Below are 115,343 nucleotides of genomic sequence, written 5' to 3' on the forward strand. Positions count from 1 at the left end.
CTAAATAGATTAGATTTACATACCGAAAAGCCATCTACGAAAGTAGGTGGCTTTTTTTATGTTTTATAAGTTTTCTTGAATTTAAAATGAAGCTGTAAGTACTGATTAGGCATGCAATAGAAATGAATTTTTTATTTATTTAAAAGTATATTTTTTAGGATATAAGTATAGTTTGATTTTGTAAAATTTAATTTTTTAAACGGTTCAAGAGGTTTGTACGAAAAGCACTACAAACTCCTTTTTTGGTTTTATTTTATTTGCTCAGTCATTATAATTTTCTATTTTTATAAAAATTTTTAACATAAATCTCACATTAAATCAATTTAATTATGAAAAAAATTACAATTTTATCTTTAATGCTTTTTGGCACCTTGGGGTTTAGCCAAAGCAAAGACATCCAAGCGCCGGCAAAGTCGGTACAACTTCCAGCAGCTTATTACAACTCTACAGCACCTTCAATTGGGGAGACTACAGGTCTTGCTACTACTAGCACAATAGATGTTGATGTACAGATTCCGTTTACGGGTACTTATTATTCTAAATCTCCTAATGCTGTTATTTATGATAACGGGGCTTTCTTTAGTGTAGCTGGACCACCAGATATTAGTGTTCTAGAGGATGTTTCATTAGGTATGGGGGCTTTCGGTTTTGGTGCTCAATTTACTTCAGGAAGAAGTATTGCTGAAGATTTAGTGCTTACTGCAGATTACGACATTACATCTATCGATGTATTTGCTTACCAAACGGGTTCTGTAGCTCCTTCTATTACTGCGGTATATTTGCAAGTATGGGATGGAGATCCTAGTGGTGGTGGTGCTAATGTTGTTTGGGGCGACCTTACAACAAACATTCTTGACGGCGCTACTGCAACAGACGCTTTTAGACAAGTAGAAAGTGCTCCTGGTGATACTGCTAGAGAGCTTCAACGAGTTACTGCTAACACTGCAGGACTTAGCTTAACTGCTGGTACTTACTGGATTGATTATTCTTTTGAAGGTTCTGGTGCTTCTGGACCATGGGCTCCACCCGTAGTTGTTACTGGTAGCTCTACTACAGGAAATGCACTTCAAAACCAAGCTGGTGTATGGGTTGCTTTAAATGATGTTGGACCACAAGGTATGCCATTTATCGTTTATGGTGATCCAGTAGGTGGCGGTGCTGCATGTGATCAAGAACACCCAGTTACTGGAGACGGTAATGGTGGGTCAGGATCATCTGCAGATTCAGATTTCAAAACTGCAGCTGATATTGTTGTTGCTGCTGGTGAGGACTTTACTATCGATACAATCGAAGTTCCTTTCTTAACTTTTGCTCCAGAAGATGCTCCGGTTACTGCAAGTGTAGTTTACTATGACGATGCTGCTGGTTTACCAGGAACAATTTTAGGAGGAGAGACAGTTGTACCAACAATCTTAAGTTCAGCAGAATGGGTTAATCCAATTGCTTTCATTTTCGAAACTAGCCTAGCTTTAACACCATTTACATTCCCTGGAGATGCTTCAGTAGATACTAAGTATTGGGTTGAAATAAGCATGGGTACTGCTACAAATCAAGCAACTGTATTCTGGTTATATACTAATACAGTGCCAGTTGAAGGTGAGCCTATGGCTCGATTTAATGCAGCTGATGGTTTCTGGACTATTGTAGATCCAACACAAGAAGTTGTTTATAGCTTCCAAGGTGAGTGTGAGCCATTAAGTGTTGCAGACAATACACTTGGTGGATTCTCTTACTATCCAAACCCAACTACGGGGCTTCTTTCATTAAAATCCGTAAACAATATAGAAACTGTTTCTATCTTTAACTTATTAGGACAAAAAGTAATGGATGCCAATGTTGGTGCTACTACTACAGATCTTAATATTTCAAGCTTAAAAACTGGAACGTACTTAATGCAGGTTACTGTAGACGGTCAGACTGGTACTTTTAAAGTGTTGAAGAACTAAATAGATTAGATTTTACATACCGAAAAGCCATCTACGAAAGTAGGTGGCTTTTTTTATTTGACTAACTTTGCAGTATGAAAATCAATTATTCCTTTGTAATTCCAGTATACAACCGTCCTCAGGAAGTTAGAGAGCTTTTAGATAGTTTTATAGGCCTTGAGTTTGAAGCGGATTTTGAAATAGTACTGGTAGAAGATGGCTCTACAATAAAATCAGAAACAATCGTCAATGAATATATTGATAGACTTTCAATCTCTTATTATTTTAAAGAAAATTCAGGGCCAGGAGATTCACGTAATTATGGGATGAAGCGTGCAAAAGGGAATTATTTTATAATTCTAGATTCAGACTGTTTGGTGCCACCACATTATTTAAAAACAGTAGATTCATTTTTAAATAATACATTTTATCATTGTTTTGGTGGTGCAGATGCTGCGCATGTTAGTTTTACGCCTTTACAAAAAGCCATTAACTATACAATGACTTCTTTTTTTACTACAGGAGGTATTCGAGGAAATAAAAAAAGTGTAAATCGCTTTGAGCCTAGAAGTTTTAATATGGGAGTTTCAAAAGAAGTATTCGAAAAAACTTCGGGCTTTGCTAAAATACATCCTGGGGAAGACCCCGATCTTTCACAGAGAATTTTAAATAAAGGATATAAAACAACTTTTTTACCCAATGCTTTTGTGTACCATAAAAGACGTATTTCGTGGGAAAAATTTTATATACAAGTTAAAAAATTTGGTCTTGTGAGACCGATTTTAAACAAATGGCATCCTTCATCTTCAAAAATCACCTATTGGTTTCCTACACTATTTGTCTTTTTTGCTTTTACTTCTATGGTATGCGCTTTTCTTCTAACCCCCATAGCATTAATGCCAATATTGTTTTATTTAGGGGTTTTGTTTATTGACTCTACTATTAAAAATAAAAGTGTTTATATTGGATTGCTTTCAATAGCTGCTGTTTTTGTACAATTTTTTGGGTACGGCTTGGCTTTTCTAAAATCAAGTTTTTATATAGCTCTTTTAAAGAAAGATCCACAGAAACAATTTCCCTCCTTATTTTTTAGTTAATTTTAATGACTTTCAAATAAAAATGATGAAGAAGGATCTTTTCAAAAATATTAAAAATACAAAAGTAAAACGATTTTTACTTTTCCTATTTTTGGCTACTATCTTTTGGGTTTTAACTAAGTTTAGTAGGGAATTTACTGCTACCATGGTATCAAAAATTGAATATGAAAATATTCCAGAAGCTGCTGCCCTTTCTATAAATAACACAAAGGAAATTACTTTTGATCTTACTGCAAATGGGTTCGAAATTCTTTTTTATAAATTTAAAAAACCTAAGGTGTCTCTAGAAGTGAGGCAATACTATTCTGAAGCAGAAAATGGTTTTACAATAAATAAAAATGAATTGATGCGTTTGGTTTCTTCTAGTTTTAATAGAAATCTGGCTATAAAAAACCTTTCAATTGATGAATTGAATGTAAAGTTAGACCCAATTGTGTTGAAAAAAGTTCGTGTACTTGCCAAAACAGACATTACATTTAAAGATGGGTTTAAACCCGAAGATAGTATACGGATTAAACCTGATTCAGTACTAATTTCAGGGCCTGCGGGAAGTTTAAAAAACATTACAACAATTGAAACTGAACTTATTTCTTTTAGAAATATTGAGAAAAATATCTCTCAAGAAATAAATATTTTGGATGTTGGTAACGGAATTGTTTCCGTAAAGCCCAAAAAAGTGAAAGTAGAATTGACTGTGGCTGAATTTTCACAAGAACAATTTATTTTGCCGGTTGAAGTAATAAATTTACCGCCAAATATTGATATTAAAATGGTGCCACAATCTATTGCCATTTCTTTTGATGTTTCTGTTAAAGATTTTACCGAAATTTCAAGTGAAAGCTTTAGGCTAGTTTGTGATTATTCACAAAGAAATCAAGAAGATAATTTTATGCTTCCATTCCTAGAAAAGAAACCAGAACATATTAGAAATGTGGTTTTTGAACCTAAAAAAGTAGATTTCTTTATATTCAAATAATAATTCAATTTTCAATAGAAAAAATTGTGAAAATAATTGGGCTTACTGGAGGAATTGGCAGTGGAAAAACAACTGTAGCTAAAATGTTTTCCCGGTTGGGAGTACCGGTGTATATTGCTGATGATGAGGCTAAAAAACTTATGGCGACATCAAAGGTTATTCGCAAAGAGCTAATTGCGCTTCTTGGGGAAGAAGCGTATATGGAAAATTCGGTAAACAGAAAGTTTATCGCTTCAAAAATTTTCAAGGATAAAGTACTTTTAGAAGCTGTGAATGCTATTATTCACCCAAAAGTTGCGGCGCATTTTAAAGAATGGACTACAAAACAAAAAAGCAACTATGTTATAAAGGAAGCTGCCATACTCTTCGAAAATGGCAGTTATAAAAATTGTGACCTGGTAATATTAGTTACAGCACCCGAGGATATTCGTGTGGCTCGTGTTATGGCAAGAGATAAAACTTCAGCAAAAGAAATTGAAACACGGATGAACAATCAGTGGAGCGATGAAAAAAAACGCCAACTGGCAGATTTGGTTATTGAAAACATAGATTTAGAAAATACCAAAGCAAGGGTTGAGTTTATTGATCGTAGCCTTAAAATAGAAGCTGACTGAAAGTAGGTGTTTGTTTGTTAACATTTGGTTAAATGAACGAGTAGCTAAATGTTAAAATATTACTTTTGAGGTATGAACAAAAAGCTTTTCGTATTGCTCATAGCGCTCATGAGCCTCTCATTACTGGGAATAGTATTTGTTCAGGGGTACTGGATATCAAATGCATACAGAACCAAGGCAGATCAATTTACTATTAATGCAAAACAAGTGCTTTTATCCGTTTCTAAGGAAATAAAGTTGCGGGAAATAAATAAATACTATCAACTTTACGTTCCTTATGTAGATAGTATTCAAGTGCCAGATAATGTGAGTTTTACGGAGTTGGCATATAGAGTTCAGAATAAAGCTACCAACGAAACATATTTTTTTACCGATGGTATATTAGAACAGGATTATAAATTATCAGCGGGTCTTTTTGATGCCGAGAGTGATAGTATACAGTTTAAAAAACTAACCAATAGAAAAACTAAAACTAAAGTTTCAGAAGGAATTGATGGCGTGACCACAACTGAAACTAGAGTAGAGTCCTTTTCTAGAATGAAAGATTATGAGCAGAATCAGTTTGAAAGCTTTGTTAGCAATATAACGGCCCTCACACCAATTTATAAAAGGGTAAGTGCTAGTGAAATTTCAGAAATGATAGCGAGAGAAATTAAAGAGAGAGGGTTAAATTCAAAATTTGAATTCGCTATTTATAGCAACACTATGGAAACGAAAGTTCGTTCCAAGAAATTTAAATACGATGCCGAAAGCACCTATATGGTTCCTCTTTTTGGAAATGAAAATGATAATGGGTATGAGCTATATGTAAATTTTTCAGAAAAAGAAAAATTTGTATTGAATAGCATCTTAGGGATGGCAATACTTTCATTGGTTTTTACAAGTGTTATAATATTAGCGTATTCTAGTGCTATATCACAAATATATAAGCAACGTCAAATTTCACAAATAAAGAGTGATTTCATAAATAATATGACTCACGAGTTCAAAACACCAATAGCAACTATCAACCTTGCATTAGATTCCTTGAAAAATCCAAAAGTAAAGGACAATCAAGAGTTTTTAACGCGGTACTTGGGAATGATTAGAGATGAAAATAAACGGATGCACGCACAGGTGGAAAACGTGTTAAGAATCTCTAAGCTTGAAAAAAATGAGTTGGATTTACCAAAAGAGCGCGTTAGTTTGCATGAAATTGTTGAAGATTCTATATCACATGTAAGTTTGATTGTGGAAGATAGAGGGGGGTATATACACACTCATTTTGGAGCGCTCAAGTCGACCGTATTAGCGAATGAGTCGCATCTTGGTAATGTAATTGTCAACTTATTAGACAATGCGGTAAAATATACGGAGGGCGAGCCGAAGATTGATATTTACACCGAAAACGTAAAAAATAGTGTTATTTTAAAAATACGCGACCAGGGAATTGGAATGAGTAAACCTGTTCAGAAAAAAATATTTGATAAGTTTTACCGAGAGCATACCGGCGATATACATAATGTAAAAGGTCACGGACTTGGATTGGCTTATGTTAAGCAGATTTTAGCAGACCACGACGCCCAAATATACGTGGAAAGCGAAAAAGGAAAGGGCAGTACTTTTATACTAAAATTACACTTAATATCTTAAAAATTATGGAAACAGAAAACAAAAAAATCCTTCTTGTTGAAGACGATCCGAACTTCGGGACAGTACTAAAAGATTACCTAGCCATGAACGATTATAACGTGACTCACGCCAAAAACGGAATGGAAGGTTTTGAAAAATTTAAAAAAGATGATTTTGATCTTTGTATCCTCGATGTAATGATGCCTTATAAAGATGGTTTTACATTAGCCAAAGAGATTAGAGAAAAAAATGAAGATGTGCCAATTATTTTTCTGACAGCCAAAGCAATGAAAGAAGATGTGCTTAAAGGCTATAAGGTTGGTGCTGACGATTACTTAAATAAACCCTTTGATAGTGAAGTGCTTTTAATGAAAATTAAAGCTATTATTCAACGTAAAGCTACAGACTCAATTGCCGATAGCAAGCAATTTGAATTTCAAGTTGGAAATTTTCATTTGAATTCTAAACTGCGCTTTTTAACCTATAATAAAGAAACTCCAATAAAACTTTCTCCAAAGGAAAATGAATTGTTACGTCTTTTAGCGCTTCATAAAAACGACCTAATGCCACGCGAATTGGCACTTACCAAAATTTGGAGAGACGACAACTATTTCACCTCTAGAAGTATGGATGTTTATATAGCAAAGCTTCGTAAGTATTTAAGTAAAGATGATGGTGTGGAAATAATCAATATTCACGGCGAAGGCTTCCGTTTGGTAGTGAAAGACGAGGTTGATAATTAATTTTTTTCAAAATTAAGATATGTGTAAAAAAACGCCTCTAAAGGGCGTTTTTTTCTTTTATAAAATTAAGTATTGTCGAGGCAGCTGTTTTATAGTCAAACCATTGTATTGCTTCGTTTTTTTTAAACCATGTGTTTTGTCGCTTGGCGAACCTGCGCGTATTTTTTTTGATTTCAGAAATAGCTTCTTCCTGAGTAAGGTTTCCTTCAAAATATTCAAATAGTTCACGATAGCCAACTGTTTGCAGGGCGTTTTTATTTTTATATGGTACTAAAGACTCTGCTTCCGCAAGCAAACCTTCATGGATCATTGTGTCTACACGTTGGTTTATACGGTCATAAATAAGCTCTCTATCTGCGGTGAGGCCAATGAATATAGTTTTAAAATCCCGCACCGTTTTTTTTTGTTTTAGAAATGAAGAGTACGGTTTTCCAGTTTCGCGATAAATCTCTAAAGCACGAATAACTCTATGAGGATTATAAATATCAACCTTTTCAAAATAATTGGGATCTACTATTTTTAGTTCGTTTTGAAGAAATGCAATCCCTTTTTCATTTAGGTCTTTATTGAGAAGTAGTCTCGTTTCAGAAGTTGTTTCTGGAAATTTATCCAACCCTTTTACAACCGCATCAATATATAACCCGGAGCCCCCAACCATAATTGCAAGTTGGTTTTTTTTGAAAAATTTTTTTAAAAATTGGATCGCTTCTCTTTCAAAATCTCCGACAGAATAGGTGTCAAAAATGCTAATATGTTGTATAAAATGATGCGAAGCTTCCGCTAGTTCTTCCGAAGAAGGAACTGCGGTTCCTATAGTCATTTCTTTAAAAAACTGTCTCGAATCTGCCGAAATTATTTCCGTGGTAAAAGCTTTGGCTAATTTAATCGATAATGCGGTTTTACCAATTGCGGTAGGGCCTACGATACAAATAAGGGTGGGTTTGGAACTTAAAGACATCAAACAAGCGGGTTTTCATCTGGGTGAAGATCTTCACCACATTTATGACAAAAATTTGCATCATCTCTATGTTTTGGAGAGCCACAGTTTCTACAGGCTTGGGTGTTTACATGTACATAATCTTTCCCTAAAACATCTTGTTTTCCCAAGGTTTTAGTGTATTCAGCACTCACAATACCGGTAGGGACAGCGATAATGCCGTACCCCATAATCATAATAAGTGCAGCTAGAAATTGGCCCAGCGGTGTAATAGGGGCGATATCACCAAAACCAACAGTAGTAAGCGTAACTATACACCAATAAACACTTACAGGGATGCTAACAAAACCACTTGCTTCCCCTTCAATTAGATACATGAGTGTGCCCGCAATGATTGAAATGATTAAAACGGCAAATAGGAAAACCAAAATTTTTGCCCGACTATCTTTTAGAGCTTTTACTAGTTTGTTTGATTCACCAACATAACGCGTAATTTTTAAAATTCTAAAAACTCTAAGCAAACGCAACGCTCTTACTGCTAGCAGGTAATGGCTTCCTACTAAAATCATCGATAAATAAAGCGGTATTGTTGATAAAAAATCAATAATACCGTAAAAACTAAATATATAAGCCCTTGGCTTTTTAACGGTAATTATTCTTGCAATATATTCTATGGTAAAGAAAATGGTGATAATCCATTCGCTTATATTTAAAAAGTAATGGTACTTTACATCAACCCCTTTTATACTTTCCAGCATAACAAGGACAACACTCAATAGTATTAAGAACAACAACACTACATCAAACAGCTTCCCCATAGGGGTGTCTGCTTCATATATTATTTCATGCAGCTTATAACGCCAGGATTTTTTGTTAGATGGTTTCAAGTTCTAGGATTTAAAAGTCTAAAATAAACAACTTTACTCAATTATTGGTATTGGTTGAAAGGTTTACCGTTTTTAGAACTTTATTTTTTCTAAGATAATTTTGAATTATATGTTGGGCGTCTCTATTATTGCCCATCGGGTTAATAATAGCCTTAAGAATTTCAGGATTATTAATTTGATAATTTAAGTTATAAAATCCAAATCCTTTATAAACCCCATTTTCTATTAAGATAACAGAGTGTTCTTCAATTTCACGACCTCTATCAATAATTAGCATGTTTTGATTTTCATAACTTCGCTTTTCTAAGAAGGCAGTAACTCTATTGTTGTATTCTTCAGGAGATTCTTTTTCGATACAGGCACCAGTACACTCTTTAATGGAATAGTTAAAACAAGATTTTTTTGTTGTGTATAGCCCTGTTAGTTTCTGGCAAAGTTGATTTTCTTCTGTTATTTTGAATAGCGATAATTTTGCTTGCTGATAATTACTAAAGGTGACGATGGCTTTTTTTCTGCCGTCTGCTTTTTCTATTTTTAAATTTATATACCCGTTTTCATCTATAAACGAGGTTAATTGATGCGTAAAAATAGTATGGCGAAGCGCTCGGTTAAATATAGGTTTGTTCTGTTTTATTTCTTCAGATTCCTTTAAAAGCGCAATCAATTCACTCCCAGTTTTTTCATACGTTACCGATTTAACCTCCAGCTGAATTTTTTTTGATTTTCGATTATCACTTGTAAAATGTTGCGTTAATCTTTTTTTGATGTTTTTACTTTTACCAATATAAATTATTTTCCCAGCCTCATTATGCATGTAATACACACCGGTTTCTGAAGGTGCATTTTGAATTATATCAAGTAGTTTAGGCTCTAATTGTCTTTTTGGATCTTTGCGTAGTGTTTCCGTAATTATTTCTTTTGAGGTATCCTTTGCTAAAAGCATTTTGAATAACGCTACTGTCGCTTTTGCATCGCCTTGTGCCCGATGACGGTCACTTAGCGGGATTCCTAGGGCACGCACTAATTTTCCTAAGCTATAGGAAGGCATATCAGGAATTAGTTTTTTTGCTAATTCTACCGTACAAAGTGTTTCTTTTTCAAAATTATAACCTAAACGGTCAAATTCTGTAGTGAGAATTCTATTGTCAAAAAGCGCGTTGTGCGCAACAAGAATACAATTATCTGTAATTTCGATGATTCTCTTAGCAACTTCGTAAAATTTTGGCGCCTGCCGAAGCATTTCATTGTTAATGCCCGTAAGGTTTATTACAAAAGGTTGAATGGGTTTTTCAGGGTTTACTAAACTGGAAAATTGATCTACCACTTTATGGCCATCAAATTTATAAATTGCAATTTCCGTGATTCCCTCCTCATTGTACTTTCCACCCGTAGTCTCTATGTCTAAAATTGCGTACATTCTCTTTGTTAGGTATTCTCTATTTTTTGTTGAATTAGGGCGGCGTTATATATAGTTGCGTTCTCCAAAAATTGCACTTCCCACGCGTACCATTGTACTGCCATTTTTAATGGCTAAAGCATAATCACCACTCATTCCAGTACTTAAAATTCTAAACAAAGGGTTTTGAATTTTTAAGGCGTCGTATATTTCTTTCAATTTCTGAAATTCTCCTAAAACTTGTGCTTTATTATCGGTAAATGTTGCCATTCCCATTAATCCAACAACTTTTATGTTTTTAAGTTTTTTAAATTCTTCTGAGGTAAGAAGATTTGTAGCTTCTTCTTTATTCATCCCAAATTTACTTTCTTCCTCGGCTATTTTTATTTGAAGCAAACACTCAATTGTTCGCTCATTTTTTAGTGCTTCTTTGTTTATTTCCTTTAAAAGTTTAAAGCTATCTACCGCATGTATCAAGCTCACGAAAGGAGCCATAAATTTCACTTTATTGCGTTGCACATGGCCAATCATATGCCATTGGATGTCTTTGGGCATTTCACGCCATTTAGACTCCATTTCCTGTATTTTATTTTCACCAAATATACGTTGACCTACATTATAGGCTTCTTGTAGGGCTTCAACAGGCTTTGTCTTAGAAACTGCCACCAAAGTAACATGTTCTGGCAATTCGCTATTAATTTTTTTAAGATTTTCGGAAATACACATTGTTTGTTCTTTTTCTCACTGCTAAAATTCATACACGGTGACACCGCTTCTTAATTTTGGTTCAATGTACGTGCTTTTAGGAGGCATTTTTAGACCTTCGTCTGCAATCATTTTCATTTCATCTGTGGTTACTGGCAATAACCCAAAACCAACAGCAAAAGCTTTTGAGTCCACAACAGTTTTTACATACGCCAAGTCTTTTTTTCCATGAGAATACTCAATCCGTTGATCGTTTCTTAGGTCTTTGATTCCTAACAAGGGTTTCAAAATAGTAGTATATAAAATTTGAGTGTCTAACGCGTCAAGTGCGTTTTTGATTTCGTATTTGCCTTTCCGAAGGTATAATGAATAAAATTCACCGTCCAAATACATGCTAAAATGATGTTTTTTAGAAGGTTTGTAGTATTCCATTCCACGGTTTTCAATTCGGAAATACTCGTCTAGTTTTATTAAAAATTCTTCTTTCGTCAACCCATTTAAGTCTTTTACCAAACGGTTGAACTCATAGATCTTTAAATCGCTTTCTGGAATTAGATAACTCATAAAATAATTATAAGCTTCCTTGCCAGTATGCTGTGGGTTTTCTTCTTTTAAATCTTTCGCTAACAACGAGGAAGATGCGGAGCGGTGATGCCCATCAGCAATATAAAGAGCAGGGATTTCAGCATAAATTTCTTGAATTTTTTTTAGAAGGGCATCGTCATCTACTTTCCAAACATAATGTGTGTCACGATAGGTTGTGGTAAATTCGTACTCTGCACGACTTTCCATCACAAAATCTATGAGGTGTTCTAATTCGTTATTATCGGGGTAGGTTAGGAGGACAGCTTCAGCGTTAAAACCCACTGTTTTTAGGTATTCTTTAAAAATAACTTCACGAAACTCTAAAGTGTCTTCGTGTTTTTTTATTACATCTTTCTCGTAATCCTGGGTGCTTGCCGCTGCAACTATACCTTTGAACTCTAAGCCATCCCGATTTACAATTTTATAGATATAAAACGATGGTTTTTCATCTTGAATAAAAATTTCATCTTCTTTAAATTCTTGATACCGATTGCGAACAAGTCCGTATCGTTCTTCTCCTGAAATTTCTTTTTGATATTTATACCCAGGGTTTACAATGTGTAAAAACGAAAAGGGATTGTCCCGCAACCTAGATTCCACCTGTGCCGCGGTATAGCTATCATACGAGCGTGCTGCGAGTAAACTCACTTTGTCTCGTGTTGGGCGCACAGCTTTAAATGGGATGATTTTGGCCATTAATTTATTCTTCAGTATTGTGGAGCAGCGTGCTGTTTAAGTTGGTAATTTGCCTGTGAAATTATTTTGAAAACATTTTTGAAACGTCTTCTGCTTTTCGGTTTTGACTGTAATCATAAAAACCTTCGCCGCTTTTTGCGCCAAGTTTTCCTGCCATAACCATATTCACTAATAACGGACAAGGAGCGTATTTTGGATTTTTAAAGCCTTCGTACATTACTTTTAAAATAGAAAGACAAACATCAAGACCAATAAAGTCTGCTAAAGCTAAAGGCCCCATTGGGTGTGCCATTCCGAGCTTCATTACGGTGTCAATTTCTTTAACTCCAGCTACACCATTATAAAGCGTTTCAATAGCTTCATTAATCATTGGCATTAAAATTCGATTAGCTACGAAACCTGGGTAGTCATTAACTTCAACAGGAACTTTGTTTAGTTTTTTTGATAAGTCTTCCACAATTTTGAAGGTTTCTTCAGTAGTGCTATAACCTTTAATTATTTCAACCAATTTCATAATAGGCACAGGATTCATAAAGTGCATTCCAATTACCATTCCTGGTCGTGAAGTAACGGAGGCTATTTGAGTGATTGAGATTGAAGAAGTGTTGCTGGCCAAAATAGTATCATCTGGACAGAACTTATCCAAATCACGGAAAATTTTTAGCTTTAAATCCACATTTTCAGTGGCAGCCTCAACTACCAAGCCTGCATATTCTACGCCTTCTTCAAGGCTGGTATAGGTGCTTATGTTTTTTAATGTTTGTTGTTTTTGAGCTTCAGTAATGGATTCTTTGGCAACCATTCTGTCCAAATTTTTGGTGATAGTTGCAATTCCTTTATCAAGCGAAGCTTGTGAAACATCAATTAATTGTACTTTATAATCAAACTGCGCGAAGGTGTGGGCAATTCCATTGCCCATTGTTCCTGCGCCTATTACTGCAATATTTTTCATACGTATACCCGTAAAAAAAGGGCGGCTTTTAAATTAAACTTTTGGTTTTATATTTTTTTGAAATTTTCAATTATCATCATAGCAACACGTAAGGCTTCAGTTCCTTGCTGTAATGAAACCTCTGGTGTTCTATCTGCTTGAATGGCATCGTGAAAACTTTCTAGCTCATCAAGAATAGCATTATTGCTTTCGATTTTAGGGTTTTCAAAATAAATTTGCTTTTTAATGCCTTCCGCATTTGTTAATACCATGGCAAAATCATCTATTTCTTTTGGCGCATCTTTCATTTTTACAACCTCACATTTCTTTTCCAAAAAATCCACAGAAATATATGCATCACGCTGAAAGAAACGTGCTTTTCGCATTTTTTTTAAGGAAATCCGGCTCGCCGTAAGGTTTGCTACACAGCCATTTTCAAATTCGATTCGTGCGTTTGCAATGTCTGGCGTTTCACTAATTACTGAAACGCCACTTGCACTTACAGCTTTTACATCGCTTTTTACAACACTTAATATGGCGTCAATGTCGTGAATCATCAAGTCTAGAACCACAGAAACATCTGTTCCTCGCGGATTAAATTCAGCAAGTCTATGTGTTTCTATAAACATAGGATTGCTAATTTTGTCTTTAATAGCTTGAAAAGCTGGGTTGAAACGTTCTACCTGTCCAACCTGACCACGAAGTTTATTTTGCTTCGCTAAGTCCCTAATTTGCTCGGCTTGCGCAACGGTTTGGGTGATTGGTTTTTCAATGAATATGTGTTTTCCTGCTTTAAGAACTTTCTCAGCGCAATCAAAATGTTTGCTCGTAGGTGTTACTACCACAACCATATCACTTGCGGCAATAAGGTCTTCCATGGTTGAAAAACTTTTATACCCAAATTCTAAAGTTATTTTCTCTGAAGCTTTTTGGTCTGCGTCATAAAAACCCACTAATTCATATTTTGTGGATTGTTGCAGCAATTTTAGATGTATTTTTCCTAAGTGCCCAGCACCTAGAACTCCCGCTTTTAGCATTGGCGTGTGTTTTTCACAAATGTACGGGTTTCGATGGAAAGTTTAAAAGTTTATGTGCTTTGATTGTTGTATTTCTTACTTCCTTTTTATTTAGAATTTGACTCCTGAAATTTGGTAGATACCCCACTTATTTGATTACTTTGTACAGTCTAAAATCTCAAGTTTCAAACAACAAAACAATATTAAGTGAAGGATACATTTACCCATCAAGGAATGCGAAAAAAGTTAGTAGAAATTCTTAAAAAGAAAGGAATTACTGATAAAAATGTATTGCAAGCTATTGGCAATATACCGAGGCATCTTTTTATGGATTCTGGTTTTGTGAACCATGCGTATGTTGATAAAGCTTTTCCGATTGCAGCAGATCAAACCATTTCTCAGCCTTATACTGTTGCAAAACAAACGGAACTTTTAGGTGTTAAAAAGGGTGATAAAATTTTAGAAATAGGAACGGGGAGTGGCTATCAAGCAGCCGTACTTTTGGAAATTGGGGCAACACTTTTTACAATTGAAAGACAGAATGAACTGTTTAAAAAGACAAAACTTTTCCTTCCAAAACTTGGGTATAAACCAAAAAGAATGGTTTTTGGAGACGGCTATATTGGGCTCGAAGAGGAAGCTCCTTTCGATGGAATTATCGTTACTGCTGGCGCACCTTTTGTTCCAAACCCGTTGTTAGCACAGTTAAAAATTGGGGGTAAATTAGTGATTCCTGTAGGTGAAAATGTTCAGATTATGACAGTATTTTTACGTAAATCTGAGGTGGAATTTGAGAAAGAAACCTATGGCGAATTCCGTTTTGTGCCCTTGCTAGAGGACAAGAACTAATGGTTTAGGTAATACACTTCATTGTTTTGGTTATCAGTATCTTGTTTGTTTGGACTTGGAATAAATCCATGTTGTTTTAGAAGCTTTTTTGATGGAATGTTCCGAAAATCTGTGTATGCTTCAATGGTTTCAAACCCCTTTTGGCTAAACCCAAAATTCAACACAGCTTTTAGAGCTTCACTCATTATTCCTATGCCTTGAAATTCTGGATCTAGGTCGTACCCCACTTCTGCAGTTTTTTTGTCTTCTGAAAAATTCCAAAGACAAATGGACCCGATTAAAACTTCAGAATCCCTCATCAATATTCCCCAACTAATAGCCTTGTCTGTTTTTAAATTATCGTTCAATAATTCAATATGTGCAACAGCCATTTCTCGCGTTTGCGGTTCTCTCTTTATGTATTTATTAATTTCTTTATCCGAACGAAAATAATAGATTCGGTCAACATCCAATTGATTGATTTTTCGTAAAAATAAACGTTCGGTATTTAGTACTGGGAAGGGTATGGCCATGGTTATATTATTTCTTTCCATTTATTGGATTCTGCAAATTCCTTAATTATAGCGTTTCTTTTAATAAGAAGATTCTTCATATAAGTTTTTAAAAAAAGTTTGTCTGCTAAAGTTCCAAAAAAACCATACGGAGATTTGTAGTTAAAAACATCAGTCATTAAAGTCTCGTTCGTATTATATTCAAAATGATGTTCATGCTTAAAACTTTTAAATATTCCTTTTAGCATTTCATCGGAAAAATATTTTGGATATTCATATTCCGTGATTTTTGAAGTTAATTCTTGATATACGCCAAAGTGTTTTGCTCTCCAAGTAACCCATTCGTTTAGCTCTATAAGCCCTTCCGCTTTCCCTGCAATAGCACTTTCATTAGTGTGTTTTGTTGATATTTTGTGCAAGTCTATACTTCTTGATAAATCAAATACAATATTTATATCTGCCTTAACAATCGTTTTTAGTTCTATTCTTGGCATCTCTTTATTCTTTAATTTAAAACCCAAACATATCTAAAAATTTCAGACCAAATATAAAAGCACCCATGCTTCCGCCATTGTAATAAGACCTTACATAATCTACTCTAAGCAGTCTAAACTTTCCAAAACCGAGGTTGTCGATTCCTATTGAAATTTCTGAATACGGTTTTCTTTCTTCAGTGCTTAAAAAATGTGCGCCAGCAACCAAATTTAGGTTTAATTGATTGATTCCTGGTATTTTACCTAAAACCCAACCTCGAAAATCATGCTCAATATGTCCTTCAAAATAACTTTTGTTGGTACTAAACTCATAATAAGGCATCAAATTAAACACATTGGTGTAATTAGCCGAGGTGCCAACTCTAGTTTGGTTGCCGTTAAAATGTTTGTAGTCAACAAACGAAATACCTTCACCGTTTGCAAAGCTTCCACCTTTTAAGTTGTAGTAAAACTGCCCTTTATTGCCAAATGATACAGTTTGGTTTAAACTCGCTTCCACTTGTGTGTAATCGTACTGAGACTCACTAATTGCAGTGCCATTCTCCATATAAATGTTAAGCTCGGGGTATTTAGTGTTCCCAATATTAAATTTCATATCGGGGTTTGAAAAATATTTTTGGCCAAAATTAATCCGTGCCCATATTTTACTTTTTACAATATCGTGTTCTTTGATTGCAGCATTGCTAAAATCATTTGGTGCAAGCGGATTGTTGCTAGTATAGCTCACATCGTCAAAAGGAATGGTTACGTAGTCTGTATTATTAAAAAGCGGTTGGCGGTTTTCATACGCTACAGAAGCATATAGGTGCAGCCCATTAAAAACTTCTTGGCTGTAGTTTATTTTTCCAAAATTAAGCTCGTAAAGCTTCATATAATTTCGTTCAAAGAAAAGTGTGGCGAATGTATTTATAAACGGAGCGATAGGCGCTGTTTCGTTAAACTGCGCTACTTTGCTACCGCCAGCGAGCGAAATACGTAACTTATCTTTCCAGTTAAAGTTTCGAAGGATGTTTGCGGTAAACCGAAGGCGGTCTTCTGCAATGCCATAATTTGCTTCAACGGCTGCTAAAAACACGTTTGTGTGGTTGTCATCATACCATTTTCTATACGATAGTCCCGCTTTGCTATTCCAGCCTTGCACGGTATTAAAGTTTGTATTCTTCAACGGGCCTTCATAGTCTACAGACCATTTTTTGAATGAATTAGTATAGGAATACCCCGTAACAATGCTTAGCAAACTTAGTTTGTTAGCCTTTGTATCTATTGAATCTAGATACGTTTTTGAGCTTCTAAGAAGTTGAAGACTGTCTTTTTTAATGTAATCTTTAAGCTCCTCATCACTCAAGGGTACGGGGCGGTTTCCATTCCAAAAAAGGCTGTCTTTTTTATTGGCTTCAGGTGTAAAGGAAAGCACTTCATTGGTAAAAGATTTTTTAGTGAATGCTGGCTTAAAGTCATAATTACTATACACCGCTATAAAATTACCGTCTCCTTTCATCCCAAAAAGCCCAAAACCAAAGTCTATATTTTGTGAAATCTTCACCCAAAAGTCATTGGTTGCATCGTATTTATAATTCTGCTTCACCTGCAAATTATTCACAAAAGGAACTTGTATTGCGGCGCCAGTGGTGTTAAGCTCGATGCCGTACAGTTGCCAATCGTCTTCCACAATATAAATGTAGCCGTGCCAAACCCTGTCGTTTGAGCGCTTGGGGATTACTTTTATTTTATTAATAAGTTTAGACCCTTCATAAAAAATTCCGTCCAATTTAAAATTATAATAGCTAAGCCCATTGCTAGCGATTGGGGAAACCAGCTCGGCATTCATTTCAATTGTATTCTCGTAAAAAGAGAGGTTTGCGTTTTGGGCGCTATTAAAACTAAAGCCGTTATCGTTACCGCTTACTTTGCTGGCAATTATTTTTTCGGTGAATTTATCAGGTTTCTGGTATGCAATTTCTGAAATAGTTTCAGAGAGGTAAATAATTCCGGTTCGTGTAGAATCTAGCATTCCTTCAAAATCGCCCACTTCCTGCCCCATAATTTTCTCAGGCACATCCTTTACTTTCCACAGTCCGCGGGAATAGAAATCTGCCGTGAATTCACTTAATTTTTCAAGATTTTCCTTTCGTTGCGCAATCGTTTCACGAATAATGCGGTATGCAGGATCTTCAGAAGTAGTGACCACTACTTCGTCAAGGCTTGTGGTTTCTTCTTCAAGGGAAACATTTAAAATAAAAGGAAATGTAGTTGGTGTAACTGTTTTGGTGAGCGTTTTATAACCTAAAAACTGAAAAATAACCTTGTATTCTCCCTTTTCAGAAGCATTCAAAGAGTAATTACCATCGTCGTTGGTGGTGGTTCCTGTATAGCTATTTTGAAGATAGATGTTTACGTATGGGAGCGGTTGGTTGTTGGTATCGGTAACTTTTCCAACTATTTGGGCAGAAACCATTGCTGAAATAAAAGCAAAGAGGAGAAAGAGTTTTAGGTGCATCAAGTGTGTTGAAAAGTGTTAATTCTTGCATGCAAAATACTAATAAAATGATTTTAAACTTGTTAAAGCAGCGAAGATATTTAGGGGGTGTTTGGTTTGCTTCCGTAGCGTTAGGCTGTGCAGTTATAAAGCATTAATTATTAAAAGCCTTCTTGATTCTACTAAGTTGTTTTTTAGAATCACGTTCTTTAATAACTTCACGTTTATCGTATTCTTTTTTACCACGTGCAAGGGCAATATCGACTTTTGCCAAGCCTTTATCATTGGTAAAAAGCACCAAAGGGACAATGGTAAGGCCTGAGTTTTTTACTTGTTTTTCAAGCTTTCTAAGCTCGCTTCGGTTTAAAAGGAGTTTGCGTTCACTTTTTGGGGCATGGCTGTAATAGGTAGCATGACTGTATTCTTGAACGGTCATGTTAATTACAAAAAGCTCGTTATTACTAAATTCGCAAAAGCTCTCGGCTATGGATGCTTTCCCTTCGCGAATTGCTTTTATTTCTGTGCCGCGCAATACAATACCCGCGGTATAAGTATCGAGAATCTCGTACTCAAACTTTGCTTTTCTGTTTTTTATTTTTACGTTTTTCTGAATTGCCATAGCTGCAAAAATAGAATGAATATTATATTATTCTACCGTTATCGTTTCTACTTTTTTAGAATTTCCATCAATTGTTACTTTAAAGAGCGTAGCATTATCAGTATCGTCCATATTTTCAAACTTTTCTTCCCCAATAAGTTTGTTTACCAATTGTGGAATGGTATTGCTATGGCCTACAATTAATGTGGTCTTGTGATTGGTTTTATTTAAAAATGCTTCTGAATAAAGGGTATTGGGAATATAGACGATTGGAGAAAGCTGTTTTTGCTGCGCCACAAACGAAATTGTCTGTTTTGTGCGAATGTATTTGGTGATGTATATATTGTCAATTTTAAATGGCTCAAAATATTCCGCCCAACGTTTTGCACGAAGCATTCCTTTAATCGCTAAACTTGGGTCTGGATCTGTTGGATTGGTGCGAACTTTTTCTGCGTGGCGGATTAAATAATAGGTAGCCGAAATAGGATTCGTGCTAGTTTCGTTCACAGCTGCTTCGCTACTAGCTGCTGTTTTGTTTTCTTTTTGTCCGCAGAAAGTAACTAAAGATACTATAAGGGCTAGTAAAAGAATTTTTTTCATTGTATAAAATATTTTAAAACGAATTGAATACGCGTGTGAAATGTATAAATTAGATAGATTTTGGCATTTTTTAATACCTATTAGCAAAGTTATAACTAAATGTGCAACTTCTTTAATATTTCATTATTATATATGCCTTTAGCTCTGTTGTATCTTTATAAAACGAAAAAGAAAATTAATTTAAATCAAAAAGCTATGAATGAAGATCAGTTTAAAGGAAAATGGAACCAAATTAAAGGTGAAGTTAAACAGAAATATGCAGAATTAACCAATGACGATTTAAAATACGCCGAAGGGAAATCTGACGAACTACTTGGTCGCCTACAAGAAAAAACAGGTAAGACCAAAGAACAATTGAAGGATGAAATAGATAAGTGGTAGTTTTAAACTAAACTTTAGGTACCGCTTTATTTGAAGCCAGCCTCTTTATAGGTTCATAACAATGAAACTTTAAAGAGGCTTTTTTATTGAATTTTTTTAGCGTTAAGTGTCTTTTTATTAGATAAATACATACATTTATCATTCATTAACTATTAAACTTTAACAACCATGAAAAAAATTACACTAATTCTAATGTTTTTTGGGTTTTTAGCAAACGCTCAAATAAACAATTATAACGTTGGCGACGTTGTAGACGATTTTACTGTTACTGATACTGATGGGGTAGAACATAATATGTATACTATCACAGCATCTGGAAAACATGTTTGGCTTGACTTCTTTTTTGTAGATTGTGGACCTTGCCAAGCAACGGCTTCCATGTTTAATGAATTTTATGACAAGTACGGCTGTAATGATGGAGAGGTGTATGCGCTCTCAATTAATAGCGGAAGAGATGATGATGAATATGTTAAATGGTATGAACAACAATATGGAGGTAACTTCAATCATGCACCAGCAGCTAGTAATGAAGGCGGTGGTGGTCCAGTTACATCTAATTTTGGTGTAGGTGCTTTTCCAACTTATTGTTTAATTGGCCCCGACAATAAAGTTATTCTAAAAGATATTTACCCTATTTATAGTGTACAAACTTTTGAAGATTCCTTTCCAGCTGGTTTTAACCCACCTGTGATGCAATGTACTTTAGGTGTTTCAGATTCTCAAACTTTCGATTTCAATATTTATCCAAGCATTTCAAAAGGAGCTATAAACATAAACCTACCAAGTGATGCAACTTCAACTATTGCAATATTTAATGCACTTGGGCAGCAGGTTTTTAAAAACACCTACTCAGAAAAAAATATTAATCTAAACCTTCAGCTTTCAGCTGGAGTTTATATGGTAAAGGTTTCTGCAGATAATGCTTCAGCAACAAAACGAATTATTATAGAATAGTACTATAAAAGCTATAAAACATAAAAACCCCAAGCAATTTGCTTGGGGTTTTTATGTTTCAATGATTAACGATCAACTAAATCTTCTTGATTTCTAAAAACCAATTCATCATTAAAACTGTCTAGCAGTATGATGCTGTCAGTTGTTATTTTTCCAGAAAGTATTTCTTTGGAAAGTTCATTAAGCACTTCTCTTTGAATTACTCTCTTAACAGGTCTTGCACCGTATTGAGGATCGAAACCTTTTTCTGAAAGATACTTTATTGCTTCCGTTGTGGCGTCTAGTACAATGTTTTGCTTCAATAGCATTTTTGAAACACCTTTTAGTTGCAGTCCCACAATTTTGTGAATATCCTGTTTTGAAAGGGGCGTAAACATAATAATATCGTCTATTCGATTCAGGAATTCGGGTCGCACGGTTTGCTTTAACAGCGCCAACACTTCTACTTTTGCGCCTTCCATTGCAGTTTCAGGGTCTTTTACTGCTTCAAAACGCTCCTGTATAATCTGACTTCCCATATTGCTGGTCATGATTATAATGGTGTTTTTAAAGTCGGCCATTCTACCTTTATTATCTGTTAATCGGCCTTCATCTAAAACTTGCAACAATATATTGAAGGTATCTGGATGTGCTTTTTCAATTTCATCTAGTAAAACCACACTATACGGTTTACGACGCACGGCTTCGGTTAATTGCCCGCCTTCATCATAGCCTACATACCCAGGAGGGGCGCCCACCAAGCGGCTCACACTATGGCGTTCTTGGTATTCGCTCATATCGATACGCGTCATTGCGTTTTCATCGTCAAATAAATATTCAGCCAAAGCTTTTGCGAGTTCGGTTTTACCAACGCCTGTGGTTCCAAGGAAAAGGAAACTTCCTATGGGTTTCTTTTCATCTTGTAAACCCGCTCGGCTACGGCGAATAGCATCACTTACCGCCACAATAGCTTCCTCTTGCCCAACCACACGTTTGTGAAGGTGGTTTTCTAAGGTTAATAATTTTTCACGATCACTCTGAAGCATTTTTGTTACAGGAATACCGGTCCATTTTGCTACAACTTCAGCAATATCTTCGCGTGTAACCTCCTCTTTAATCATAGTGTTGGCTTGGTCGTTTTCGGCAAGCTGTGTTTCTAGTTCGGTTAAGGCAGCTTGCGCATCCTTAATTTTTCCGTACCGTAGCTCGGCTACTTTGCCGAAATCTCCTTCACGTTCAGCGCGTTCAGCTTCCAGTTTGTATTCTTCAATCTGGGTTTTTAGATTTTGAACATTGTCAACAACCTCTTTTTCACTTTGCCATTTCGCATTTAGCTCGTTGCGTTCTTCTTTTAAATTTGCTAAATCTGCGTGAAGTGATTTTAGTTTTACCTCGTCTTTTTCACGCTTAATGGCTTCAATTTCTATCTCAAGTTGCATGATTTTTCTATCCAAAACATCTAATTCTTCAGGTTTTGAATTGATTTCCATTCTAAGCTTACTCGCAGCTTCATCCATAAGGTCTATTGCCTTATCTGGAAGAAAACGATTGGTAATATACCTTTCGGAAAGTTCTACAGCGGCGATTATAGCTTCGTCTTTTATGCGCACTTTGTGGTGCGTTTCATATTTTTCTTTAATGCCACGAAGGATGGAAATAGCGCTTTCGGTATCGGGTTCGTCTACAATTACTTTTTGAAAACGACGCTCCAATGCTTTATCTTTTTCAAAATACTTTTGATATTCATCTAAAGTAGTTGCTCCGATAGCTCGTAACTCGCCACGGGCAAGCGCAGGTTTCAATATATTTGCTGCATCCATTGCGCCTTGACCCCCGCCAGCACCAACAAGCGTGTGTATTTCGTCTATAAAAAGAACGATATCACCTTCGCTAGAAGTAACTTCTTTAATAACGGCTTTAAGGCGTTCTTCAAACTCACCTTTATATTTAGCACCAGCAATTAGCGCCCCCATATCTAAGGAATAAATTTCTTTACTTTTTAGATTTTCAGGAACATCACCATCTACAATTCGGTGTGCTAGACCTTCTGCAATTGCAGTTTTTCCTGTTCCAGGCTCCCCAACTAACATCGGATTGTTTTTTGTTCTTCGCGAAAGGATTTGAAGGATTCTTCTAATCTCTTCATCGCGCCCAATAACCGGATCAAGCTTACCATCTCGCGCAAGTTGGTTGAGGTTTTTTGCGAATTTATTTAACGAATTGTATGTTTCTTCAGCACTTTGTGATGTAACATTTTCGCCACCGCGAAGTTCTTGGATTGCTGCTTTCATGCCTTTTTCGGTCACTCCTTGATCTCTAAGGCTTTGTGCTATGCCGCTTTTAGAATTTAAAATAGCTAAAAGCAAATGTTCGATAGAAACATATTCATCGTCCATTTTTTTGGCAATAGTACTCGCTTCTATTACCGTTTTATTAGCTTCACGCGAAAGCATAATATCGCCGCCCGAAACTTTTGGAAAACTTTCAAGTTGCTTGTCGAGAATTTGTTTTAGGGTGGTAAGGTTTACATTAAGTTTTTTTAAGATGAAAGGCGTAACATTTTCATCTACTTCAAAGATAGCTTTAAGAATGTGTTCATTCTCTAGCTGTTGGTTGCCATAGCCTTGCGCAATTTGTTGCGCTTGCTGGATGGCTTCCTGGCTTTTTATTGTGAAATTATTAAAGTTCATATATTAAAATGTGTTTTGTGTTATAGGTTGTATAGTTTGTTTTCAAATACAAGGCCATAACGAAATTAAGTCAAAATGGCTGCTAAATAGATGGTTTTAACAGACATTATGACTGCTTTTAGGAAGCATTTTATAATTTTATTTAGAAGTTAGCTTCTTATATCTTGTAACTTTGTGAAAAAATAATAACTATGGGATTTTTAGATATATTTAAAACACCGAGAGACCTTGCCAAAGAAGAAATAATTGAAGTGCCCTGGCATGTGCTAAGCAAAATGGAACAATTGGATGAAATTAGAGAAGAATCTAAAACCAATCCGGTGGCTATCTTTAAGCATTCCACCCGCTGTGGAATAAGCAGAGGCGTATTAAAATTATTTGAAAAAAGTTATTCACTTACAGACAATCAGCTTAAGCTTTATTACCTAGATCTTCTTGAAAATCGTAATATTTCAAACGAAATAGCTGCGCGTTTTAAAGTTCAACATGAAAGCCCACAGATGATTGTTATAAAAAATGGGGTAGTAGTACACCATGATTCGCATCATTCTATTGAGGCTTCGCATTTGGAGAAATTTATATAAATTTTAAAACGCATTGTCTTTTAAAATTTCTTTAAAATGCTCCTTTATATCTAGGCCAGCATCATAAACCATCTGCTCATTATTTGGGAAAGGCACAAAATGATTGTTTAAAAAGTTAAGGTCTTCACCTGTTAATGCACGTTTGTCTCCTCTATAAGTGGCAAAAATATTTTCAAAAATAAATTCTGAAGAAAGCGGGAAACTATTTAGTTGTTGTCTTTTATTTAAATCTTTATATACAACCGTTCCGCCCACAAAAACACTTTTTTGTTGCGTGGTTATATTGATTGTTGCCGTAACATTAATAAATTTTTCAACTTTAATAGGGTTTCCTAGGCTATCACGTACAATATTACCCGCGCGATCGCGTCTGTAATCATAACCATCGTTTATGCGCTGATTTCTATTGTATTGCTTGTCAGAAACTCTTTCCGGTGAAATTTGTATGGTTTGAAAGTTTAAATCGACCCCCAGGTCATAATTGATTCCCTTTTCATGCTTGCTGTGATATTCTGTCCAAAATTTATCAAGCCCATAGGTATTAAAGTTAAGTAAATCTTGCTCTAAACGGAATGGAATAATCTGCCCAGTGTGGTTATTGATTGTTACAAATACGAAATCGGTGCCACGAAAATGTGCGTCGTCCTTTAATTGATAAACGTCTTTATAATTTGGTTGCACTTCATCCAATTCACATAACACATTAAACGCACTGCGATAATCTTGTTTGGTATTACGCTGTATATAGCCGAGTGCTTCCTGATAAAGAGACTTTAAGTACGCATCTTTTGCGACGTATAGGTCATTACTATAATCAGAAAAAACAAAATTTGCTTTTCTGCCCATTTCAGTGCTGTAAAGTGGAAGTAAGGGACGAATTAAATTTTGGCGGGCCTGAAGATCTAGGTAGGTATAGTATATTTCTTTGGCACCATGAAGGTTGTTTCCTTTTTTTAAAAATGCAAGATGGCGCATATCTTCATCTTTTGCTTTCAAAAAAGCCTCTTCTAATAGGCGAATATGCGAATCATATTCTTTAGCGTTTTTATCTTTTTGAAGTTTTTTGGTAGCAAGTTCAATTGCTTCATCATAATTTCCTTGTGAAACAAATTTTTGAGTACGTTTTACGCTATTGCAAGAGATGCTTATAAGTGCTGAAAATAGTAGGATGTAAATTACCTTCATAATTTAATTGATTTGGTTATAAAGGCTAAAATACAATAGTAGTGCCAATTTCTACTTAAATATATTTTTTTGAAGTAAAATGTGAAGAAAATAAGCTGCGAATTCACCAATATTTACTTACAGTAATTGTGAATTCGCAGCTTTATAATTATTGTTTTATTGCTGGCAATAACTTGGTTTTACATTCCCCGAAACCAATACGAACAGTTTCGTTTTTACAAAACCCTTTAATCGTCACGGTATCATTGTCGTTTATAAATTTACGCTCAGAACCGTCTGAAAGTTTAATCGGGTTTGCACCGCGCCAAGTAAGCTCTAGCATCGAACCGTAGCTATCTGGTGTAGGGCCAGAAATTGTACCACTCCCCATCATATCGCCGCTGTTTACATTGCAGCCATTCACAGTATGATGCGCTAATTGTTGCGCCATATTCCAGTACATATATTTAAAGTTTGAAGAAGAAACCTTGTTTTCAGTGCCGTTTTCAGGTGAAATATATACCTCAAGGTTGATGTCATAACTTTTCTTTCCTTTGTACTGAAGGTAAGGGAGCTGCTCCATTTCGGGCTTCGGGCCTTCCACTTTAAAAGGCTGTAAGGCATCTAATGTTACAATCCACGGTGAAATTGATGAAGCAAAGTTTTTTGCTAAAAAGGGGCCTAGGGGTACGTATTCCCATTTTTGAATGTCTCTAGCGCTCCAATCATTGAAAAGCACCAATCCAAAAATATATTCTTCAGCTTCGTTTACAGGAATTGGTTCTCCTAAAGCGTTTGCGTCTGTGGTTATAAAAGCCATTTCAAGCTCAAAATCTACTAGTTTTGAAGGGCCAAAAACAGGTTCGGTAGCCCCATCAGGCATGGTTTGTCCCCAAGGCCTCCGTGCGTTAATACCACTTGGAATTATAGAGGAACTTCTTCCGTGATACCCAACAGGGATATGAAGCCAATTTGGCATTAAGGCATTATCCTTGCCACGAAACATGGTTCCTACATTTGTAGCGTGTTCTTTACTGGAATAGAAATCTGTATAATCGCCAACCTGAACAGGAAGTTGCATTTCTACTTCATCAAGAGTAAAAAGAATGTGTTTTCTATGTTCTTCATTATCGCGAAGTTGTGGGTTTTCTTTATCGAAAATATCGGCAATTCGATTTCTTACAAGGCGCCATGTTTTTCTTCCATCGCTGATAAAATCGTTTAAAGTATCTTGTAGGAAAATATCATCGGTAAGTTCAATTCCTTTAAAATAACCTAATTGGTGAAGGGCTCCCAAATCGATGGCATAATCGCCAATTCGGGTTCCGATGGTAATAATATCATCGCGTGTTAAAAATACACCAAAGGGAATATTCTGAATAGGAAAATCTGTTTCTGGCACGGTGTCGAGCCAGGTTTTTCGTTTGGGATCATTTGCGGTTATGGGCATGGTAAATTTCTTTTGTTTGTAAATAAAACTATGAATATTTTTTTTAAAAAATTTAAAATCAAACAATTAATTATTTTTCAATGCTTATTTACAGCGTGTGTTTTGTTAGTAAAATTCTGCATCAAATATATATATTTCATGGTAGTTAACGAATGGAATTACTATTTTTGGATTTAATTAACTTTTATTGAAATTATGCAACGCGACGAACAAATTTTTGAACTAATAGAAGACGAAAAACAACGCCAATTAAATGGTCTGGAGCTAATTGCTTCAGAGAATTTTGTAAGTAATCAAGTACTTGAAGCTGCAGGTTCTGTTTTAACAAATAAATATGCCGAAGGCTACCCTGGAAAACGTTATTATGGCGGTTGTGAGGTGGTTGATGAAGTGGAGCAAATAGCTATTGACCGTGCAAAAGCTTTGTTCGGTGCGGAATATGCAAATGTGCAACCACATAGTGGTTCGCAAGCGAATACCGCTGTTTTTGCAGCTTGTTTAAAGCCAGGAGATAAATTTTTAGGCTTTGACCTTTCCCATGGTGGGCATTTAACACACGGCTCGCCAGTAAATTTCTCAGGAAGGCTTTACGAACCTGTTTTTTACGGGGTTGATGAAAAAACAGGACGTATTGATTACGATAAAGTAGAAGCAATTGCAATTAAAGAAAAACCAAAAATGATTATCGCTGGTGCTTCAGCATATTCAAGAGAGTTAGACTATAAGCGATTCCGTGAAATTGCGGATAAGATTGGCGCAATTCTTTTCGCAGATATTGCACATCCAGCAGGTTTAATTGCTAAAGGAATTATTGCAGATCCGCTTCCACATTGCCATATTGTTACAACAACGACACACAAAACCCTTCGGGGTCCACGAGGTGGAATGATTTTGATGGGGAAAGATTTTGAAAACCCTTTTGGTCAAAAACTAAAAAATGGGAATCTTAAAAAAATGAGTAGCTTGCTAGATAGCGCTATTTTTCCTGGAAACCAAGGTGGTCCATTAGAGCATATTATTGCAGCAAAAGCAGTCGCCTTTGGGGAGGCACTGACAGATAACTTTCTTCATTATATGGTGCAAGTGAAAAAAAATGCAGCTGTAATGGCGGAGAAATTTGTTGAAAAAGGATACCATATTATCTCTGGCGGAACCGATAACCATATGATGCTTATCGATATGCGTAACAAAAATATTTCAGGAAAAGAAGCAGAAGAAGCACTTGGAAAAGCAGATATTACCGTAAATAAAAACATGGTTCCTTTTGATGATAAATCACCTTTTGTAACTAGTGGAATCCGTGTAGGGACTGCTGCCGTTACAACTCGTGGCTTGGTAGAAAAAGACATGGAGAAAATAGTAGATTTGATTGATGAAGTTATAATGAACCACGGTGATGATGCTAAACTAGAAAGTATCGCAGAAAAAGTAAACGAAATGATGTCTGGGTTACCACTCTTCAAAAGCTAAAAATGATTCAAACGGAAAGATTAACGATACGGGAGTATACCATAAACGATGCTCCCTTTATTTATACGTTAATGAATAGTGAAGGTTGGATTAAAAATATTGGCGATCGAAACATTAAAACTATTGATGATGCAGCAGCCTATTTGCAAAAAAACTATATAAGTAGTTATAAAAAGCATGGTTTTGGACCTTATTTAGTTTCTTTAAAAGATAAAAATATCCCAATCGGTTCTGCGGGTCTATATAAACGGGATAATTTAGAGTATCCAGATGTAGGTTTTGCCTTTTTATCTGAATTTGGGAATAAAGGTTACGCTTTTGAAGCTTCAAATGCTGTTATGAAATTTGCTTTCGAAGAATTAAAACTAAAAAAAATACTTGGGTTTACATTGCCTGAAAATAAATCATCAATTAAATTATTGAAAAAACTAGGCCTTTTAGAAAGTGGGATTTATACCTATGAAGATGGAGAAGCGTTGTTGTTATTTTCAAATGAAAAAAAGTAAAAGATGATTGCAGAAAAACATAAAGAGTTTATAAGACGCGCCATAGCACTTTCTGAAAAAGGAATGGATACGAATGCAGGTGGGCCTTTTGGCGCAGTGATTGTTAAAAACAACGAGATAATTGCCGAAGGGTTTAACAAGGTAACCTCTAGCAACGACCCTACCGCACACGCAGAGGTAGTAGCTATACGGAAAGCATGTGAGGTTTTAGGGACATTTCAGTTAGACGATTGCATTATCTACACCTCTTGCGAGCCTTGCCCAATGTGTTTGGGCGCAATTTATTGGGCACGCCCAAAAGCAGTTTATTATGCGTGTACAAAAAAGGATGCAGCCGAAATAGGCTTTGACGATGATTTTATATACGATGAGATTGATAAGAATATCGAAAATCGAAATATTAAGTTTATCAATATTAGTAGGGAAGAAGGAAGAAAGGTTTTTCAAAAATGGGAAGTAAAAGAAGAAAAGATTGACTATTAATTTCAAACAAATACTAGGATGAAGTATCTTTTCGGAATGGTAGCTTTATTAATTATTTCCAGTTGTTGTAATACTGAAGTTAAACCGCACAAAATTACAGGTCTTTGGAAGTTAGAAAGCATGAAGGTGCGTGATACAACTTCAAACAGTTGGAACGATTACAAAGGCGGGATGGATGGTTATTTATTGTATGACGGAAATAGCCACGTTTCACTTCATCTGTATGAAAAAGGTTATGAAACGGCAGGGGTTGAATTTCCAAATTTTAATGATTCTATTCCTTTGGAAGCACTGAAACACATCACAAAATCATACTATTATATGGGAAATTATAAAGTTTCTGAAGCTGATAGTATTGTTTCACATTATAAACTTTCTCACTCAAATCCTTCAGAATTTGGTTTGACTGCTGAAAGACGTTTTTATTTCAACGGAGATACATTGGTTATGCAACCCGTAGAACGAAAAAACTCCAGACTAAAATTAAAGTGGTTAAAAGAAAAATAATTTTTCACTTCAAATAAAATCAATAAAAAACCCGTCGCAATGGACGGGTTTTTTATAACTATCTTTTTAACTCTTAGCCTTCCGGAAATATAGTAGCTTCATATGCTCCAGCATCAGGATTGCTAGTGTCGCGAGGCGTTCCATTTAAATCTTCAGTAGGTCCAAAAGCAGGATTTCCAATACCATCTGCCCCAGAAGTTCCGCTTTCAATATTAAAGTTGTTCATTTCTGTATTCTGAAAAACGGGGTCTAAATTAAATTTTGCAGCAGTGTATAGAGCTGTATTGTTAAAGTCGTATAAAGGATTATCTCCAAATTCACCTGAAGGGTCTTCAAAACGTAGCAAACAATTTTCGAAATTAAAAATAAAAGCTCCCTGTTCATGCTTAAACAGTGAAAGTTCACGGCGTTCATTACCATAAATAATACAGTTTTTGAAATCCGCTTTAACTAAATCAGCAACAATTATGTTTTCTTCAGTTTCAAAAACATTATCAATAGAAACCGATGGGAAAGATCGGAAACCATTTGTCCAGTAATTAGCAAAGGTACAATGTCTAAATTCATAGCTACCACCCAGTTGTATTGCCAATGAGGATTGCCCGCTGTTGTTTATTACCATGTTTTCACCATCAATACTACCGGTTCTAGATAATAAACCAATGTTCGTGCTATTGTAAATTTGTACGTTACTTAGTGTTAATGGGCTTTTGTCAACTAAAATCCCGACGGTACTATTTTTAATTGTAGTATGTCTAAATTCATTAGCAACACTGCCTTCAGTTAACCAAATAGTAAGCCATTGTCCAGATATTTCTGCAAATCCTGGTTCTAAGCGGTCTCCTTCAAAGATTACTTCATTTTCTTGTGCTTCAGGGTCTGAGCTAGGCAATCCCAATGATTTTATTGAACCATTGTTCGCTACAATAATTCCACTTCCGTTATGAAAATGTACACGAGCACCTGCTTCAACTGTAAGGGTTTTATTTCCTGGCACGGCTGCGTACCCATAGATTACATAAGGTTTTTCATTCGTAAATGTAAGTTCATCATCTTCTAAAAAGAATCCTTTTACTTCCACAGCTGCATCGCCAGTACCTAAAGTGAGTGTTTCGGTAGTTCCATCTGCATATTTTTCTGGAAAAAGGAATATAGCATCTTTTACAAGTGTTACCAATTCTACTTTTTGCTCGTTGCCACCACCATCAAAAACCAATTGGTCGGTATAAAGAAAATCAGGTGCATTTGTGGGTAAGCTGTTAATATCAAGTGTGGTTTCAATAAAAATGAAGATGCTATCTTTTGCAAGAATTTGTACATTTTCGAATACTTTTCCAGGCATTCCATCCACGTTCAAACGGTAATTTGAAGCTTCTCCTTGCGATAAACGCAGGTTTGGAATGTTAATGTCTTCATCACTACGATTGTAAACTTTTAAATTATAAGTGCTGGAACCTATATTTGAGAAAATAGTATCCAAGTAAACCGTGTCTTTTGAAAACTCTAAATTTCCAGAGCTGGCAACGGTTTCAAAGTCGTTACGACAAGAACTCCATAATACAAGGCTACATAAAATAGCCAATCCGTATAAATACTTCATTAATGTAAAATTTTGGTAAAAATATAACTTTTTATGAAGCTTATTATTGTATTGCAAAGAAGTTTTCAGCAAGTAGTAGCAGTATGCAGTCTGAGGGATACTGCCAACTGCTACTGCCCACTGCTACTTATTTTCACGTTTTGCTTTTCGTGCTGCTTTTTTTCGTTCGCGCTTTATTTTTTCAAACGCACGGGTATTTTCAGCTGCACGTTTTACTTTTTCACGCCAAGCATCGTCTTTTGGAGGTTGGTATGCTTCGGTTTCTTCCCAAGAAATACCACCAACTACAACTATTCCTAATAATTCATCACTTGGATTAAGGTTGATGTCTATTGTATTTGAAATATTTGAAACACTAACTTCTTTAGTTTCAAAGCCAACATAGCTAAAAACCAACACATCGCTAGGCTTTGTTTCAATTTCATAATTACCGTCAAAATCAGTTTGTGTTCCCGTTGCAGTTCCTTTTATAATTACGTTTGCTCCAGGAAGCGGCAGGCCAGTATCGTCAGTTACAGTTCCCTTTGTGGTTAGAACGGCTGCTTTTTCTTCTATTTTATTTTCTGGTTGAATCGCTATTTTCCCAAGAATTGAAGTTTGAATGTGCGCAACAGAATCCATAATAACATTTTCAATGGCTTTGTTTCGCAAACGGATTTCCTGAGTTATATAGTTTTCTTTCGTAAAAGCAAGTACTTCTTTATCTAAAGTATAAATTTCATATTCCCCATTTTTATTGGTCCAAGCGCGTGTATTTGTTTCATTCGAAATAATTTTTACATTCTTCAAAGGCTTACCATTTTCATCCCGAACAATACCCTTAGTAAAAACGTGCATTCTTAAAGTATTAGAATCACTAAAACGACCAATCCCCAAGGATATCATAGGTTTTTCTGGAAGTGTTTTGGTTGGAGTTTTTGGGTTGTTTGAAAAAAGCGTTAGCGGTAAAAGCAAAGAAGCCGCAAGAGGAGCAAGGCTTTGACCGCTTTTACGTTCTAGTTTTACCTCTCTATTCAGCTGTGAACTTTTTAACTTACCGCAAGCGTTTTTATTCTGAGTAAGAATTTTCACCAACTCTTCATCAGTTTTTGTAGTGAAATCAAAAACTTCCTTGGTGCAAACACTGCAAAACGCACCTTTTTCAGTAGCAGTCATTTTCGCCCAGTCTTCGTGGCAAGGCTCTGGAATACGAATGGTGATGGATTTTTTCATGATTTGATTGTTTTTGTTGATTCAAAGAAATCAAATAACAACCGATCAAAAAATAGCTATTGAGGGAAGTAATGCTTTGAGTGAGTGAAAAAGTAATCTGATTGCTACTTTTAGGTTTAAGCATCCAAGATTTCGCAATAAAAAACCACGAAAGCATAAATGTATTATAATCATTCATGCATTCGTGGTGAAAATTTTGCAGTAAAAACTACTCCTATTTTTTAAGCACTTCTATTTTAAAAAGCGTATCCCAGTTTTTTCCAGTAATATAAAGAATGTTCGGTTCGCCTTTGTATGCAATTCCGTTTAGCACGTCCAATTTCGGGTGTTGGGTAACCTTATCTTTTAAATCCGTAAGGTCTATAACCCCTTCTACCGCACCGTTTGAAGGATCAATAATTGCAATGGAGCCTTGTTGGTATACATTCGCGTATATTTTTCCATCAACCCATTCCAGCTCATTTACACTGCTTATTTTACTGGTATTCGTAAAGATTTCAATATAGTCCTTTTCAGCAAGCGTATTGGAGTTTAAAGTCCAAATTCGGTCCGTACCATCGCTTTTGTAGATGTTGTTTTCGGTGTCGTGGCATAAACCCCAACCTTCTTTACTTTTCCCGTAAACAAAGGTGCCGGTTTGCTCCATGGTATTCAAATTGTATATAAAACCAGTGTTTTCACGCCAAGTAAGTTGGTATATTTTGTTGTTGAGGATGGTAAGTCCTTCCCCAAAATAATGGTCGCTTAAAGTTACCTTTTTATAAACTTCCCCTGTTTTATAATCTGTTTTCCGAAGCGAAGACTCTTTATACTGCCCCGTGCTTTCATATAAAGTATCGTTCTCAAACTCCAATCCTTGCGTATATGCATTAATATCGTGCGGATAGGTTTCCAGAATTTTATAGGTATAAAGTTTCGGTTTTATAGATGAAAGAATAGTTACCTTTTTTGAAGCTGTATATTCCTCGCCATCGCTATATATTTTTGCATTTAGCGTTTTTTCACCGAGTTTTTTTCCTGCAAGTGAAATTGAACTTCCTGAAATTTCAACCGTATCATCATTCAAAAAATAAATTATAGAATCGGTTTCAATGTTTTTTTTGTTGATTACCGAAATACTAAGCACATCTTCGGTGGTATAGGTTTTCTTCGCATTAGTTATTTCAAGGGAAAAAGAATCTTTTTTAGCTGCTGTATCACTTCCGCAGCCACTCATAAAAAGTACTAAAAGGGTAGGAGCGAAAAGGTTATAGATTTTCATAAGGTATCATTAATTTTTTGCAAGGTATTTATTAAAATTGAAATGTGAAAATACTTGCAAAAACATCAAAAAGACTTATCTTTGCAGCGGCAAGTCCTACACAACCAGCTCCTGTTGAATCCTCCAGGGCGGGAACGCAGCAAAGGTAAATGGTCGTAGCGGTGTGATGTAGGTAGCTTGCCATTTTTTGTGCGCTAAACTTTCCACTTTTAAGAGTCAAGAATCAAGACGAGTCTGAGAGGTATTGCATAATCTGTCCTATTTTCCTTTAGTTTTATTTCTTGGTTTCTTTTTCAAAAAACTATTTGGAAAACCCGCTGCATAAACGCACCTTTGTGTATCAACAACCATTTATGCCAAAAACAATACTTATTACAGGCGGTTCTTCGGGAATTGGTAAAGCAATTGGCGAATACCTTACCGAAAAAGGCTACCAAGTCTTTGGAACCAGTCGAAACCCTGATAAAATTACACAATCACCCTTTCCATTATTGAAAATGGATGTGAATGAAACCGAATCTATTGCAGCTGCAATTGCTGAAATGCTTAGCAAAGTTGCAACTATTGATGTGGTAATAAACAATGCAGGCGTAGGGATAACAGGCCCAATTGAAGAAACCCCTGAAAGCGAAATTAAAAAAGCATTTCAAACCAATTTTCACGGACCAATAAATGTAATCAAAGCTATTTTACCACAAATGCGCAAACAAGGCTATGGACATATCCTAAACATCACTTCCATTGCTGCCTATATGGGGCTTCCATATCGCGGAATTTATTCAGCCAGCAAAGCTGCTTTAGAAATTACTATCGAAGCCATGCGTATGGAAACCTTGCAATTTGGTGTAAAAATGACCAATGTTGCGCCAGGCGATTTTGCCACCAACATTGCTGCGGGAAGATATCATTCCCCTGTCTTAGAAAATTCTCCATATAAAAAAGATTACGGGAGCACGCTAAAAATGATGAACGAACATGTTGATAATGGTGGGGATCCTTTAAAAATGGCAAAAGCGGTTCATCTAATTATTGAGAATAAAAACCCTAAAATCCACTATAAAGTGGGGGCACCCTTACAGAAATTTTCTATTGTGCTAAAGCGTGTTTTACCAGATAAGGTATATGAACGTATGCTTTTGAGACATTATGGGTTAAAATAGTAGCAAAGGAAGGCTAATTTTGAAAAAATTTTCTGTTTATTAAACTTTACAAACAACGCTATTCATTTGAAGATTTCTTCACTATTTTTACATCACTAATATAGAAACTACAACTATGAAATTTTTTATAGATACCGCAAACCTTGATCAAATCCGTGAAGCCCAAGACCTAGGTGTCCTTGATGGGGTTACTACCAATCCGTCTTTAATGGCCAAGGAAGGCATCACTGGTCGTAACAATATTTTAAAACATTATATAGCCATCTGTAATATTGTTGATGGCGATGTTTCTGCGGAAGTTATAGCAACCGATTTTGAAGGAATGGTAAAAGAAGGCGAGGAGCTAGCCGAACTTCACGAGCAAATTGTAGTGAAAGTTCCTATGATAAAAGAAGGGGTAAAAGCTATTAAATATTTTACAGATCACGGTATTCGCACTAATTGTACGTTGGTTTTTTCTGCCGGACAAGCACTCTTAGCTGCCAAAGCCGGAGCAACTTATGTGTCCCCATTTATTGGAAGGTTAGACGATATTTCAACTGATGGCCTTGAGTTAATCGCAGACATTCGTTTGATTTATGATAACTATGGCTTCGACACTCAAATTTTGGCCGCTTCAGTTCGCCATACGATGCATGTAATAAATTGTGCTAAAATAGGCGCAGATGTTATGACCGGGCCTCTTTCTTCAATAGAAGGATTACTAAAACACCCGTTGACGGACAGTGGGCTTAAACAGTTTTTAGAGGATTATAAAAAAGGAAATTAGGACGAGAAGGCTTTGGTTTTTACTAAAACCTCAGAAGAATTTAAAACTACCGATTTAAAAACCCAAGGAGTAATTCCTCAAAGTTAGTATTGAACATATTTGTTTTACCTTCAAGAATTATAGCATTTTTATCTACTATAAATACCTTGTTCATTGAGTTTAGAACAAGTTTTTTCTCTGCATCTTCTAAGTTATCAAGCTGAAATTCGGAAGCCGTGTTGTATTTTAATTTGGTTATTGTTTGGCGCCACTTTTTAAAATGTGTATCCATGTTTATACCAATAAAATCATATTCTGGGTATTTTGATTTCAACTCTGTAGCACGCGTATGAATGTTTTTATATTGCGAAGCAGATTGCGAAGACCAAAAATAGAGTACTGTAGGTGCTTTAATTATAGTATGTAAATCTTTAGCAACATTTTCGCTACTTACCAACATTACATTCGGAATTATATTTCCAGAAGTGAGTTTTACTGTTGCATGCATTAATACCGAAACCTCAGCAAGGTGTTTTTTATCGGTATTCATTTTTGAAAAAGCGTCAAAAAATTTCTTTTCTTCCTCAGCGTCTTTGGCGTTTAGTAAATAAGAAATAGCGGTATACCTTAAAAGACTGTTTTTTAAAGTGTCTGAAGAAACGGTGCTATCTATTAAATGAATTTTTTGATAATTATACTGAAATGAGTTTCGATTAATAGTGGTTTTATCATTATATTTTGAACAGGCCATATTAGTAAAATAGCGGTTCATAAATCGATAATATGGATAATAAAAATTTAAGTCGTTTAAACCAAAATCTATTTTTTTTCGATACTCAAAATAAGCATCATTAAATTTTTCAGGATTACTTCTATTCCCGGATACAAAAAGCTCTTTCTTCGAATAATAATCATAATCAATATTAGCTAGCGCTATTTTTTTAAAATTTTCATTTACAGTATTGTTTTGAACAAACTGTTTGTATTCAGCTAATTTTAATGCTTTTAAGGAGTCTATTTTGCTTTCAAACTCTTTAGTTGAAAGGGAATACCATTTTGGTAGATTTTGGTTTTCAGTTTCATTTCTTAAGTAAAGTTCCATCAAAAGGTTGTTCTGCTCCCCACCTTTTCCTGAATACGCAAGAGACTCATCAAAATCTGCGGTGTTTACATGCATTAGTAAACTATCGCCGGGTTCAATGTAAAAAACTTGGGTTTCACTATGTTTGAATGAATACAATCCAGCCTTTATCTTTTCTGTTGTATATTCAAAGAAATTAGAAGCATCCAGTTTTACAGTATCAAGAACTTGATTTCCTCTTGAAAAAATAACATAATCCAAGGTTGGATTAACAATTTGACCGCGAATATATGTGGTTGAAGATTCCTTATCCTCCTTGTTATTACAGGAGCATGCAATGGTAATCGATAAAAGAAGAAGTATTTTTTTAAAGAATCGCACTCATATTTGAATTAATGAGCAAATGTAACCGAGCCTATAGCTCCAATTTGTTAAATGGTAGTTAAAAGGATTTTTAAAACGTTAATATTTTCTGAGTAACGCTTAAAAAGCTACTTTTGCGCAAAATTTTAATTATATGCTTTCAGTTTCAAATCTTTCAGTACAATTTGGTAAACGCGTGTTGTTTGATGAAGTGAGCACACAGTTCACGACAGGCAACATTTATGGAATTATAGGAGCCAACGGTGCTGGTAAATCTACCTTATTGAAAATTATTTCTGGGAAACAAGAGCCTACATCAGGCCATGTGCACTTAGAAAAAGGAAAAAGAATGTCTGTTTTAGAGCAGAATCACAACGAATACGATGATTTTATGGTTCTTGAAACAGTGGTTCGAGGAAATAAAGAATTATTCGAAATAAAGAGTCAAATAGACAAGCTTTATGAAGACTATACAGATGACAATGCCGAAAAAATAGGCGAACTTCAAGTTGCTTTTGAAGAAATGAACGGCTGGAATGCCGATAGTGATGCCGCAGCAATGCTTTCAAACCTTGGTATAGACGAAAGTCTTCATTATACTTTAATGAAAGACTTGGATGGGAAACAAAAAGTACGTGTGCTTTTAGCACAAGCGCTATTTGGAAACCCAGACGTGCTTATTATGGATGAGCCTACCAACGATTTGGATTATGAAACCATTAGCTGGCTAGAAAACTTTTTAGCAAATTACGACAACTGTGTGATTGTAGTTTCTCACGACCGTCACTTTTTAGATTCTGTTTGTACACATATTAGTGATATTGACTTCGGAAAAGTAAACCATTATAGCGGTAATTATACTTTTTGGTATGAAAGTAGCCAACTTGCTGCGCGCCAACGGGCACAACAAAATAAAAAGGCTGACGAAAAACGTAAGGAACTTCAAGAGTTTATTATGCGTTTTAGCGCAAACGTAGCAAAGAGTAAACAAGCTACTTCCCGTAAAAAAATGCTTGAAAAACTCAATGTAGAAGAAATACAACCTTCTAGCCGTCGGTATCCAGCTATTATTTTTGAACGCGAACGTGAAGCTGGAGATCAAATCTTGAATATTGAAAACCTATCAGCTTCAATTGATGGAGAGATTCTCTTTAGAAATGTAGATGTTAATCTTGCAAAAGGCGATAAAGTAGTTATCTACTCAAAAGATTCTCGTGCGGCAACTGCTTTTTATGAAATATTAAATAATCAAGCAAAACAAGATACAGGTACATTTCAATGGGGAATTACAACAAACCAAAGTTATTTGCCTCTTGATAACGAAGCATTTTTCAAAAATGATTTATCATTGGTAGATTGGCTTCGTCAGTATGCAAAAACGGAAGAAGAACGTGAGGAAGTTTTCCTTCGTGGCTTTCTTGGTAAAATGCTTTTTAGTGGAGAAGAGGCTTTAAAGAAAAGTAGTGTGCTTTCGGGAGGTGAAAAAGTAAGATGTATGCTAAGCCGAATGATGATGCTTCGCGCAAATGTTTTGATGCTAGACGAACCTACAAACCACTTAGACTTAGAATCTATTACGGCTTTTAATAATTCACTTAAAAACTTTAAAGGAACTATTTTGTTAACTACCCACGATCATGAGTTTGCACAAACGGTTGCAACACGTATTATCGAGTTAACACCAAATGGAGCCATAGATCGTTATATGACTTTTGATGAGTATATGGGCGATAAGAAAATTAAAGAGCTACGTGAAAAAATGTACACCGTTTAAACTATAAAAATATAGGCGACCAGATTAATGGTCGCCTATTTCTTTTAAGTACTCTTCGATGGTGCTTTTTGCTTTCTCCATTTCATCGTCTCTTATAAAAACCATTGTTTGGTTTGCAATACTCATTGTAAAGCCAGCTTTCAAGCTGCTTTCATGGTCGTTTCGCTCTATTGGACTAATACCAATTTCATTTAATCGAGCTACCAAACCTTTCGCTATCAAGGAGGGGCCGGTGTAAATTCTTTTTGATTCAGACATATTATGTTTTTCTGTTTAATTTGACGTTTTCAGTAGGTTATACTTACACATTCATAAACTTTACGCAACCCCTTACAATTTAAAAAAATGCAGTTTTAATCAATTTTAATTGAGGAAAAGCATATGAAAATAATTTCAAAATAAATTTACACAGTACAATTAAGGAATACAACTATTTAACACAGTTTGCTATAAATTTTAAATAAACCAGTGTCTTTTGCGTTTAAGAGATTATTGGCTTTGTATTTGCTATATTTACAATCTTAATACTTTTTTTATGCAACTTAAAAATACATTTTTAGTACTTTTTGTTATTTGTTTGGGAACTACAGTTACAGCCCAAAAATACAGTACGATCAATAAAAAGGAAATTACAAAAGAGTGGGAGGGTGCCACTTTTTCTTCTACAATCACTTTTGCAGAAAATATTTCAGAAGTACCAGAATTTGAAATTTTATCAAAATTATTAAAGAATGAATCACTACGATTGGCTTTAGAAAAAGAAGAAATGGTAACCATTTTTGCTTTTACAGACGCAACATTATTAAAGCTCTCAAAGAAAAAAAGAGACTCTATTTTAAGCAAAACAAAACAGATGAATGCGATGGTTAAATACTTAGCGGTACCAGGCAGAGTAGATAGTTATAGCTTGAGAAGCGCAATAAATAAAGCAAATGGAACTACTTATTTAAAAACACTAGATGGACAAAAATTAGGAGTTAAAGAAGTAGAAGGACAGCTACAGCTTTTTGATGCAGACAAGAGGACAGCCATAGTTATTGCTTCAGATTTTAATCACAAAAACGGATTCTTTCATATTATAGAAGGTTTAATTTTTCCTAGCGCCGAAGAATAATTTCATAAAAGTTAAAAAAAGATTAAAGTCCGGAGATTGCAAAACCGCAATCTCCGGACTTTCGTTTATATGCACATAAAATATAAACTTAAATACATTATTATGAAATCAAAAACCTTTACAGCAGCAGTATTTTCAATAGCCCTTATGGCTGGAACCACATCAATTTTTGCGCAAAGCAAAATGACAAACGAAGAAAAAACAGTTAGGGTGGGTGGGGCAGCTATGTATCCAAGCAAAAACATTGTTGAAAACGCAGTAAATTCTAAAGACCATACTACTTTGGTAGCCGCAGTAAAAGCAGCAAGCTTAGTAGAAACACTTCAAGGCGAAGGACCATTTACTGTTTTTGCTCCCACGAATGCAGCTTTTAATAAACTTCCAGAAGGAACCCTTGAAACTTTGGTAAAACCCGAAAACAAAGCAAAATTACAATCTATCCTTACTTATCACGTACTTGCAGGAAATCATAGTGTTGCTGCAATTGAAAAAGATATTAATGAAGGAAATGGAAAAGCAACTTACACAACTGTGAATGGGGGAACTTTAACAGCAATGATGAAAGCTAAAAAAGTAGTGCTTATGGCTGAAAATGGCGGAATGGCAACAGTTACAATCGCAGATGTAAATCAATCCAACGGTGTTATCCATGTAATTGATAGCATTGTATTACCAAAATAGACTTTAATAATTGATCGCCTTAATTATAAGCAAAAAACCAACGACTTAAGTCGTTGGTTTTTTGCTTATAAGAAGTTTTAATTACCTAAGAATAGCCCCAAATTCAGTTTCGAATTTTTGTTGAAGCTTTTTCATTATTTTATCAATCTGCTTGTCGGTTAAAGTTTTTTCCTTGTCTTGAATTGTAAAGCTTAGCGCGTAGCTTTTTTTACCTTCGGGAAGGTTTTTGCCTTTGTAAACATCGAATAAAGTAACGGACTTTAAAAGTTTTTTCTCGGTGCTAAATGCAGCTTCTCTCAATGCTCCAAAACCTATAGAGTCGTCCAATAATAACGCAAAATCACGTTGTGCAGCTTGAAATTTTGCAATGGGTTTTAATTTGAGGTTTTTAATGGAAATTTGCTTTAAAACGGCGCCCCAATTAAAATCTGCGTAAAACACTTCAGTGTCCACGCCTAGTTCAGCGGTAATTTTTTTACTAACAATTCCTAATTCTACAATTACTTCCTTGTTTCTTCTTAAAGCGATTGCTTCTGAAAAAATATCATTTTCAGTTGCTTCTTCCGTATAATCATCAAGGCCTAAACGATTCATTAAAGCACTAACGATTCCTTTTCCGAAAAAGAAATCACTTTGTGTATTTGCAGTTGCCCAGTTTCCTTCAGCTTTTAAACCCGTGATGAAAAGGGAAAGGTGTTTTGTTTCAATACGTCCACCAGGGAAATTGTGGTAGGTTTTTCCGAATTCAAATAACTTAATGTTACTGTTTTTTCGATTGTTATTATATGCTATAGCTTCCAAGCCAGAAAACAACATGGATTGACGCATTACTGAAAGATCCTGACTTAGGGGATTAATCATCGCAACGTTGTAATTTTCTTTAATAAGCTCACTCAACTCACTGTATTTAGGTGAAGTTAAAGAGTTGTTTAGCATTTCGTTAAATCCAATTCCAGTTAGCTGAAGTGCTATTTTATTCTGAACCCCATAATCTTCTCCAGGCAGGACTGTAGAAATAGAAGCGTTTAATTTTTGAGTAAATTGTACATTATTATACCCATAGACACGAAGTATTTCTTCAATAACATCTACATCTCTGGTAACGTCATTTCGATACGCAGGAATGGTCATGCCGATTCCAGTTTCAGTAATATTATTAATCTTCATTTCAAGAGCGGTAAGAATTTCCTTAATGGTTTCTTTCGGAATTTCTTCGCCTATAAGCTTATCTGCTTTTTCAAAATTTAAGAAAACTTGATGATCTTCAATTTTCTTAGGGTACACATCAATTAGGTCGCTAGTTATTTGGCCTCCAGCAAGCTGTACAATCAATATTGCTGCATAACGAAGCACGTAATCTGTTACATTTGGATCGATCCCTCTTTCAAAACGAAAAGACGCGTCTGTACTTAAACCGTGGCGTTTAGCTGTTTTGCGGACGCTAACTGGATTAAAATATGCGCTTTCTAAGAAAATACTAGTTGTTTCTTCAGTAACACCACTATTTATCCCTCCAAAAACACCTGCAATACACAATGGTTTTTCAGCATCACAAATCATTAAGTCATCCTCATGAAGTTCGCGTTCAATGCCGTCAAGGGTTTGAAATTTTGTTCCCGAGGGCAGGGTTTGTACATTAATTATATTACCAGAAATTTTTGCAGCATCAAAAGCATGAAGTGGTTGTCCAAGCTCGTGAAGCACATAATTGGTAACATCTACAATATTATTTATAGGGGTAAGGCCAATAGCTTTCAACCTATTTTGAATCCAAGCTGGAGACGGCCCTATTTTTAAGTTGCTAATGGTAATACCGCAATAGCGAGGTACAAGTGTACTATTTTTAGCCTGAACATCAATTTTTAATGTACGGCTATCTATTCTAAAGCTACTTGTTGAAGGTGTATTAAGTTTTGTAGAAATACCTTTATGAAGCAATCCTGCTTTTAAATCGCGTGCTACACCCCAGTGGCTCATGGCATCGGCGCGGTTTGGTGTAAGTCCGATTTCAAAAACTTTATCGTTTTCTATTTCAAGAACTTTAGAAAGAGGTGTTCCGGGTTTTAATTTTGCGTCAAGAACCATAATTCCTTCATGCGATTTTCCTATGCCCAACTCGTCCTCAGCGCAGATCATTCCTTCACTCACTTCGCCTCGAATTTTTCCTTTATTTATTTGCCAAGGTTTTTCATCAGCATCATAAAGCGTAGTGCCTATTGTTGCAACAGGAACTTTTTGACCTACGGCTACATTTGCTGCGCCACAAACTATTTGTATTGGTTCGCCGGAGCCTATATCAACTTTTGTAACTTTAAGTCGGTCGGCATTGGTGTGTTGTATACATTCCAAAACGTGACCTACAACAACGCCTTCTAGTCCTCCTTTTACGGAAGAAAAATCTTCTATGCCTTCCACTTCTAGACCGAGGTCTGTCAATAATTCGCCTGTTTTTTCGGCGTCCCAAGGAAGGTTGATGAATTGTTTTAACCAGTTGTATGAAATAGTCATAAGTGTAAAAATCTTAACAGTGGGCAAAGATACTATTTACGATTTTAGATTTGCGAATTTGGTTTTACGAATTTTCACCTGAATGACAGAAAAAATAAAAAAATAGGAAGTTTAAGAATAAAGGAGATTTATTTTATAGAGGTTGCTTTGGTTCCTATAAAATAAAATATCACAAAAGCTGTTGCAATTGCACTAACTAAGAACGTAACATTTGCGCCAAAATAAAACCATAATAACCCAGCCATAATACTCGCAAACATTGCCGCAATACTTTGAAAAGCGGAATAGGTTCCTACAGCCGTAGCGGTATTTTCATCTTTAGAAATATTGGTTATCCATGCTTTTGAAATTCCTTCAGTAGCAGCTGCAAAAATACCATACCCAAAAAAGAGTGCTATAATTACATATGCATTTTCTGTAAGCCCCATACCAAAATAGACCAAGTTAAAAATAACTAATCCTAAAACAAACATCTTTTTTAGCCCAATTTTATCTGCCATAACCCCCAAAGGATAGGCGGTAAGGGCATATATTAAATTGTAAAAAATATAGATGCCAATCACCCAAGTATCATTCATTCCTACATCTTTTGCCTTTAGAAGTAAAAAAACATCGCTGCTGTTAAAAAGTGCAAAAAACAATAAACCAAGAACTACTTTTCGATACTTTGCGGGACTCTGTTTCCAATAATTAATAAAGGAGAAGAAGGATATTTTTTTCTTTTCAGTTAAAACGATCGCTTTTTTATCCTTTAAAAGAAACGCTGCGAAAATTGCCAAAACTCCAGGTATAAATGCAATATAGAAGAGGTTAATGTAGTCTTCTGGGTAAAAATATAAATAGAGTAGTGCAAGTGCGGGACCAAAAACAGCTCCAAGAGTATCCATAGAACGATGAAAACCAAATATTCTCCCTTTGTTTTCCTTTGTTGTTTCTGCTGAAAGCATGGCGTCTCGTGCGCCCGTGCGGATTCCTTTTCCCAAACGATCTACTGTTCTCACAAAGAATATCCATAGCGGATACACAAAAAATGCCATCATGGGTTTTGAAAGCGCGCTAAGCGAATATCCAAGTTGCACGAAAGGCGCACGTTTCGCTTTGCTATCACTTAATTGTCCAAAATAACCTTTGCTTAGCCCAGCAATAGCCTCCACCAACCCTTCTAAAATACCTATCAAGAGAATTGAAAACCCAATGCTTTTAAGGTAAATAGGCATTATTGGGTACAGCATTTCACTGGCCATATCTGTAAACAGACTAACAAGTGAAAGTATCCAAACGGTTCGCGTGATGGGTTTCAAGGTTTTTAGCATCTTTACCTTAAAGGTACTTCAAATTATTTTTTAGATATTCTAAACCCCACATCAATTTTAAAAATAGAAGAAAAAGCTAGTTACCTACGTTTCAAATTCATAAATCGCTGCAAAAGTGTAGGGTGCGAATAATGCGCAAACACATAAAGCGGATGCGGTGTAAGGTTGCTTAAACTGTTTTTAGAAAGTTTCTTTAAGCCAGAAATTAGGGGAGCAGCTGCATAGGTGTTTTTAGCATAATCATCGGCTTGGTATTCAAATTTTCTGCTTAAATAATTCATCACTAAGCCTGTAATACCTGAAATTGGACTATATAAAACCCCAAATGCAATCAAACCAATATGAAATGAGGGCTGCGATACATTTAAAGCCTCTGAAAGCAATGGGTTTCCAATAAATAAGGATAACAACCAAAGGGTAAAACCTGTAGTTAATATTGTGGTTAAAAGATTTATAATGATATGATTTCGTTTATAATGACCAACTTCATGCGCAAGCACGGCTACAATTTCTTCTTCGTTTAAATCTTTTATAAGTGTGTCGTAAAGAGTTACTCTTTTTTCGTTTCCGAAGCCAGAAAAATATGCATTTGCTTTCGTACTTCGTTTGCTGCCGTCAATTACATAAATTTTATCGAGTGTAAAGCCAACTTTTGTCGCATAACGTTCTATTTTTTTCCGCAAAGAACCTTCTTCAAGAGGGGTTTGTTTATTGAAGAGTGGCACGATAAAGCGTGCATAAAAAAGGTTCATTAAAATTGTAAATACTGTAATGATTCCCCATGCAAACAGCCAAAAGTTTTTTTCCGTGCTTTGGTAGCACCAAATAATAGCGCTTAAAATAATCCCTCCAATAACTGCTCCCATAAACCAACCTTTCAGTTTATCTAAAACAAAAGTTTTAGGTGTCGTTTTATTAAAACCGTACTTTTCCTCAATTACAAAAGTGCTGTAATAACTAAAAGGAGTACTAATAATATCGCTCGCTAGCATAATAATTGCGAAGAAAATAAGTGCAACACGAACCTCATTGTTTGAAAATGAACGTGCCAAACCATCCACATAAGCAAAGCCATCTAAGAAGAAAAACAGTAGGGTTGCAAGGATGGAAACTGTAGCAGTTATAAACCCAAATCGAGCGTTTTCTTTTTTATAACGTTGCGACTTTTTATACGCATCTTCATCAAAAACATCTTGTAATTCAGTTGGAAGCGGATCGTTAAAATGTTTTGCATTGAGGTAATCCAACGCCTGATCTATGATAAAGCTGATTACTAAAATTGCAATAATTATATGAAAAATTGTTTCGGGTTCCAAGTTTTGTATTTCAATTTTTTAATTGCTATAAACATTCACTACTTAAAGTTGCGTTGTCTTTTCGCTTCAAATATAAGGATTCCCGCTGCCACGGAAACGTTCATGCTGTCTATTTCGCCTTGCATAGGAATGATGATGTTTTGAGTGCTGTTTTTAAGCCATTCGTCACTAAGTCCAGTGGCTTCAGTGCCTACCACTATTGCAGATGCTTCCTTAAAATCTATTGTGTCATAAAGCACAGCAGCTTGTAAAGCGGCACAGTAAATATTGATGTTGTTGACTTTTAAGAAGGCAATAATTTCAGCAGTGTTTCCCGTAGCTATTTTATTTGTAAACAAACACCCTACACTACTTCTAATAATGTTTGGGTTGTACATATCTGTTTTTGGGTTGGCAATAATTACAGCGGCTACATTTGCGGCGTCTGCCGTGCGAAGAAGTGCGCCGATATTTCCTGGCTTTTCGGGAGCTTCTGCTATTAAAATTAAAGGAGTCTCGGTTTCTAGTTTTAGGTTGGTAAGCGCTAATTGTTTAGAATACACAATTGCTAAAACCCCTTCGGTGGAGCTTCGGTAGGCTAATTTTTCATAGATCTCTGAAGTAATTTCTATGAATTCTGTTTCGTTGTTTGCAGATTCTTTGAGCGTGAAAATCTCTTCTTCAGAAATAATATCCGAACAATAAAGCAGTGTTTTTAGTAGGTAAGCTCCTTTTATAGCGAGCGAAATCTCACGAAATCCTTCAATGACAAACAAGCTTGTTTTTCGGCGTTCGCGCGATTTATCCTGCAGTAAAACAAACTGTTTTATTAGCGGATTTTGAAAACTTGTAATGGTTTTATGCATTTAGCAAAGATATAGTACAAATTCATAAAATCGATACGCATTTTAAGTAGCGTTTTCAAAGTATTTTAAAAATAATCAGGGATGTTAAACATGAAATTAATTACCGATTTTATACTAAAGCTACACTTGCAAAAGGAGTTTGCGTGTATAAGAATTTCTTCCGAAGGGGAAATTAGTATGAAAAAGCTTATTATAAATTAATCTAGGATATCGTTTTTAAATCATAAACCTTTCTAAAAAGCTTCTCCAGTCGGAGGAGCTTTTTTACTTTTAATGCCACCTAAAAACAACCCACATGAAAAAACTGATATTTATACTTACCGTTTTAGTTTCACTTTATTCGTGTAAGAACGATAAAAAAGGAAACATAGACAATGCTGTAGAAGCCCCTCGCGTGGAAGGAATTAAAATGGATTCATTAAACACTACTTCAGCTGAGGTTAATAAACCTAAGGTATATCCAGCGCAATTACAGGCTGTTTTTAACGCTCATGGAGGTCTTGATCAATGGAAAAAGATGAATAACCTCTGTTTTGAAATGAACGGTAAAAATGGTGGCGAAACCCATACAATTTCCTTGCAAGATAGAAAGACGAAGGTTGAAGCTAAAGGTTGGTCAATTGGTTTTGATGGCAATCAAGTCTGGTTATTAAAGCACGATCTTGATTATCAAGGTAACCCGGTGTTTTACCATAACTTAATGTTTTATTTTTATGCAATGCCTTTTGTTATTGCAGACCCAGGTACTAATTATGTTGCCGTAGAGCCTACCTTATTGGATGGTAAAATGTACAATGGCTATAAAGTTTCTTATGATGATGGCGTAGGAAGCTCTTCAAAAGATGAATATATAATCTATTTTGATTCAGAAACCAATAAAATGGCATGGTTAGCATATACAGTAACCTTTAAGGATCAAGAAAAGAGTGATAATTGGCGGTATATAGCATACGGGAAATGGGAAACCGTTAACGGTCTTTTACTTCCTAAAAAAATAACATGGTGGAATGTAGAAAACGGAAAGCCACACGACAAAAAAATGGATGTAAAGTTTGATAAAATTACAGTAACAGAAACCCAGCTAGACGATTCGGTTTTTAAAAAACCAACTGAAGCTGAATATGTACAATAACTTTAAAACGATAAATTTAAATAACGAATGATACGGAATTTTTGGAATGAAGAGTGGAAAGATGTTGTTTTTGATGACAAAATAGCTGAAAATGAAAAATTTAAAATATCTAATTATGGTAGGATTTTAAACTGTAAAAACGAAAAAGAATTTTTGGTGACGGTGTCATTTATTAATGGATACCAAAACCTGCCACTAAAACAAAAAAAGAATAAGAAATCAACAAGTAGATATGTTCATAAACTTGTTGCGGAGCATTTTTTAGAGCGGAATGATGGAATGTATGTAATCCATTTAGATTACGATAAAACCAATAATCACGTTGAAAATTTAAAGTGGGCTACCAAAAAAGAAAAAGAAATACACCAGTTTAGCAATCCTGAGTATAAAAATAAACCCCGAAGAATTACCTATTCTAAATTAACCGAAACGAAGGTTAAGTTGATTAAACGAAAAATTAATGACCCCAATCGCAGAACACGATTAAAAATGATTGCAAAACAATTCGGAATTTCTGAAATGCAACTTTACAGAATTAAAACTGGGGAAAACTGGGGCTATGTAACTGAATATTAAATGCTATAAAGTATTATATTTTTATATTGGTTTATCTTCAAAATAATTTACAATCAAGGCTACCATATAGTTATAACTCAAAATCCCGCGACTTTGGTTATTAGCTTTTAAGAAATTATCCCAAAACAATTTTGAAAATCTTTCAAAGGGGTTTTCGTAACCTTCCCAAAAGTCACGCATTTCTTGATAGCTCTTCAAAATACCTGGATTTATAGTTTTTAAAAGATCATAATATGCTGTTTCGTCATTTCGAGCAACTTCATTTAGTAAATACCGAAGTGTAAAAATGGAGCCTGCATATTGAATATATGGATCATCATTATTTAGTGTCGCTAAGGTTGCGATAAAATTTGCCTCATTTTCTGCCGCATACCCTATTTGATGCGCTTCTTCGTGGCAACCAACCACCGGAAATTTATAGGTGGTGATACGGTTATTTACGTGTGCTTCGCCCGAAAATGGATTTAAATAACCGCTATACCCCATATAGGTTAGCCCCAAACTCCAACCGCTTTTTTTAACACTTCTAGGCGAATACGTAAGCTGTGGAAACTCTTTTTCTAAATTTTTATAACCGTTTAAAGACATTGTAAGCATTTCTTTTTGAGTGTAAGGCATAGCTATTTTTACACTATCTGCAAAACCCAATTGTTGGTGCATCGTATTGCTTTTTTCTATAAAACGATGTGTCGTTGAAAGCAATTGCTCGTATGAATAGTCACTATTTAAATCAAGCGATTTATGAAGTGGAAGCCTGTAATAATTAAACCCCCAAAGTATGTGAAACATAAAATATACTATAGAAAAAGCAGCTGTAATATCCAGTAACACCCGGATTGGTTCAAAGCGCAAGCGATAAAAATTTTTACAAAGCCAACGAATAGCTAAAATTGCAATTAATAAATAAAAAATATCGCCAACTGAAAACGGAACCCATCCAAATAAAAACCGCGATACTTTTGACAGGAATGGGTAAAAGCTTAGGCTGTAATATTTTTCTACAAATTCAGGGAAATATTTCAGAATTTGAAGAAAAGATACCTGCACAGGAATCAAAATTGTGAGGATTAAAGCGGTTCGTTTTTGCATAAATCAAACATACAAAGGAATTCTTTTACCACATAATTTTTATAGCCGTTCCAAATCCGTAATTTTGCGGAAATGTGACATCGAATTCACAAACTTTATTTCATTAAAAAGAACACATTGATTGGTGTATTCGTAATTACTTTTTATTCACAATAATATTAAACTGAAACAATGAACGAAGAAATAAGAAACCTTGAGCCCAAAGCCCTTTGGAACAAATTTGCAGACCTAAATGCTGTGCCGCGTCCTTCAAAAAAGGAAGAACGTGTAATTGCTTTTATGAAAGATTTTGGTAAAAACCTTGGTTTAGAAACAATTGAAGACGAAGTAGGAAACGTAATAATCCGCAAACCTGCTACCACAGGGATGGAAGATCGTAAAATGGTTGTGTTACAAAGCCATTTAGATATGGTTCACCAAAAAAACAACGATACTCATTTCGATTTTGACACCCAAGGAATCGAGATGAAAGTAGATGGCGACTGGGTTCGTGCAAATGGAACAACACTTGGGGCCGATAACGGTTTGGGGGTTGCAACTATTATGGCGATTTTGGAAAGTAATGAAATTGAACACCCAGCAATCGAAGCGCTATTTACCATAGATGAAGAAACAGGGATGACGGGCGCTAAAGGATTAAAAGGAGGCTTGCTAAAAGGCGATATTCTTTTAAATCTTGATACTGAAGAGGATGACGAAATTGGAGTAGGTTGCGCCGGTGGGGTAGATGTAACCGCAACAGGTACTTACACACAAGTTGCTGTTCCCACAAGCGCTGTTGCATACACTATTAAAGTGAAAGGCTTAAATGGCGGTCACAGTGGAATGGATATTATTAAAGGCTTGGGGAACGCAAACAAACTGATGAACCGAATTCTTTTTGCTACAAAAGAAGTGCTACAGCTTGCAAAACTGGAAGGCGGAAGTTTACGAAATGCAATACCTCGTGAAAGTGTAGCATTGGTTGCGATTTCTTCTGAAGAAAAATTTCATTCAGAATTTGAAAAGATAAAAAAAGGAATTGCTTTAGAATACAAATCATTGGAGCCTAAGCTGTCTATTACCGCTGAAAAAACAGATGGTACTTTGGCAAAAGTGATGGCTGCTGAAGACCAAGGATTATTTTTAGATGTAATGAATGCAGCTCATAACGGGGTTTATAGAATGAGTCCAGATATTGCAGATTTGGTGGAGACTTCAAATAATATAGCGAAAGTTTCAGTTGCAAATGGAAACATTAAAGTTGAATGTTTAACTAGAAGCTCTGTAGAAACTTCTAAAGACAGTCTTGCAAATGCACTTACTTCTGTATTTAATCTTGCAGGGTATAAAGTGAAATTAGCTGGAGATTATCCTGGTTGGGCACCAAATATGGACAGTCCAATCTTGAAGGTTTTAGATAATTTATACCAAAAAATGAATGGTGAAAAAGCGAACGTTGCGGCATGCCATGCGGGGCTAGAATGTGGAATTTTAGGGCAAAATTATCCTGAAATGGATATGATTTCCTTTGGGCCAACAATAAAAGGAGCACACTCTCCTGATGAACGCGCAAGTATTTCTTCTGCTCAAAAATACTGGAAGTTTGTTCTAGAAATTTTAAAAAACATACCTAAAAAATAGAAGTAAAGGTTTAGAGTCAGAGCCAAGAACCAAGATTTACAAAGAAGTAGTTTTGGGTTAAATAAAAAAAGAGGAGCTATGTTTAAAAACTAGCTCCTCTTTTTATACAAGTTATTTTGAAATTATTCTACGATTTCAACAATTTCAAGATTGAAAATCAATTCTGAATCTGGAGGAATAACTCCTGGAATCCCTCTTTTTCCGTATGCTAAATGTGGGGGAATAAAAACAGTTGCTTTATCACCAATTTTCATATTCAATAGCCCTTCACGGAAACCAGGAATCAGTTTGGCATCTTTACTGTAATCTGTAGGTACTGGAGCGTATTGGCCAGCAGCCTTACGCATATCGTCTACCATTTCAAACTCTTCTGCATTTGCTAGAACATTTGAGTCAAAAAGATGCCCATCTGTAAGGTATCCAGCGTAGTTCATTAAAATTTGGCTTCCTTCTTTTGGTTGCACTCCATCTCCTTTTTCATTAAAATAAATTTTAATTCCTGAAGCTAATGAGTCTGCTTTAGCTCTTAGGGCATTAAGTTCTGCTGCCTTTTTAGTAGCAACTTTATTAATACGTTCTTCCTTATCTTTCTTTTCTTTTTCAAGTTTACTCATTTCTTCAGTGAAATAAGGAACTTTAATATCCCCTTTATTGATAATATTTACTTTTTCAATAATAACGGGTTCGGTTGGTTTATCTCCAGGTTTTGTAGTTTCCACAAGCCCTATAGAATCAACCACTTCTTGTCCTTTAACGATTTCACCAAAAATAGTATGGCGGCCATCTAGCCATTGTGTTTCTTTTAAAGTTACAAAAAACTGGCTGCCGTTTGTTCCAGGGCCAGAGTTTGCCATTGCTAAAAGACCTTTTTTGTTAAAGCGGATGGTGTCGTTAATTTCATCAGGAAATGCATATCCTGGATTTCCAGTACCATCCCCATTTGGATCACCACCTTGAATCATAAAATCTTTAATTACACGGTGAAAAACAAGGCCATCATAAAATCGTTTTCCTTTGTGAAGTGAATCTACCATTCCGTTTGTACCTTCAGTAAGTGCAACGAAATTAGCAACTGTAAGTGGGGCAGTTTCATTTTTTAATTTTGCAACGAAAGTTCCTTTGTTTGTAATAAATTCAGCATAAACACCATCTTTTAATTCAGGATATTTTTCCTGACAAGACGCAAATGCAAGCGTAAGCGATAAAAATAGAAATGTTAGTTTTTTCATGAGTGTTAAAATTAATTTTAGTTTGATTGTTCAATTGAATGTAAAGTTACAGTGCTCTGCACAGGAATATTGGTGCCGAGTTTTTCTCCAATCCCATAATAGCCATAAGCTTTATAGGAAGGAAATAGGAAGGTTACTGTTTCGCCTTCTTTCATAAGCTTTATTCCTTCACGTATTCCAGAAATAAGTTCTTGGTTGCTTTGGTCAACTTTATATTGTTGCAGTCCATTTTCTTTTTCCGAAACAACAATGCTCCCGTTTAAATCTTTGATGTCGAAAGTAAATTTTACTACATCCCCTAAAACAGGCACTTCTGTAGTGGTGGTATCACGGGTATTGTAATAATACCAAAATCCGTTTTCGGAAGCAATATAATTGGTTGTGGAATCTTTTTCTATTATTTTTTCAATAACGCTTTTTTCCTGGTCATAGATTTTTTTATTTCTAACCGCAGATTCTTTAATAAAAGTTCCAGAATGGTTTTGAATAGGGCGTCTAGCTTCAGGGCTTTTACATGAAACGATAAAGGCCGAAAATAATATAATATAAAACAGCTTATTAAGCATGTGCAAGTTCATCTTTATAACGTGGCAAGATACTAATAAATTCGCTTATGGTTTTGTTAAGAGATTGCGAACTTTTTCCTCCAGCAGCGTTATTGTGGCCACCGCCACTATAATGATTTCTAGCAAATGCATTCACTGAAAATTCCCCTTTGCTTCTAAAAGATATTTTAACAATACTTTCCTGTTTATTTTCAATGAAAATTACAGCAAAAACAACTCCTTGCAACGATAGTGCATAGTTGACGAAACCTTCAGTGTCTCCCTTTTTAAAGTTATGTGCATCAAGTTCTTTTTGCGACATGGTAATGTATGCGGTTCTATATTCGGGTAGGATGTGTAGATTGCTTAATGCCAATCCTAAAAGTTTCATTCTATCAGGACTGTTTGTATCGTATACATTTTGATTTATCAATGCACTATCTGCACCAGCTTCAATTAATTTTGCAGCAACCCTATGTGTTGTTGGTGATGTTGAAGAAAAACGAAATGACCCGGTATCGGTCATTATTCCTGTATAAAGATTGATTGCTATTGCCTCAGAAAGTATTTCTGAATGACCCAAAGCATCCATAAAATGATAAACCATTTCGGAGGTTGAGCTCATGGTTACATCGCTAAACGTTGCCACAGCATAGTCTGCGGGCTGCTGGTGATGATCGATCATTATGAATTTTGCATCGGCACTTTCTAAGATTTGCTGAAGTTCACCAACTCTTTCTAGGCTGTTAAAATCTAAGGTGAAAATTAAAGATGCCTCTTCAATTAGTTGAGTGCTTTTCTCCGTCTCCTTTTCATAAATTACAACTTCTTCAACACCAGGAAGCCATTTTAAAAAATCAGGAAAATCATTAGGCATTACAACAGCGGCGGAATGTCCTATTTTTTTTAGGAAAAATGAGAGTCCTAAACACGAGCCTATTGCATCGCCATCTGGATTTTTATGCCCAATAATTACTGCTTTTTGAGGTGAAGCGAGAAGCGTTTCAACTAGTTGTGTAGTTTCTTTATTCATAAGGGGCGAAGATACAATAAATACAAATTAAGAAAGAAGTGGTTTTAAGGTAAAATTTCTTCTGAAAGTTTAATAAATCATTAAACCTTTGGTAAATACTTGCTTTTCGTTTTCAAATAGTTATTTTTGCCGAAATTTTAAACAATACAATGAGAACAGACAGAACATTTACAATGTTAAAGCCAGATGCGGTTGAAAAAGGACACATCGGAGCCATTCTTGAAAAAATAAATGCTTCCGGTTTTAGAATCGTAGCTTTAAAACTTACCCACATGACTACACAAGATGCACAAGCATTTTATGCGGTTCATAGCGAGCGTCCTTTTTATGGCGAATTGGTAGAATATATGACACGTGGTCCTATTGTTGCGGCAATTCTTGAAAAAGATAACGCAGTGGAAGATTTCCGTACTTTAATTGGAGCTACCAACCCAGCAGATGCTGCTGAAGGTACCATCCGTAAAATGTATGCAGCTTCAATTGGAGAAAATGCAGTACACGGAAGTGATAGCGATGAAAACGCAGCAATTGAAGGTGCTTTTCATTTTGCAGGTCGCGAAATGTTCTAAAAAGCTTTTGCCCTCAACAGTGAGGATATAAATTTTATGAATAGCATAAAAAGTAGGTGTGTGTTTAGTCGCGTACCTACTTTTTTTATCGTAACACTAATTTTTTAATTAATTCCTTTCCCAGCTCTTCATTGATTAATGTTATAATTTTTTCTTTCCCATAACTAAGTTCCTCGCGTAAAACGGAAGAGGAGAGTTGCACATAAAGTGTGTCTCGGTCTAATTTTACATCGGTGGTGTATTTAGAAATTGCACTTCCCAGTACAGTATCCCATGCCTCTTTGGTGTTCACTTTGTCCAAACCTTTCTCCAAGCGATTGGCACCAATAAATTCTTTTAAAGCATCTCCAATTGATATGTTTTCTGAGTGTCGTTTTGCCATTTTAATGTTGTAATTTTCTAGTTTTCAGTTGGGTTTCCAAAATCGTACTTTTTAAATGCTGAATAAATATAAATTTTATTGGCCCTGTTTTTTACTGTTAAAGTGCTGTCCTTTGCTTCAATAACGGTTTCTTTCCATTCGTCAAAAGGGGTTTTGTAATACATTCGAAGGCTGTCTTCTTCAATTTTTAAAGTGAAATTTTCTGAAACCCCATTTGTAACGAAACTACCGTCAAGTTTTGGCGAAACTTTTGTGCGAATACCACTATCGCCCTTTATTTCAATGTAGTCTACAATTGTATTTATTCCAAATTCCTTTTTTTCGCCATCAGTCATCTTTACACTTTTTATTTCCCAATAACCGCTGAGGTTTTGTTTTTGTATTTCTGGGTTTGGTTTTTCACAAGAAAAAATAAAAAGCAGTAAGGGAATAATTATAAATTTCGATTTCATAGTTTAATTTAATTTTTCACATTGATTACGAGTGATTCAAAATGTCGTCTAGCAGAGATAATACACTGATTTATGGCGTTAAAGAAAACATTTTATAGGTTTGATGTACTTTTTTTATTACCTCTTCGGTTCTTTCTGCGTGGGTGTCGCTTATAAAAAGCTGCCCGAAATTTTCATTGTCTACAAGCGAAATTAAATGTGCTACCCGTGTTTCATCCAATTTATCAAAAATATCATCCAAAAGCAAAATTGGGTTTGTTTTTGAATGGGTTTTTATAAAATCAAACTGTGCCAACTTTAAGGCAATTAAATATGATTTTTGTTGCCCTTGCGACCCAAATTTCTTTATTGGATGTGCATCAATCTCAAAAACCAAATCGTCTTTGTGTATTCCAAAATTAGAATATTGTGTAATTCTGTCTTTTGAAATATTTTTTTGCAATAAAGTGAGAAGGTCATTTTCTTGTAATTGACTTTCATAAACCAAATTAATGCTTTCGTTGCCACTACTAATAGATTTGTATCTATTTAGGAATATAGGCAAAAATTCTTCCAAAAAAGCAGTTCTTTTCCCAAAAATTGAAGTGCCAAAAGTGTGTAATTGCTCGTTGTAAATAGCTATTGTATCCTGACTAAATGTATTGTTGGCTGAAAAATATTTTAAGAGTGAATTGCGCTGCGCCAATACTTTATTGTACTTAATTAGAGTGTTTAAGTAGTCCGAATCGCGTTGCGAGATAACACCGTCAATAAATTTTCTACGAGTATCACTGCCTTCAATAATTAAATCTCTATCTGCAGGCGAAATTATTACCAAAGGTAAAAAACCGATGTGTTCACTGAATTTATCGTATGCTTTTCCGTTTCGTTTTATAATTTTTTTCTGCCCTTTTTTTGCGCTTACTACAATTTTTTCAGAGGCTTCATTTTTGTCATAAAAACCTTCAACTACAAAAAAATCTTCACCGTGTTTTATATTTTGAGTTGTAATTGGATTGAAGTAACTTTTTCCGAAGGAGAGGTGGTAGATTGCATCGAGCACATTTGTCTTCCCAACACCGTTATTTCCCACAAAACAATTTATTTTTGGGTCGAATTCGAATGTTTCGGCTTCAAAATTTTTATAGTTTAATAAGGATAGTTTTTGTAAAATCATAAAAGTGAATAGGTTGCGACTCGGGATTGCTTCTAAAATTGAAGAATAACCGCTTTGCAAATTATTAAAAAATAAGAAATATTTATCCTTTTAAATTCCATTAAAAATTTTATTTTTGCGCCACAATAACCTAGAACTATGGCAACGTACAATAAACGCGGAGGCAAACCGAAAACAAAAGCTGAAAAAGAAACACAGCTAGAAGACAACAGTACAACGGCAGAAGTATTCAACACACTTGATGAAGGTGCGTCGAGAACGGAAGCTTGGGTAGAAAAAAACCAAAAAGCCATTTTAGGCTTTATTATAGTGGTGGCTGTTGCTGTTTTGGGATATTTTGCATATCACCAATATATTAAGACTCCTAAAGAGGCTGAGGCAATGAACGAAATGTTCCAAGCGCAAAACTATTGGGAGCAAGCTTTAACCGCTACGGCAAAAGACTCTCTATACAATCTTTCATTGCAAGGCGGTGAAGGAAAATACGGTTTTATTGATATTATCGATAATTACAGTGGCACAGATGCAGCAAACCTTGCACATTATTACGCTGGTATGGCTTATTTGAACACTAACAAATACCAAGAAGCTATTGCGCAGCTAGATAAATTTAGCAGTGATGATGAGATGTTGGCGCCATTGGCAAAAGGAGCTATCGGGGATGCGTTTACACAGTTAGGGCAAAATGAAGATGCTTTAAAATACTATGAAGAAGCTGCAACAATGAGAACAAATGCGTTTACTACACCACGTTTTCTACTAAAAGCTGGAATTGCAGCAATGTCTTTAAACAACACTGCTAAAGCGTTGGCGCATTTCAAAAAAATAACTGACGATTATCCAAAATCAACTGAAGCTGCAAAAGCCGAAATATATACTGGCCGCGCGGAAGCAATGAAAAAATAATGGCTACAGCAAATACAAATTTATCGGCTTACGATAAAAATACAATCCCAAACGCGAAAGATTTTCGGTTTGGGATTGTTGTTTCTGAATGGAATCACAATATTACAGAGGGCATGTTTCAAGGTGCTTTTAATGCTTTAATAGATTGCGGAGCTATAAAAGAAAACATTGTTCGTTGGAATGTCCCTGGAAGTTTCGAGCTTATATTCGGTTGCAAGCAAATGACCCAAAGCTACGAGATGCTGGATGCGGTTATTGCAATAGGAAGTGTAATTCAAGGAGAAACAAAACATTTCGATTATGTGTGTGAAGGTGTAGCACAAGGCATTAAAGACCTAAATGTGCAAGGAGCTATACCTGTTATTTTCTGTGTTCTTACAGACAATACCATGCAGCAATCCATAGATCGTAGCGGTGGTAAACACGGCAATAAAGGCACCGAAGCAGCAATTGCGGCTATAAAAATGGCGCAACTTCGGAAAGAAGCTAAATTCTAGTTTTAGTTTTCAATTATTTTTTATGAGGTATGCCTATGGAAAACGGCATCATAATTGTTTAAAACAAGCTTCAGAAATACTTTAGAAAATACAGTAATTTCAGTAACTTTGAAGAACAACACTTATGGGACTAATAGGCAAAAGAAAAAATAAAAAGTACAGCTACCAACCACGTTATTTTGAGCACGATGGTGAAAACAGCCCGTTTTCAATGGAACATAAATTTGACCAATTCCGAACTACAGTTGGAGACAACAAAGGGCTAAAGGGAAAATTTAAAACCGCTTGGGCAGATTTACGGCAAACCTCAGATAAAAAAGCAAATAGGAGGTTGTTGATTATTATTGCGGTACTCGTGCTTATTTTCCTATTTATTATTGAATTTGATTTATCTATTTTCTACGCATAAACTTTAATGGCAGACATTATTCAGTTATTACCGGATCACGTTGCAAACCAAATTGCGGCTGGGGAAGTTGTTCAACGACCCGCTTCAGTAGTAAAGGAATTGTTGGAAAATGCTATCGATGCCCAAGCAACTTCAATCACACTTCTTATAAAAGATGCTGGTAAAACCCTTGTTCAAGTTACCGATAATGGAATAGGAATGAGTGTTACGGATGCACGGCTCAGTTTTGAACGCCATGCAACCTCCAAAATTAAAGCTGCTGAAGATCTTTTTAACCTACACACCAAAGGTTTTCGTGGGGAAGCATTAGCTTCTATCGCGGCGATTGCACATGTTGCGTTAAAGACCAAAACAGAATTTGCTGAAATTGGGACCCTCCTAACTGTTGAAGGGAGTAAGGTGATTTCACAAGATCCGGCAGTTGTTCCAAAAGGGACTACCATTTCGGTTAAAAATCTTTTTTATAATATTCCTGCGCGACGTAATTTCTTAAAAAGCAATCCTGTAGAAACCCGTCATATTATTGACGAATTTCACCGTGTGGCTTTAGCGCACCCTAGCGTAACTTTTGAAATGATACACAATGGAAGTGATGTTTTTAAACTTCCAGCCTCAAACTCAAGGCAACGAATTGTAAATATCTTCGGAAGCAAAACCAATGAAAAACTGGTTCCAGTTAATGAAGAAACCGAGATTTTGAAAATTGAAGGCTTTGTATTGAAACCTGAATATGGAAAAAAGAGTAGAGGCGAACAGTTCTTTTTTGTAAATGACCGCTTTATAAAAAGTCCGTATTTGCACCATGCTGTATCTTCCGCTTTTGAAGGCCTGATGAAAAATGGGGTGCACCCTGGCTATTTTCTTTTTTTAGAAGTAGATACACATGCTATAGACATCAACATACATCCTACAAAAACTGAAATAAAATTTGACGATGAGCATGCTATTTATGCCATGCTTCGCGCAACAGTAAAACATAGCTTAGGGCAATTTAACATTGCACCAATACTTGATTTTGAAAGAGATAAAGGCTTTGATACACCATATGAATACAGTAAAAAAGCACCTACAACTCCTTCAATAGAAGTGGATAGTAGCTTTAACCCCTTTAAAGAAAAACCAAAACAAGCGAATATTAACTTCCCTTTTAAAAGAAGTTCATCGGGTGTAGAACGAACTACTTCATGGGAATCCTTGTATGTTGGCTTGAAAGATGAACCTGAAACGGATTTTGCTATAGGGAATATTGAATTTGAAAGTGAAGAGGTAACTGGAAATCTTTTTGAAACCACTGAAACAGAAACAGCACAGTTAACTTTTCAGCTGCAGAATAAATACATTGTTAGTCCGTTGAAAAGCGGAATGATGATAATTCATCAAAATTTGGCACACCAACGAATTTTATATGAAGAATTACTTAAAAATATTACTGTAAAGGAAGCTGTGAGTCAGCAATTGTTATTTCCGTTGCAACTGCATTTCTCAAAACCAGATGTTGAAATTATTGAAAAAATTCGCGAGCAACTGGAGCATACCGGTTTTATTTTTTCCCAATTAAAGGAGGAAACTATTGAGATTAGTGGAATTCCAGTGCTGATTATGGAAAGTCATGTTGTAAATTTGCTTCATCAGTTAGTTCATGATATAAAAGAAGAAGTCCCTGATAATGGATTCAGTCAGAACGATATGCTTGCAAAATCTATGGCAGCAAGTATGGCAATAAAAACAGGGGTTTCATTGAATAAAGAAGAGCGGGAACACTTAATAAACCAACTTTTTGCTTGTAAGGAGCCAACAGTTAGCCCAACGAACAAACCAGTTTTCACTACTCTTGAAGTAAGTGAACTCGACAAAAAATTTATGTAAATGGGAAGAATAACCGATACCGTAAAATTTCTATTAATACTTAATGTGCTTTTTTTTATAGGGACACAATTTACAGGCGGAGTTGCGGAGCGACTTTTTGCATTATATTATTTTGAAAACCCCAGTTTTCAATATTGGCAGCCATTTACATCTATGTTTATGCACGCCAATTTTTTCCACATACTTTTTAATATGTACGCACTTTGGGCTTTTGGCTCTCCTTTAGAATTGCGGTGGGGGCAAAAAAAGTTTCTTTTCTTCTACTTTTCTGCGGGCCTTGGTTCGGCATTGGTTTATACGTTGGTGAATTATTATCAGGTACATAGCGTTATGGATGCTTTACTTGCGGGTGGATGGAGCGAAGGAGAAGTGATGAGTTATTTGTCTGGAGGTAATGGAGGGAGTCAAGCTGTTTTGGATACCGTCTCAATGGATCAAATAAACGCTATGTTTAATACTTATAATGGGGTTGCACTGGGGGCTTCTGGTGCCGTGTATGGTGTTTTAGTGGCTTTTGGATTGATGTTCCCAACTGTAGAATTAATGCTTATGTTTTTACCAGTTCCTATTAAAGCCAAGTATTTTATACCAGGAATTATTTTACTAGATTTAATTTTTGGAATAACGGGTGCACAAACAGGTATCGCCCATTTTGCGCACATAGGAGGTGCAATTTTTGGTTTTTTAATGGCGTGGTATTGGCGAAAAAATAGTTTTGATAACCACCGTTGGAATTAAGTATGGCAGCTCCAAACCTTGCATATCAATTTAAAATGGCCAATGTTTTGGTCAAGCTCATTGTTATCAATGTGGCTGTTTTTTTAATAATAAACTTAGGCTCTTTTTTCTTTAGCGTAAGTCCGCAGTTCCTAACACGTTGGTTTGTTTTAAGCGATAGTTTTGATACTATCTTAATTCATCCATGGTCTTTAATTACCTATGGGTTTATACACTTTGGGTTTTTGCATATTTTGTTTAATATGATCTGGCTGTATTGGTTTGGACAATTTGTTTTAAATCTTTTTACAGGAAAACGATTGATTACAGTGTATATGCTCGGCGCTCTTTTTGGGGGGCTACTTTTTGTGTTGGCATATAATTTATTTCCTGTTTTTGCTGAAAGGAGAGGGTTTTTAATTGGTGCATCTGGCGCAGTTACAGCCATTATGGTTTTTATTGCTGCCTATGCTCCCAATACCGAAGTTCGGTTTTTTACTTTCAATATTAAACTTTGGCACATAGCACTTTTTCTCTTTCTTTTTGATTTAGTGCGGATTCCTACCTCAGGAAATGCGGGAGGAATGATGGCACATGTAGGTGGCGCCCTATTTGGTTATGTATATGCTGTGCAATTGGCCAAAGGAAATGATATCGGGAAATGGTTTGAAAATTTCATGGATTGGATTGCAAACCTTTTTAAGCCACGAAAGAAAAAACCGTTTACAAAAGTACATCGCACAACACAACCAACTTCAAAGCGTTCTAAAACGAAAGGCGAAAAATCGGATCACCAAAGAAAGGTTGATGCTATTTTAGATAAAATAGGTAAAAGTGGATACGAAAGCCTAACAAAGGAAGAAAAAGATTTTCTGTTTAAAGCCGGAAAAGAAGACTAAATCAATGCGGAAACTTATTAATACTATGATCTACTGGGGCAATTTGCTCGCAGCATTTCTATTGTTAATCTCCTTTATTCTTCCCTATTTATCTCCGAAGCGTTTTCCAACACTTTCATTATTAAGTTTGGTCGTTTCTTTGCTTATTATTGCCAATATAATTTTTGCAGCTTATTGGTTATTTCAGTTTCGACGTAGGTTTTTTATATCGTTTATAGTGCTTTTTGTTTCCTATTTTCATTTCAATGTTTTTTATGAAATGTCTTCTGAAGGCGACGCTTCAAGCTATAAAAATACGCTGAATGTACTTTCATATAATGTACGTTTGTTTAATGCATATGAAAAAAACCCTGATTCGGATGCTTCAAAAATAATTTCAGAAATACTTAAAGATGAGAATCCAGAAGTGGTTTGCATACAGGAATACTACAAACCAAACACCATAAAATTTACAGATTATCCTTATCAGTATATTCATTTTAAAAATAAAAAAGCAAAACTTGGTCACGCCATTTTTTCAAAATATCCCTTGATTAATACAGGAGCTTTTAATTTTGAAAATACCTACAATAATACGTTGTATGCAGATGTGGTAAAGGGAAGGGATACACTCCGTGTTTATAGCGTCCATTTAGAATCGCTTGGTATTCTTCCACGGGTAAGTTTTTTACAAGAAAGTGATAACGAAAAGTTGCGAAAACGAATTTCCAGCGCTTTTGAAAAACAACAAGATCAGATAGAGGCTATTTTGAAACACAAGCAAAAAACCACTAAACCTGTGATTATCTGTGGCGATTTTAATAACACCCCTTTTTCATATAGCTATAAAAAAATAGAAGACAATATGCAAGATGCGTTTCGGGAACGAGGAAACGGTCTGGGGACTACTTTTAAGTTTGAAAAATTTCCTATGCGGATAGATTATATTTTTGCTTCAGAGTCGCTCAATATTCTTTCATTTGATACGATGGAAAAAACGTTTTCAGATCATTATGCCATCCGTGCAACTGTAGGTTGGTGAGAGTTTTAAACTGTTAATCGGATAAAATATCGGTTGGTAAAGTAGCACTTTCCAAATACCCTAAAGCGTTTGGGCCTTCATTAAATAATAAATCCAATACCGAGAGATTTGGCAAGAAAGCGTGGTTTGCTTCATGAACTTGAATATAGGTTTTAGGAATAAAATTAGACTTCCGTTTTGCGTTAATCAATAAACGAAGGTCTGTAATTTTAGGGGCTGTTTCGTAAGTAGTTGTTTGTGAAACTTCAACTTCGATGCCAATCAATTCAGATAGTATTTTAAATATTTTTAAATTGTGTGCCATCAAACTTCCGACGGTTTCTGTAAAGAGCTGCTCTAAATCGTCTTCATAATATTCAAAAAAAGGAGAGGTGCGATAAGCACTTTCTATGCTCTTCCAGTGTAGTTCTTGCCAAGGAAAATCATTTTCCACAAGTACGTTTTTCGTTTTTTGCCTCTGTTTTAATTTACTGTGCTTTATGGGAATGTTTAAAAGTAATTTTCCATTGCTATGTGCTATAAAAGTACGGTTGCGATAGGTTTGTTTTTGATAATTATCTTCCACCTCAAAAACAACCTTAGTTGCCTGTGCCACTGCAGCCATTTGCTCAATGGACGGAAAATAGGAGGGATGTAGCAATATTGTTTTCATTTATAATTTTAATGACTTCAAAAATAGAAAAGAAAAGAATAAGGAAAAAACGAAAAGAATAATGTTAGGCTGGTATGCAAAAACTACCTTTTTAAAGTCCTATACTAATTGATAAATACACTAATCTTCACTTTCTTAAATATAAAAACTAAAACCCGAAACAAGAAACTTGAACCAAAAACTTGAATCCTTTTCCCTACATTTGTACAAACTTTAAAATATGCTCATAATTGGCATCACCGGTGGCACCGGGAGCGGAAAAACAACAGTAGTAGACCAAATTGTGGATGAACTTCCAGCAGATGAGGTTTGTATTATATCGCAAGATTCCTATTATCACGATACCAGCCATTTGTCTTTTAACGAACGAACAAAAATTAATTTCGACCACCCAAAAGCGATTGATTTTGATTTGTTGGTTAGCCATTTAAAAGAATTGCGAAAAGGTAATTCGTTTGAGCAACCTGTTTACTCATTTGTGGAACATAATAGAACAGGCGAAACCATAACAACGTTTCCAAAAAAAGTAATTATTGTTGAAGGTATTTTGATTCTTGCACATCCAGACATTCGTGAAATGTTTGATATTAAAATCTTTGTGCATGCAGATAGCGATGAACGATTAATTCGTAGATTGAAGCGCGATATTGCAATGCGTGGTCGTGATTTGAACGAAGTTTTAAACCGTTATCAAACCACTTTAAAACCGATGCATCAACAGTTTATTGAGCCTACAAAGGAATTTGCAGATATTATAATTCCAACAAATAAATACAATACTGTGGCCGTTAATGTGATTCGTAGTATTATTCACCAAAAAATAAGTTATACCGAATCGTGAAACTTTCAGCATTAAAAAAAAATAAATGGTTTAAATTTATAAGCAACAAATACGTGCTTATAATCATGCTATTTATTATTTGGATGGTGTTTTTTGACGCTAATTCATTTTTAATTCATAACGAATTAGATAATGACATCAATGCTTTGGAAGATAATGCGGAATTTTATAAACAAGAAATAACGCGTGATAAAACCTTTATTCAAAAAATGGATGATAGCGACGAAATGGAAAAGTTTGCACGTGAAAAATACTATCTAAAAAAAGAAAACGAAGATATTTACATTATTGAACACGAAGACAGCATCAAAAAAGAAGAAAAACGATGAGTAAATCTCTATTTAAAGATTTTGATGAAGTTTCCGCCAAAGAGTGGAAACAAAAAATACAATACGACTTAAAAGGCGCTGATTATAATGAAGCTCTTATTTGGCAAAGCCCTGAAGGTATAAACGTAAAACCTTTTTATCATCAAGATGATTTCGAAGAAAATTTCACTTCAATTCCTGGACAGCCACAATCGTGGAAGGTGGCACAGAATATATATATAGACGACGAAAAAATAGCTAATAATATAGCTGTAAATGCTTTAAGTCGTGGCGCAGAAGCAATTATTTTTACGGCTGAAAAAGAATTTGAAATAGAAATCGTTTTTAAAGATTTTCCTTTTGAAAAGGCTTCTGTTTATTTCGACTTAAAATTTCTTTCTAAAGTATTTTACAGTAAACTGATTGAGTATTTTTCAGCTGCAAAGGCTGTTGTTTATTACAATATCGATTTAATAGGAAACCTTGCCCGAACAGGAAATTGGTTTTATAACTTGAAGAAAGATCACGAAGTTTTAGAAATGTTTTTTCAAGAACATCCTTCAGAAAATTTACTTTCAGTTGATGCTAGCTTATACCAAAATGCAGGTGCAAATAGTATTCAGCAATTGGCGTATGCTTTGGCGCATGCTAATGAATATCTAAACCATTTTGCGTCGGCTAAGCTCAGTTCAAGCCCAATTGTAATAACGTTTAAGCTTGCTACGGGCACTAATTATTTTTTCGAAATAGCAAAAATTCGTGCGTTAAGAAAATTATACGCGACTTTAGCAAAAGAATATGCAGCAAATACCAACTGCCACATTCTTGCTACGCCTTCAAAACGCAACAAAACACTATACGATTATAATGTAAATATGCTTCGTAGTACCACCGAATGTATGAGTGCTATTTTGGGCGGTGCAGATGCGGTTTGTAATATGCCGTATGATGTACTTTACCATAAAAGCAACGAATTTGGAGAGCGTATTTCTCGAAATCAATTATTGGTTTTAAAGCACGAAAGTTATTTTGATACCGTAAGTAATGCTGCAGATGGAACTTATTATATTGAAAATTTAACCAACGAACTTGCTGAAAAAGCGTTAATTCTTTTTAAAGAAATAGAAAAAGGCGGCGGTTTTCTTCAGCAATTGAAAGAGGGGATAATTCATAAAAAAATAATGGAAAGTGCAGAAAAGGAGCAAAAACTTTTTGATAGTGGTGTGTTAAAATTATTGGGAACCAACTATCACCCCAATAAAAACGACCGCATGAAAGATGATTTAGAGCTTTTTCCCTTTGTTAAGCATAATCCCATAAAAACGCTTATTGCTCCAATTATTGAAAAACGCTTGGCAGAAAAAGTTGAACAGGAAAGGTTAGAAAATGAGTAGAAAAGATTTACAACAGATCACTTTAAAAAATTCAGAAGTTGGTAACGAAGAAAATCGAAATCAAATTTCAGAGTTTAAAAACGATACGTTTTCGACAGCTGAGGATATAGATATTAAAAAAAGGTACAGCAAAGAAGATACGAAAAATCTGCAACATTTAAATTTTGTTGCTGGAATTGCGCCACACCTTCGCGGGCCATATTCTACTATGTATGTGCGTCGCCCATGGACGATTCGTCAATACGCTGGTTTTTCAACAGCAGAAGATAGCAACGCTTTTTACAGAAGAAATTTAGCTGCAGGTCAAAAAGGACTTTCTGTAGCTTTTGATCTTGCCACGCACCGGGGGTACGATAGCGACCACGAACGAGTAGAAGGCGATGTAGGTAAAGCAGGTGTAGCCATAGATAGCGTAGAGGATATGAAAATTCTTTTCGATCAAATTCCGCTGGATAAGATGAGTGTTTCGATGACCATGAATGGGGCTGTGCTTCCAATTATGGCTTTTTATATTGTTGCTGCTGAAGAGCAAGGTGTTTCACCAAAAGATTTGGCTGGAACCATTCAGAACGATATTTTAAAGGAGTTTATGGTGCGAAATACTTACATCTATCCGCCTACGCCTTCCATGAAGATTATTAGTGATATTTTTGAATTTACCTCCAAGAATATGCCTAAATTCAATAGTATTTCTATTTCAGGTTACCATATGCAGGAAGCGGGAGCAACCGCAGATATTGAGCTTGCATATACGTTGGCTGATGGTTTAGAATACATTCGTACGGGAATAAATGCGGGGATGGATATAGATACCTTTGCGCCACGACTGTCTTTCTTTTGGGCCATTGGGATGAATCATTTTATGGAAATCGCTAAAATGCGTGCCGCCCGAATGCTTTGGGCAAAGATTGTAAAGCAATTCAACCCTAAAGATGAAAAATCACTAGCTTTAAGAACCCATTGCCAAACGAGTGGTTGGAGTCTTACCGAACAAGATCCCTTTAACAATGTTGCGCGAACTGCTGTTGAAGCTGCTGCTGCGGTTTTTGGAGGAACACAATCGTTGCATACCAACGCTTTAGACGAAGCCATTGCCTTGCCTACAGATTTTTCTGCGCGGATTGCAAGAAACACTCAGATTTTTCTACAAACAGAAACACAAATTACCAAAACGGTCGATCCTTGGGCGGGAAGTTATTATGTAGAAAATCTTACCAATGAAATTGCCAATAAAGCTTGGGCACTAATTGAAGAAGTAGAAGAACTGGGCGGAATGACAAAAGCTATAGAAGCGGGTATTCCTAAACTGCGAATTGAAGAAGCTTCAGCTAGAAAACAAGCACGGATTGATAGCGGCCAAGATATTATTGTGGGTGTTAACAAATACCGACTTGATAAAGAAGATCCACTTCAAATTTTGGATGTTGATAACCAAAAAGTCCGTACTTCACAAATAGAAAGATTAAACCGAATAAAAGCGGAGCGCAATACTGAAAAAGTAACTAAAGCACTTGCAGATATTACCGAATGTGCGCGTACAGGTGAAGGAAATTTATTAGCTTTAGCAGTAGAAGCAGCTCGACTTAGAGCAACTTTAGGCGAAATTTCTACCGCAATGGAAAAGGAATTCGGCAGGTATAAAGCACAAATTAGATCATTTAGCGGCGTGTATAGTAAAGAAATAAAAAAAGACGAAAGTTTTGAAAAAGCAAGACAGCTAGCAAATCAGTTTGCAGAGTTGGAAGGGCGTCGTCCCCGAATTATGATTGCCAAAATGGGGCAAGATGGTCACGACCGCGGTGCCAAAGTAGTTGCCACAGGCTATGCCGATGTAGGTTTTGATGTGGATATTGGGCCTCTTTTCCAAACTCCCGCAGAAGCCGCCAAACAAGCAGTGGAAAATGATGTGCACATTTTGGGCGTTTCCTCCCTTGCTGCAGGTCATAAAACCCTTGTGCCACAGGTAATCGAAGCCTTAAAAAAGTACGGTCGCGAAGATGTTATGGTTATTGTAGGCGGGGTAATTCCTGCACAAGATTACCAATATCTTTTTGATGCTGGCGCTGTTGCTGTTTATGGCCCAGGAACTCGTATTAGCGATGCTGCAATCGAGATGTTGGGTATTTTGATTGAAGGGGTGTCGTAAACACTACAATTAAATATTGGTTTATTCTAAAACCAATTGGGTTGGTGTAATTTCTTAAAGTTTATAAGGGTTTAAATTAGTATCTAAATGTAACATTAAGTACTTAAACTTTAAGCTAAATCATAAAAAAGTATAAGTTTTGAGGTAAGATGTGTATGCTTTTAAGTATGTTGAAATAGTATCTTTATAAAAAATTAATTCTTTGGATATAAAACTAAACATACACGACACTTTTAATAAACAACTTCCTGCAGACCCGAATAAAAACAATACCATTCGGCAGGTAACGGAATCTTGTTTTTCATATGTTTCTCCACAAAAAACCTCGAAGCCTGTATTGTTACATACTTCTTCTGAAATGCTATGTGAGCTCGGACTTTCTTCTGAGGAAGCTACAAGTAAAACCTTCTTAAATGTAGTAACAGGAAACGAAATTTTACCAAACACAAATCCGTATGCAATGTGTTATGGAGGGCATCAATTTGGCAATTGGGCAGGGCAGTTAGGCGATGGGCGCGCTATTAATTTGTGTGAAGTGAAACATCAGGGTAAAAACTGGGCATTACAACTAAAAGGTGCTGGTTTAACCCCTTATTCCAGAACCGCAGATGGATTGGCTGTTTTACGCTCTTCAATCCGTGAATATTTATGTAGTGAAGCTATGTTTTATTTGGGAGTGCCAACAACGAGAGCACTTTCAATCGCATTAACCGGTGATGAGGTATTGCGAGATGTATTGTATAATGGTAATCCAGCTTATGAAAAAGGAGCAATTGTTTGCCGAACAGCAGCATCTTTCATCCGTTTTGGTAGTTTTCAAATTTTCGCGGCTAGGCAGGATAAAAAAAACTTAAAGACCTTGGTAGATTATACCATTAAAAACCATTATTCACACCTTGGAACGCCTTCAAAAGAAACTTATAGTGCTTTTTTTAATGAAGTTTGCGAGCGTAGTTTAGCGATGGTTATCCACTGGCAACGCGTTGGCTTTGTGCATGGAGTAATGAATACCGATAATATGTCTATTCTTGGTTTAACCATAGATTACGGACCTTATGGTTGGCTTGAAGGCTATGACCATGGCTGGACGCCAAACACTACAGATAGCGGACAGAAACGCTATCGTTATGGCACACAACCCGAAATTGTACATTGGAATTTATACCAATTAGCAAATGCATTGTATCCATTAATTGAAACAGCAGCGCCCTTAGAAGCGATTTTAAATTCTTTTGGCGAACAATTAGCGGATAAATACATTGCGATGATGAAGTCTAAACTGGGATTGATTCAGGAGAATGAAGGAGATTTAATACTTATTCGTGATTTAGAAAATGTATTGCTGCGTACAGAAACAGATATGACTATTTTCTATAGAAATCTGGCAGCTTTTGATAAGAATAATCCAAGGGAAGGACTAAAAATCATTGAAAATGCTTTTTATAATTTGGATACTATTTCCGAAGAAATAAAGCAACAATGGAATGTCTGGTTTACTGGTTATGCCGAAAGGTTGCAAAAAGAAACACATTCAAATTCTGAAAGAAAACAAAAAATGAATGCTGTAAACCCAAAATATGTCTTGCGAAACTACATGGCACAAATGGCAATCGATGAGGCAGATAAAGGCAATTATAATTTGATTGATGAATTATACCAATTACTTAAAAGACCCTATAGCGAGCAGCCAGAAAACGAAAAATGGTTTGCAAAACGCCCAGAATGGGCAAGGCATAAAGTAGGGTGTTCAATGTTGTCATGTAGTTCCTAATCGAAGTTTTATGCCCTATTAAAAAAATCCTAAAGACTATTTTGTAGGAATTTTCTGTTAAAAGAAGTGTGGTATTACAAAGGCTAGTTTTAATGCCGGAAAAAGTATTAAAATTTATACTGAAGAATTAGGAGGCAAAGACTTCATTACTTTAAATGAGTATAGTCCTTCACATGAAGTAATATTAAAACCTTGCGAACTACCCGCCCAAAAAATGATTGATTTTATTTTGAATGTCTTACTTGTGGAAACTTAAGCAAAATAGACATGTGTAGAGGTAATTTATACGCTTTAATAAGTAGCAAACTGCCGTAGTTTTGTTTAGTAAATAAAATACAAGTACAAAGAAAAGAGTATCTTAGATAAATAATATATGGGAAATTATAAAAAAGCATATATAGCTGGCGGGTGTTTTTGGGGAATGGAAGACTTATTTAGAGATCGTCCCGGAGTGATTGACACGGAAGTAGGGTATTTGGGTGGAGAAAATGATAATCCTACCTACGAAAACCATCCAGGTCATGCTGAAGGTATTGAAATTACTTATAATCCTGCTAAAACTTCATTTAAGCATATTTTGGATTATTTTTTTAGAATTCATGACCCTTCAACTGTTGATAGGCAAGGTAATGACAGAGGTTCAAGCTATAGGTCTGCAATATTTTTTCAAAATGAAGAAGAAAAAAAAGAAGCGCAAGAACTTATAAAAATAGTAGACGCTTCAAAAAAATGGCAAGCTAAAGTAGTTACTACGCTGGAACCTTTTACAAAATTTTGGACGGCTGAACCTGAGCATCAAGACTATTTAGTAAGAAAGCCAAATGGCTATACCTGCCACTTTGAACGATTTAACACAGGTTTTTTATAGCATAAAGGATTATAAATTGGTTTAGATTTAAAACACTGTAGCAATTGCTTAAATTGTTAGAGTGTTTTTTAATTTACAGAAGAGTTTAAATTTTTAAAACACCAAACAATAGGATTTTTTCAAATAGCAGCAGTTATGTTTGTGTATAGTCTAAATAGGAATTTCTAGATAAAGGAGTTGCCTTGCAGTTGAAAGTTTTAGCAAAGATTTCGACCAAAACATAGAGATAAAAATATTCATATTTTAAGAATTCATTCTGATTTGAAATCTAAACCAAATTATAGCTGCCTTTAAAATACTTTTTAACCTACTCAAACTATACTTAATTAAAATATTTATTAGAAGATGAAAAGCACCAAACTAAATATAGAAAATAATAAGGGGTATAAACTTCAAGCATATTTGGAGCTTCCAGCAAATCAAAAACCTAATTATTACGCCATTTTCGCACATTGCTTTACCTGTACTAGCACCTTAAATGCCGTTAAAAATATTAGCCGGGCATTAACCAACCATGGTTTTGGTGTAGTGCGTTTTGATTTTACAGGATTAGGAAGAAGTGAAGGTGAGTTTTCAGAAAGTTACTTTTCAGCAAATGTGGATGACCTTATAGCGGTTAATACGTATTTAACAGAAAATTACCAAGCACCAGGCTTATTGGTAGGGCATTCCCTTGGCGGTGCTGCTGTAATTGCAGCAGCTTCTAGGCTACAAAATATTAAAGCAGTCGCTACTATTGGTGCTCCAGCAACTATAGCGCATGTAACACATTTGTTTTCTCATGGAATTGAAGAAGTAAAGCAAAAAGGAGCGGTTGAAGTAAATATTGGTGGACGCCCTTTTAAAATAAATCAAGAATTTGTTGATGATTTTAGTAAAACCGATTTACCAGAAATTACTAAAAACTTGCGTAAACCTATATTGATTATGCATGCGCCATTCGATCAGATTGTTGGGATAGAAAATGCACACAAGTTGTATCACGACGCCCACCATCCTAAAAGTTTTGTAAGCCTGGATCAAGCAGATCATTTACTTTCTAAAACACGCGATAGTGAATATGTAGGCGCGCTTATTGGCACCTGGGTTACACGGTATTTTGAACCTTCAGATAATGAAATGCTACAAACGGAAGGGGAGCAACTTGTAGCGCATTTAGACTTAAAAGAAAATAATTTTACAACGCAACTCCAAACTAAAAAACACACTTTTATAGCTGATGAACCAGAAAGTGTTGGTGGGGATGATTTTGGACCTTCACCTTATGAATATCTTAATGCTGCCATTGCAAGTTGTACCGTTATGACTCTAAAACTATATGCTGAACGCAAAAAATGGGATTTACAAGAAGTGTTTGTTTATATAACACATGCCAGAAAACATAGTGATGAATTGATGCTAGATGTTGAAAAACCAGGATATTTAGATCATATTTCAAAAAATATTAAGCTTGTCGGAAACCTTGATGATGCACAAAAGCAACGTTTAAAAGAGATAGCTTCAAAATGTCCAGTCCATAAAACGGTTGCTAGTGAAGTGATTTTCGATACCGAAATACTAAATTCATAAAGTATTAGCAAATACATAAGTTCTGTAAAGGATACCAAATAATCCTCGTAAATAGCTTGTTTGCGGGGATTATTGTATGAAAGAATGAGGTTTCGTTACCACAATTAGAACCATTCAGGATGCTGTATGTTTAATTGGTATAAGCATCCATTTAAGGGTTTTGATTACGGTTTTCCGTAAAATATTTTTCTTGCGATATTTTAGATTTGATACTTGTTAATCTAACGCATAGAATGAAAACAACGAATGTTTAAAAATTTAAAATGGCCTTAAAACTCTATCAGTGTACAAATTGTTCAATTCTAATTAAAAATAATTCAACCCCAAGTAACACCAACTGTACGGTTAAAAAATATCATAGTTGGACCAAATTAGAAGATGTTGGAGATATACAATACAGTTGTGATAATTGCGAGACCGTAGTACAAACAATCTCAATTCCCTCTAATTATGGATGCCCAAGGGCTTCGAGTCATTCTTGGCGAAAGGTGTGAAGGTTAGAGGAAATGTACATACTAACTTTAGTAAATTAATTGAATCCCTTAAAAAATCAGACTAATTACTGTCCCGGTACTCTTATTACTTTGAACTTGAATTTTACCTCCGTGTAGTAGCATAATTTGTTTGCTTAAGCTTAGGCCAATACCACTTCCGGTTTTTTTTGTGCTAAAAAAAGGCACAAAAATACTATCCATTATTTCAAGTGGAATGCCCGTACCATTATCCGTAACCTTTAGCTGTGTTTTACCGTTAGTCCCTATGCTAGCTGTGACAATAACTTTTGGGTTAGAAACTTTATCGGTTGCATCGAGTGCATTTAAAATTAGATTGATAAGTACTTGCTCGATGAGGTAAGAATCTATTTCTAAAACTAAATTTGGATCTTTTAAATCAAAATCGAGTGTAGTTAGCTTTTCTTCCAAAGACGATTTCATTAATTCATTTATACTTTCAAAAAGATCTAAAGCTTTAACAGTGGTTTTATTTACGTGGGTAATTTTATTTAAGCTTCTATAGGTTTTTGCAAATTTCATTAACCCTTCACTACGTTTTTTAATACTGTTTAAGCCTGCATTTAGGTCTTCCAGTTCTAATTTTTCGGTGGTTTGGTTTTCTATTGATTTTTGAATATCAGATTGAAGTGTTTCCGCCAACGAAGAAATTGGTGCAATGCTGTTCATAATTTCGTGGGTCATTACACTTAACAATTTTTTCCATGCCTCACTTTCATTTCTATTTAAAGTCTCTTCAATATTCTGAAGAACGATGAGTTTGAAGGAGTCTTCCTCCATTTCAAATACGGTGTCAGAAATCAATACTTTTACTGTTTCCTGCCTCATTTCCAAGGTTGCCGAGGCGGTGTTGGAGTGGTACGTTTCAAAAAGTTCATCGTATATTTTTGGTCTTCTTTTTTCAACAAAACGTATGTTTTTAAAGGAAGGGAAATCAAGGGTTTTTAGAAGTGAATCGTTTGCCCAAAGCACATCGCCACTTTCTACATTATAGGCGATAATACCAATATTAACCATTTCAAGAATTTTTTGAAGATATAAAAATTGAGCTTGACGTTCACTATCTATTGCTTTAATGGTTTTATTGACTAAGTTGAATCCTTTGTGAAGTTTTTGAATGTCTTGCGGTCCTTTATCTTCTACAAACCATCTTGAAAAATCGTGATATTTTATGGATTCAAAAAAATCATCCATTTCAATAAAACGTTTTATTACAAATTGATAAAGATTATAAATTACCATTAAAGAGAGTAACGAACCTCCTATAATTGCGTAGGTATTTGGCAAGGCTATCCCAAAGGCAAATAGTGTTAAGGCAATGAGTAAACTTATAACCCGAAGCGTTAATGAAAATAAATAACTGTTATAGCTCATATTTATTAAGTCTGCGGTAAAGTGCTGCACGTGTTATACCTAATTCTTTTGCAGATTTTGAAATATTACCTTCATTTTTTTCGATTACATTTAAAATTGTATTCCGCTCAACAATATCAAGGTTTGTTTCATTTTGGAGTAGTGGTGTGTGCGATTGTTCTATAGCTGAAAAGGTAAGGTCTGAAGCCGCTAGGGTCTGTTGTTCAGCCATAATAATAGCACGTTCGATTGCATATTGTAATTCGCGAACGTTGCCACTAAAATGATGTTTTTTTAATTTCTGAATAAAATCTGGGGTTAATGTAAAAGTTCCTTTCCCATATTTTTCAGCATAAAAAGTCACAAAATAGTTTGCTAAAAGAGCAATATCGGAGCCTCGGTCTCGTAAAGGCGGAATAGTAATATCTACAGTATTTATACGATAAATAAGGTCTTTTCTAAACCGTTCTTCATCGGCAAGCTCGCTTATTGGCACATTGGTAGCACAAATTAACCGAATATCAATTGCAACAGCTTGGTTGGAACCCAATGGAGTTACCTGTCTGTTTTGCAATACTGTTAGCAACCGTGATTGCTGTCGGGGCGTGATATTTCCTATTTCATCTAAAAATAAAGTTCCCCCATTTGCAGCCTCAAAACGCCCTTTTCGATCTTCACGTGCATCTGTAAAAGCACCTTTTTTGTACCCAAAAAGTTCACTTTCAAAAAGAGTTTCAGTAAGTGCGCCAACATCCACTTTTATAAAAGGCATATTCTTACGAAGTGAATTTTCATGAATGGCTTTTGCAATTAAATCTTTACCTGTCCCATTTTCTCCGAGTATAAGAATATTAGCATCGGTGGGCGCAACCTTTTTGAGTTTTACAAATACATCTTGCATGGGGTCACTATCGCCTATAATCTTGATTTCGGAATCTAGTGGTAGCTTTTTTGGTTGGCGTTTTTTATTTTTTTCAAGCAGTTCTTTTATAGTACCTACTATTTTTTCATTTTTCCAGGGTTTGACTATAAAATCGGAAGCACCTTCTTTTAACGACCGAATGGCTAAATCAATATCGCCATAAGCAGTTATTAGGATAACAGCTACGTTTGGATCTTGTTTCTTAATTTTATTTAACCAGAAAATCCCTTCATTACCTGTATTTACAAGGCCGTTGAAATTCATATCTAATATAACAACATCAAACTTATGAGCTTGCATCAAGCTTTGAAGCATGTTCGGATTTTTATTGACGACAACCTCTTTTACTTTCGATTTAAGTAGAAGTCGAAGCGCAACGAGAACGTCCTCATCGTCGTCTATAACTAATATATTGGCATTATGGAGCAGCATGGATACAATATTAATAAATTCAATTGTTTTAATTCGTAATTATGAATTCATAATTACGAATTAAGTAAAGTGTATCGGCAGCGAACAGTTAGTGTCTCAAAAACGAACACTCTGTAGTATTGGTTTTTTTTCAAAACACTGCAAACCAGTGTGTTATTTTTTTGGCACCATATTGACAGTTTAATTTTTGAAAACGAATCAATATATATGGACATCCCTTTAGAAAAAAAACGATTTACCACTAAAAAGCTCCTGCTACTTGCGGGCATAGGTGTTTTGATTGCATTAATCTTATTTGTTATTATTTCATCAATAGGAGGTGCTAAGCTTAATGTTGAAAAGGAACGCATTAGCATTAGCACAGTAAAAAAAGGCGTTTTTCAAGAAAATATTCCTGTAAACGGAATAGTACTGCCTATCACTACGATTTATCTAGATGCACTTGAAGGAGGTCGTGTAGAAGAAAAATTTGTAGAAGATGGGGCAATCTTAAAAAAAGGCGATCCTATTTTAAGGCTTTCAAATACAGACCTGGAGTTAAGTCTTGTAAATCAAGAAACACAGGTATACAATTTATTGACGCAGATGCAGATTTCTCAAAATGCGGCTCGCCAAAACACTATCAATAAACTAAACCAATACACCGATGTAGAAAGTGGCTTAATTGAGGCCAAGCGTTTGTATGATCTCAATAAGAAACTGTATGATAAAGATGCTATTGGCCGTCAGGATTTAATACGTGCAGAGAACGAATACAACTACCAAAAAGAACGTATGAAGCTCTCAAAACAAATACTTAAGCAGGATAGTCTCGCTGTAAAACAGGAAAAAGGACAGGTGCAAAGTAGTTACAGTCGCACCCAAAATGCGTTGGAGTTAATGCGTAGAAAAGTCGCAGATCTTGTGGTAAAAGCGCCTGTTGATGGGCAACTTACTTCGTTAGACGCTGAAATTGGTCAATCCAAAAATAAAGGCGAACGCTTAGGTCAGATTGATGTCTTGAGTGGGTTTAAAGTGCGTGCAGAAATTGATGAACATTATATTTCAAGAATTTATAATGGCCAATCTGGAAGCTTTAGCTTTAATGGCAAAAGCTATCAACTAACAATTAAAAAAGTTTATACCCAAGTTACTAATGGTAGGTTTCAAGTAGATATGCAGTTTGAAGATGAGGTTCCCGAAGGAATACGTCGTGGACAAACACTACAAATAAGATTGGCTTTGAGCGATGAAAAACAGGCAGTAATGATTCCGAAAGGAGGATTTTTTCAACAAACAGGAGGTAATTGGATCTTTAAAGTAAGTGAAAATGGTGCTACCGCTTATAAAACAGAAATAAGGCTGGGTAGCCAAAATACTGAAAATTATGAGGTTTTAGGTGGATTAGAGCCAGGTGATAAAGTAATTACAAGTAGTTATGATACCTATGGCGATGTACAAGAATTGGTTTTAAAAGATTAAAATTAGTCAGTGATGCTGGGCGTATGTAATAATTAAAATTCCTATTGCTATCGGGAGCGTCCAGAATAACTTTTATAAAACAATAACCATAATAAAGAAAACAGCTATAAATGAAACAAATTAAATTTTTAATAATCGCTTTATTTTTGTTCGTATTTCCAAAGTTTGTATTGTCTCAAAATACAGAATTCGAAATAGATAAATTATATAAAGTAAATAGCAATAAAGCTGGGTTTTCTGTCGCAGTATTTAAAGGAGACGATATCTTTTTTGAAAAAACATACGGTAGCGCAAACCTTGACTATAATATTCCTATAACTAGTGAAACCGTATTTGACATAGGCTCAATTGCAAAACAATTTACAGCTGCAGCTATACTATTACTAGAAGAAGAGGGAAAGTTATCTATTAAAGACCCTGCGTATCAGTATATAGATAACCTTCCTCGCTATAAAAAAGGAAATCCCACTATTGAGCAATTATTAAATCAAACAAGTGGCATAAAAGAGGTAGATCCTTATTTAGGTGTAATTGATCTTTGGTTTTATGATTACCTAAATCATTCGCAAATGATTAATATAATTACGAAAGTTAAATCACTTCGTTTTACACCTGGAGCTCACTTTTATTACACAAATGCAAACTACATATTACTCGCTTCTATTATTGAAAAAGCTTCAGGAGAATCTTATAATGATTATTTGCAAAAAAATATTTTTGAACCACTTAAAATGGAACATACCATTTTTAATAATGATTTGTATAAAGTTATTAAAAACAGAGCTATAGGCTATACAGAAGCGGAAGGTAAATTCTATAACACTCATTTTTATTCTTTAAACTATTCTGGAGACGGACAGATTTTAACCAATCCAAAAGACATGTTTAAGTGGCATCAAAACTTAAAAAATGCAGTGATTGGAACATCAGAATTATGGAAGAAAATGCATACAAAAGCGAAACTAAATGATGGTACAGAAATAAATTTTGGATTAGGGGTAGAATTCGAAACTCACAATGGCTACGAAGCTGTTGGGTTTGATGGTATGAGTGTAGGGGGTTTTGTCTCTAAATATTTGTACTTCCCAAAGCTAGATACAGCCTTTTTTACCACGCAAAACACATTTAATTGGGATTTTAGAGACCACTTTTTTCAGTTTGTAGATCTGTTTCTTCCTAAAGTAGAATCTAAAAATAAAGCTTCAAAATACAAAGAAATAGAACTCTCCAATAATGAATTAAAAAAATATGAAGGAACTTATTTATTCTATTTTAATGATGAAGACAGCAAAGCAAATACTATAAAACTAAAAGGGAATACACTTGCTGTGCTAACACTGGATGGTGATGAAATTGCAACATTGATTCCACTGGGAAACAATAGATTTTTATTCGGAGAAGGTGAAAATGCCATAATAACGTTCAGCTTTAACCAGAAGGAAAAGCAATATACGTATGACGAATTAGAGAATACAACCCCTTGGTTATTTAAAGAGTTTCAACTTTATAAGCATACTGAAGAAGAGTTAAAGGAATTTGAAGGACACTATTTTAATAAAGATTTTCAAATCGGTAAAAAGCTTCAGTTAGAAAAGGGGAAACTTTATTATTACTATAGAAACGGGGCTAGCAAAAATGTAATGGCATCAATCTCTAAAGATTTGTTAGAAATATCAATAAGCCCAATTAAATTTTTACGAAATAGCAAAAACGAAATAACGGGCTTTGATCTAATGGGAGTTGTGTTTGAAAAAATATAATTACGTGGTTAATACCTTATAGAAAGAACATCGAAAAAAATGATAACAAGGCTTTGACGCTGCTTAGCCACTTGAAAAAATAAATTATGATAACAATTACAGATTTAGAAAAATTTTACGCCACCGAAGAGGTTCGCACGATTGCATTAAACAAGTTGTCTTTTAAAGTAAAAGAAGGTGAATTTGTTGCCGTAATGGGACCTTCGGGTTGTGGAAAATCAACCTTACTAAATATATTGGGCTTACTTGACGATGCGGATGGCGGAAGTTTTGTTTTTAATGGAATAGAAGTAGCAGGTTTTAACGAACGCAAACGCGCAGATTTGCGAAAACATAATATTGGGTTTGTATTTCAAAGTTTTAACCTTATAGATGAACTCACCGTTTTTGAAAACGTTGAGCTACCATTAATCTACACAGGTGTTAAACCAGCCGAAAGAAAAGAGCGCGTAGCTGCTGTACTCGAAAAAATGCAGATAATGCACCGCAAAAAACACTTTCCACAGCAACTTTCTGGAGGGCAACAACAACGTGTGGCTGTTGCGAGAGCAGTTGTAAACAATCCAAAATTGATACTAGCCGATGAACCTACGGGGAATTTGGATAGCAGTAACGGAAATGAGGTGATGGATCTACTTACTGAATTAAATGAAGCTGGAACCACAATAATAATGGTAACGCATAGCGAGCATGACGCAAAATACAGCCATCGAATCATCAGGATGCTCGATGGGCAGAAAGTGACAGAGAATGTTTTGGCTGAATTTTAAAAGTAATCATTCTTAATAATCAGTTGGTGTAACAGATTTATAGTTAACCGATAACTGCTAAAACTAACAAAAATGATCAGTAATTATTTCAAAATAGCTTATAGAAACCTTTTAAAGTATAAGGGATATACTTTTATTAATGTTTTTGGTCTTGCCATAGGTATTACTTGTGCGAGCCTAATACTTTTATGGATTGAAGATGAAGTAAATTTTGATGAAGCTATTTCTGAGAAAGGACTGGTTTATGCGGTTCCAACCAATCAAAAATACGATGGAGAAATTAGAACATTCTTTCAAGCTACCCCAGGGCCTTTGGCAGCTGTTTTAAAAACAGAAATACCTGAAATTGACAAATCAGCAAGAAAGCGTGATGTTAACTTTTTACTAAGTGTAGCCGAAAATGCTGTAAACAGTATTGGTAGTTATGCTGATGAAGACCTAATCGATATTTTTGGACTTCAATTTGTTGCGGGTACTAAAGAGGTTGCATTCAAAAACCAAAAATCTATTGTTATTACCAATAAAATGGCAACGATTCTATTTAATAATAGCAATGATGCCATTGGCAAAAATATACAACTAGATAAAAAAGAAAGTTATACTGTTACTGGGGTTATAAAAGATTTTCCTAAAAACACGAGCTTTCCTTTTTCATGGATTATACCTTTTAAAAACTTTACAGATGGGAAAGAGTGGACTACTGGCTATGGCTCCAATTTTACGGACACTTTCGTAAAATTAAAGGCTGGGACTGATTTTGAGAAAGTAAACGAAAAAGTAAAAGCGATACTTCCGGCCAAGACAGGTGATAAGGATACTGAAGCGCTTTTGTTTTCTGCTAACGATTGGCATCTACGTTCTAATTTTGAGAATGGCGAAATTGTTGGTGGCCGTATTGATTACGTGCGTTTATTTGGCTTTATCGCCCTTATAATCTTGATAATTGCCTGTATAAATTTCATGAATTTAGCTACTGCTAGAAGCGAAAAGCGTGCAAGTGAAGTAGGAATGCGAAAAGCTTTAGGTTCAGGCAAAAAACAGTTGATTATCCAGTTTATGACCGAAGCTGTAGTAACAGCTTTCCTAAGTGGTATTCTTAGCATCATACTATTGATAATCTTAATTCCGCAATTTAATGCCCTGATAGGGAAAGACTTAAGTCTTTCCCTTGCAAACCCAATTCATATATTTCCAATACTTGCAATAACACTAATCTGTGGTTTAATTTCTGGAATTTATCCAGCGTTTTATCTTTCATCATTCAAGCCAATTGAAGTTTTAAAGGGAGCTAGGAAACAGACTGGTAACGCTTCATTTACCAGAAAAGGTTTAGTAGTAATGCAATTTTCAGTTTCAATTGTATTTATTATTTGTACAATACTTGTGTTTCAACAGGTTCAACATGTGAAAAATAGAAGCTTGGGAATGGAAAAAGAAAATTTGATAGAAATTCCCGCGGCAAATGGTGTGATTATTCAAAACTTTAATGCCATTGAAAATGAATTAAAATCTGCAGGATTAATTGAAAGTGCAGGACTGTATAATTCGCACATTTTGGCTGCAGGAAATAATACTTCAGGTGTACAATGGCAAGGAAAAGCTGAAGATCAGGATCTATTAATTTCTTTTCGAACTGTAACACCAAATTTTTTCGAAACAGCAGGCATGAAAATTAAAGAGGGAATAGGGTTTAGCAATTTTCAGGCTGCAGATAGTACAAAGGTTATGGTGTCGGAATCTTTTGCTACACTAATGAACACGGATAATGTTGTGGGTAAAACAATCACTTGGAATGATCAAATCTTTACAATTAGCGGTGTTGTAAACAATTATTTATATGGCGATATGTACGGTAGCAGTGATCCCGTAATGTTTTTCCATCACGCTCAAGGAGCAGATTATATGTATTTAAAACCGACTCCTGGTGGAAGTATTAGCGCGAAGCTTACTGCAATTGAAGCCGTATTTAAAAAACAAAATCCTGGATTTCCATTTGCATACCGTTTTGTGGACGAAGCTTTTAATGAACGGTTTAAAAATGAACAACTTGTTGAAGATTTATCTCAAATATTCGCTGTATTAGCAATCATTATTTCATGTTTAGGTTTATTTGGTCTTTCAGCATACATGGCAGAACAACGCCGAAAAGAAATTGGTGTCAGGAAAGTATTAGGCGCTAGTGTTTTGGGGATTATAAGACTACTCTCTAAAGACTATTTAAAACTAGTATTTCTTGCGATACTAATTTCAATACCAATCGCTTGGTATGTAATGAAAAATTGGCTTCAAGGATATGCGTATAGAATTGAAATAAACTGGCTCGTGTTTATCCTTGCAGGAACTCTAGCAATTTGTATTGCTCTAATAACAGTAAGCTTTCAAGCCATAAAAGCTGCAATTGCAAACCCAATAAAAAGTTTGCGAACGGAATAAAAAAGTGGGGAGTTGCAGTTTTTAGTAAAAAATAATCATCAATTAATCTTTTCAAAATGATAAGGAATTATACTAAAATAGCATGGCGAAACATACGTGCTAACAAACTTTTTACAGTGCTCAATATTGCAGGACTTGCCATTGGAATGTGCGTATGTATCATCCTGTTTTCCTTTGTGAATACTGAGCTTAGCTTTGATAAAATGTATTCAGATTCAGAGAATATCTATCGGGTAAATATGGAGACTTCGGAAGAATACAATTTTGAAACATGGGCTACCATACCCAATGCTGTGGGGCCAGCATTGACGCAGGATATTTCGCAGGTAAAAAAAATGACGCGTCTTATAAAGGACGATTTTGGTGCAACTGCTTCTATAAAGATAGGTGCTAAAAATTTCACGGAAAACGGACTTTATTTGGCAGATGCTACAATTTTTAAAATGTTCGATTTCAAATTTATCACTGGAAACAGTGAAAGCGCCTTTTCAAAACCAAAATCAATAGTGATTTCAGATTCGGCAAAAGCGCGTTTGTTTGGCAATCAAGAGGCGATGGGGCAACTTATTACTGTAAACAATCGGGATACTTTACAAGTTTCTGGGGTGTATAAAAACTTGCCAAAAAACAGTGTTTTAGAATGCGATATGATCTATAACATTATGGATTCATGGATGGGTACTAATGTGTATTGGAGCAATGCTAGTTATGAAACTTATATACAGCTTCAAACAAATGCAAAGGCTAAAGATGTTGAAAATCAAGCCAGCAGCTTAATTGATAAATATGTTGATAAAGAGAGCCAATATTTCACGCAATTCTTTCTCCAACCTTTAACAAAAATACATCTTTATTCAGCTGATGTTAGCGAAGGATATTCTTCAAAAATTGGAAATATAGCGACTATTAAAAGCCTTCTTTTTCTTTCAATACTTGTACTGTTTATTGCTTGTATTAATTATATGAATCTTGCAACAGCAAATTCTCGCAAGCGTGCTAAAGGGATTGGAATGAACAAAGTTTTGGGGGCTAAAAGACGTCAAATGCTATCGCTATTTTATGTGGAAACTGCCATTTTGGTGCTTTTCTCAATACTAATAGGATATGCTCTTTCTTTTATAGTGCTGCCATTATTTGAAAGTATTACGGCTAATGAGTTAGTTTATACAGATTTACTAGCTACACCAATTTTAATAGGTTTAGTAGTAATTTGGTTTGTAGTAACGCTGGTTGCGGGGAGTTACCCCGCTATTTCGATGTCGGGAATTTCGCCGCTTATATTGGTGAATAAATCTAAAAAAAGAGGTTCTACCTCTGAGTTTGTCCGAAAAGGTTTGGTTGTTTTTCAGTTTGCATCTTCCATCGTTTTGATTATTGCTGTCACCATTATTCTTCAGCAGATGGCGTTTATAAAAAATAAAAACTTAGGGTATGATCCTAATGGAGTTATTGCTATTTCGGTTAAATCTGCCGAAAATAGACAACAAATTCAAAGTTTAAAAAAAGCATTAGAAAAGCAGGTGGGTATTGAAAGTGTTGCCGCAGTGCAATCTATGCCAGGGGCATATGAAAGTGGCCGTTTAGTACGCAAATTAAGTACAGACAATACTGGTATGCCCATATCAAGTTGCCATACCGAAGGAGGGGTTGTTAAAACCTTAAAACTAAAATTACTTGCAGGGAGCGAACTTCCGCAAACCATTGCTACTGGCGATTCCGTAATCTACACATTAATAAACGAAAAAATACTAAATTATCTAGGCTATCAAAACGCCAATGATGCTATAGGTAAATTAATTAATACTGAACTTGGCGACAAATCTATTATAACGGGGGTAGTTGAAAATTTTAATTTCAATTCGCTTAAAGAGGATATTGGAGGCTATATGTATTATAAATCAACGCATGCTCCTGATGGTATTCGGACGCTTTTGGTACGTTACAATACTCAAAACCTGCCGCAGTTTATAGGGCATCTGCAAAATACATTTACTAACAAGCTTCCCAATACAGCTTTCGATTATCAGTTTGTAGATAAACAAGTGGCGCATTTATATGCTTCTGAAGAGAAAACCGCGCAAACGACAACTATTTTCTCAATCTTGGCCATTTTTATAGCCTGTTTAGGGTTGTTTGGATTAGCTGCTTTTACCGCAGAGGAGCGTACTAAGGAGATTGGTGTACGCAAGGTTTTAGGGGCAACTGTTGCAGGAATAATTCAATTGCTATCAAAAGACTTTTTAAAGTTGGTATTAATTGCCTTTGTAATCGCAGCACCCCTGGGTTATTGGTTGATGCATAAATGGTTGCTGGATTTTGCATACCGCACAGAAATTAATTGGTGGGTGTTTGCCTTTGCTGGTATAGCAGCAGTTTGTATAGCGTTAGTAACCGTGAGTTTTCAGGCGATTAAAGCAGCCATAGCCAATCCAGTAAAAAGTTTAAGAACAGAATAAAGAAGTAGGGAATGCATCAAGGCAACCAGAACCTTAAAATAAATTAGAATAGTATGATTAGGAATTATATTAAAATCGCATTGCGTAGTCTTTGGAAGGATAGAACATTTACAGCGCTTAATATTGTTGGGCTAACGGCTGCTTTTGGAGTTGCTTTTTTGCTGTGCATGTATGCCTTTTTTGAACTTTCGTATGATAAATTTCACAAGAATAATGGATCCATTTATCAACTGTATACAAACGAGCAAACTAGCAAAGGCGTAGCATCTAGTGAAGCCAATCCAATACCCTTCGCCGAAGCGTTAAAGGAAGAAGTGCCAGGTGTTGAGGAAATTACGCGCTATGTTACAGGTGGGCCCCTTCTTACTTACAACGGGAATACGTTTAGATTTGGTACCGCTTGGGCCGACCCAGCTTTTTTTGAAATCTTTTCATTTCCAATTGCCGAAGGAGATGCTGTTACTCCACTTTCAAATAAATTTTCTGTAGTGTTGTCAAAAAAAGCAGCTACAGCCATATTTGGAAAAGAACCTGCACTTGGCAAAACCATTAGTATCCAGATGAATGGGGAGGAGGTTCCTGTTACTGTTACTGCAATTTTAGAAGATATTCCCGCAGCAAGTAGTTTGAATTTTGCGGCACTTCTAAATTTTAAAAACTTACCAGATGGATTTTATGCAAACAACCTAGATCGTTGGGATGCTCATAATCATCCTGTGTATATGAAATTAGCACCTGGAATTACTCCTACACAATTTGAAAAAGCTACCAAAGACTTTTCTTCAGTGCATTTTGCGGACGAAATTAAAAGTGCTATGCGTGACGGGGCACAGCCAAATGTAGATGGTAATTACAGACAGATAAAACTGCTTCCTATAGCAGATCAGAGCTTTGTAGTAAGCAAGGATGGGGTGCTTTCGGTAAATAAAACCCTTCAATATATAGTGCTTGGTATCGCGTTTCTTATTCTTTTTATCGCCAGCGTGAATTTTATCAATATGAGTCTTGCAAAAAGTGCGCAACGTCTTCGCGAAGTAGGGATGCGTAAAACCTTGGGAGCTGGAAAAGCACAATTGTTTTTTCAGTTTTGGGGTGAAAGTATTTTGGTATTTATGCTTGCTGTAGCCCTAGGGGGAATACTTGCTTTTTTAGCATTAGAACCATTTCAAACACTATTCAATACAAAAGCTTCTTTTAGTTCGATAGCAAACCCTTTAATGATTTTAAGCGCCTTCTTTTCCGTCTTAGTAATCACACTAATAGCGGGTGGCTACCCTGCGTTATTGATGAGCAGGCTCGGCACTTTACAAGGACTAAAAGGAAAACTAGAAGTAAATGGGAAAAACAGCCTTAGAAATGTCTTGATGGTCATACAATTTAGTATTGCTATTATTTTAATCAGCGGTACTTTGGTGTTATGGCAACAGTTGGATTTTTTAAAAAATAAAGACCTTGGCTTTAATAAGGAACAGGTTATTTCATTTCCTTTAAATACAAAGCAAGAACATAGCAATGTACTCCAATTGCTTAGAAATGAATTGGCAACCAATCCCGATATACTAAGTGTCAGTGCTTCCGATAATATTTTAGGACTAGGAAGAGATGGAGCTAATAGTACATCTGTGTTGGGTTTTGATTATAAAAATAGGGAAGTATCCACAAACATGCTTTGGGTTGATTATGATTATACCGAAACTTTAGATATTGAATTATTAAAAGGAAGAAATTTTAATAGAAGTTATGCTGCAGATAGTCTAAGTGTTTTAATTAATGAAGCGATGGTTAAAGAACTAAGAGAGGAAAACCCTATAGGGCTACGTTTCTTTTTGGCAGATTCTATTCAGTATTCAGTTATAGGAGTGGTAAAGGATTTTAATTTCCAAGAATTAGATAAAGGGGTAGAACCTATTACGTTTTTTATGGATGGCAATGCTCCTATGCGGTATGCGTATGTTAAGGTAGCGCCAACAAATCTTTCACAGACCTATGAAGCCGTAAAAAAGGTTTGGAATAAAATTGAACCAGACACCCAATTTTTAGGCTCCTTTTTAGATGAAAATATAGATCGAACTTTAACTAAGGAACGCACAATGACCACGATGATTTCGAGTGGTTCCATTTTAGCAATCATTTTAAGTTGCATCGGACTTTTTGCAATATCATTATTGGTAGTCTCGCAAAGGCGAAAAGAGATTGGTATTCGAAAAGTGGTAGGTGCTAGCGTAGCAACCATCACTGTTTTATTGGCTAAAGATTTTTTAAAATTGGTCGGAATCTCTTTTGTAATTGCTACGCCTATTGCTTGGTATGCTACTTCACAATGGCTTCAAAACTATGTGTATCGCATTGATTTGAATATATGGATTTTCGTAGTTGCAGGTTTAATAGCTCTGATAATAGCGGTTTTAACCATAAGCTTCCGTACAATCCAGGCTGCATTGAAAAACCCAGTAGAGAGTTTGAAAACCGAATAATACTAAAAGAAATAAAAGTTATGCTATTAGAATTAAACAACATTTTTAAATGGGTATCCCAGGGTGGAAATCGTATTTTTTTGTTGAAAGATATAAGCTTAAAAGTAGAAGAAGGTGCGTTTATTTCAATTATGGGACCCTCTGGTTCCGGGAAATCAACACTTTTAAATGTTATAGGAATGCTCGATGGTTTTCAGGAAGGGGCATACAATTTTTTAAGTGAACCTGTCCATACGATGAAAGAAAAAAATCAGTCAAAATTGTATAAAGAATATATTGGGTTTGTTTTTCAAGCATATCATTTGATAGACGAACTTACGGTGTATGAGAATATTGAAACGCCTTTACTGTACAAGAACGTAAAATCTGCCGAACGAAAAGCTTTGGTGGCTGATATGCTTGATAGGTTTAACATTGTAGGTAAAAAAGATCTTTTTCCGAGTCAGTTGAGTGGGGGGCAGCAGCAATTAGTGGGTATCGCACGTGCTTTAATAGCAAAACCAAAGCTTATTTTGGCTGATGAACCTACGGGAAACCTCAATTCAAAACAAAGTAAGGAGATAATGCAACTTTTTAAGGAGCTAAACTCAGAAGGTGTTACCATAATTCAAGCGACCCATTCAGAAGCCAATGCGGCTTATGGTTCACGGACTTTGCATCTTTTAGATGGGGGTCGAAATAATATTTAATTCAATTTTTCAAAATCATGAAATATAAAATTATTTGCTACTTTTTTTTAAGTCTTCCTATTTTAGTTTTTTCTCAAAATGAAAAAAGAAGCGTACACACCCTAGCGGAATGTATAGCTTTAGCACTAAAAAATAATCTGGAATTAAAGCAATCGCTATTAGCCGCGAAGACACGTGATATTTATTTCAAACAAAATAAAAATGCACTCTTACCAACACTAAATGGTAACTACACTATGGGAATCTCAAATGGCCGTAGCATCGACCCTTTTACAAACGCTTTTGTAAATGAGGCGCTTAGCTTTTCGAATGTAGGATTGGGGCTGGATGCTACTATTTTTAATGGGTTTAGACTTATTAATAGCTGGAAACAGGCAAAATTAAATCTTGAAGCTGCTGAAATGGAAACTGAGACGGCTAAACAAACCTTGATCTTAAATGTTACGTTGCGCTACCTTCAGGTATTGAATTCACAAGATTTAATAAAACTAGCAAAAGCAAGTGTTGCAAGCACCCAAGTGCAATTAGATAGACTTAAAGCACTTTATGAGGAAGAAACAGGAAACCCAGCTGAATATAGGGATTTGCAAGGGCAAATGGCAGCAGATGCTTCAAGTTTAGCTGAAAGTGAAAACATGCTTGAAACAGAAATTTTAAACCTCAACAGCCTATTAAATGTAGAGGAAGAGGTTACGGTTGCTTCCCTAAATCAAAAGCTAGCAATAGAAGCATACCCGTATACTGCAAATGAAGTTTACTTACAAGCGTTGGATGTATTTCCATCCATTAAAGCAAGCGATTTAAGCTTGAAAGCTGCAGAAAAAGGCATCGCGGTGGCACGTGCGCAATACATTCCTGAAATAAGCCTTTTTGCAAATCTAAATACTAATTATTCCAGTGCGGCACGGCTGTTTAACGAAACAGGAACAAGCATTGTGGAAACAGATGATTTTGTTACAATTGGGAGTCAAAATTTCCAAGTTATGACGGAACAATCAAATTTTAACAGTGAAGAAATTTCTTATAACGCCCAATTTGACAATAACCTTAATTCTTCTCTTGGAGTAGCGGTTACGGTTCCTATTTTTAATGGTTTTCGAGCTAAGAATACTGTTGCTTTAGAAAAAATTAAAAAAGAAGAAGCACAAACAGTCTTAGAAAAAACAAAACGCGACCTTCAGCAAGCAGTTAAGCAATCTTACAATACAATGCAGACTGCTTTTGCGCGCTATAAACTGTTGCAAGCACAAGTAGCGGCTTATAGCGAGTCTTTTCGTATTAATGAGATTCGTTTTAACAATGGAGTTTCTAACAGTGTTGAATATATTATTAGTAAAAATAATTTAGAAAGTGCACAGATAAACTTGGCTAATGTGGGTTATGAGTACCTGCTTAGAGTAAAAGTTTTGGAATATTATCGCGGAAATATTTAAATTTAGATAAAGATTAAAAATAATTGTTAACTTTGCTAAATATAAAATAGCAACATCATTTAGCTATATATAAATCAAAAAATCAATCCCCCTCATCATTTTGATAAGGGGGATTTTTTGTTAAGAAAAAAGAATTATTTATTTACTCCTGTTACATGAATTCAATTGTTATTTTTTAGTTCGGTGATTAACCCCATTGGATATTTAATAGCATAGTACTAACGTTTTTTTAAAAACTAATTAAGATTCAATATAAAGTTAGACGGATTAACGATATTATTTGTGTTATACCGACATTAAATATTATATTTCGTATAATATCTTAAAAAAACAATTATGGTTTTAATAATGTCTCGCAAAACTCTAGTTTCTATCAATTATTGATATAACTTGTAGAATATGATTTTAAAGAATAATGGATACATTAGATAATAGTTATATAGATATACACCCTTTATTAGAAGAAGTAGAGGGGAATACCACCATTTGTAAGATGCTCATTGAATCGTTTATTAAGGATATTGATAGCTACGTAAATACGATGAATAGCGAATTGAATACCAATAATTTTCCTGCATTATACCAAGTGGCACATAAAATAATACCAAGTATAAGAATTTTTAACATCGATAAATTAGAGCCTATCATACTTGAATTGGAATCTAAATTGAAAAATCACGAGGATTTGGAGTGTATAAAAAAAAATATTGAGACTAGTATTGAAATTTTTAATCTGGTTAAAACGGAATTACTAAGCGAACATAAATCAATTGAAAATGCAGCGTCATAAAATAGTTTTAGCTGAAGATAATTCAACACTATCGTTACTTTTAAAGTATAGATTAGAAAAAGAAGGTTTTGAAGTTTTAATTGCAGCCGATGGTAAAAGTGCTGTTGAATTGGTGGAAAACCACCATCCAGATTTGGTTTTAACCGATATAATGATGCCATTTTACAGTGGTCTTGAGGTTATAAGCCATATTAGAAACAAATTAAAAAAGGAAACTCCTGTTATTGTATTTTCATCCGCAGGACAGGAAGAGATGGTTCTAAAAGCATTTAGCTTAGGAGCCAACGATTTTATGACGAAACCATTTAGCCCTAATGAATTAATCATTAGAGTTAAAAGACTTTTTAGCGTTTAAAAAAACTAATTTTCGTGAATATATATCAACACTTACTTGAATTTTTCAATGAAACGCCATTTTTAATAAAATTTGCAATTATAGTGGTGGTGGTTATGGTTATAACCATCATCGTGCTCATTATCAGTTTAAAGATGATACGCTCTTTATTAAATATAAAAGACAAAGAAATTTTGGGGTATAAAAAAGAATATGAGGCTTTAGTAGTGGAGTATCTTTTTTCTGAAGCCCAAACTGGGGAGTTAAGCGATAAACAGCACTCTATAATACTTAAAATAAAAGAGGATATTAAAGTAATTCCAAGGCGAAAAAGTGTCATTACGGTTTTAAGTAGTTTAATGAATGAGGTTTCTGGCGAAATGTCTGATGCTATTCAAACATTATATCATAAAACAGGGCTTATTAGTTATGCCAAAGTACGTTTGAAAAGTAAAAAATGGCATTTGGTAGCGAAGGCTATTGGAGAGTTAAGACGTTTTAAAATTCACGAAGTTCAAGATGAAGTTTCAAAATATATTAATCATCCGCGTGTAGAAGTTAGAAAAGAGGCGCAATTGTATTTAGTGCATTTGTTTAAATTTAAGGGGCTTAATTTTTTAGATGATTTGGAATTGCCACTCTCAGAATGGCATCAACTCCAATTGCTAGAAGCGTTGCTAAATTTAGAAGATCAGAAAATTTGCGATATAAAACCTTGGCTTAAATCCGCTAACATAAGCGTGGTTTTATTTGCCTTAAAACTGGTTAAAGTGTATAATCAATTTGAATTAAAGGATACCCTCGTTGAGTTACTTTCACATCCTGAAAAGGAAGTAAAGCTCTACGCAAGTGTTGTTTTAAATAAATTGTTTGGTTATGAGGTTGCAGCATCACTAAAGCCAAATTATATTAATTAAAAAATGAAAATCGAATCGGTCTTATTTAAAAATTAATTTTGAGCTTAAAGAGAGGTTTTTTTAATCCAGATAGTAATAATCAATAGATAAAAATGGATAGCAGTACTGCCCAGATTATAATAGAAATATTTCATTATTTGTTTTTCACTTGTTCTGTATTGGCAATACTCTCCTATATTATATTGTCTGTGATTTCAGCACGCGAAACTATAGAGTATGTTAAAAAAAATAGTTTTGTAAACTACAATCATATTCTTTCTTCCCCTATCTCGCCTTCAATAACTATTATTGCGCCTGCATATAACGAAAGTCTTAATGTGGTTGAAAATGTGAGATCGCTTTTATCTAATCATTATCCTAATTATAATGTGATAATTGTAAATGATGGAAGTGCCGATGATAGTTTGGAAAAACTTATTGAAGCCTACGATCTAGAGCATATTGACTATGAAGTAAATGGAAAAATAGAAACCCAGCCTTTTAGGCGAGGTGTTTTTAAATCGACTAACCCAGCCTTCGAAAAACTAATTGTTGTAGATAAAGAAAATGGGGGGAAAGCAGATGCTTTAAATATGGGTTTAAATATTAGCGAAAGTAAATATGTAGCTTGTATAGATGTAGATTGTTTGCTATTAGAAGATGCACTTCAGAAAATGATAAAGCCCTTTATGGAAGCTTCAGATCATAAAGTTATTGCCGCAGGAGGTGTTATTAGAATTGCAAATTCCTGTATTATAAAAGGAGGGAAGTTAATAGAAGTTAATTTACCAAAAAATTTGCTGGTTCAGGCTCAGATTTTAGAATATTTACGAGCATTTTTACTTGGTAGAATGGCTTGGAGCAGATTAAACGGTTTGTTAGTAATTTCGGGTGCATTTGGCATTTTCGATAAAAGTATAGCTATAGAAGTTGGTGGTTACGATACAAAAACCGTAGGAGAAGATATGGAAATCATTGTTAGAATGAGACGCTATATGGAAGAACAAAACAAAAAATACAGAGTAGCTTACATTCCAGATCCATTATGCTGGACCGAAGCTCCTGATAATTATAAAACACTGATATCTCAAAGAAATAGATGGACACGAGGTACAATTGAAACCCTAAGAAAGCACCGAAAAATAGCGTTTAATAGAAATTATGGCAAATTTGGCTTAATAAGTTACCCCTATTGGTTGGTTTTTGAGCGTTTGGCGCCAATTATAGAATTAACAGGCCTAATCTATTTCGGAATTCTAGTTAGCTTCGGCATGGTACATTGGGAATACGCAGTTTTGTTTATTGCGATAGCCTATTTTTTTTCTGTCCTCTTTTCAACAGTAGCTTTATATTCTGAAGAATTAACCTATAATCAATACAAGAAAAGAGGGGCGGGCTATAGGTTGATTCTCTTATGCTTTATTGAACCTCTTATTCTACACCCAGTTGTATTATACGCTGCAATTAGAGGAAATATAGATTATTATTTCAATAAGAAAAAGAAATGGGGAGCTATGGAACGAAAAGGAATGGCAAGCGCTGAAACAAATTAATTTTTATTGTAAGTAGTATATGACGTTTGGATTAAAAAATAAAGATATTTTAAATTATGGGTACCTAACAATTGCACTCATACTAGCGTTATGGGCAATCGGGCTGTACGAAATTGTTATGTCTAAACCATTAGGTGAAAATGACCCTACTGTTGCACTTGTTTTATTTTACAAATTCCTTAATGATTTTTGGTTTGGAGTCGTTGTCGGGCTTTTATTTCTGTTATTGTATTTAATCGTTAATATTTGGAGTAAAAAGCTAGCTACAATTTTAATAGGGATAATTTTTTCGGTAGTTATTATTGCACAGTTTTCGCTGGTAAAGTATAGCTTAACTACATTAATCAATTTAGGAGCAGATATTTTGGGCTACTCTTATAACGATGCTTTTAATACTGTGGCTAGTTCAGAGTCTATTTCTTTTACTTATTTTCTCCCCTTTATTATTTTTCCAGCAGTATTTATTTTATTATATAGGTTACTAAAAAAGTACAGTAACCATCGTGTTCTGTTATGGGGAGGAATTGGCGCTATTGTTATCTTTGGCGGTACTGCTTTATTGCAGCAGGATGCCACAGCACAAAGATTTCAAAATAAAACAGCTTTTTTAGTAAACGACCTTATAAAATTTAAGGTTGAGGCTAATAAAATGAGCGCCCTAAACTTTTCAGATAGAGAAGATTTTCCATTGCTTAAACCCTTTGATACTCCCGACGTTTTATCGCCGTTTTTTAATACAAATGAAGCGAAACCAAATATAGTTTTTATTGTAGTTGAAGGATTGGGGAGCGAGTTTCTTGATGGCAATGATTACAGTGGTTTTACCCCCTACCTTGATACATTGATAAACAAATCGATGTATTGGGAAAATTTTGTAAGCACCACAGGTCGATCCTTTGGGCTTTTACCTTCCTTATTTGGTTCCCTACCTTTTGGTGAAACAGGCTTTTTAGAGATTAAAAACACCCCGTCACACTTGTCGCTAATAAACATTTTAAAAGCCAATGGTTACTATACTTCTTTCTATTCTGGCGATGCTTCCAGTTTTGATAGAAAAATAAAATTCTTAGAGTATAATGGCATAGACAAGCTGGTTGATGAAAATAGTTATAGCTCAGCTTTCGTTAAAACGAAAGCCAACGATGGTGGTTTTTCATGGGGGTACCCCGATGGTGAAATTTTTAAAAAAGCATTGCAATCACTTAATATTGAAAAGCAGCCCCGATTAGATATTATAATGACGCTTACTAATCACGAGCCTTTTCAATACCCAGATAAAGAAGATTATATGGCGCAAGTGGATAATTTAGTTAACGCGTCTGAAAAACCTGAAGCATTAAAAAATAAAATTTTAGGGCATCGCGATATTTTTGGAAGTCTTTTATATACAGATAATAGCCTCCGAGATTTTATGCAAGCGTATTCCCAAAGGCCAGATTATAACAATACTATTTTTATAATAACAGGCGACCATCGGTTAATTCCGATTGCAATGAAAGATAAACTCTGCAGGTATCATGTGCCCCTTTTAATGTATAGCCCCATGTTAAAAAAAGCTGAAAAATTTAAATCGGTTTCCTCACATTGGGATGTAACTCCAAGTTTATTAAGTTATTTAACCCATAACCATAAATTTAAACCATTAGAAGAAACGGCTTGGATGGGGAAGGGTTTAGATACCGTTAAAACGTTTAGAAATTTAAATAGCATTCCCTTAATGCGATATAAAGGAGATCTTAATGATATAATTTATAAAGAGTATTTATTTTCTGGGAACGAATTGTATAAAATTAACGAACGTTTTGAAACCAGTAAAATAGAAGATGCAGCCATTTTAAAAACCATTACAGACTCTTTAATGGCGTTTAAAACGATGAACGCATACGTTACCCAACGTGAAAAAATATTTCCTGAGGCATTAAATACCTATTCCAACGCAAAAAAGAAATTTTCAGCAGCACAGTTAGCTGTTATTAATAAGTATGCAGAAGGAAAGAGTTTTGATGAATTATTTATAATAGCCAGAGATTTAGCTTTCGAAAAAAAATATGAAATAGCCAATTTACTCATTGATTATATTTTAAATGAATTTCCAAATTATTCAGAGGCAAGAGTTTTACGAGGAAGAATTTTAGCGTGGCAAGGAGATTTTGAGGAATCTGAAGCGGTCTTATTAGAAGCCATCAAACGATCTCCATACATCAGTAATGCCTATGAAGCAATCTTAGACATGTATTGGTGGTCTGACCAAGAGAAAAAGTCTAAAGCTATTTTTGAACAGGCTCTACTAAACGAAGTGCAAAATCCAGAAATTAGTTTTAAAATGGCCAAGGCTTATCAACGAAGTAACGAAACAGAAAAAGCAGGTAAAATTATGGATAGCCTTATTCAATTATATCCAAACACATCTGAATATACAGCTTTTAAAACCAGCTTACAATAAAACGATTCCTATCATGAAAAAGTTCTTTTTAGTTTTACTAATTTTCACTAGTATCTGTTCTTTTGGGCAAGAAAGAGTTTTTACAGGCGATCCAGATAAAGCATTTGAAGTTGCCAGGGAGATGGCATTCAATGAGCAAAGAGCGCAAGCACAAGATACGCTCCGCTTACTTCTCGTAAAATACCCCAATTACCACGACATTCGTTCTTTTTTGGCGAATACTTACTCTTGGGACGGCGCCTATAGTATGGCCAAGAAGGAATTTGAATACATATTAACTGACAGTCCTGATAGACTGAATGATTGGGAGGCGATGATTACCAATGAATTGAGAAGTGACGCTCCCGAAAGCGCTTTAGCAATGACTGAAAAGGCTTTTAAGCATTTTCCTAACAATGCGGAACTCTTGTATTTAAAAGCCACGGCAGAAGACGATTTAGAGAATAGTGAAGAAGCTTTACAAACCCTTAACACTTTATTAAATTTAAATCCGGAACACGAAAAAGCACAGCGTTTTAAAGTAAATTTGATAGATAAGTTAAGTAAAAATACGATTGGTATAGCAACCTCTGTCGATGTTTATTCAGAAGTATTTGATCCGATGCAGTATTATTTGGTGAAATATTCTAGACAGACCAAATTTGGTAGTATTCATGCTAAAATGAATATAAACCATAGATTTTCCTCCACAGGAGTACAATTTGAAGTAGATGCCTACCCTAAAATTACCAAGGGCTTGTATGCCTATGCAAATTTTGGCGTTTCAAATTCGTTTTTATTTCCAGACCTACGTTTTGGAGCTGAATTATATAAATCACTACCTAAAAGTTTTGAAGCTTCCCTAGGGTTTAGAACCCTCAAATATACTTCGCATACCACTATATATACAGGATCTGTGGGTTGGTACACAGGCAATAACTATTTGTCTTTTCGTTCCTATGTTACTCCGGGAGAACCAGACACCAGTGTTTCGGGAACACTTAGTTACAGAAGGTATGGTAAAGATGCAGATACGTATTTTAGCCTTGCCATGGGGATTGGATTTTCACCAGAAATATATAGATTTTTTGGTGAATTTAATGAGGACGTCATAGTTAATCTCGACTCTCAGAAATTTAATGTAGGGTATAGTTTTTCGAGTAAAAACAAAAAAAATTCCCTAGGGATTAATGCCGGTGTCGTGCATCAAGAAATTAGCTTTGCCCCAGGAGAATACTTTTGGATTTATTCCTTTTCATTGTCTTGGAATATGAAATACGTAAAGTAATTTATTCTATACCTTTTAGGGTATCATTAAAAATAGCGCGCATATAGCGCGCTATTTTTACATATCCTTTACGTGAGTGTTCTTTATATTTACTTCCGTTAAGAGAGAAATTTTTCTCGCAATTCTAAAACTAAAGCTTTAGATAAAGGCTTGTCCATATAATCCTTAATGTGGTTGTTTTTTCCAGCACGTTCTTGGTCGTCTGGATTCAGTGATGAGGTTAGCATCACAATAATGTGACTTCCTTTTTGGTCTTCATCAAGCTTGTTGTATTCCTCCATAAATTCAAAACCATTCATGGCAGGCATATTAATATCGAGAAATATTAAATCTGGCTGTGGGTAGGTATCTTCCATTCCGTTGTAATTTTTTTTAGATGTAAGATAATCCAGCCCTTCTTGCCCACTAGTAACTGAATGAATATTGTTTGCAACGCCAGCGAGATTAATGATTATTTCGTGGTATTCATTAGTTGCTTTATCATCATCAATTAGTAGAATTGTATTAAACTTTTTCATATTTTTTGTAATTTCTTAAATATAGTAAAATAAAATGTACACCCTTTGTTAATCTCAGATTCTATCCAAATAGTACCTTGGTGCATATCAACAATTTTTTTGCAAATAGATAATCCGATGCCGGTACCTTGGTATTCGTCTTTGTTGTGAAGCCTTTGAAAAATAACAAAAACTCTATCAAAATATTTTTCATCCATGCCAATACCATTGTCCTTAACAGAAAAGAGCCAATAGTCTGGTTGCTCATCAACTTTAATTTGAATATGGGGCGCGGTATCTGGTTTTTTAAATTTTAAACCGTTATTGATTAAATTCTGAAAAAGTTGTTTTAACTCAATCCCTAAACCCATTACGGTGGGTAAGGTATCACACTCTATTGTAGCATTTGTATCTTTTATTATCAATTCGTGATCTAAAAGAATATTACTAACAATTGTATTAATGTCTACAGTTGTTACTTCTTTTACTTTCCCAATTTTTGAATAGTCTAATAAGTCTTTTATTAAGGTTTTCATTCTTAAAGACGCATCTTCTATATGTTTCATATATTTTAAGGCGTTGTCATCTAATTGGTGAATGTACAATTCACTAATTAGTCCAATATAACTAGACATTGTGCGTAGGGGTTCTTGAAGGTCATGCGATGCTACATATACAAACTGTTCAAGTTCTTTGTTTACAGATTTTATTTCCTCTATCTGCTTCTCTTGCTCATTAAAACTCATTTTTAGCTCTTCAGCCATAGCATTGAACGACTTTCCTAAATCTGCTAATTCATTTTTTCCTTCAATTTTAATACGTTCATCTAAATTTCCTTTACTCATTTTTAAAGCTGCTTTCTTTAGCTTATAAATGGGCTCCGCAATAGAATATGTAATTTGAATTGTAATGAGAACGGCAAGCAAAATCCCAATCAGCCCCGTAATTAAAATTATATTGGAGACCGACTTTAAATTACTCGAAAGTTTCGCGTTATAACTATCAAAAGCCCGCGAATAATTTAAATTGAGGTGATCAATATAGTTGTCAATGGATGTATTTAGGGTTGTTATTTTATCGTTATAAATAACTAATGCTAAATCTACATTGGCTTCATTCTCTGTCTGACTGTTAAACAGACTCCTAAATTTAATCGTGTGTGTTATTAAAGCTTCGGTGTCACCGATTAATTTTTTTAACAGTACTCTATCCGTACTCTCTTCGGGCAAATCTTTTTTTAATACAGCTAGCTGGTTTTGAATATAAGTGAGTTCCACTTCAACAATTCCTTTTACTCTATTAATCGTACTAATCTTATCGTCACCATTTATTCTATTAGTTAAAAGAAGGTCTAGTTCTTTATTGATAGATTGATATTTGTGCAAGACATTAATTGCAGGGTTTATTTTTGATTGTAGGGTATTATAGGTTTGAGTTGCTCTACTTGAAATAACCTGATTTAAAACAATTTCAGCTAGTAAAATAACTATTAAAACCCCAAAAGCTAGAATTAATTTATGACGTATCTTCATAGTGAAATAGTATTATCGTGTAATTTGGGTAAGTGGCTTTTCTTTAGACCCGAATTTATATAAGGAAAAGTATATGCCTTTGGAGGCTCCTTTTTTACTGATAGCAATATTTCCACAAATACCTTGATAATAATTTACCTCATAGAGCGCCTCTCTCAACCAATCGTCGAAAGCTGTATTTTCATCCTTAGTTTCATTTATCGTTCTAAGCTTACTAAGCACAATATTCATAGCGTCATAGGCTTGCATGGGTGGCCAAACAGAAGAAGGTTTTTCAGCAAACCTATTTTCATAATTTGTTAGAAATTCAGCAGCACGCGTATAATTGCCATCTGCTTGTGTAAAGAATGGAAACTCGGTGCCTATTATTGCTCCTTCAGAATTACTGTAAAATTCCGGGTCTAGTAAAACAGTAGAACCGAAGAAAGGAGCTGTAATACCCATCGCTCTCGCTTCTTTCATAGCAAAACCAAATTCCTTATATCCAAAAAACACATAAGCGTCGTAATTTTCGTCTTTAAGGAGGGTTAATTGGTCTGTAAATGAAGTTTGTCCTGCTTTTACAGGAATTATATTTATTTCAATCTTAGCTATATCTAAAAGTCTTTTAACTTCTTGCGTAGCACTCGTCATATAGTCATTTGGAAATTGTAATACGGCCACTTTTTTAAGCCCTAATTCTATAATCCGAACAGCAACAAGGCCATTGGTTTCCTCAGTTGATTTAGCAATATTAAACACATTCTTGTTTAATAAGTTGAATACGTTGCCATTATTTAAAGGGTTTACTAGTATCACTTTGTCCTCCAATACGTTGTCTTGAACGCTAACTGTACCGTCTGTATTACTGATAAAGAGGATGCTGATATCGTGCTCCTTTCGTAGCTTATTATATGCCGGAATAGCATTGTTTTTGTCCCATTTATCATCTTCAATATACAAATTTACCTTGGGCTCGGAGTTTAAGCGATTTGAATTGTACTCTTCAACCGCTAATTGCATAGCGTTTGAAGGGGCTATTCCTAAATCTGTAGCTCGCACGGTAAGGGGGCCGATATACCCAATATTTACTTCTGCTACTTTTTTCGTTTCGCAGCCGAAAAAACTAAAGAAAATGACTATTGAAGTAATAAAAATTAAAGGCAATGATTTATTTTTTTCCATTTTTTTTATTATTACTTTTTGGTATAAACCACGACTAAAGCCTTAATTGTTAGTTATTGAAAATTTATTTGAAGGTGTTTTATCACTTAATATTATGTGATTCGCTGCCTTAAAAAGCCTTAATGCCTTTAAAACCAGTGAGCTAAAAATGTGTCGTTTTTTGTTCACTACTTCTTTATGTAAGACACACAAGATATAAACAATTAAAAAAAAATACGGGATTTATTTAAAGTATATCCATGCTTAGGTTGAAAAAAAGGCATCGAGGGCAAAATAGTTTTTGAATAGAAAATTAAAAACGTTCGCAGAAGATTAATTGAAATCGTTTTTTGTTATACGTTGTAACGCACACTATAATGTTTTGTAGGAAAAATTAATTCATTACGGATTCCCGTAAAGCGATGAATGCGTTTTATTTTATGTTTGATGAAATATAAACCAATTAAAAATCCCATTTTATCTTATGAAAAAACTATTATTATTCGTGATGATATTTTGTTTGTTTATTCCTAAATCCAAGGCACAGGATGATGGTATTATTGCTGCGGCTGCTGGTATTGCAGCAATTGGAGCAATAGTTGTTAGTATAAACCAGATGAAAGAACAGGCCGAACTCAAGGCTACCGAATGGTTGCTAAACAACCGTCCAGGCATGACAAACTTCTCTTTAAAAACATTAGACTTTGACGGTAAAAAGGCTAAAGACATGTCTGCGGTTTCATTAATAACGTATAAAATTCAGGAATTCGAATTAGCTGAAAAACCAAAACTGGATGGAAAGAAATTTGTGTTGTTTGGTTTTACTAGTAACGGATGGATAAGTGAGTATGGGGTGGACTTTAGTAGGATACGTTGGCATTTAATTGATGCAGAAGAATGGATGAAGATGATGGTTGCGTATGTAAAAACGGCCTCCAGTGAAAGGGATGATTCTAATATAGAAGAGCGCCTACGCAATGGTAAAATTGTAAATAGAGGTATTAGTGAACGTATGAAAACTACAATCCCTTTCTATAAATTGGAAGAGGATATGTATACTGTTGCCGATTATAGTGATTTGATGAAGCTGGTTTATAATGAACGCTCGCTAGGTATCTATTTAAAGCAAACTTCAGATCTTGTACAAATAGGACGTGGTGATATTATTAAGATTCACGATTTTTTTTATGGAGATAAATAATACATTCCCACCAACGCGCTAACAAAGCGTGATTAACACAATGCAGTCTTTGCAATACAAGCTTAATAGTGCTTTTTCATATTTGTAGGAAAAAGTTTATATTTGAGATTCTCCCCAATTTAAAAATTCCAAATGTAAGCTTTTCATAATAGATGACTTCGATACCTTTTGAAGAAAGTTTGGGGCTTTCAGACATCTTGATGATTTAAAAAGATTGTGTTAGAAATTGATTGTATAGATCTTCAAAAGATTTTTCTTTTTCAAGATTGAGTTTTTTTCTTAACCTATATCTTTTTGTATATAAACTACTTGAGGATATATTAAAAATCTCACATATTTCTCTTGTTGTTTTTCCATTTAAAATTAAAGAAATTAACTGCTCATCTTCTTTTGTTATATCTGAATGTTTTTTTGATAAATAAAATAAGAAGTCTATGTGTTGTTGGTTTGACAGTGTATTGATTTGTTGCAAATCTGTTTTATTATGAAGTAATTCTTGAAAAGCTATTCTTAAATTATTTATTTGAGTTTGATCTATTCCATTTTTATTAATAGTTCGTACTTTAGATTTCAAATCTTCTAAAAAATTCTCTATTTTATCTATCTGGTTAGCAAAAGTGATTAAGTGACCTTGATTATACTTTACTTTCTCTTTTAATAATGCTTCTTGTAGTTTTTTGTTGTTTAATTTTATTTCTATTGACGATTTTTCCAATTCTGAAATTTCATATTTATTTTGCCTATTTTTAATAATCAAATATGCTATGCCTAAAATTAAAATAGCTAACGAAATAATTACAATTAAGATTATTTTGTTTAATTTTTCCTTGGCTTCATATTTTTCTATTTGATACAGTTTTTCAGATAAATCATATTCTAATTTTAAAGCTAAAATTTTATCTTCGCTATTAGCCTCGTTTAAATCATTTGTTGCTTTTGTGTTTAATCTTTGATACGCTAATGCCATTTTATAATTTTTTAAAGAGTCATAAACTTTTGCATATTCGTCATAAACACCCTGTAGATAATTTTTATAATCATATTTTAACGACAGCTCTTCTGCCATTTGTAAATAGTCTAAAGCTTTTGTGAAATTACCTTGTATCGTCTCAATACTTGCAATATGTAAAAGACAATAATTTTCTACTTTAGGGTTATCATTTTCTGATAAAATATTTTTAGCCTCATTAAATAGTGCTTTAGCTTTTACATAATTTTTCTCGTATTTATACCATTCCCCTTTGTGAATTTTTAAAACACTTATTGAAAAATCGTTTTTGATTATATTATTTAACGAATCAACCTTGTCGTAATATAAAAATGCTTTTTTTTTGTAAAATGAAGAATCTTTTGAAGTGAGTACATAATTTGGATTTTCTTTTATTTTCCTCCAAACATAATTAGTGTATGCATCTCCAATATTTAAATATAAACTTGATAAATTTTTTACATCATTTAATTGTTTAAAGATTTGAACAGCTTCTTCATACGTTTTAATTCTTGAATCTAGGTTTTGTGTTATATTTCCTTTATTTATAAGTAATCGTCCTAGTAATTTTAAATCATTAATTTTTCTTACGTTAAATTCTCCTTTTAAAAAATAGTCATAAGCTTTTACACTATTTCCTTGTTGAAACCAAAAATTTCCTAAAACCAAATAAGTGTCGGCTAATTGCTTTGGATTTTTATTTTCTTCAGCAATTTTTAAATTTTTTATTAAAATTTCTAAAGTATATTTTGGTTCTAAAAATGTACTCTCCTTTATTAAGTTATTTATTGCTAAAACGTCTTTGTTTAATATAAATTCACTTATATTAAGCTTTATCTCTTTGTTTCTATCAATAGTTTGTGCGTGTGTTACATATGAAACACAAGAGAAATAAAGTGTAATAATTATTTTAATAAGTTTTTTGTTCAATGATTTATATTTAAATGGTAATTTACTAAAATAAAAAAAGCCCTCAAAAAATTGTAAGAGGGCTTTTAAACTAACCTAACTAAATATTATAGACTTAGAAACTATAATTTTATTTATTTCTTAATAATTTTTTGTGTATAAATCTCCCCAGTAGTAGTATTTACCTTAACAAAGTAAACTCCTGAATCCATTTTTGATACATTCATTAGTTTATGAGAACTGTTAAAGGTGCGTACCAATTGCCCCATAGAATTATAAATAGTAATATTTTTTACTTCTATATTACCCTTTACATCAATATATAAATCATCTTCTGTAGGGTTTGGGTAAAATGAAATGACATTAGTTTCTAGGTCAACTTCATCAACACTCAATGTGCACGCATTAATAACTTCAATTTCTGTATCACAGCCAGGTGCATTATTCTCTATTAAGTATAAACTTGGGTCTGGATTTGATGCCAAATACCCACAAATACTCTCCACTTCGCAGGTACTCAATTGCGAATTGTTTTGAATAAGAACTATACCGATTTGTTCTGGATTCATATTTTCTAATCCCGATAGACTTGTTAAGTTTTGTTCATCTACTATACCAAGTGCAACAAAATTAGGATCTGTTAAATTGCTCAATGGCTCTAAGTTAGTTAATGCATTGTTAGCAAAATATAAATTTACCATACCATTTACGTAAGGACTTTGTCGTAAACGCTGCACGTTGTTTAACCCTGTTAGGGTAGTCAAATTAACATTATCATAGATAACTATTCCCACACCAACATCAGTTACATTTTGTAAGCCTTCAATAGAAATAAGGGAAATATTGTTTTTTATCTCAAGATTTCCAATTGTTGTAAGTCCTTCTAAACCATCTAGCGATTCTAATGATGGGTTTTGCTCTATATCTAATGAATTATACAATTCTTCATTTGTGATAGTTGTTAAATTACTTAATGCTTGAATATTTGTAATTGAACTATTATTTGTTAATTGAAAAGCTTCAATAGATTGCAAATTCTCTAAACCATCTAAGCTACCCAAAAGATCATTACTTCGAATGAATAACTTACCATCAATATATGTTAAATTCTCTAATCCGCTAAAGGAGGTCAAAGCATCACACTCTTGAAAATACACATCTCCAGTAATAGAGGTAAGATTAGATAATGCACTTACACTTGCTAATGCAGGTAAATCTTCCAATCTAAAATTAATAACTATAGTTTGTAAACTGTTTAAACCATCTAAACTTGTTAAACTTTCATTGTTAACAATATTAAATGTTTTAGAAATAGACCCAAAAGTACTAGGCGGTGTAATAATGGAGGTTAAGTTATTTAGTCCTTGCAAATTGATTAATGCAGGATTATCTCTAATGTTTATATCGATATCTCCATTTAAAGTAGTAAGACCTTCTAAACCGGCTAAGTTTTGCAAACTATTATTTCGCATTATATGAAAACCTAAAAAAGGATCAGATGATGTTCCTAAAGCAGTAAGGCCGTTTAAACCTTGAAGGTTTATTAAGTTATCACAATCACTTATATCTAAGCCTTTAGCTATAGTTGTTAAATTTTCTAAACCGCTAAGGTTAGTATTATAATCTAAAGATTTTATGATTAACCAGCCGTTGATTTCTGTTATATTTGACAAAGAAGAAAAATCTGCATTTTCTTGTATATACCTAAGTGTTAGATCACCATCTATTTGAGTACAGTTAGGGTACTGTATTAAAAAATAATCTAATTCATTTTGCGTTTCAAATGTCAAATCGCCTTCGGGACATTCAGGCAAATTACAGTTTGCTTCTACTTCTGCTATTGTAGCTGCTCCTGAAGCATTGCCACTAATGGTTGCTGGGAAACTGTTGTTTAAATAGATACATATACTTGTTGTACTAGCGTTGCTTAAACTACTATTGTTTTGGATGTTCAAGTTGCTAATGGTATTTGCCCAAATAGCATCTAAACCACTTAATGTTGTTAGAGCTGTATTGTTGTCTATTATTAACTCTGAACCATTAAGGGTTGCTAATGTTGCTAATGCTGTAATATCGGTTAGACTGTTGTTACCATTAATATCTAATCCAATAATTGCTGTAGCATCTGTATTAATACTTTCTATGTTTTCGAGACCATTTAAAGATATTAGATTATCATTATTGACAATTCGTAAACTGCCTAAAGATGTTATGTTAGAAAGTGCTGCTATGGTAGCTAGTTGGGTATTGCCATTAATTTCAAATTGTCCATTTACGCCAATTAAGGACAAATCGTTTAAACTAGTTAACTGGGTGTTTTGAATGATAACATCGCCTAAAACATATTGAATATTTGACAAGCCTGTTAAATTGGTAATATCTGTTCCATTTATGGTGAGTGCGCCAGAGATAGAAGTACAGTCAGGATAAAGCACCACAAAAGCATCTACTTCTGCTTGAGAAGCTAAGATAACATCACCTGGTGGACATTCATCTGTGCCACAAGTAACAGATACTTCTGTAATATTATTACATCCAGGCGCATTATTTTCAACAGTTACATCCACTCCATTAGCTATGGCATTACATAGACTATTAACATTACAAGTTGAAAGGTTGTCGTTATCTGATAAAGAGTAATTTTCAATATTAGTTGCATCAATATTATCTAATCCTGATAAACTAACCAAAGCATCGTTGTCATATATATCAATATATAGATTATCAGCGGTCGATAGGTTGGAAAGACTATTAATATTACTTAGCATAGGGTTCATTACAATACCAATTTGGGCAAAATTTGCTGTACTCTCTGGATTTATAGCATTTAGATTATCCAAACCGGTTAAAGATGTTAAATTAGGATTTGAAGATATTGAGATCCCTCTATTACTTACAGTAAGTCCTTGTAAGCCCTCTAAATTTGTTAAATGTGTCCCTCGTAAAAGAAAATTATCTAATTCCATGTTTGTAAATTGGGAAAAACCACTGATATCGTTAACAAAATCGTTATTAACATTTGATCCACCAATATATAGTTTGATCTCATTTGTTACTTCAATTGAAGTACAATTTTGATATGCGGCTAAAAAATAGTCGACATCGGTTTGAGTTTCCAAAGTAATGTTTTCAGTTGGGCAACCACTATAGCCACTACAGCCTGCCACTATTTGCATATCATTATTGCAACCTATAGCATTATCTTTAATATTATGAGTTGGCACACCTAAATTAAGTGCCTCACAAAGACTTTGAATGGAACAATTGGTTAATTGTGGATTATAACGTACCACAATATATGAAATACTGGCACCTTCTATGTTTTCCAACCCGTTTAAAGAAGTAATAGTGTCACAATATTGAACTGAAACCGTGCCATTGTTCATTGTGTTTAGGTTCTGTAAGGCTGTGAGATCAGTGAGTACAGGATTGTAGTAAATTAATAAATTACCATTTGTCGTGTTAGCCCCAATGCTTGTTAAACCATCTAAACCGTCTAAAGCGGTTAGGTGTTCCATATATTGTATATTAAAACTCTCCCCAACAGCGGTTAGGTTTTGTAAGCCATTTAAATTTGTTAATTCAGTATATTGAATTGTAAGGTTTTTTTCAACTGTTGTTATAAAAGATAACTCACTAATGTCAACTATTGGATCATTTATAGCATCTCCAGAGTTAGAACCTATAATTAAATTATGACTTATTATAGCACAATTGGAATAATTGCTTACAAAGTCATCAATATCTGCTTGAGTTTCTAGCAAGGTATCGAATGGAACGCATTGTGCATTAACTATTGCACTTGACCCTATAAATAGAGCAAATAGTAGGAGTTTTAATTGTTTAATCATTTTTGTTGTTTTTAAGGTTAATTACAATAATTTTGAACTGTTTTTTCATTTACATTATTAAATTGAACGACTAAAATGTAGATGAAAATGAAATAGGTTTACCCTAACTGTTTCTATAAAAAATAATAACAGATTTAGTTGTGATAAGTGTATAGTACTTAGACTCAGGGTGTTTTGCCAAAACTAAAACCTTTGTTATAAACAACAGTGTAATTTATATAGACACTATATAGACACGTGTTGATTTTTTAAACTAAAGGGAATAAACATTTTTGAAGTTATAAAAATTAGTTACTTGTATAAGTTTTATGATTGATTGGAATAATGATTTTTTGATAATTCCAAATATTTGGTTTTAACGAATCTGGTAAAACTTCTGTTTTTAAAGCTATTTTAGCATTTGATAAGTTAAGAGATAGATATAACAAAGAAGAACATCTTAAATTTTTATTATATATTTTAACAATCAAAATCAAGATTGTTCTATAATAGCATTTTTGGAGTTTGACAAGAATGAGGTTTCTAGCCCTATAAAAAAAATGATATTTAAAACTGATTCTAGTGACATTAAAATTTTAAATGAACTAAAACAAAAACTTGTTTTAGCAGCCCACTACCAATTTTGATGTTGAAAAAGTATCACTAAAAATGAAATTGTAACTTAACTAGAATATATTTTGAAATCCTACAGTGATAAAGAACTTTGCTAATTTCTTTTTCTATATTTGGGAATATAATTTCTCTCCAATAAAAAATCAACCGAATGTCTGAAGAACAAAAAAAACTCCTTGAAAAACAATTATGGGCTATTGCCAACCTACTTAGAGGCAAAATGGATGCAGATGATTATAGAAACTACATCCTAGGCTTTATTTTCTTTAAATACCTTTCAGAAAAACTACATCTTTATGCAGATGGAATCCTAAAACCCGATAATATAAAATATGAAGCCCTAGATGAAAATTCAGAGACTGGCAAAATATATATAGAGGCTATTAGAAAAGCTTGTGTAAAAAATTTGGGCTACTTCCTTAAACCTTCAGAATTATTTACCAGCATAGCGCAAAAGGGCAATAATCTTAGTGGTTTAGAAACGAATGATAACAATGAAGCGACCAAGTTTTTTATTATCGAAGATTTAGAGCGTATTCTAAACAACATCGAGCAAAGTACTATGGGTACAGACAGTGAAGATGATTTTGTACGTCTCTTTGAAGATTTAGATTTAACCTCATCCAAATTAGGAAGAACCGTAAAAGCCCAAAATGAAATCATCGCCAAAATTATTACACATTTAGACCAGATAGATTTTCAGCTAGAAGATACCGAAAGCGATATGCTAGGGGATGCCTACGAATATCTAATTGGAGAGTTTGCGGCAGGTGCGGGTAAAAAAGCAGGGGAGTTTTATACCCCTCAAGAAGTTTCAACGATACTGGCTAAAATTGTTACAAGCCGTAAAAAACGAATTAAATCTGTTTATGACCCTACTTGTGGTAGTGGATCACTTTTATTGAGAGTAGCAAAAGAAGTTGATGATGTGGGGTATTTCTACGGCCAAGAATTAAACCGTACTACCTATAACCTCGCACGTATGAATATGATACTTCACGATGTGCATTACACTAAGTTTGATATTAAACAAGAAGATACCTTAGAAGAACCACAGCATATGGCTATGGAGCTAAGAGCCGAGGCAATTGTAGCCAATCCACCATTTTCTGCAAAGTGGAGCGCAAAAGGTATTTTTAGTACCGACGATAGGTTTAGCCAATACGGCAAATTAGCACCCAAAACAAAAGCAGATTTTGCCTTTGTACAGCATATGATTCACCATTTAGATGATAATGGTATAATGGCAACCGTATTACCGCACGGGGTGTTGTTTAGAGGCTCATCTGAAGCGCATATTAGACGGTATTTAATAGAAGACAGAAACTATATAGATGCTGTTATTGGATTGCCTGCAAACATCTTTTTTGGCACAGGCATACCTACCTGTATTTTGGTGATTAAAAAATGTAGAGAAGTAAATGAAGATGTGTTGTTTATTGATGCTTCTAACCATTTTGAAAAGCAAGGTAAAGACAACAAACTATTGCCAGAGCATATTAATGAGATTGTCGCCACCTATACAAATAGAGAAGTAAAAGATAAATACAGTTACAGAGCTACTTTACAAGAAATAGCAGATAACGATTACAACCTAAACATACCGCGTTATGTAGATACTTTTGAAGAAGAAGCACCTATAGATATAAATGCGGTGGCTGAACAAATACAAGCGCTAGATTTAGAAATAGCCGAAACCGATAAGCGCATCGCTTCCTATTGTGAAGAGTTAAACATTAAAACACCATTCTAAAACGTCATGGCAAAACACCACCCCATTGCGAGGAGGCACGACGAAGCAATCTCATGATGGGGAGTAACTAAACAAGTGGCAGATTGCTTCACTGCGTTCGCAATGACGGTAACAAGAGGCAGACTGCGTTCGCAATGATGAAAAACAAAAACAACTATGAAACTAAACAATAAACAACTAATACCACAATTGAGGTTTTCTGAGTTTGAAGGTGAATGGGAAAAGAGAAAGTTAGGGCAGTTAGGAGTTTTTAGAGGCGGTGGAACACCCTCAACTACGAATGAAAATTATTGGATAGGGAACATACCTTGGATTTCAAGTTCTGATATTTCAGAGAAAGATATTTTTAATCTTAAGATTACACGTTATCTATCAGAAGAGGCTATTGATGATAGCGCAACCAAAATCATTCCTAAAGGAAGTGTGCTTTTTGTTTCAAGAGTAGGTGTGGGTAAATTAGCTGTTTCAAAAATAAAATTATGTACAAGTCAAGATTTTGCAAATCTTCTTCCTAAAACAGATAATAGCTTTTTCATTGCATTTTATTTTTTATCTAAAAATAAATTATTGCATCAGTATGCACAAGGTACTTCAATAAAAGGTTTTACAACAGGAGATTTAAAAAGTATACCGATTAACTGTCCCCAACTCCCAGAACAACAAAAAATAGCCTCATTTTTAACAGATGTAGATACTAAAATCACCCAAATCACCAAAAAGAAAGCCCTTTTAGAGCAGTATAAAAAAGGGGTAATGCAAAAAATATTTAAGCAAGAACTGCGGTTTAAGCCTGACCATAGCGAAGCCGAAGGGGATGAGGGTAATGCCTTTCCTGAGTGGGAAGAGAAGAAGTTGGGAGAGGTTGCAAAATTTATAAAAGGTAAAGGTTTACCAAAAAGTGAAATTAGTGATGATGGTAAGTATAAATGTATTCATTACGGTGAGCTTTTTACAAAATATAATGAATTAATAAATAATGTAATAAGTCGAACTAATTATAATGATAAAGCAATATTATCAATTGAAAATGATGTTTTAATGCCGACTTCAGATGTTACACCAAACGGTTTAGCAACCGCAAGTTGTTTAAAAGAACCTAATGTTATTTTGGGTGGTGATGTTTTAATAATTAGGCAAAATATTAAAAAAATAGAAGGTGTTTACCTTGCTTACTATATTAAACATTTTAGAAATGATGTTATGAAATTAGTATCAGGTTCAACAGTTTACCATTTGTATGGTTCTGATATGAAAAATTTGAAAATAAAAACCCCATCAATAGCAGAACAAACCAAAATAGCCAATTTTTTATCAGCTATAGATTTAAAAATTGAAGCTTTAAACACAAAAATAGAAAGCAGTAAAGCCTTTAAAAAAGGCTTGTTACAACAAATGTTTGTATGAGTGCATTGCGAGGAGGCACGACGAAGCAATCCCAGGAGGCACGACGAAGCAATCCCAGGAGGCACGACGAAGCAATCCCAGGAGGCACGACGAAGCAATCCCAGGATGGGAGTAACTAAACAAGAGGCAGATTGCTTCACTGCATTCGCAATGACGGTGAGAAGAGGCAGATTGCTTCACTGCATTCGCAATGACGGTAACAAGAGGCAGATTGCTTCATTGCGAGGAGGCACGACGAAGCAATCCCAGGATGGGAGTAACTAAACAAGAGGCAGATTGCTTCACTGCATTCGCAATGACGGTGAGAAGAGGCAGATTGCTTCACTGCATTCGCAATGACGGTAACAAGAGGCAGATTGCTTCATTGCGAGGAGGCACGACGAAGCAATCTCATGATGGGGAGTAACTAAACAAGAGGCAGATTGCTTCACTGCGTTCGCAATGACGGTAACAAGAGGCAGATTGCTTCACTGCGTTCGCAAAGACGGTAAAAAGCGTATGAAACCAGGATTTGTTTATATAGTAACCAATAAAAATAACACCACGCTTTACGTAGGTGTTACTGCTCACTTGGTAAAAAGAGTGCAACAACATCAGCAAAAAGTGAATCCTAAGTCATTTACAGCGCGTTATAATTTAAATAAACTGGTGTATTATGAAGCGTTTCAAATGATAGGTGATGCCATAGCGAGAGAGAAACAATTAAAAGCTGGTAATAGAGCAAGAAAAATAGCTTTAATAAAAAAAGAAAACCCCAATTGGGATGATTTATTACTAAAAGCAATAAACGAATTTGGCTAGATAGATTGCTTCACTGCGTTCGCAATGCCAAAGGGATACGTTTTAAAAAGAAATAGAGTACATGACAACACAACCAGAGCAAGTATTAGAAAATAATTTAATAAACCAACTAATTAGTTTAGGCCATAAACCAGTCGTTATAAAAACGGAAGCAGATTTAGTAAGCAACCTAAAGACGCAATTAGAAATCCATAATAAAAAATCATTTTCAGACAATGAGTTTGAGCGGATACTAATCCATCTTTCAAAAGGTAACATTTTTGATAAGGCTAAAACGCTACGGGATAAATTTGTACTACAAAAAGACAATGGAGAGAAGGAGTATATAGAATTTATAAATCAAGATTTTTGGTGTCAAAATCAGTTTCAAGTTACCAATCAAATTACCATCAATGGCAAACGTGAAAACCGTTATGATGTAACCCTTTTAATTAATGGGTTGCCATTGGTTCAAATAGAATTAAAGCGCAGGGGGATAGAGCTTAAAGAAGCTTTTAATCAAATACAACGCTATCAAAAAGAATCGTTTGCTACCAACAATGCACTATTTAATTATGTGCAGATTTTTGTAATTAGTAATGGGGTAGATACTAAGTACTACGCCAATAGCCAAAAACAGAGTTTTAAATTTACTTCCTTCTGGAGTAAAGAGAATAATGCTAAAATTACCCAGTTAGATAAATTTTCAAGCATCTTTTTAGAGCCTTGCCATATTGCAAAAATGATTACTAAGTATATTGTTTTACACGAAAGTGATAAAATGCTAATGGTGCTTAGACCCTATCAGTTTTACGCAGTAGAAGCTATAATTGATAGAGTGAATAATAGCGATAAAAATGGGTATATCTGGCATACTACAGGTTCGGGTAAAACACTAACATCTTTTAAAGCCAGCCAGATATTAACCAACAACCCTAAAATTAAAAAGGTTGTATTTGTTGTAGATAGGCAGGATTTAGACGATCAAACAGTAAGAGAGTTTAAAGCATTTGATAAGGATAGCATAGATGGTACAGATAACACCAAAATGCTAATCAGTCAGTTTTTAGATAATAGCAGGCCTTTATTAGTTACTACTATACAGAAATTGAATAGTGCAATCTCAAAAGCTAAATTCAGAAAGCAAATAGAAAGCTTAAAAGACGAAAAAATAGTTTTCATATTTGATGAGTGCCACCGCTCACAGTTTGGTGAAACGCATAAAAAAATAGTAAACTTTTTTACCAACCATCAATTATTTGGTTTTACAGGAACGCCCATATTTGTAAAAAATGCGATCAGTAAAAAGAGCATAAAGCAAACTACTGCAAATCTATTTCACGACTGCTTGCATCGCTATGTAATTACAGATGCCATACGGGATGAAAATGTTTTAAAATTCTCAATAGAATATTATAATGTTTTTAAATCTAAAGAGGGTATTGAAGATATAAAAGTTGAAGAGATAGATAAACAGGAAGTATATGAGAGTGATGATTATATTGAACTGATTACAAATTATATACTTGCCAATCACAACCGTAAAACACATAACAGGACATTTACGGCTATGTTTTGTGTAAGTAGTGTAGATATTCTAATAAAGTATTATGAGCTGTTTAAGGCTAAGAAAGAAGCGGGAGAACACAAATTAAATATAGCTACAATATTTTCGTACCAACCAAACCCAGAAGACCCAGCTGCAAACGGTGAAATTCCTGAAGAAGATTATCAAATGGCTGCCGAACCTTCAGCAGTTTATACTCACATTCCACATAATGATAAGTTAGATGTTTATATAGAAGATTTTAATAAGCAGTTTGGCACAAAACATTCCGCTAAAGACGGCAATACGTTTTTAAATTATAAGAAAGATATTTCTAAAAAGGTTAAGAATAAGCAGATAGATGTTTTGTTGGTGGTTAATATGTTCCTTACAGGTTTTGATAGTAAGTCGCTAAATACGCTCTATGTAGATAAAAACCTCAACTATCACGGATTGATTCAAGCCTTTTCAAGAACCAATAGAATACTAAATGAAAAGAAATCTCAAGGAAACATTTTGGCCTTCAGAAATCTAAAACAAAATACAGATGATGCTATTGCCTTGTTTTCAGATAAAAATGCAAAGGAGACTATTATTATAGCTCCCTATGAAGAACAAATTAAAGCATTTAATAAAGCCTATAAGGAGTTAATGCTTATAGCACCAACGGTAGATAGCGTTAATGATTTGGAAACTGAAGATGAAGAATTAGAATTTGCTAAAGCCTTTAGAGAGATAATGCGACTGAAAAATATATTATCGTCATTTACAGAGTTTAATTTTGATGATACCTATATGAAAGCGCAGGAGTTTGCAGATTACTCAAGCAAATATTTAGACCTCTACGATAAGATTAAAACCAACAATGCAAAAGAATCTGTTTCCATATTAAATGAAATAGATTTTGAGTTGGAACTTATCCATAGAGACGAAATTAATGTAGCATACATTATGAAGCTCTTAGCCAAATTAAAAGATGCTAAGCCAGAAGATAAAGCAAAGCAGAAAAAACAAATTATTGATTTAATCTCTGGTGAAACAGAATTGAGAAGCAAACGAGAATTAATAGAAAAATTTATTCAAAATAATCTACCGCGCATTAGTGATGATGATGAGGTTGAAACGGTGTTTAAAGATTATTGGGAAGCAGAAACAAAGAAAGCACTACAGGAACTAAGCACAACCGAATCATTAAAGCAAGATAAGGTTGAAACAATTATAAATGATTATTTGTTTACAGGTAGAATGGCAACAGAAGATGAGGTATTGGATGCTTTAGAACAACAGCCAAGTGTTTTACAACGTGAATCTATAAGTATTAGAGTAACAACTAAGATTATGGATTTTATTAAGACTTTTATTAGTGGAGTTGATTAATTAATAGTTTAAATATGGATTCATTAGCGAAATATAAAAAAATCATTAAATGGGTATTTTGGTTGACATTACTGCTCATATCATATTTGACTCTGCAAGCAATTTATGAAACAGATGATTGGCAATGGTTTAATATGGATTTTAATAAAAGAGACCATATAATTGGAGCCTATGGCACTTTAATAGGTGGCGTTTTAGCTTTTTTATCCATTCTATTTATTTTGTATCAAGTATATGAGCAAAGAGAGCAGATTAATGAAGAAAAAAATGAGGCTGAAATTATTAAAAAGGAGGACTTGAAAGACCGTTTATTATTGTTAAGTGTTTTTTTAAAAACCGTAATAGTTGATTTAATAAAAAATGGTGAGAATATGGAAGAGTTTTACAATGCGGAACAAAGCGCACCTTCTACAATGAATAGAATGTATTTTATAATCAATAAAAATTTTCAGCGTATTACTGCTCTAGATGATTTATCAATGTACAGAGCAATTAAAATGTATTTTAAAGATGAAGAAGACTGGCAAAAACAGTTTCTTAATTTATATTCTATAATAGATTTTTATTCCGAGGCGTTAGTTGAATTAAGAGATAAGTATTCTTTACACATTAATGATAAAGTAAGCCAACAAAAAACTATTAGTACTGATATGCAATCTTTTTTGACAGCAAATGCAAGACTAGTTGATGATTATTTAATAAAATACGGTAGTGAAAAGTATTTAAAATACCCTTGGCCGACCTTAATTAATGATTTTACCCCAGATTACTACGAATATATTGAAGAAATGCAAGATAACGGTAAAGTACCCGACTTTAGGTATTTATCAGATAACTTATTTAAAGACTTTATTGTAGAAGCTATGAATATCCGAAGAGATTATGGCTATGATGATTTAGGCAGTAGGAACATTGTTGAATTGGTTTCTTCAATCAGGAAAAAAATATGGGAAGTTGAATTATACAGTTTACAGTATGCTGATGATATTGAAAAGCAATATAAAAATTATTTTACTAAAGAAAATGATTTTATCAATCAGCTAAAGGAAATCAAAAAATTAATTGACACAAAAGTTAAGTAAAAAGTAAATTAATTTAATCAGTACTGTCAACTAACTTGTCAACCAAAAAAACAAAGCCCCGTCATCATTGCGATAACGGGGCTTTTTGCGGAGAAAGAGGGATTCGAACCCCCGGAGGTGTGACCCTCAACAGTTTTCAAGACTGCCGCATTCGACCACTCTGCCATTTCTCCAGTGAATCTCATCAGGTATTCCCTGAATGCGGGTGCAAATATAAGAAGCTTTTTTTATTCTGTAAAAGCTTTTACTAGTTTTTATCTTAAAATTTA

General features: G+C 34.7%; 96 protein-coding genes, 1 tRNA gene and 1 other RNA gene. 58 read left to right on the top strand and 40 right to left on the bottom strand.

Features of this window, described 5'->3' with window-relative positions:
• The first annotated feature begins 329 nt into the window (after positions 1-329).
• The 6 genes from ABJ955_RS09525 (at position 330) to ABJ955_RS09550 (ending at position 6,966) form a co-directional block, all read left to right on the top strand.
• Entirely contained in the window at positions 330-1,946 is a 1,617-nt protein-coding gene (locus ABJ955_RS09525) for a T9SS type A sorting domain-containing protein (RefSeq protein WP_347374388.1), read from the top strand.
• Between the two features lie 74 nt (positions 1,947-2,020).
• Positions 2,021-3,022 carry a glycosyltransferase gene (locus ABJ955_RS09530; RefSeq protein ID WP_347374389.1) on the top strand — a complete coding sequence of 334 codons (1,002 nt, stop codon included), beginning with the start codon at positions 2,021-2,023 and terminating at the stop codon, positions 3,020-3,022.
• Positions 3,023-3,044: 22 nt separating this feature from the next.
• The gene (locus ABJ955_RS09535) at positions 3,045-3,998 is read left to right on the top strand and encodes a YbbR-like domain-containing protein (protein ID WP_347374390.1); all 954 of its coding nucleotides are present in this window, start codon (positions 3,045-3,047) and stop codon (positions 3,996-3,998) included.
• Between the two features lie 26 nt (positions 3,999-4,024).
• Positions 4,025-4,612, top strand: a complete 588-nt coding sequence (gene coaE / locus ABJ955_RS09540) for a dephospho-CoA kinase (RefSeq protein WP_347374391.1) — start codon at positions 4,025-4,027, stop codon at positions 4,610-4,612.
• Positions 4,613-4,684: 72 nt separating this feature from the next.
• Entirely contained in the window at positions 4,685-6,244 is a 1,560-nt protein-coding gene (locus tag ABJ955_RS09545) for a HAMP domain-containing sensor histidine kinase (protein WP_347374392.1), read from the top strand.
• Positions 6,245-6,249: 5 nt separating this feature from the next.
• Positions 6,250-6,966, top strand: coding sequence for a response regulator transcription factor (locus ABJ955_RS09550; RefSeq protein WP_347374393.1), 717 nt, complete (start codon positions 6,250-6,252; stop codon positions 6,964-6,966).
• 37 nt (positions 6,967-7,003) lie between these two features.
• Here ABJ955_RS09550 and miaA read toward each other — a convergent pair whose 3' ends face one another.
• The 7 genes from miaA to ABJ955_RS09585 all read right to left on the bottom strand — a co-directional run bounded on the left by miaA (position 7,004) and on the right by ABJ955_RS09585 (position 14,140).
• Entirely contained in the window at positions 7,004-7,924 is a 921-nt protein-coding gene (gene miaA, locus ABJ955_RS09555) for a tRNA (adenosine(37)-N6)-dimethylallyltransferase MiaA (protein WP_347374394.1), read from the bottom strand.
• Positions 7,924-8,790, bottom strand: a complete 867-nt coding sequence (locus ABJ955_RS09560) for an ion transporter (protein ID WP_347374395.1) — start codon at positions 8,788-8,790, stop codon at positions 7,924-7,926. Before ABJ955_RS09560 ends, miaA begins: the two co-directional genes overlap by 1 nt.
• 37 nt (positions 8,791-8,827) lie before the next feature.
• Positions 8,828-10,207, bottom strand: a complete 1,380-nt coding sequence (locus ABJ955_RS09565; protein ID WP_347374396.1) for an exonuclease domain-containing protein — start codon at positions 10,205-10,207, stop codon at positions 8,828-8,830.
• Between the two features lie 45 nt (positions 10,208-10,252).
• The gene (locus ABJ955_RS09570; protein ID WP_347374397.1) at positions 10,253-10,912 is read right to left on the bottom strand and encodes a YggS family pyridoxal phosphate-dependent enzyme; all 660 of its coding nucleotides are present in this window, start codon (positions 10,910-10,912) and stop codon (positions 10,253-10,255) included.
• A gap of 21 nt (positions 10,913-10,933) precedes the next feature.
• A complete protein-coding gene (locus ABJ955_RS09575; RefSeq protein WP_347374398.1) occupies positions 10,934-12,172 on the bottom strand; it encodes a DUF1015 domain-containing protein in 1,239 nt (412 codons plus the stop codon).
• A 61-nt stretch (positions 12,173-12,233) separates the two neighbouring features.
• Positions 12,234-13,124 carry a 3-hydroxybutyryl-CoA dehydrogenase gene (locus tag ABJ955_RS09580; protein ID WP_347374399.1) on the bottom strand — a complete coding sequence of 297 codons (891 nt, stop codon included), beginning with the start codon at positions 13,122-13,124 and terminating at the stop codon, positions 12,234-12,236.
• 47 nt (positions 13,125-13,171) lie between these two features.
• Positions 13,172-14,140, bottom strand: coding sequence for a Gfo/Idh/MocA family oxidoreductase (locus tag ABJ955_RS09585; RefSeq protein WP_347374400.1), 969 nt, complete (start codon positions 14,138-14,140; stop codon positions 13,172-13,174).
• A gap of 186 nt (positions 14,141-14,326) precedes the next feature.
• Here ABJ955_RS09585 and ABJ955_RS09590 point away from each other — a divergent pair, with 186 nt between their 5' ends.
• Positions 14,327-14,968 (top strand): protein-L-isoaspartate(D-aspartate) O-methyltransferase, encoded by a 642-nt coding sequence (locus ABJ955_RS09590; protein WP_347374401.1) that lies wholly within the window; start codon positions 14,327-14,329, stop codon positions 14,966-14,968.
• Here ABJ955_RS09590 and ABJ955_RS09595 read toward each other — a convergent pair.
• From ABJ955_RS09595 to ABJ955_RS09615, 5 genes are all read right to left on the bottom strand, one after another.
• Entirely contained in the window at positions 14,965-15,501 is a 537-nt protein-coding gene (locus tag ABJ955_RS09595) for a GNAT family N-acetyltransferase (protein WP_347374402.1), read from the bottom strand. The two genes, ABJ955_RS09590 and ABJ955_RS09595, sit on opposite strands and share 4 nt — an antisense overlap.
• Positions 15,483-15,953, bottom strand: a complete 471-nt coding sequence (locus ABJ955_RS09600) for an SRPBCC family protein (protein ID WP_347374403.1) — start codon at positions 15,951-15,953, stop codon at positions 15,483-15,485. Before ABJ955_RS09600 ends, ABJ955_RS09595 begins: the two co-directional genes overlap by 19 nt.
• A 16-nt stretch (positions 15,954-15,969) precedes the next feature.
• Positions 15,970-18,450, bottom strand: a complete 2,481-nt coding sequence (locus ABJ955_RS09605) for a DUF5686 and carboxypeptidase regulatory-like domain-containing protein (RefSeq protein WP_347374404.1) — start codon at positions 18,448-18,450, stop codon at positions 15,970-15,972.
• 133 nt (positions 18,451-18,583) lie between these two features.
• A complete protein-coding gene (smpB, locus tag ABJ955_RS09610; protein WP_347374405.1) occupies positions 18,584-19,048 on the bottom strand; it encodes an SsrA-binding protein SmpB in 465 nt (154 codons plus the stop codon).
• Positions 19,049-19,075: 27 nt separating this feature from the next.
• Positions 19,076-19,627 (bottom strand): phosphoglycerate mutase family protein, encoded by a 552-nt coding sequence (locus ABJ955_RS09615; protein WP_347374406.1) that lies wholly within the window; start codon positions 19,625-19,627, stop codon positions 19,076-19,078.
• Between the two features lie 195 nt (positions 19,628-19,822).
• On the opposite strand from ABJ955_RS09615, the gene ABJ955_RS09620 reads away from it, so the two are divergent.
• Entirely contained in the window at positions 19,823-20,008 is a 186-nt protein-coding gene (locus ABJ955_RS09620) for a CsbD family protein (RefSeq protein WP_347374407.1), read from the top strand.
• 168 nt (positions 20,009-20,176) lie between these two features.
• Positions 20,177-20,962 carry a T9SS type A sorting domain-containing protein gene (locus ABJ955_RS09625; RefSeq protein WP_347374408.1) on the top strand — a complete coding sequence of 262 codons (786 nt, stop codon included), beginning with the start codon at positions 20,177-20,179 and terminating at the stop codon, positions 20,960-20,962.
• A gap of 65 nt (positions 20,963-21,027) precedes the next feature.
• Here ABJ955_RS09625 and clpB read toward each other — a convergent pair whose 3' ends face one another.
• Positions 21,028-23,631 carry an ATP-dependent chaperone ClpB gene (gene clpB / locus ABJ955_RS09630; RefSeq protein ID WP_347374409.1) on the bottom strand — a complete coding sequence of 868 codons (2,604 nt, stop codon included), beginning with the start codon at positions 23,629-23,631 and terminating at the stop codon, positions 21,028-21,030.
• Positions 23,632-23,822: 191 nt separating this feature from the next.
• Between clpB and ytxJ the strand changes: the two genes are divergently transcribed.
• Positions 23,823-24,215 (top strand): bacillithiol system redox-active protein YtxJ, encoded by a 393-nt coding sequence (ytxJ, locus tag ABJ955_RS09635; protein ID WP_347374410.1) that lies wholly within the window; start codon positions 23,823-23,825, stop codon positions 24,213-24,215.
• 3 nt (positions 24,216-24,218) lie between these two features.
• Here ytxJ and ABJ955_RS09640 read toward each other — a convergent pair whose 3' ends face one another.
• Both ABJ955_RS09640 and fahA read right to left on the bottom strand, forming a co-directional pair.
• Positions 24,219-25,400, bottom strand: coding sequence for a hypothetical protein (locus tag ABJ955_RS09640; RefSeq protein WP_347374411.1), 1,182 nt, complete (start codon positions 25,398-25,400; stop codon positions 24,219-24,221).
• Positions 25,401-25,548: 148 nt separating this feature from the next.
• Positions 25,549-26,829 (bottom strand): fumarylacetoacetase, encoded by a 1,281-nt coding sequence (gene fahA / locus ABJ955_RS09645; protein WP_347374412.1) that lies wholly within the window; start codon positions 26,827-26,829, stop codon positions 25,549-25,551.
• 195 nt (positions 26,830-27,024) lie between these two features.
• On the opposite strand from fahA, the gene glyA reads away from it, so the two are divergent.
• The 4 genes from glyA to ABJ955_RS09665 are packed head-to-tail and all read left to right on the top strand — an operon-like array spanning position 27,025 to position 29,795.
• On the top strand, positions 27,025-28,299 hold the full coding sequence (glyA, locus tag ABJ955_RS09650) for a serine hydroxymethyltransferase (RefSeq protein ID WP_347374413.1): 1,275 nt from the start codon (positions 27,025-27,027) through the stop codon (positions 28,297-28,299).
• A 2-nt stretch (positions 28,300-28,301) separates the two neighbouring features.
• Complete coding sequence (locus ABJ955_RS09655) at positions 28,302-28,805, top strand: GNAT family N-acetyltransferase (RefSeq protein WP_347374414.1); 504 nt, start codon at positions 28,302-28,304, stop codon at positions 28,803-28,805.
• Positions 28,806-28,808: 3 nt separating this feature from the next.
• Entirely contained in the window at positions 28,809-29,288 is a 480-nt protein-coding gene (locus tag ABJ955_RS09660) for a nucleoside deaminase (RefSeq protein ID WP_347374415.1), read from the top strand.
• Between the two features lie 18 nt (positions 29,289-29,306).
• Positions 29,307-29,795, top strand: coding sequence for a lipocalin-like domain-containing protein (locus tag ABJ955_RS09665; RefSeq protein WP_347374416.1), 489 nt, complete (start codon positions 29,307-29,309; stop codon positions 29,793-29,795).
• Positions 29,796-29,868: 73 nt separating this feature from the next.
• On the opposite strand, the gene ABJ955_RS09670 is transcribed toward ABJ955_RS09665, so the two are convergent.
• From ABJ955_RS09670 to ABJ955_RS09680, 3 genes are all read right to left on the bottom strand, one after another.
• Positions 29,869-31,395, bottom strand: a complete 1,527-nt coding sequence (locus ABJ955_RS09670; protein ID WP_347374417.1) for a hypothetical protein — start codon at positions 31,393-31,395, stop codon at positions 29,869-29,871.
• A gap of 123 nt (positions 31,396-31,518) precedes the next feature.
• Complete coding sequence (locus ABJ955_RS09675) at positions 31,519-32,607, bottom strand: carboxypeptidase-like regulatory domain-containing protein (RefSeq protein WP_347374418.1); 1,089 nt, start codon at positions 32,605-32,607, stop codon at positions 31,519-31,521.
• 214 nt (positions 32,608-32,821) lie between these two features.
• Positions 32,822-33,868 carry a glutaminyl-peptide cyclotransferase gene (locus ABJ955_RS09680; protein WP_347374419.1) on the bottom strand — a complete coding sequence of 349 codons (1,047 nt, stop codon included), beginning with the start codon at positions 33,866-33,868 and terminating at the stop codon, positions 32,822-32,824.
• A gap of 87 nt (positions 33,869-33,955) precedes the next feature.
• Between ABJ955_RS09680 and ffs the strand changes: the two genes are divergently transcribed.
• The 3 genes from ffs (at position 33,956) to fsa (ending at position 35,797) form a co-directional block, all read left to right on the top strand.
• An RNA gene (ffs, locus tag ABJ955_RS09685) (signal recognition particle sRNA small type) lies at positions 33,956-34,054 on the top strand.
• A 167-nt stretch (positions 34,055-34,221) separates the two neighbouring features.
• A complete protein-coding gene (locus ABJ955_RS09690; protein ID WP_347374420.1) occupies positions 34,222-35,028 on the top strand; it encodes an SDR family oxidoreductase in 807 nt (268 codons plus the stop codon).
• A 115-nt stretch (positions 35,029-35,143) separates the two neighbouring features.
• Positions 35,144-35,797, top strand: a complete 654-nt coding sequence (gene fsa, locus ABJ955_RS09695; RefSeq protein ID WP_347374421.1) for a fructose-6-phosphate aldolase — start codon at positions 35,144-35,146, stop codon at positions 35,795-35,797.
• Positions 35,798-35,843: 46 nt separating this feature from the next.
• On the opposite strand, the gene ABJ955_RS09700 is transcribed toward fsa, so the two are convergent.
• The gene (locus ABJ955_RS09700; RefSeq protein WP_347374422.1) at positions 35,844-37,238 is read right to left on the bottom strand and encodes a thioredoxin-like domain-containing protein; all 1,395 of its coding nucleotides are present in this window, start codon (positions 37,236-37,238) and stop codon (positions 35,844-35,846) included.
• 136 nt (positions 37,239-37,374) lie between these two features.
• Between ABJ955_RS09700 and ABJ955_RS09705 the strand changes: the two genes are divergently transcribed.
• The gene (locus ABJ955_RS09705) at positions 37,375-38,994 is read left to right on the top strand and encodes an ABC-F family ATP-binding cassette domain-containing protein (RefSeq protein ID WP_347374423.1); all 1,620 of its coding nucleotides are present in this window, start codon (positions 37,375-37,377) and stop codon (positions 38,992-38,994) included.
• Positions 38,995-39,018: 24 nt separating this feature from the next.
• Here the strand turns inward: ABJ955_RS09705 and ABJ955_RS09710 are convergent, their stop codons facing one another.
• Positions 39,019-39,252: a DUF2007 domain-containing protein gene (locus tag ABJ955_RS09710; RefSeq protein WP_347374424.1), complete on the bottom strand. Its 234-nt coding sequence runs from the start codon at positions 39,250-39,252 to the stop codon at positions 39,019-39,021.
• A gap of 277 nt (positions 39,253-39,529) precedes the next feature.
• Here ABJ955_RS09710 and ABJ955_RS09715 point away from each other — a divergent pair, with 277 nt between their 5' ends.
• Entirely contained in the window at positions 39,530-40,108 is a 579-nt protein-coding gene (locus tag ABJ955_RS09715) for a fasciclin domain-containing protein (protein WP_347374425.1), read from the top strand.
• A gap of 102 nt (positions 40,109-40,210) precedes the next feature.
• Positions 40,211-40,789, top strand: a complete 579-nt coding sequence (locus ABJ955_RS09720) for a fasciclin domain-containing protein (protein ID WP_347374426.1) — start codon at positions 40,211-40,213, stop codon at positions 40,787-40,789.
• Between the two features lie 81 nt (positions 40,790-40,870).
• On the opposite strand, the gene pheT is transcribed toward ABJ955_RS09720, so the two are convergent.
• The 4 genes from pheT to ABJ955_RS09740 all read right to left on the bottom strand — a co-directional run bounded on the left by pheT (position 40,871) and on the right by ABJ955_RS09740 (position 46,771).
• Complete coding sequence (gene pheT, locus ABJ955_RS09725; RefSeq protein ID WP_347374427.1) at positions 40,871-43,297, bottom strand: phenylalanine--tRNA ligase subunit beta; 2,427 nt, start codon at positions 43,295-43,297, stop codon at positions 40,871-40,873.
• A gap of 128 nt (positions 43,298-43,425) precedes the next feature.
• Positions 43,426-44,598, bottom strand: a complete 1,173-nt coding sequence (locus ABJ955_RS09730; RefSeq protein ID WP_347374428.1) for an MFS transporter — start codon at positions 44,596-44,598, stop codon at positions 43,426-43,428.
• Positions 44,599-44,690: 92 nt separating this feature from the next.
• Positions 44,691-45,926 (bottom strand): M48 family metallopeptidase, encoded by a 1,236-nt coding sequence (locus ABJ955_RS09735; protein WP_347374429.1) that lies wholly within the window; start codon positions 45,924-45,926, stop codon positions 44,691-44,693.
• A 38-nt stretch (positions 45,927-45,964) separates the two neighbouring features.
• Positions 45,965-46,771 (bottom strand): RNA methyltransferase, encoded by an 807-nt coding sequence (locus ABJ955_RS09740; protein ID WP_347374430.1) that lies wholly within the window; start codon positions 46,769-46,771, stop codon positions 45,965-45,967.
• A gap of 295 nt (positions 46,772-47,066) precedes the next feature.
• Between ABJ955_RS09740 and ABJ955_RS09745 the strand changes: the two genes are divergently transcribed.
• Complete coding sequence (locus ABJ955_RS09745) at positions 47,067-47,903, top strand: DUF6503 family protein (protein WP_347374431.1); 837 nt, start codon at positions 47,067-47,069, stop codon at positions 47,901-47,903.
• Between the two features lie 27 nt (positions 47,904-47,930).
• Positions 47,931-48,479, top strand: coding sequence for an HNH endonuclease (locus ABJ955_RS09750; protein WP_347374432.1), 549 nt, complete (start codon positions 47,931-47,933; stop codon positions 48,477-48,479).
• 21 nt (positions 48,480-48,500) lie between these two features.
• Here the strand turns inward: ABJ955_RS09750 and ABJ955_RS09755 are convergent, their stop codons facing one another.
• Positions 48,501-49,568, bottom strand: a complete 1,068-nt coding sequence (locus tag ABJ955_RS09755; RefSeq protein WP_347374433.1) for a DUF3810 domain-containing protein — start codon at positions 49,566-49,568, stop codon at positions 48,501-48,503.
• 171 nt (positions 49,569-49,739) lie between these two features.
• Between ABJ955_RS09755 and ABJ955_RS09760 the strand changes: the two genes are divergently transcribed.
• Entirely contained in the window at positions 49,740-51,191 is a 1,452-nt protein-coding gene (locus ABJ955_RS09760; RefSeq protein WP_347374434.1) for an aminoacyl-histidine dipeptidase, read from the top strand.
• A gap of 122 nt (positions 51,192-51,313) precedes the next feature.
• Here the strand turns inward: ABJ955_RS09760 and ABJ955_RS09765 are convergent, their stop codons facing one another.
• Genes ABJ955_RS09765 through ABJ955_RS09775 form a run of 3 tightly spaced genes read right to left on the bottom strand, consistent with a single transcriptional unit; the run spans position 51,314 to position 53,998 of the window.
• Positions 51,314-52,420 carry a peptidylprolyl isomerase gene (locus tag ABJ955_RS09765; RefSeq protein ID WP_347374435.1) on the bottom strand — a complete coding sequence of 369 codons (1,107 nt, stop codon included), beginning with the start codon at positions 52,418-52,420 and terminating at the stop codon, positions 51,314-51,316.
• 17 nt (positions 52,421-52,437) lie between these two features.
• Positions 52,438-52,986, bottom strand: coding sequence for a gliding motility-associated peptidyl-prolyl isomerase GldI (gene gldI / locus ABJ955_RS09770; protein WP_347374436.1), 549 nt, complete (start codon positions 52,984-52,986; stop codon positions 52,438-52,440).
• On the bottom strand, positions 52,979-53,998 hold the full coding sequence (locus tag ABJ955_RS09775) for a bifunctional oligoribonuclease/PAP phosphatase NrnA (protein ID WP_347374437.1): 1,020 nt from the start codon (positions 53,996-53,998) through the stop codon (positions 52,979-52,981). Before ABJ955_RS09775 ends, gldI begins: the two co-directional genes overlap by 8 nt.
• Positions 53,999-54,147: 149 nt before the next feature.
• Here ABJ955_RS09775 and ABJ955_RS09780 point away from each other — a divergent pair, with 149 nt between their 5' ends.
• Positions 54,148-54,567: a nucleoside-diphosphate kinase gene (locus ABJ955_RS09780; protein WP_347374438.1), complete on the top strand. Its 420-nt coding sequence runs from the start codon at positions 54,148-54,150 to the stop codon at positions 54,565-54,567.
• Between the two features lie 85 nt (positions 54,568-54,652).
• Here ABJ955_RS09780 and ABJ955_RS09785 read toward each other — a convergent pair whose 3' ends face one another.
• From ABJ955_RS09785 to recF, 3 genes are all read right to left on the bottom strand, one after another.
• Positions 54,653-54,949: a DUF721 domain-containing protein gene (locus ABJ955_RS09785; RefSeq protein WP_347374439.1), complete on the bottom strand. Its 297-nt coding sequence runs from the start codon at positions 54,947-54,949 to the stop codon at positions 54,653-54,655.
• 17 nt (positions 54,950-54,966) lie between these two features.
• Positions 54,967-55,401 (bottom strand): lipocalin family protein, encoded by a 435-nt coding sequence (locus ABJ955_RS09790; RefSeq protein ID WP_347374440.1) that lies wholly within the window; start codon positions 55,399-55,401, stop codon positions 54,967-54,969.
• Between the two features lie 70 nt (positions 55,402-55,471).
• The gene (gene recF / locus ABJ955_RS09795) at positions 55,472-56,557 is read right to left on the bottom strand and encodes a DNA replication and repair protein RecF (protein ID WP_347374441.1); all 1,086 of its coding nucleotides are present in this window, start codon (positions 56,555-56,557) and stop codon (positions 55,472-55,474) included.
• Positions 56,558-56,695: 138 nt separating this feature from the next.
• On the opposite strand from recF, the gene ABJ955_RS09800 reads away from it, so the two are divergent.
• The 7 genes from ABJ955_RS09800 (at position 56,696) to ABJ955_RS09830 (ending at position 62,872) form a co-directional block, all read left to right on the top strand.
• Entirely contained in the window at positions 56,696-57,463 is a 768-nt protein-coding gene (locus ABJ955_RS09800; protein ID WP_347374442.1) for a tetratricopeptide repeat protein, read from the top strand.
• Entirely contained in the window at positions 57,463-57,960 is a 498-nt protein-coding gene (gene ribH, locus ABJ955_RS09805) for a 6,7-dimethyl-8-ribityllumazine synthase (RefSeq protein WP_347374443.1), read from the top strand. The genes ABJ955_RS09800 and ribH overlap by 1 nt, the downstream gene beginning before the upstream one ends.
• Before the next feature lie 124 nt (positions 57,961-58,084).
• Positions 58,085-58,369: a riboflavin synthase subunit beta gene (locus ABJ955_RS09810; protein ID WP_347374444.1), complete on the top strand. Its 285-nt coding sequence runs from the start codon at positions 58,085-58,087 to the stop codon at positions 58,367-58,369.
• Positions 58,370-58,375: 6 nt separating this feature from the next.
• On the top strand, positions 58,376-60,235 hold the full coding sequence (mutL, locus tag ABJ955_RS09815; RefSeq protein ID WP_347374445.1) for a DNA mismatch repair endonuclease MutL: 1,860 nt from the start codon (positions 58,376-58,378) through the stop codon (positions 60,233-60,235).
• Positions 60,236-60,973 carry a rhomboid family intramembrane serine protease gene (locus tag ABJ955_RS09820; protein ID WP_347374446.1) on the top strand — a complete coding sequence of 246 codons (738 nt, stop codon included), beginning with the start codon at positions 60,236-60,238 and terminating at the stop codon, positions 60,971-60,973.
• 2 nt (positions 60,974-60,975) lie between these two features.
• Positions 60,976-61,851 carry a rhomboid family intramembrane serine protease gene (locus tag ABJ955_RS09825; RefSeq protein WP_347374447.1) on the top strand — a complete coding sequence of 292 codons (876 nt, stop codon included), beginning with the start codon at positions 60,976-60,978 and terminating at the stop codon, positions 61,849-61,851.
• Between the two features lie 4 nt (positions 61,852-61,855).
• The gene (locus ABJ955_RS09830) at positions 61,856-62,872 is read left to right on the top strand and encodes an endonuclease/exonuclease/phosphatase family protein (protein ID WP_347374448.1); all 1,017 of its coding nucleotides are present in this window, start codon (positions 61,856-61,858) and stop codon (positions 62,870-62,872) included.
• A gap of 13 nt (positions 62,873-62,885) precedes the next feature.
• On the opposite strand, the gene ABJ955_RS09835 is transcribed toward ABJ955_RS09830, so the two are convergent.
• Complete coding sequence (locus ABJ955_RS09835; RefSeq protein WP_347374449.1) at positions 62,886-63,524, bottom strand: WbqC family protein; 639 nt, start codon at positions 63,522-63,524, stop codon at positions 62,886-62,888.
• Positions 63,525-63,744: 220 nt separating this feature from the next.
• Here ABJ955_RS09835 and udk point away from each other — a divergent pair, with 220 nt between their 5' ends.
• The 7 genes from udk (at position 63,745) to ABJ955_RS09870 (ending at position 72,421) form a co-directional block, all read left to right on the top strand.
• The gene (gene udk / locus ABJ955_RS09840) at positions 63,745-64,365 is read left to right on the top strand and encodes a uridine kinase (protein WP_347374450.1); all 621 of its coding nucleotides are present in this window, start codon (positions 63,745-63,747) and stop codon (positions 64,363-64,365) included.
• A 65-nt stretch (positions 64,366-64,430) separates the two neighbouring features.
• Positions 64,431-64,694 carry a septum formation initiator family protein gene (locus ABJ955_RS09845; protein WP_347374451.1) on the top strand — a complete coding sequence of 88 codons (264 nt, stop codon included), beginning with the start codon at positions 64,431-64,433 and terminating at the stop codon, positions 64,692-64,694.
• Positions 64,691-66,067, top strand: a complete 1,377-nt coding sequence (locus tag ABJ955_RS09850; protein WP_347374452.1) for a methylmalonyl-CoA mutase subunit beta — start codon at positions 64,691-64,693, stop codon at positions 66,065-66,067. Before ABJ955_RS09845 ends, ABJ955_RS09850 begins: the two co-directional genes overlap by 4 nt.
• Positions 66,060-68,213 (top strand): methylmalonyl-CoA mutase, encoded by a 2,154-nt coding sequence (gene scpA, locus ABJ955_RS09855; RefSeq protein WP_347374453.1) that lies wholly within the window; start codon positions 66,060-66,062, stop codon positions 68,211-68,213. Before ABJ955_RS09850 ends, scpA begins: the two co-directional genes overlap by 8 nt.
• Before the next feature lie 208 nt (positions 68,214-68,421).
• Positions 68,422-69,984: a protein adenylyltransferase SelO gene (locus ABJ955_RS09860; protein ID WP_347374804.1), complete on the top strand. Its 1,563-nt coding sequence runs from the start codon at positions 68,422-68,424 to the stop codon at positions 69,982-69,984.
• A 373-nt stretch (positions 69,985-70,357) separates the two neighbouring features.
• The gene (gene msrA / locus ABJ955_RS09865; protein ID WP_347374454.1) at positions 70,358-70,852 is read left to right on the top strand and encodes a peptide-methionine (S)-S-oxide reductase MsrA; all 495 of its coding nucleotides are present in this window, start codon (positions 70,358-70,360) and stop codon (positions 70,850-70,852) included.
• Positions 70,853-71,197: 345 nt separating this feature from the next.
• On the top strand, positions 71,198-72,421 hold the full coding sequence (locus ABJ955_RS09870) for an alpha/beta fold hydrolase (RefSeq protein WP_347374455.1): 1,224 nt from the start codon (positions 71,198-71,200) through the stop codon (positions 72,419-72,421).
• 542 nt (positions 72,422-72,963) lie between these two features.
• Here ABJ955_RS09870 and ABJ955_RS09875 read toward each other — a convergent pair.
• Together ABJ955_RS09875 and ABJ955_RS09880 are read right to left on the bottom strand one after the other, a co-directional pair.
• Positions 72,964-74,307, bottom strand: a complete 1,344-nt coding sequence (locus ABJ955_RS09875; protein ID WP_347374456.1) for a HAMP domain-containing sensor histidine kinase — start codon at positions 74,305-74,307, stop codon at positions 72,964-72,966.
• Entirely contained in the window at positions 74,297-75,640 is a 1,344-nt protein-coding gene (locus ABJ955_RS09880) for a sigma-54 dependent transcriptional regulator (RefSeq protein WP_347374457.1), read from the bottom strand. The genes ABJ955_RS09875 and ABJ955_RS09880 overlap by 11 nt, the downstream gene beginning before the upstream one ends.
• A 207-nt stretch (positions 75,641-75,847) precedes the next feature.
• On the opposite strand from ABJ955_RS09880, the gene ABJ955_RS09885 reads away from it, so the two are divergent.
• The 14 genes from ABJ955_RS09885 (at position 75,848) to ABJ955_RS09950 (ending at position 96,399) form a co-directional block, all read left to right on the top strand.
• A complete protein-coding gene (locus tag ABJ955_RS09885; protein ID WP_347374458.1) occupies positions 75,848-77,101 on the top strand; it encodes an efflux RND transporter periplasmic adaptor subunit in 1,254 nt (417 codons plus the stop codon).
• 110 nt (positions 77,102-77,211) lie between these two features.
• On the top strand, positions 77,212-78,861 hold the full coding sequence (locus tag ABJ955_RS09890) for a serine hydrolase domain-containing protein (protein ID WP_347374459.1): 1,650 nt from the start codon (positions 77,212-77,214) through the stop codon (positions 78,859-78,861).
• Positions 78,862-78,947: 86 nt separating this feature from the next.
• Complete coding sequence (locus ABJ955_RS09895) at positions 78,948-79,631, top strand: ABC transporter ATP-binding protein (RefSeq protein WP_347374460.1); 684 nt, start codon at positions 78,948-78,950, stop codon at positions 79,629-79,631.
• A gap of 72 nt (positions 79,632-79,703) precedes the next feature.
• Positions 79,704-82,064 (top strand): ABC transporter permease, encoded by a 2,361-nt coding sequence (locus ABJ955_RS09900; RefSeq protein ID WP_347374461.1) that lies wholly within the window; start codon positions 79,704-79,706, stop codon positions 82,062-82,064.
• Between the two features lie 56 nt (positions 82,065-82,120).
• A complete protein-coding gene (locus ABJ955_RS09905; RefSeq protein WP_347374462.1) occupies positions 82,121-84,520 on the top strand; it encodes an FtsX-like permease family protein in 2,400 nt (799 codons plus the stop codon).
• 53 nt (positions 84,521-84,573) lie between these two features.
• Entirely contained in the window at positions 84,574-86,994 is a 2,421-nt protein-coding gene (locus tag ABJ955_RS09910; protein ID WP_347374463.1) for an ABC transporter permease, read from the top strand.
• Between the two features lie 20 nt (positions 86,995-87,014).
• A complete protein-coding gene (locus tag ABJ955_RS09915) occupies positions 87,015-87,683 on the top strand; it encodes an ABC transporter ATP-binding protein (RefSeq protein ID WP_347374464.1) in 669 nt (222 codons plus the stop codon).
• A gap of 17 nt (positions 87,684-87,700) precedes the next feature.
• Positions 87,701-89,116 (top strand): TolC family protein, encoded by a 1,416-nt coding sequence (locus ABJ955_RS09920; protein WP_347374465.1) that lies wholly within the window; start codon positions 87,701-87,703, stop codon positions 89,114-89,116.
• 415 nt (positions 89,117-89,531) lie between these two features.
• Positions 89,532-89,906 carry a hypothetical protein gene (locus tag ABJ955_RS09925; protein WP_347374466.1) on the top strand — a complete coding sequence of 125 codons (375 nt, stop codon included), beginning with the start codon at positions 89,532-89,534 and terminating at the stop codon, positions 89,904-89,906.
• Complete coding sequence (locus tag ABJ955_RS09930) at positions 89,893-90,261, top strand: response regulator transcription factor (protein ID WP_347374467.1); 369 nt, start codon at positions 89,893-89,895, stop codon at positions 90,259-90,261. The genes ABJ955_RS09925 and ABJ955_RS09930 overlap by 14 nt, the downstream gene beginning before the upstream one ends.
• A 14-nt stretch (positions 90,262-90,275) precedes the next feature.
• Positions 90,276-91,157, top strand: coding sequence for a hypothetical protein (locus ABJ955_RS09935; RefSeq protein WP_347374468.1), 882 nt, complete (start codon positions 90,276-90,278; stop codon positions 91,155-91,157).
• 92 nt (positions 91,158-91,249) lie between these two features.
• Positions 91,250-92,689 carry a glycosyltransferase gene (locus ABJ955_RS09940; RefSeq protein ID WP_347374469.1) on the top strand — a complete coding sequence of 480 codons (1,440 nt, stop codon included), beginning with the start codon at positions 91,250-91,252 and terminating at the stop codon, positions 92,687-92,689.
• A 19-nt stretch (positions 92,690-92,708) separates the two neighbouring features.
• The gene (locus tag ABJ955_RS09945; protein WP_347374470.1) at positions 92,709-95,132 is read left to right on the top strand and encodes a sulfatase-like hydrolase/transferase; all 2,424 of its coding nucleotides are present in this window, start codon (positions 92,709-92,711) and stop codon (positions 95,130-95,132) included.
• A gap of 13 nt (positions 95,133-95,145) precedes the next feature.
• Positions 95,146-96,399, top strand: coding sequence for a YaiO family outer membrane beta-barrel protein (locus ABJ955_RS09950; protein WP_347374471.1), 1,254 nt, complete (start codon positions 95,146-95,148; stop codon positions 96,397-96,399).
• A 98-nt stretch (positions 96,400-96,497) separates the two neighbouring features.
• Here the strand turns inward: ABJ955_RS09950 and ABJ955_RS09955 are convergent, their stop codons facing one another.
• From ABJ955_RS09955 to ABJ955_RS09965, 3 genes are read right to left on the bottom strand one after another with little or no spacing between them, the layout of a single operon-like run.
• Positions 96,498-96,917, bottom strand: a complete 420-nt coding sequence (locus ABJ955_RS09955) for a response regulator (RefSeq protein WP_347374472.1) — start codon at positions 96,915-96,917, stop codon at positions 96,498-96,500.
• Positions 96,914-98,428: an ATP-binding protein gene (locus ABJ955_RS09960; protein WP_347374473.1), complete on the bottom strand. Its 1,515-nt coding sequence runs from the start codon at positions 98,426-98,428 to the stop codon at positions 96,914-96,916. The genes ABJ955_RS09955 and ABJ955_RS09960 overlap by 4 nt, the downstream gene beginning before the upstream one ends.
• A gap of 12 nt (positions 98,429-98,440) precedes the next feature.
• On the bottom strand, positions 98,441-99,592 hold the full coding sequence (locus tag ABJ955_RS09965; RefSeq protein WP_347374474.1) for an ABC transporter substrate-binding protein: 1,152 nt from the start codon (positions 99,590-99,592) through the stop codon (positions 98,441-98,443).
• 463 nt (positions 99,593-100,055) lie between these two features.
• Between ABJ955_RS09965 and ABJ955_RS09970 the strand changes: the two genes are divergently transcribed.
• A complete protein-coding gene (locus tag ABJ955_RS09970; protein ID WP_347374475.1) occupies positions 100,056-100,772 on the top strand; it encodes a hypothetical protein in 717 nt (238 codons plus the stop codon).
• Positions 100,773-100,977: 205 nt separating this feature from the next.
• On the opposite strand, the gene ABJ955_RS09975 is transcribed toward ABJ955_RS09970, so the two are convergent.
• Positions 100,978-102,690 (bottom strand): hypothetical protein, encoded by a 1,713-nt coding sequence (locus tag ABJ955_RS09975; RefSeq protein WP_347374476.1) that lies wholly within the window; start codon positions 102,688-102,690, stop codon positions 100,978-100,980.
• Between the two features lie 113 nt (positions 102,691-102,803).
• Complete coding sequence (locus ABJ955_RS09980) at positions 102,804-106,520, bottom strand: T9SS type A sorting domain-containing protein (RefSeq protein WP_347374477.1); 3,717 nt, start codon at positions 106,518-106,520, stop codon at positions 102,804-102,806.
• Between the two features lie 763 nt (positions 106,521-107,283).
• Here ABJ955_RS09980 and ABJ955_RS09985 point away from each other — a divergent pair.
• The 5 genes from ABJ955_RS09985 to ABJ955_RS10005 all read left to right on the top strand — a co-directional run bounded on the left by ABJ955_RS09985 (position 107,284) and on the right by ABJ955_RS10005 (position 115,074).
• Complete coding sequence (locus ABJ955_RS09985) at positions 107,284-108,885, top strand: type I restriction-modification system subunit M (RefSeq protein WP_347374478.1); 1,602 nt, start codon at positions 107,284-107,286, stop codon at positions 108,883-108,885.
• Between the two features lie 156 nt (positions 108,886-109,041).
• On the top strand, positions 109,042-110,289 hold the full coding sequence (locus tag ABJ955_RS09990) for a restriction endonuclease subunit S (protein WP_347374479.1): 1,248 nt from the start codon (positions 109,042-109,044) through the stop codon (positions 110,287-110,289).
• Positions 110,290-110,787: 498 nt separating this feature from the next.
• A complete protein-coding gene (locus tag ABJ955_RS09995) occupies positions 110,788-111,090 on the top strand; it encodes a GIY-YIG nuclease family protein (RefSeq protein ID WP_347374805.1) in 303 nt (100 codons plus the stop codon).
• A gap of 61 nt (positions 111,091-111,151) precedes the next feature.
• Complete coding sequence (locus tag ABJ955_RS10000; protein WP_347374480.1) at positions 111,152-113,992, top strand: type I restriction endonuclease subunit R; 2,841 nt, start codon at positions 111,152-111,154, stop codon at positions 113,990-113,992.
• 14 nt (positions 113,993-114,006) lie between these two features.
• The gene (locus ABJ955_RS10005; RefSeq protein WP_347374481.1) at positions 114,007-115,074 is read left to right on the top strand and encodes a hypothetical protein; all 1,068 of its coding nucleotides are present in this window, start codon (positions 114,007-114,009) and stop codon (positions 115,072-115,074) included.
• 88 nt (positions 115,075-115,162) lie between these two features.
• Here ABJ955_RS10005 and ABJ955_RS10010 read toward each other — a convergent pair.
• Positions 115,163-115,247 (bottom strand) — tRNA-Ser (locus ABJ955_RS10010).
• Positions 115,248-115,343 lie beyond the last annotated feature (96 nt).

Origin of the sequence: Aequorivita sp. Q41 (assembly GCF_039831855.1) — a bacterium.
Taxonomy (GTDB): Bacteria; Bacteroidota; Bacteroidia; order Flavobacteriales; family Flavobacteriaceae; genus Aequorivita.

Bases quoted from the DNA above. Each gene is read 5' to 3' on its own strand.
- ABJ955_RS09525 (WP_347374388.1), top strand. From the start codon at position 330: ATGAAAAAAATTACAATTTTATCTTTAATGCTTTTTGGCACCTTGGGG.
- ABJ955_RS09530 (WP_347374389.1), top strand. From the start codon at position 2,021: ATGAAAATCAATTATTCCTTTGTAATTCCAGTATACAACCGTCCTCAG.
- ABJ955_RS09535 (WP_347374390.1), top strand. From the start codon at position 3,045: ATGATGAAGAAGGATCTTTTCAAAAATATTAAAAATACAAAAGTAAAA.
- ABJ955_RS09545 (WP_347374392.1), top strand. From the start codon at position 4,685: ATGAACAAAAAGCTTTTCGTATTGCTCATAGCGCTCATGAGCCTCTCA.
- ABJ955_RS09550 (WP_347374393.1), top strand. From the start codon at position 6,250: ATGGAAACAGAAAACAAAAAAATCCTTCTTGTTGAAGACGATCCGAAC.
- miaA (WP_347374394.1), bottom strand. From the start codon at position 7,924: ATGTCTTTAAGTTCCAAACCCACCCTTATTTGTATCGTAGGCCCTACC.
- ABJ955_RS09565 (WP_347374396.1), bottom strand. From the start codon at position 10,207: ATGTACGCAATTTTAGACATAGAGACTACGGGTGGAAAGTACAATGAG.
- ABJ955_RS09570 (WP_347374397.1), bottom strand. From the start codon at position 10,912: ATGTGTATTTCCGAAAATCTTAAAAAAATTAATAGCGAATTGCCAGAA.
- ABJ955_RS09575 (WP_347374398.1), bottom strand. From the start codon at position 12,172: ATGGCCAAAATCATCCCATTTAAAGCTGTGCGCCCAACACGAGACAAA.
- ABJ955_RS09580 (WP_347374399.1), bottom strand. From the start codon at position 13,124: ATGAAAAATATTGCAGTAATAGGCGCAGGAACAATGGGCAATGGAATT.
- ABJ955_RS09585 (WP_347374400.1), bottom strand. From the start codon at position 14,140: ATGCTAAAAGCGGGAGTTCTAGGTGCTGGGCACTTAGGAAAAATACAT.
- ABJ955_RS09595 (WP_347374402.1), bottom strand. From the start codon at position 15,501: ATGGAAAGAAATAATATAACCATGGCCATACCCTTCCCAGTACTAAAT.
- ABJ955_RS09600 (WP_347374403.1), bottom strand. From the start codon at position 15,953: ATGCCAAGAATAGAACTAAAAACGATTGTTAAGGCAGATATAAATATT.
- ABJ955_RS09605 (WP_347374404.1), bottom strand. From the start codon at position 18,450: ATGCACCTAAAACTCTTTCTCCTCTTTGCTTTTATTTCAGCAATGGTT.
- smpB (WP_347374405.1), bottom strand. From the start codon at position 19,048: ATGGCAATTCAGAAAAACGTAAAAATAAAAAACAGAAAAGCAAAGTTT.
- ABJ955_RS09615 (WP_347374406.1), bottom strand. From the start codon at position 19,627: ATGAAAAAAATTCTTTTACTAGCCCTTATAGTATCTTTAGTTACTTTC.
- ABJ955_RS09620 (WP_347374407.1), top strand. From the start codon at position 19,823: ATGAATGAAGATCAGTTTAAAGGAAAATGGAACCAAATTAAAGGTGAA.
- ABJ955_RS09625 (WP_347374408.1), top strand. From the start codon at position 20,177: ATGAAAAAAATTACACTAATTCTAATGTTTTTTGGGTTTTTAGCAAAC.
- clpB (WP_347374409.1), bottom strand. From the start codon at position 23,631: ATGAACTTTAATAATTTCACAATAAAAAGCCAGGAAGCCATCCAGCAA.
- ytxJ (WP_347374410.1), top strand. From the start codon at position 23,823: ATGGGATTTTTAGATATATTTAAAACACCGAGAGACCTTGCCAAAGAA.
- ABJ955_RS09640 (WP_347374411.1), bottom strand. From the start codon at position 25,400: ATGAAGGTAATTTACATCCTACTATTTTCAGCACTTATAAGCATCTCT.
- fahA (WP_347374412.1), bottom strand. From the start codon at position 26,829: ATGCCCATAACCGCAAATGATCCCAAACGAAAAACCTGGCTCGACACC.
- glyA (WP_347374413.1), top strand. From the start codon at position 27,025: ATGCAACGCGACGAACAAATTTTTGAACTAATAGAAGACGAAAAACAA.
- ABJ955_RS09655 (WP_347374414.1), top strand. From the start codon at position 28,302: ATGATTCAAACGGAAAGATTAACGATACGGGAGTATACCATAAACGAT.
- ABJ955_RS09660 (WP_347374415.1), top strand. From the start codon at position 28,809: ATGATTGCAGAAAAACATAAAGAGTTTATAAGACGCGCCATAGCACTT.
- ABJ955_RS09665 (WP_347374416.1), top strand. From the start codon at position 29,307: ATGAAGTATCTTTTCGGAATGGTAGCTTTATTAATTATTTCCAGTTGT.
- ABJ955_RS09670 (WP_347374417.1), bottom strand. From the start codon at position 31,395: ATGAAGTATTTATACGGATTGGCTATTTTATGTAGCCTTGTATTATGG.
- ABJ955_RS09675 (WP_347374418.1), bottom strand. From the start codon at position 32,607: ATGAAAAAATCCATCACCATTCGTATTCCAGAGCCTTGCCACGAAGAC.
- ABJ955_RS09680 (WP_347374419.1), bottom strand. From the start codon at position 33,868: ATGAAAATCTATAACCTTTTCGCTCCTACCCTTTTAGTACTTTTTATG.
- ABJ955_RS09690 (WP_347374420.1), top strand. From the start codon at position 34,222: ATGCCAAAAACAATACTTATTACAGGCGGTTCTTCGGGAATTGGTAAA.
- fsa (WP_347374421.1), top strand. From the start codon at position 35,144: ATGAAATTTTTTATAGATACCGCAAACCTTGATCAAATCCGTGAAGCC.
- ABJ955_RS09705 (WP_347374423.1), top strand. From the start codon at position 37,375: ATGCTTTCAGTTTCAAATCTTTCAGTACAATTTGGTAAACGCGTGTTG.
- ABJ955_RS09710 (WP_347374424.1), bottom strand. From the start codon at position 39,252: ATGTCTGAATCAAAAAGAATTTACACCGGCCCCTCCTTGATAGCGAAA.
- ABJ955_RS09715 (WP_347374425.1), top strand. From the start codon at position 39,530: ATGCAACTTAAAAATACATTTTTAGTACTTTTTGTTATTTGTTTGGGA.
- ABJ955_RS09720 (WP_347374426.1), top strand. From the start codon at position 40,211: ATGAAATCAAAAACCTTTACAGCAGCAGTATTTTCAATAGCCCTTATG.
- pheT (WP_347374427.1), bottom strand. From the start codon at position 43,297: ATGACTATTTCATACAACTGGTTAAAACAATTCATCAACCTTCCTTGG.
- ABJ955_RS09740 (WP_347374430.1), bottom strand. From the start codon at position 46,771: ATGCATAAAACCATTACAAGTTTTCAAAATCCGCTAATAAAACAGTTT.
- ABJ955_RS09745 (WP_347374431.1), top strand. From the start codon at position 47,067: ATGAAAAAACTGATATTTATACTTACCGTTTTAGTTTCACTTTATTCG.
- ABJ955_RS09750 (WP_347374432.1), top strand. From the start codon at position 47,931: ATGATACGGAATTTTTGGAATGAAGAGTGGAAAGATGTTGTTTTTGAT.
- ABJ955_RS09755 (WP_347374433.1), bottom strand. From the start codon at position 49,568: ATGCAAAAACGAACCGCTTTAATCCTCACAATTTTGATTCCTGTGCAG.
- ABJ955_RS09760 (WP_347374434.1), top strand. From the start codon at position 49,740: ATGAACGAAGAAATAAGAAACCTTGAGCCCAAAGCCCTTTGGAACAAA.
- ABJ955_RS09765 (WP_347374435.1), bottom strand. From the start codon at position 52,420: ATGAAAAAACTAACATTTCTATTTTTATCGCTTACGCTTGCATTTGCG.
- gldI (WP_347374436.1), bottom strand. From the start codon at position 52,986: ATGCTTAATAAGCTGTTTTATATTATATTATTTTCGGCCTTTATCGTT.
- ABJ955_RS09775 (WP_347374437.1), bottom strand. From the start codon at position 53,998: ATGAATAAAGAAACTACACAACTAGTTGAAACGCTTCTCGCTTCACCT.
- ABJ955_RS09780 (WP_347374438.1), top strand. From the start codon at position 54,148: ATGAGAACAGACAGAACATTTACAATGTTAAAGCCAGATGCGGTTGAA.
- ABJ955_RS09785 (WP_347374439.1), bottom strand. From the start codon at position 54,949: ATGGCAAAACGACACTCAGAAAACATATCAATTGGAGATGCTTTAAAA.
- ABJ955_RS09790 (WP_347374440.1), bottom strand. From the start codon at position 55,401: ATGAAATCGAAATTTATAATTATTCCCTTACTGCTTTTTATTTTTTCT.
- recF (WP_347374441.1), bottom strand. From the start codon at position 56,557: ATGATTTTACAAAAACTATCCTTATTAAACTATAAAAATTTTGAAGCC.
- ABJ955_RS09800 (WP_347374442.1), top strand. From the start codon at position 56,696: ATGGCAACGTACAATAAACGCGGAGGCAAACCGAAAACAAAAGCTGAA.
- ribH (WP_347374443.1), top strand. From the start codon at position 57,463: ATGGCTACAGCAAATACAAATTTATCGGCTTACGATAAAAATACAATC.
- ABJ955_RS09810 (WP_347374444.1), top strand. From the start codon at position 58,085: ATGGGACTAATAGGCAAAAGAAAAAATAAAAAGTACAGCTACCAACCA.
- mutL (WP_347374445.1), top strand. From the start codon at position 58,376: ATGGCAGACATTATTCAGTTATTACCGGATCACGTTGCAAACCAAATT.
- ABJ955_RS09820 (WP_347374446.1), top strand. From the start codon at position 60,236: ATGGGAAGAATAACCGATACCGTAAAATTTCTATTAATACTTAATGTG.
- ABJ955_RS09825 (WP_347374447.1), top strand. From the start codon at position 60,976: ATGGCAGCTCCAAACCTTGCATATCAATTTAAAATGGCCAATGTTTTG.
- ABJ955_RS09830 (WP_347374448.1), top strand. From the start codon at position 61,856: ATGCGGAAACTTATTAATACTATGATCTACTGGGGCAATTTGCTCGCA.
- ABJ955_RS09835 (WP_347374449.1), bottom strand. From the start codon at position 63,524: ATGAAAACAATATTGCTACATCCCTCCTATTTTCCGTCCATTGAGCAA.
- udk (WP_347374450.1), top strand. From the start codon at position 63,745: ATGCTCATAATTGGCATCACCGGTGGCACCGGGAGCGGAAAAACAACA.
- ABJ955_RS09845 (WP_347374451.1), top strand. From the start codon at position 64,431: ATGCTATTTATTATTTGGATGGTGTTTTTTGACGCTAATTCATTTTTA.
- ABJ955_RS09850 (WP_347374452.1), top strand. From the start codon at position 64,691: ATGAGTAAATCTCTATTTAAAGATTTTGATGAAGTTTCCGCCAAAGAG.
- scpA (WP_347374453.1), top strand. From the start codon at position 66,060: ATGAGTAGAAAAGATTTACAACAGATCACTTTAAAAAATTCAGAAGTT.
- msrA (WP_347374454.1), top strand. From the start codon at position 70,358: ATGGGAAATTATAAAAAAGCATATATAGCTGGCGGGTGTTTTTGGGGA.
- ABJ955_RS09870 (WP_347374455.1), top strand. From the start codon at position 71,198: ATGAAAAGCACCAAACTAAATATAGAAAATAATAAGGGGTATAAACTT.
- ABJ955_RS09875 (WP_347374456.1), bottom strand. From the start codon at position 74,307: ATGAGCTATAACAGTTATTTATTTTCATTAACGCTTCGGGTTATAAGT.
- ABJ955_RS09880 (WP_347374457.1), bottom strand. From the start codon at position 75,640: ATGCTGCTCCATAATGCCAATATATTAGTTATAGACGACGATGAGGAC.
- ABJ955_RS09885 (WP_347374458.1), top strand. From the start codon at position 75,848: ATGGACATCCCTTTAGAAAAAAAACGATTTACCACTAAAAAGCTCCTG.
- ABJ955_RS09890 (WP_347374459.1), top strand. From the start codon at position 77,212: ATGAAACAAATTAAATTTTTAATAATCGCTTTATTTTTGTTCGTATTT.
- ABJ955_RS09895 (WP_347374460.1), top strand. From the start codon at position 78,948: ATGATAACAATTACAGATTTAGAAAAATTTTACGCCACCGAAGAGGTT.
- ABJ955_RS09900 (WP_347374461.1), top strand. From the start codon at position 79,704: ATGATCAGTAATTATTTCAAAATAGCTTATAGAAACCTTTTAAAGTAT.
- ABJ955_RS09905 (WP_347374462.1), top strand. From the start codon at position 82,121: ATGATAAGGAATTATACTAAAATAGCATGGCGAAACATACGTGCTAAC.
- ABJ955_RS09910 (WP_347374463.1), top strand. From the start codon at position 84,574: ATGATTAGGAATTATATTAAAATCGCATTGCGTAGTCTTTGGAAGGAT.
- ABJ955_RS09915 (WP_347374464.1), top strand. From the start codon at position 87,015: ATGCTATTAGAATTAAACAACATTTTTAAATGGGTATCCCAGGGTGGA.
- ABJ955_RS09920 (WP_347374465.1), top strand. From the start codon at position 87,701: ATGAAATATAAAATTATTTGCTACTTTTTTTTAAGTCTTCCTATTTTA.
- ABJ955_RS09925 (WP_347374466.1), top strand. From the start codon at position 89,532: ATGGATACATTAGATAATAGTTATATAGATATACACCCTTTATTAGAA.
- ABJ955_RS09930 (WP_347374467.1), top strand. From the start codon at position 89,893: ATGCAGCGTCATAAAATAGTTTTAGCTGAAGATAATTCAACACTATCG.
- ABJ955_RS09940 (WP_347374469.1), top strand. From the start codon at position 91,250: ATGGATAGCAGTACTGCCCAGATTATAATAGAAATATTTCATTATTTG.
- ABJ955_RS09945 (WP_347374470.1), top strand. From the start codon at position 92,709: ATGACGTTTGGATTAAAAAATAAAGATATTTTAAATTATGGGTACCTA.
- ABJ955_RS09950 (WP_347374471.1), top strand. From the start codon at position 95,146: ATGAAAAAGTTCTTTTTAGTTTTACTAATTTTCACTAGTATCTGTTCT.
- ABJ955_RS09955 (WP_347374472.1), bottom strand. From the start codon at position 96,917: ATGAAAAAGTTTAATACAATTCTACTAATTGATGATGATAAAGCAACT.
- ABJ955_RS09960 (WP_347374473.1), bottom strand. From the start codon at position 98,428: ATGAAGATACGTCATAAATTAATTCTAGCTTTTGGGGTTTTAATAGTT.
- ABJ955_RS09965 (WP_347374474.1), bottom strand. From the start codon at position 99,592: ATGGAAAAAAATAAATCATTGCCTTTAATTTTTATTACTTCAATAGTC.
- ABJ955_RS09970 (WP_347374475.1), top strand. From the start codon at position 100,056: ATGAAAAAACTATTATTATTCGTGATGATATTTTGTTTGTTTATTCCT.
- ABJ955_RS09980 (WP_347374477.1), bottom strand. From the start codon at position 106,520: ATGATTAAACAATTAAAACTCCTACTATTTGCTCTATTTATAGGGTCA.
- ABJ955_RS09985 (WP_347374478.1), top strand. From the start codon at position 107,284: ATGTCTGAAGAACAAAAAAAACTCCTTGAAAAACAATTATGGGCTATT.
- ABJ955_RS09990 (WP_347374479.1), top strand. From the start codon at position 109,042: ATGAAACTAAACAATAAACAACTAATACCACAATTGAGGTTTTCTGAG.
- ABJ955_RS09995 (WP_347374805.1), top strand. From the start codon at position 110,788: ATGAAACCAGGATTTGTTTATATAGTAACCAATAAAAATAACACCACG.
- ABJ955_RS10000 (WP_347374480.1), top strand. From the start codon at position 111,152: ATGACAACACAACCAGAGCAAGTATTAGAAAATAATTTAATAAACCAA.
- ABJ955_RS10005 (WP_347374481.1), top strand. From the start codon at position 114,007: ATGGATTCATTAGCGAAATATAAAAAAATCATTAAATGGGTATTTTGG.